Origin of the sequence: Haloarcula sp. CGMCC 1.2071, from assembly GCF_037078445.1 — an archaeon.
In the GTDB taxonomy this organism is placed as follows: Archaea; Halobacteriota; Halobacteria; order Halobacteriales; family Haloarculaceae; genus Haloarcula; species Haloarcula amylolytica.
On sequence record NZ_JAYMGY010000001.1, the window covers coordinates 611,504 to 721,648 of the forward strand.

The window sequence follows — 110,145 nt, forward strand, 5'->3', positions numbered from 1 at the left end:
TTCCCCCACTCTTATCAGTCCATTAGCAAAATTATTTTACGCTATTATATCCCTAATGTAATCGCCAGTTGGGACGATACAATGGGGATGGTCACAGTCAACGATGTCGATTCACGGTCGTACCGCGCTGTAGAGATACTGCTGCTCCTGCCGACGCTCCTGTTTGGATTCCTCGGTCTCGGGCTGATCGTTGTCGGGATAGGGGGCGAGAGTGTGGGTACCGGGCCCCTCGGGATGGCCAGCATCTTCGGGACGTTCGGCGTCTGGTACCTCGGCGGCATTGTTGTAGCGCTGATATCGTGGCTCGTAACGCCGGTTTTCCTCTACTTTGATACAAAGAAAGTGCAGGAAGCAGACGTGGACTGGGACCCGAATCCAGTCCTGTATGCGGTCGCCGGCTTCTTCCTCGGCTACCTGATGAAACTTCACCACCTGTACAAACGCCATCAGTATGTCGTCGACTGGGTCGACCGGGACTGGTGGTGGACGGTTGTCGCTATCGGGGCCGTGCTGCCGCCCGTCTGCCTCGCTCTTGGGGGCGTACTTGTTTCGAGCGGAAGCGTCGGTACCGGACTTGTTTCGATTGGGGTCGGTATCCTCACCGCGGTACCGTTCTCTGTCGCCATCTACCGCGATGCGACCTACGTTCGCCTTCAGTCCGGGACGTGGCAGCCTAATCCGGGGAACTACGTCAATCTCGGCGTCTTTTTCCTGGTTCTCGGGCCGATAGTGTACCCTATAATCGGCTGCTACTACCTGTTTCGTCGCCACCGGGCTATCGGGACACTGTAATCAGTGACGCAGCCGTCCCTGTTCCGGCCCGAGATACGAACGTGGTGCTCACAGTTCTTGGAGGCATGATGTGAGTGAGTCCCGGTTCCAGTCTAACCCCAGGATTCATCGCGCAACAGTGACAGCCGCCTCCGAGACGATACGCTCACCGGAACTGTCGATGCCGACCGCAACCGCCAGCGCGCACTCGCCGGACGACGCGTCGTCCGAAGGGCCACGGCCAGAGTACCGGTACCCGAATCAGCGACAGGGTCCCAGACTGGCTCGGGCGGGTAGGACTCCCGAACGCTGGTCGGGGCAAAACCGCTCGCAAAACGACAGTTCGCGCGTCAGATCAGGTCGGCCTCGGCGAGGCGGTCGACGGCTTCCTGCAGGCGCTCCTTGCTGTTTGCGTAGGAGATGCGAGCGTAGCCGGGCGTCCCGAACGCGGTTCCGGGGACGGTGGCGACCTGGGCCTCCGAGATGGCCTGGTCGCACCACTCGGTGTCGTCGCCGTCCGGTGCAATCTCCGGCATCATGTAGAACGCGCCCTGTGGCTCGGGGACGTGGACGCCGTGGTCCTCGAACAGTTCCATGAGGAACTCGCGGCGCTCGGCGAAGGCCTGGCGCATCTCCTCGACGGCGTCGTCCGTGTTCGTGATGGCCTCGACGCCGGCGTGCTGGACGAAGTTCACGGCACAGGAGACCGAGTGCGAGTGGACCTTGCCGGCCTGGGAGATCAGCTCCTCCGGCCCGGCGAAGTAGCCCAGCCGCCAGCCGGTCATCGAGTAGGCCTTCGAGAAGCCGTTCAGCGTGATGGTTCGGTCCTCCATCCCATCCAGCGTGCCCAGCGAGATGGCTTCGACGCCGTCGTAGGTAATCTCCTTGTAAATCTCGTCGGAGATCACCGTGATGTCGTGCTCGACGGCGAGGTCGCGGACGCCCTCCATCGCGTCGCGGGAGTACACCGCGCCGTGGGGGTTGCCCGGCGAGTTGACGACGAGCAGTTCCGTCTCGTCGGAGACGGCGTCGGCGAGGTCGTCCAGTGCGCCTTCGAGCTGGAAGTCGTGGGCAGCAGTGTCGACGCGGGTCAGCGTCCCGCCGGCTAGTTTCGCCATCGCCTCGTAGGACACCCAGGCCGGGTCAAGCAGGGCGACTTCGTCGCCATCGTCGATGACGGTCTGGAATATCTCGTACAGTGCCTGCTTGCCGCCGGGCGTGACGATGAGGTTGTCCGGGTCATACTGAGTGAGGCCGTCATCGTGGAGCTTGTCGGCGATGGCCTCCTTCAGTTCGGGGATGCCGTTCGAGGACGTGTAGCCGGTGTGGCCGGCGTCCAGGGCGTCCTTGGCGGCGTCTTTGATGTTCTCCGGCGTGTCGAAGTCCGGTTCGCCGACGCTCAGGTCGACGACGTCTTTCCCCTCGGCCTCAAGCTCTGCGGCCTTGTTGCTGATCGCGAGGGTCGCGCTCGGTTCTACACGTTCGACGCGGGAAGCGAAGTCCATAGTCATTGTTCGAGTTCCGTGGCGAGGTCGATCGCGCTCTGGACGGCCGAGGCCCCCTTGTCGGTTCGGGCCTCGGCTTCGTCCTGGCTCATGCCCGGGCCGATAATGCCCAGCGTGACGGGGGTGTCGCGGTCGAGGGACACGTCGGTCAGCCCCTGTGCGGCGGCGTTGCCGATGACCTGGTCGTGGTCAGTGTCGCCGCTGATAATCGCACCGAGAACGGCCACGGCGTCGACGTCCGACCGGCGTGCGAGCCGGTCGGCAGCCAGCGGCGTGTCGTAGGACCCGGGGACGTCAATCGCTGCGACGATCTCGGCGTCATTGTCGGCAGCGGCCTCGTAAGCCCCGTGCTCCATCTCCTCGATAACTGCCCCGTGTTTGTCGTACTGGGCGACAACCAGCCCGAGCTGCACCATACCTGATTCCCGGGGAGGGGCGACTAAAGAACTACCGTTCCGTGCCTGCAAAGCCCTAGACCGCTGTGCCGGCCGCTGCGACGGAGCAGTAGCTTAAAAACATGTTATAGAAACCAGAAGGATTCTAATGCCTCATGTGCTTGAGCCAGATATGGCTGAGTCGTCCCCGCTGTCTGCCCTCCACGATTTCCGGGACCGGACCCGGTCCTGGTTCGCGGACGACCCGCGCGCCACCGTGAAGCTCGTCGTCGCTGTGACGCTTCTCGGACTCGTCCTCAGAGTCGCGGCGCTCGGGAGCCGCGTCGCTCACTTCGACGAGGGCCGCGTGGCCTACTGGGCGCTCCATCTCCGCGACTCCGGCTCCTTTGCGTACCGCTACATCATCCACGGCCCGTTCATCCAGCACGTCGATAGCTGGGTGTTCACCGTCGCCGCGCCGACTGACTTCACGATGCGGTTACCGGTGGCGATTGTCGGCGGCCTCCTCCCGCTGACAGCGCTGCTCTTTCGCGAACACCTCCGGTCCGACGAGACTGTGTTCATGGCCGTGTTTCTCGCACTCAATCCGGTCCTGCTGTACTTCTCGCGGTTCATGCGCAGCGACGTGCTGGTCGCGGCATTCATGTTCACCGCCTTCGGCCTGCTCGTCCGGTTCGTCGACACCCGCAAGGCGCGCTATCTCTACGGCGTCGGGGCGTTCATGGCACTGGGGTTCGCCTCGAAGGAGAACGCCATCGTCTACGTGCTGACGTGGCTCGGCGCGACCGGTCTCCTGCTGGCGAAGGTGCTCGTCCTCCCGAACGGCTACCGCGACGCGTTCGGCTTCCTCCGTGGCGTCCCGACCGTCGGCGCAATCTGGGGGCGGATGGCGGGCCGCGTCCGGGCGGACGTAGGACTCGTCGTCGGCACGGTTCGCTCGTTCCGCGACCGCCACGACAGCGCCGCGTCCGTCCTCGCGGCGTACGCGAGCCACATCGTCCTCGCCGCGCTGGTGTTCGGCCTCGTCTCGCTGTTCTTCTACGCCCCTCGCGGGGCCGGCGTCGCCGGCATCGAACACCCGCCAGCCCCTGCCGCAAGCGGCGACGTGAACTTCTGGTCAGGCGTGACGAACCCGTCGCTGTTCCCGGAACTCGTCGGGACCACCTGGGAGCGCGTCGTCGACCAGTACAGCGAGTGGTTCTCGCCGGCCTCGGAGAAAGCCACGACCACTGAGACGGGCCTCGTCGAGTCTATCGAGACGTTCTACGAGAGCGTCGACGGCCACTACGAGGTACTGTTGAAAGCGCTGGGCTACACCGCGGCACCGCTGCTTCTGTTCTCGGCGTTCGGGTACGCGCTCGACCGGCTCGGAACCGTCGAGCCGCGCCATCTCGTCCCGTTCGCGGCCTACGGCGGCTACGTCTCGATTCTGGGGTACCCCATCGGGACCGACATCGGCGCGCCGTGGCTCGCCGTCCACGTCGTCGTCCCGCTGTCGATTCCGGCCGCCGTCGGGCTCGCCGCCGTGATCCGGTGGGGGAACGAGTCGCTGTCGACTGACGACGTGACGGGCGCTGCCATCGCCGCCGCTATCGTCCTGCTCGTTACGGCCCTCGTCGTCAACACCGCTGCCACGCGGGTGTACACCAACGAGCACCTGGAGGGGAATCCGCTGGTCCAGTACGCCCAGCCACAGGAGTCGCTCCGCGACGACCTGGCGGAGATGGACCGAATCGCGACGGCCAGCGGAAACGGCACTGATGTCGTGATGTATCACGGGGAGCGCGGCGACGCCTACGACGGCGACGACGCCTACGTCAAGGAAGACCGCGGTGAGTGGAACGACTCGTGGTGGAACACCAGACCGACCTGTCTGCAGTGGTACAACTCGCTGCCGCTGCCGTGGTACTACGCGGCCGACGACGTGAACGTCTCGTGTGAGAACCGACCCGACACGCTCGCCGAACAGGCGCAAGAAGACCAGCCGCCGATAGTCATTACCCAGCAGATCGACAGCACGGTCCCCACCGAACGGCTCGAAGCCGCCGGGTACGTGCCCAAGACCCACCGAATGCGAACGAAGTACGGCTCGAACGACATGACGGTGTGGGTCCACGAGTCCTACGGGCGAGAACCGAACGGTTAACCCTGCTGCTGTGAAAGCGCGCGGTATGACACTCACGTCACCAGGGCCGACCGTCGGCGTGGTCGGCGGTGGCCAACTCGGCCGGATGCTCGGCGAGGCGGCCGCGCCGCTCGGCCTCGAACTGCTCGTGACCGACCCGACGCCGGACTGCCCGGCAACACCGGTCGTCCGCGACCAGATCGTCGGCGACTTCGACGACGAGGCGACCTTGCGGGAACTCGCCGAGCGCGCCGACTACCTCACGTTCGAGATCGAACTGGCCGACCCGGACGTTCTCGAACGGGTCGCCGAGGAGACCGGGACGCCGGTCCACCCCGCGCCCGAGACGCTCCGGACGATTCAAGACAAACTCGTCCAGAAGCGCCGGCTGTCGAACGCTGGCGTTCCGGTCCCCGAGTTTCGCGCCGTCGACACCGCCGCCGACCTCCGCGAGGCCTGCGAGGAACTGGGCTACCCCGCCATGCTCAAGGCCCGGACCGGCGGCTACGACGGCCGCGGGAACATCCGCGTCGAAGGCCCGGAAGCCGTTGCGGACGCTGTCGACGACATCGCCGGCCCCGCGATGGTCGAGGAGATGGTCGACTTCGAGCGCGAACTCGCGGTCATGGGCTGTCGCGGTGCGGACGAACGGGACACGTTTCCGGTCACCGAGACGATTCACCGCGAGGAAATCCTCCGGGAGTCCGTCGCGCCGGCCAGAGCGTCGAAAGCCGTCCGCGAGCGCGCCCGAGACGTCGCTCACGACGTGCTCGACGTGATGGACGGTCGCGGCGTGTTCGGCATCGAGCTGTTCGAGACGACCGACGGCGCGATTCTGCTCAACGAAATCGCACCGCGACCGCACAACTCCGGCCACTGGACCATCGAGGGCTGTCACACCTCGCAGTTCGAGCAACACCTGCGGGCCGTCACCGGCCAGCCGCTGGGATCGACCGACCAGCGGTTCCCCACTGTGTCGACGAACATCCTCGGGGACGTTTCGGAGCGCCAGTCGGCAGCATTGCGGGGCGAAGACGGGATACTGGAGACGCCACGGGCGCACCTGCACTGGTACGGCAAGCGCGAGGTGTACAACCTCCGGAAGATGGGGCACGTAACGCTGACGGCTGACGACCGCGACGGCCTGCTCGCCGACGCGCGCGACCTCCGCGACGGACTGACTTTCGAGTGACCGCGACGGACTGACACCGGGGTTCTCCGCAGTCCAGAACCGAGCGGTCTTTGACTATGCGGTCCTGAGTCACGGTATGGAGCGACGGGATTTTCTCCGTGCGGCCGGCCCGGCGGCGGTCGCAGGGCTCGCCGGCTGCCTCGGCGGTGGGAGCGCTGACACCGACTACGACGTGGGGATGTCCGCGAAGGCGTTTCGCCCGGTTCGCATCGCCGTCGAACCGGGGACGACCGTGCGGTGGCTCAACACGAGCAAACAGGGCCACTCGGTCACGGCCTACGAGGACGACATCCCCGACGACGCCGACTACTTCGCCTCCGGCGGCTTCGACACCGAACAGGCGGCCCGCGACAACTGGGGGAGTTCCTCCGGCGGGACGATGTACGAGGGCCAGGAGTTTACCCACACCTTCGAGGTACTCGGCGAGTACCCCTACTTCTGTATCCCGCACGAGCGAGCCGGGATGGTCGGGACCGTCGTCGTGACCGAAAACCCCGAAACGGTGACGAGCGGCGAGTAGCGGCGCTGTCGCTTTTGTCGAGTCTTTTTCCTGTCTGCGCTGAGTGGGTCCTCTACGCGCTGTTTTGGGGTATCGGTCGCTAACTCCGACCGTCGGCAACAGCGTCACAGAAGAGGGGCAGGTCCGCTGCGTCGCTGTCGGGCTCGGTCTCTCACTGCGGCAGAAAAATCGAACGTCGGTGCTGGAACGCGTTAGGCTTCGACGTCGACGTCTTCCTCGTCCACGTCGACGGCTGTCTCCTCTTCGGCGGCGACTTCTTCTGGCCGCGCTTCGAGCGTGGTCTTCTTGATCTCGACGCGTCGGAGCGGGTAGATGTCCTTGGCTTCGCCGTAGATAGCCGAGGAGAGACGCCCTTCGACGACGCTGTCGATCAGCTGTTCGAAGGTGCGGTCTTCGGCCGTCTCCTCGACGAGGTCGATCATCGTCCGGCGGATGGCCTTCTCCTGGGAGGCGTCGGCCTTCTTCGTCGTCACGGCGACGGGCTGGACCTGGACGCGGTAGTCGTCCGTGGTCAGCACGGTGACGAAGGCCTCGACCTTCGAGGAGCCCCGTCGGACGAGCGAGCGGAGGTAGTCCCGCGTGAGCTCGTGGCGGATGAACTCCGTGTACGCCGAGTCCGAGGCGACCTCGTTGATCTTGAAGGTCAGCTTCGTGTTGTTCTCGCTGGCGTCGTTTGTCAGATCGCCCAGCGTTGTTTCGATGGTGCGTCCGAGCACCTTGTCCGGTTCGTCTGCCGGTGTCTTACCGAGAACCTCCCGGTCGAACTGCTCGGGAGCCTGCACGGTGTACCACCGTTTCTGTTCTGCGCGTTTTGAAACGCTTCGTTCACTCATGATTGGATTGTGTGTGTTGGTCTGCGAGCTGTGCTGCAACCCGGATGTTGACGACGTAGTCGTCGACGGTCGCCTGCAGGCCGCCGGTCGAGTCGCGCTCGACGGTCGTGACCACGGCGTCGCCCTCGACGCGTGTGGTCATCTCGTCGGTGTTGTCTGGCCGCACCGCTCGTGCGACGCGTTCGGGCGAGTCGTGTGTCGTCCGAATCTCCGCCCGTCTCATACTGCCTCCCGGAACGCTTCGATGAAGTCGGCCGTCGAGGCGTCGAACCGAGCGCGCGCCCGGTCGCCTGTTCCGACGGCGTCGCCGCCGACCGTTTCGGCGGCTACGTGCATCGTTTCGGCAACGTCCCGGCCGTCCGTGGCGCGGGCCGCGGCCGCCGTGTCGGTGACGACGAGCGTCACCGGTTCCGGTGCGCGGAAGTCCGCGAACAGTCTGGCGACGGTTCCGGTCGGCATCGCGTTGCCGCGGGCGACGAACAGGCCGTCGTATCGGCCCGTGGTCGCCTCGGAAACTGCCTCGTGGGCGCGCGTGCCGTGAGTTCGCCAGGCGGTTAGAGCGTCCTCGCGGACGGCCTCGTGGCCGAGTGCGAGCGCGACAGCGGTGCCCGGCTGTTCCCGTGCGACAGCGTCGAGTACGTCGGCGTAGCCGCCGACCGTCTCGAAGGGGCCACCCATCGTCGGGCGGAGCGCGCGTTGGACCGCGTCGGCGGCCCGTGGCGGCGCGTCCGCAGTGACGGTCAGGGCGACCAGCGACGCGAGGCGTCGGTGGTCGTCGGCCGAGAGAGCCCCAAACTGGTTCGCGTCGAAGCTCAGGTCGGCGAGCGTGGCCCGCACTGCATCGGCGTCGCCCGAGAAGGGCGCGACGAACAGCGTCGAGTGGGCCAGCCCGTCCGCGAGGTCCGTGCCCGGCACTGCGACACCGGGTCGGCGGTCGAGCCCTGCTTGCTCGGCGGCTTCGGCGGCGGTCCCGTCGACTTCGCCGGCGGCAATCGTGCCAGCTAGGGCGAGCGCAGGGTCGATCGTCGCGCCGAGTTCGTGGGCAGTCTCGAAGGCTGTCGCGGCGGCGCGGTCGGTTAGCGTCACGTCGGCGGTCGACTGCGTGCGACCAATGGCGACAGTGATGTCGGTCTCCGTGGTCCGGTCGGGGTCCTCGAACGGGCGGACGACACTCGCCTGAAACGGCGTGTCGTCGAGCGCTCGCGCCAGCAGGCCAGTCGCAGCCAGCGCCTCGCCGGTCGCGTCGCTGACGAGGCGTACGAAAGCGGCCTCGCGGAGCGACCCGGCGAGGTCGCTGGGGGACGTGGCTGGCGTCGGTTCCCGACCGGTCGCCGACATCTATTCGCGACCCAGCGCTTCGACGGCGTTGTCGTAGCTGTAGGTGAAGTCCTCGTCGACTTCGTCGCCGCGGTAGTAGTCGATGAGGCGTCGGATCTTCGCCTGCGTGTTCTGGAGCGCGCGCTTGTTCTGGTAGTCACTGGGATTCTCGGTCATGTGCTCGCGAAGGCGGACGGCCCGCTCGAGCAGGTTCCGAAGGTCCTCCGGCAGGTCCGGCTCGGCTTCGTTCTCTTCGAGGATCTCGGTGACTTTCTTGCCGGTCGCGAGCGAGACGTCAGGGATCGGCGTGCCCTGAACGCCCTCGTCGCGCAGCTTCAGGCCGATCTCGCTGGGCGAGTGGCCCTGCTCAGCCAGTTCGACGACGCGCTCTTCGATGGCGTCCTCGTCGACGTCACTCCACTCCGGGGGTTCGTCTGCCGCCGGTTTGTCCGAGTCGGACGAACCGCGACGGCGTGTATGCATTCGTGCCATTGTAATCTGGTTGGAACCGCACGAACCGCTCTCGTTACGAGGCGTATTGGCACTGTACAGTGCCGAACACGGCCGCAATCCCGAGCTGTGAAAGTCCACAGCGAGTCAGATTTGCGGTCGTGCTGTTCCCATCTCCTTGTCTGAGAGGGCGCGACTAAACCGTTCCGCTTCCCGGTCGCGTCTCGAAACGGCGACACAGTCGTCAAATACGTCCCACAGCCGAAACACTCCGCAGTATTACAATTGATAACCCGCCCGCCTATCTTAAGTAATTTGTTGGGGTAGATATGCGCAGTATGGGTAGCGCTGGGCGGAGACTCGGCAGTCGCGGGCAGAGTGCTCCGCTCGGACTAGCGCTGGTTTTCGCAGTGATGATTATCTCGACGACGGCGGTCGTTGCACTGGGTGCCGACGCAATTACGAGCACGCAAACGCAACTCGACGTGGAACGAACCGAGAAGTCGCTGACAGAACTCAATTCCAAAACCGCGCTCGTAGCGCTGGGACAGACGGACGTGCAACAGGTCTCGCTTCCCGCGAGCAGTTCGAGCACCTATCGTATCGACGAGAATGCCGGGTGGATGAACGTCTCCTATCAGAATACAACGTCCGGGAGCCGGACGACTGTGTTCAACGAATCGATGGGTGAGGTGGCGTATCACGGCAGCGACGAGACGCGACTCGCGTATCAGGGAGGCGGCGTCTGGCGGTCAACCGGTGACGGAACGTCGGTGATGGTGTCCCCGCCCGAGTTCCACTACCGGGACGCGACGCTGACGCTCCCTCTCGTGACAGTGAGCGGGTCCGGGACAATCAGAGACAGCGCGTCGATCACCCACAACCGAACAACGTCGCACTTTCCGAACACCACGCGAAACGCGAACTTCACGAACCCGCTGGAAGACGGGAAAGTCAACGTTACCGTCCAGAGCGAGTACTACCGAGCGTGGGGCGGATACTTCGAGGAGCGAACGGACGGTGACGTGACGTACCAGCCCGACAGCAGTCGTGTTTCGATCGTTCTCAAGGTCCCTGCAGGGCCGCGAAAAGTCCGGAACGCCGTCGCCGCGACGAGTGATTCCGGGTCGATCAAACTGAGCGGGAACGATGCATTTACCGACAGCTATACGTCGGCAGACGGGGACGGGTACGACGCCTCCGAGGCCGGTGACAGCGGCAATCTCACGACGGCAGGTGATGTCACCGTCACCGGGAGTGCGGAACTGAACGGGAACATCACCTCGGGCGGTCGCGTCGAATTCAGTAGTAACTCGATGACGTTCAACGGCAACCGGGTGGAATGGGCGGACGCGTTCGAGGACAAACACGGAGCGTGTTCGGGGTCCTGCTCCGACGAACAGATCAGTTCGTTCGGCGACACCACCAGTATCAACTCCCACGTCGACACACAGGTCGACGACCTGTCGTCGTCGAACGATAACGGGGGAACCATAGCCGACGACGGCGTTATCGACGGCACAGAGGGGGCGACGACACTGTCTGCTGGTAGCTATCACGTCGACAGGATCGACCTGAGCAACGACGTCGAGTTCGATACGACTGGTGGAGATGTGATCATTGGTGTCGAGAACTACGTGAGCCTGAACACCGGGAACGATATCACGGTGTCCGGCCCGAATCAGGTGAAGATATACGTAAAGGGCGAGTCACCTGCGTCGGGCGGGAGCGCTGACGGCTATCACTTCTTCACACGGGCGAGCGAGATCAGGACAACCGGCGCGGTCAGTGAGCGGTCGACGCAAGTGTGGATCTACGGCAAAGATAATCTCCAGGCCCGGATGGAGAAGAAAGGGTCAGATAAGTCCAGAGTCACCGGCGTCATCTACGCGCCGGGGGGAAAGACCGGAACGAGCACGTTCGAGATCTGGAAGAGCGAACTCTACGGCGGTGCGGTCACCAGCCAAGTCGAACTGGAAAAGGGTGGCAGAGTCCACTTTGACCGGGCACTCAAACAAGAGCGCACAATTCCCAAAGACACGAGTGTAGTTGCGATCACCTATCTCCACATCTCGACGAACGACGTCAATATCACGTCCAATTGACCGCCGACACACCTCACTTCATCACTACCGTAGCACTTGGCGTCGGTCGGTTTTCGTTGTGGCTGCCATAGACAGTCGCTGGTGGCGACTATCGACGAGGTGGCCAGCAGCCTTATCAGCTGTGATAACTACTGTCGGATAATGCGATTCCCCTGGGGTCAGGGTCGGGGTCACCAACGGGCACAATCAGCCCCGCTCGGGCTGATACTGGTTCTCAGTCTCGTCATCGTCGGTTCCGGCGTCGTTGTCAGCCTGGGAGCGACGGCGCTGGTCGATACTGAGGCCGGGCTCGACGTCTCCCGGGCGGAGACGGGGATGACCCAACTGGACTCCCAGGCGGCCCTGGTGGCGCTTGGGAACGCCGACAGCCAGCGGGTGTCTCTCGTCGGGACGGACAGATCCACGTACCGAATCGACGACACTGCCGGTCGGATGACCGTCAATATCACCAACCACTCTGCTTCGCCCCCGACCACGGTCACGCTGATGGACGAGCGCCTCGGCGCGGTTGTCTACGAAAACGGGAACCAGGAAGTCGCCTATCAGGGCGGCGGGGTGTGGCGGCGCTCCGACAGCGGCAGTGTCATGGTTTCACCGCCGGAGTTCTACTACCGCGACGCGACGCTGACGCTCCCACTCATCACCGTCCGCGGTGACCGCTCGCTTGGCTCGCGGGCGAGTATCTCGAAGGACGGCACGACGCAGGTGTATCCCGACCAGGCAGCTGGGAACATCAATCCGCTGGATACCGGGACGGTCAACATCACCGTCCAGAGCGAGTACTACCGGTCATGGGGGCGCTACTTCGAAGAGCGGACCGACGGCGACGCGTACTACGACCACGAAAACGACAGCGTGACCACGACACTGGTCGTGCCGACGGGGCCGCGAGAAGTGACGAGCGCCGTCGCGGCAACGTCCGCCGGCGGACAGATTACGCTCTCCGGTAGCGGTACCGACCCCGCTCGAACGGACAGCTACAACTCGTCTGTCGGCGACTACTCGACCTCACAGGGGTCGTTCGGAACGATCACCACAGCCGGTGACGTGTACGTGAAAGGGAACAGCGAGGTGGACGGCTCCGTTCGGTCCGGTGACGGAGTCGAGGTCAAGGGAAGCGGCGTCGTCACCCGTGACGTGGAATACTCGACTACCAAGCATATCAAGGGCACTGTCAACGGCGATGTCAGACAGATCTCGGGCGTCGAGGGAGCCGGCGCTATCGACGGCCTGGTGAACCGGCGAGTCGCCAACGCAAGCGATACCAATGACAACGGCGCGACCAGCAGTATTTCGGGGAACCAGCTCGACAGCGGCGACCAGACGCTGGGCGCAGGCACCTACTACCTGGAAGACCTGACACTGAGCGGCGAGACGCTGACGATTAACACTGGTGGTGACGACGTGACCATCGCCGTCCGGGACTACGTCTACATCGAGAACAACGGGCAGATAAAAGTCAACGGTGGCGGGAAAGTCCGCCTCTACGTCAAAGGCGAGGCAACGTCCGCCAGCGGTCACCACTTCCACATCTATCGCACCGGGGACGTCAACATCGACAACGCCAATAACTCCAAGCAGTTCTGGGTGTACGGTCAGTCGGACTTCGACGCCGTCATCGAGGGGGACACCGATACTCCGCAGTTCGAGGGCGTGATTTACGCACCCGCCGGCGGCGTCGGTGCCAGCAGCGTCTCACTCAAGAAGGCGGAGCTGTACGGCGGCCTCGTCGCCGGGTCAGTCACGGTGGATAACGGGGGGTTGGTCCACTACGACCGGGCGCTCAGAAACGAACGCGCCGTCCCGAAGAACACGAACATCATCCGGCTGACGTACCTCCACGTCTCGAAGAACCGGATCAACGTGACCAGCGGGTAGTCGACCGGCTACTGGTCGATGTCGACCGCAATGTCGTGGTAGACGACGTACGTCCGCTGGATGCCGCCGGAAGACGACGTGAAGTTACACCAGCCGTCGGCCCCACAGGCGAACCCTTCCTGCTCGAAGTACGACTGCCAGAGTGCCTCTCGCTGTGGAGTCGAGTCGACACTGACGTTGACGTGTTCGATGTTCCCACCGGTATCGGCGAACGAGACGTTGCTGCTCCGGTGGTTCGTCCGGACGAGCACCGTCGACCCGCCCAGGCTCTGCTGGCCACTGGCGGTCGTGCCGACCACGGTGATGAGCACGCGGTCGTCTGAGACGAGTATCGGTGGCGTCCGTTTTTGTATTCCGCTGTCCCGGTTCGTCCGATACACTGCCCCTGCCTCGTAGACGAGCTCTCGCTCCTGGTTGCCGGCGTAGATTATCGGTCGTATCTCCCAGGTCCCGACGTCTTTGGGGGCAGTCCCGTCGTGGACCTGTACCGATATCGTCGTGTTTTCGCCCGTCCTGAGCGTGGCTTCACCGAGACTGACCTCGGTCGCACGGCTCGGTGCCCCCTGTCTGTGAAGGTCCGCGATGTTGTCCGAGAGCACGTCGAATGCCCGTTCGGCGTTCTCCATCTGCTCCGCGTCCCGAGCGTTCTGTAACGCCCCCAGCCCGCTCACTGAGACGAGTATTATCGATGCCACGATGAGACTGAACACCAGGGCGAAGCTCAGCACCTCACTTACGGCGCGGTCAGCCATCTCGCACCTCCAGTTGATCGTTCGATTCGTCGTAGAACACGGTTATCACACCGCCGCCAGCACTGGAGTCCCCCAGGTCTGTCCGGGTTTTGAGCGACACAGTCACCGACACGTCCGGCGACGTCGATTCGAGCGCGAGTTCATCGGCGCCGGCGTCAATCGAAACCCGGTAGCCGGTTCCACTCACCCGCGCCGGGAACGTGTGATTCAACCGCGCAGTCGGGTCGTTGTCGGCAGCGACCACCAGCCGGTCGATACGCGCGATGTCGGCGGCGACCTGCTGTCCGATGACTTCGAGTTCGTCCCTGATGACCTGCTCCTGCCGATTCTCGACGAAGTTACCGCCGGCAATGAGGAGCCCGGACACCAGAATCGAGGCGATGGCCAGGCTCAGCGTGTAGCTCAGCGTCGTCGAGACGGCACGGTTACGACGCATCCGGCTCACCCGGGGCCACCCGTATCTTTGCTTCGTACCGGAGGTTCGACGTGTCGTAGCGGTAGCGGACGGTCACATCGTAGATTGCGGTCGTGCTGAACGGCGACGCTGGCGCTGTATCGAGCGTGTAGGCCCGCTTGCTATCGCGGACAACCATCGAGTAGTTCCCCCTGATCTGGTCGCCTGACTCGTAGGTGATGTTGTACTCGTCGCCGACGCCGTGGGCGAACCGCCCGTCGAAGCTCCCGCCCTGGAGCGCGAGACACGGTTCACCCTGCACTGTTCCGCCAGTCACGTCGATGTGGGCGTACGGCTCCTCGATAGGGACAGCACACGTCTGTGTGCCACTCGGTGTGTCGACTTCCACGTTGACCGTCCCGCTGGGTCCGACATCACCCCAGACCCGCATCGTCCATTTCGGGTTGCCGCCGGTACCGTTCGCTACGACGACGAACTCGCTTCCCGAACTGGGGAGCTGTGTCGCGTTGATGACGAACCGTCTGGTCGCGTTCGTTCCGTCACCCGGGCGCGTGACCCGCTCTCTGACCATCCAATCGGCGCTCGGTGTCGCCTCGCCGGATTCAAACAGTGACGTGTTGGTCTGGGCGATCCGCGTGCCGTAGGTCGGCGAGCCGGCGAGCGTGACGTTCACCAGCGTCCCGCTCGTGACTCGCTGGCGTTCCGTCTGTGTACTGACAGTCCGTGTGCTCTCACGCACACCGGTTTCGAGTGTTGTTTGGGTCGAGTAGTTGTACCTGTTCGCCGCGGTGACACCCTGCCCGACGTTCGTCTCCACCATCGCCCGCATCTCCAGCGCGTCGTTGCTCCCTGCAACCTCGCCCCGACTCGCGAGGTTCTGCGTGTAGATCGCGGAGTTGACGACCAGCGCAAGCCCGATGAACGTCACCGCCAGGGCCAATGCGGCGATAAGGATTATCTGTCCGCGTTCGTCGTCTAGATGCGCCACGCGACCACCTCCACGCTGACGGTGTTGTAGACGTTCTTTCCGGTGTCCGAAACCGTATAATCGGTCGCTGGATCCCCGATCCGCGTGCTGTTGCGCGTCCCGTCCGCATCACGCAGATGGTCGTCGTCCATGAGCGTGATTGTGTGGCTCGCACGCACCGCGTTGTCGCTCGGTTCGCCGCTGTAGACGTAGCGGGTCGTGACGGTTCGCTCCTGCGTGTTCTGGAACCTGAGATAGACGTTGTACGCGATTCCCCGCTGGTCGAACGCGCGTTCTAGCAACTCCCCAAACCGATTGTCCGGCGGCCCGTTCGTGTAGTATTCCCGACCACCGGCCGTGTTGTGGAACTGCGCCGTGCTGTTGTCCCAGTAGAGCACAGCCGGTTTCAGTGCGTCCTCTGCCGCCGCCGAGGCGAGGACCCCGTGACCGATCGCCTGCTGCTGGTTCTCGATGTGTTGACTCGACGTGCTCGCCGACAGCGGCGTCACCGCTGTCATCTGTAGCGCGAACACCAGACTTGCCAGCAACACCATACCGCTGACGATCGCTTCGAGCGTGTGTGCCTGCGCGCGCATGCTACCACATCACCACGCGTACTGTGACATCCTGCCCGTTCAACGAGACCACTCGCAACGCAGTGACCGACGCGTCGTTGTTTGTCGGCGGGTTCCCACCAGTCGTGAGTACCGTCCCACAGCCGGCCCCAGCTTCGACGAGTGCCTGATTCGCTCCATCCCAGCACAGAATTTCGTCGGCGGCTGGTGTCCCCGTCGCGTTCCCCCGGATTGTGACGTTCACGTTTTCCCGAGCCGGGTCGAGCCCGACCCGTTCCTCCGCACTCCCGCCGGACTCGTAGCCGCATCCTGACGGTGGTGCGTTCCCAGCGAAGAACTCGCGCGTACAGTGTTCGTTCAGGACGTACGGCTGCTGTGGCGAACCGAGCATCCCCATTGTGAGCCCATCGGCGACTCTGTCGGTCGTGACTGTCTCCTCCTGAACCCCCGCAGAAAACGGTGACAACAGCCCCGGAATGAACAGGAAGATGAATATTAGGACGCTCAGAAACAGGCTCATACCGATCGCGAAGTCCAGCGTCGTCTGCCCGCGCCGGTGCTCTTCGATCCAGAGTGACCGGCCGACACGCCGGTCGTTAGACTGCGTCTCGTTTCTCCTACGGTTCATGAGCCTGATTCACTAAACTGAGATTACTGTAGGGATGGCCTCAGTCGTTATAGCCATTATGGCCGTACTGTAACACCAATTACCAGACTTCTACGCACTCTGCGAGGCCGACGCAATACTGGTCTAACTAAGACCATGGGGCCGGTTCTCTATGTCCCGGTGCTTCGATGGGTTTAAGCAATCCCATCGGGAAGCAGACAATGCACGCAAGGGCTCGTAGATCAGGGGTAGATCACTCCCTTGGCATGGGAGAGGCCCCGGGTTCAAATCCCGGCGAGTCCATCCGAATTTTACCGTTGTAAACGGGGAATTAATAACACGGCGAGAGCGCCGTTTCTCCCTGTTTTCGGCACAATCGGGTTTCAAGAACCCTCCCCGGAGAAAGCTAGTTCATCGGGAATCCGGATGCACCCCTCGCAGTCACGCGATTATTCCGAGGGAGTACAGTTGTCTAACATTTCTCGAAGGTGGTCGGCGTGTCGCCTAAACGCGACCTCGCCCAGCCTGCCGACTGGCCGTTCGCTCGTGATGAGTTCGTCCCTGCCTCCCGCCTCCTGGAGGCGACCGACGAGGATGTTCGTCAAGCTATCGAGCGCGTCGAGGACGGTGGTCGGTGATGACGGACTGGTCGAACTACGTCCAGTACCGCTGTCCACTCTGTCAGGGCAACTGCATCAACAGGGCCGACCATCCAGCAGCGGAGGCCAATCGGTGTAAGCAGTGCTACAGTGTTCCCTCGGCAGACACCCCAAGCGAGGGCGCGGGAGAGCTGGCACGCCCGGAAGCGCAACGGAGTGAGCATCCCGGACCGGAGGGCGAGCGCCAATCGCACTCCGCACCAGCTCGACCAACTGGAAGCGCCCCCACGCGGGGCGACCCGGAAGCCCGAGCGTTCCCCCCGAACCCGGAGGGTGAGGGGAATCCCAACAGCGACACACTGGGCAGCCGACGAACGGACGCCCGTTCTGATGGTCCCAAATGAGTGTCGTCGAACCGCCGGGACACCTGGGCGGTCTCGACCTCGCCGATAGATGTAACACTCCCGTCTTAGCAGACCTTCTCGAAGAGCGCGACCTTCTCGGTCACGGTCAGCTGCTCGATGGAACTCTCACAGAACGCGACGAAGACCGCGTACGCGTCGCGAAGTTTATTGCGGCGCACCCGGAGGGGACACCGCTGTCACACGTTGTTTCGTACGCCGTCAAAGGTGTCTCACCCGAAACGTGCGAGCGCGTCGAAGGATCCGACCCCGACTACCAGTTTGCATACCGCTTCGTCGACGATCTTGTAGCCCCTGAAAACCCCTACGTGCGGAAATCCGAGTCTGCAGGGGTTCTGATGGTGACCCCGACCCTCCGCCTTCTTGACTTGATTACAGAAGGCATTACTCAAACAGCCAACGAAGAGGGCATCAAGTACGACAGAGAGTTTCTTCGGAACTACCTCGCTAAGGTCGATTCTGTAGACGATGACCTCCGGGAGCTGCTGAAGGACGGTTTTACATCCTACCTCAACCGCATCAAAGACTACAAGCTCCTGTTCGATGTCCACTTCGTCGACCGGCGTGGTAGCGAGTCCACCAAGCGGATGACGAAGGATTACAAGACTCGCTTCAACGACCAGGGCCGTGTTTCCAAACAGTTCGCGCGGTTCAACGATGCACTCGAATACGGCTACGAGAACGCCGACAACGCTGTACTGGTCACATTGACGACCGACCCGAAGCGACAAGACTCGCTGCTCGACGGAATCGACTCTATCAACGAGAACTTCAATCGGCTTCTGTCGTACTTCGATTCCGACCCTTCGACGAAAGACAATACTCGACGTTCCGCTGTGCCAGGCTGGCGGCATGATCTCGATAGCGAGGTGACCGGGCGGCCGCGTGACCGACCGGACTACATCAAGGCCTTGGAGTTCACTGAGAAGGGTTATCCGCACTTGCACGTCCTATTCTTCGATGTACCGACGCGTAACGAGGACGGTATGCCGTGGCTCTGTGACAAACCAGAAGTAGCTGCGAAGTGGGCCGACTACGGCCAGGGCGAAATCGTCGACGTGTACCCGCTGACCTACCGCGACGACCTCGACGAGCTGGAGCCGGAGTTCCAGAGTGACGAGGGCTTCGTGGACTGGTATCGCTTCGGTGACCATGGTCACGGCGAAGATTGGGTACGCGAGCGTACTCGATCGCACGAGCTGATAGAGTTCGGCGACGACGGCCATGAGAAGGAATCAACTGCTGGCGCGTATCTTGGGAAGTACCTGAGCGCGACTTTCGGCTCGCTGCTTGATGCGACGGAGTCATTCGAGCAGGGTGACGAAGATCGAGAGACCTACGCGGACAAAGCGGCTACCTGGAAGCTCGCGCTGTATTGGGCAACAAACCGCCGGTTCTGGTCATGCTCGCGATCAATTACCAAAGGGATTGATCCTAATGATCATCTGCAGGACCCAGGTTTGCGTGAGACTGTACGCTGGTGTTCGCTTGATTCCATACAGGCTGCAAGTGAACGTGCGATTCACGATAGTTTGGCGTCCCGAGACTGGGACGATATAGATAATTTTACTGCTGCTGTCGAGCGGGCAATTTCTGATGTAGAACAACCACAAATCCGTTCGATATTACCTGAAGAGGTAGCCTACCGGTGCGTTGTGGACTACATTGGCGCGTATGCACATTGGGATCTTCCAAGCAGCAATTTGATTGGGAGGTCTAAGCACCTCGAAGTTACTGAAGACTGTATTGTTGAAGCCGATAATTTCTCACATATCAGCAATAAAACCGACCCACCGATAGTTGACGTATGGTCGTAATTTTATAGAATAATGTCACTTGTTTGCTAGAGAAGTGATGTTAACGTAGGAGAATATACAATAGTTATGGATGAACTCAAGTTTGCTTATCGTCCCTATTCGACGAACGCTATCCCGACTGTCGACACAGCCTTGAGCAAGCCTTTGCCCGGAATACTAAATTTACAATACTAATTCAGAATACGTTACATGGTAACTAACCGTGATTTTATGCTGAACAAGACAGTAACTACAGAGAGATGGTTGACGTAAGTTCACTTGTTGTCTCAGATCCAATCGCACACAAGGCGTCTAATTCGGCGATTGAGAAGTCAGGAGAAGGAGACATTGTGTATTGCGATTGGGAAAACTATCTTACTCACACCTTTGAGCAAACAGTTCAGGTTTTTGATTATAACCTCTGGGTTCACGCATCTGAAACAACACGTGGGTCTGGAAGTTACGAAATATCAGAAAATAAAGATATATTTGAGCCGTTCTTTAATTCGTTCGCTGATGATATCAGATATGCGCTAAAATCCGGAGATGTTGTTGTAGTTCTTAATGGCACTGAATTCCCACTTCAAAATAAATCGTTCTCTGGAAAAAATACCGAAATAAGTAGCCATCAATGGCTAAGAGACTTGAGCGTATTCGACGATTGGCATTATGTGAATGACTGTTCTCCGAATGTATTATCTGATAGTGATCCAGTATCAGCCTATTTTAATTCTGTAGCAAATCACTTTTCGTTCACATTAAATAGGAACGTAGTTGAGAATTTTGAGATACTTGCCACAAGCCCCTCAGCTTCTCTACCAGCCGGAGTCGCAATCAACGACGTGCTTGATCATCACGGAAATAAGATCCAAACTAAAGGTACCTTAGTTATTCTTCCTACACCCACAGCCGTACCTAAACCATACGAACTTATGAGAACTCTCGTTAACCTTGGCTGGAGTTTTCATGAAAATTCCAGAAGTAAATCGGCCACCGATGCTCCTGAGGATAAGACTTCATTGAGTATCCCAATGAATCAATTAGACGACCAACTTATTGAAGTAAGCTGGACCAAATATGCCCGGGGAGAATATCGAGATGCGGCTGCTCGTGCTTGTCAACATCTTGAACACCGAGTTCGGAATTCTGTCCATTCTGAATATCAAAACAAGGATGGGTCAGATCTAATGAAGCATTCATTCAGTCCTCAGGGTGGTCCGCTTTCAATGGGTGAACGGCCTGGTGAAAGAGAGGGTGTAATGCACTTATTCGCTGGTGCTATTCAGGGAATCTGGAACCCTCTCCATCACAGACCAACCTCTGATACTGAAAATAAATATTTAGATGAATTTGGACAGCAAGAAGCTCATGACGTGATTTCATATGTGAACTTTTTGTTAAGTCTGTTGCCAGAAGAACAGAACTCAGCCTCGGAGGAGTAATATATTGTACAGGTCTAAATAGCCAGTATATCGTTCTAAAGAATATAGCTGCTGACACTTTGTTATCTTTTACTTTCACCGAGGCGAGCGACCCCTTCTAGTTCCAACCCGCGGATTATCTCCTGTATGGCAACTCAGGAAACGCCATCCTTCGACGATCTCGAACCGGTTGACAACAGCACCTCTGACGACTACGATTCGGAGTGGATTGACCTCGAACCCGGCGAATCGGTCGTCGGTGAGATTCGGGAACTCACGCCCAACTGCGGCAAGTACGACACGACCGTCATCGAGTTGGCCCGCGGTATCGGCGACGTGGTCGCCATGTGGTCGAACAGCCAGATCGACAACGCGCTCGACGACAACGACCTCGGCGAGGGCGACGTAGTCGGCATCAAGCACACCGAACAGACGAGTACGTTCACGAACGAGAACGGCGAGGAACAGGAGTACGACATCTGGAAGGTCCGGGAACTCCCGGCTGGAGGGCCTGAATGAGCTACCAGAATCGCGCGAGCGACATGGTGACCGACTACATGAATATCCGTAGTCTGCCCGCCATGCTGTCGGTGGCGTTCGTCGCGGCCAGCCTCTACCAGTTCGGCGGGGTCACGACGGTCGAACTCCCGTGGCTGTCGTACACGCTGACGACACAGCACTCGCTGCTGATCTCGCTCGGGGCCTTCGCTGCAGCGTTTGCCAGCTCCGAGACAAAGCAGTTCGAGTACTACGAGGACTGGGAGAAGATCGCCATTGCACTGGGTCCCGCTGTCATCCTCGGCAACGAGTACCTGCCAGCGGTGAACGACTTCCTCACTTCCCTGGGTGACCCGCTCGGGATGCAGCTGGCGTTCGTCGCCACGGTCGTCTCCTGGGGAGTCGCTGTTCAGTAAACCGATGATACGACACTATTCTTTCGGAGGTGAACTACGATGAGTCACGCACGCTCGATCTTGCTGGCTGGCCTGCTCGTCCTGTCGACCGTCGTTACCGGTGTCGGCCCTGCACTGGCACAGACGACGGAGACGGATACGCCTCAGTCGGGCACTACTACGCTGGAGTTTAACGGCGGAGAGAACGTCTTAGTCGTGGATACGACGGACATGAGCGGAACTGTCACCGTCACGTTCTCTACCCAAGGTACTCCGGGGTCTGGTTCCCAGCCGCTCGTCAAAGAGGAGGTTGACACCACGACAACCGACGGCGTGGCGCTGGCTAATCTCGGCGCGTACGAGACTGTGACCGCGACCGTCGAAGGTGAGGGAACGCCCACGACCTCGACCCACGGCGGACGGCTCGGCACGCCTGACAGCTACACTATGCTGGGCGGGACCGGCGGAGATGCAGACCTACAGTGTGGTGTCAAGGAGAAAATCGCTCAGGCGCTTGATGCTGGTTTCACACAACTGGACTGTACGGCACAGCCTGGAACCACGACCGTCAACACGACAGGGACGGATGCCCTGCAAGTAGAGACGGACCTATATCAGGCCGCACAGAACGATAAAGCGGCATTTGGGAATACTGAATCAGTCGTCAATAACCGGCTACAGGACGCTCAAACGCAGGCGCTCATTGTCGGTCAAAACGCCTACATCAAGTCACTGAACAACGGGAGTAGCCAGTCCGCCGCCACAACTGAGGCAAAGACCGCCCAAGATGACTACTACGCTGTCGCAGAGCGCAACGTAATCGCGGAGTGGAATCGGCAGGTGGCAGACTGGAAATACCGCTACGATACCGCACAGTCCGAATCTGGACTACAGGCTGGCGGTGTCGTGCCTGGGCAAGAGTCGCAGGACTCCCCCGGGTCCGCTAACGTTGCTCCAAACGTTGCCAGTACGTCGAGTTTCTACCCAGACAACGGTGATACCATCACGCTACAGGGAACCACGACGAAGCAGTATACGCTTGTCAATGGTAGCACTGTTCAGGTGACTGGTCTACAGTTCTTGATTGATGACGGTGGCGATGGTTCTGGCGCGTCTGTTACGCTCTACCCGGATGAAGGCACTAAATCAGGCACTGACTCCGGTGGCAATTTCGGCGCGACCATTGATGGACTGGCTACCTACGATGAGCAAAACGGCGTCGTAACCACTGCTAAAGTTGGGAAGTACAGTACGATGCTGTCCACTGTCCAAACCCAACACAGCGACGCTAACTCACAAATACAGACTGTGGTCGACAACACGTACACGGAGTACCAGTCTGGAGAAATCAACAATAGCGACCTCGTGGACCCGTACGTGCTGGCGTCCCAGCAGTCGCCGGGCGATGACTTCCAGGGCTGGGCCGCCGCACAGTTGACCCTGATGGGGACGAACAGCCCCGACAACTTCGACCAGATCGGGAGCTTCAACGTCACGACAGGGAGCGGCCAGCAGTACGAGGGCGTTCTGTTCTCGCAGGAAAACCCTGCCGGCGGGAAATTCGAGAACGGAACGACCTACGATACGGCGAACATCGGCGGCACGCAGTACGTCGTCACCAGTAACCGCATCGTCGAACTGGACGGGACGTTTACCATTGACAGAATCACCACTACAAGCGGTGAGACCACCAAGAACGTCACCATCCAGAAAACCACCTACGAGACGACGAACGTCACCGAACTCAAACAGCAGTACGAGGACTTGGCGAAACGTCGAGCAGAGATTGAGGCGCGTGAGCAGAACCTCCGTGGCTCGGCTGGCGGTGGCCTTCTCAATGGCTCATCCTCGTCTCTTGTGCTGGCACTGGTCGGCGTTGGCGCACTCTACGCGGTGAGCCAGCGCCGGTCGGGAGGTAACAACTGATGGTTTACTGGCTGGCTCTCAAGCTCGTCCCTCGGGACGTGTGGCTCGTTTTGGTTGCACTCGTCGCGCTGCAGCTCTCGGGGACCGTCGACGTGATCGGGCCAGCCATCGATCTGGTGTCGTCCTGGCTCCCAGACCCCTCGCTCGACTGGTTCTGGTGACCAACTCGCGGACTTTTCGAGCATGAACCCACGTACGCCCATACTCCTCATACTGATCGTCAGCTGTATCGCTCTCGCTGCACCAGCGGCAGCGCAGGAAAGCACGAACGAAACGGTGACCTCGACGAACGTTTCCGCACCTGATGGCGCACCCAGTGATGTCGAACTCGTCGTCGATGAGAACGTTGCCGTGACTGACTATCACTACGCGGACGGCCAGCTGGTCATCGACTTCTGGTCGGACGAGTACAAAGTTGTCAGTGTCGCCCCGCAGGTTGACGACGGCTCAGAAGCCGGCAGTGTCTCATTCCGTGCGGCTGTCGTCGACGCGGATACGACGACGACCGTTCGAGTGCCATCCAGCGGTGGCGTGACACTTTGGACTGAGCAATCCATCGAACAGCAGCGGTTCCACTACCTCCGAAAGCCCAACTCGTTCATCATCACCGGCCCGTGGAGTGGTGAGGACGTTCGCAACGCCGCCCTCGGAAGTGCGCTCGGTGTCGTAATCGCGGTCCTGTACGAAGCCGTCTCTGCGAAGATTGGTTCAGCTCAACGAGGTGAGCGACTGGCATGACCGACGACGAGAGCAATCCTGATCTCGACCGCGACGAGATGGCGCACAACGCTGACCCCGGCCCGGATCACAGCCGGACCTATCGACTGTTCCGATGGCTCACTGAGAACCTGCTGTTGATCGCGTCTGGTGTTGGGATCGTCCTGTTCGTCATCGCGTCGATACTCGGTTACGAATTCCCCCGAAGCCTGCGTCTGATCGGACTCTGCGCGCTTGTGACGATTCCCCTGGTCGGACGACCGACGGGCAAGAAGGTCCGGTCGCTACTGTGGGACCCGAATTACGTCTGGCTCGTCGACATTGACGCACGCCACACGAAAGGCGGTATCTTCCGGACACCTGGGCAACGGTTCCGCGAGTGGTCCGTCGAAGATGGTCAACTCGACTGGGTGAGTCCCAATCTTGCCTTCGGCAAGAACGTCGATCTCGAAGCGCAGACCGTCGACGGCTGTTGGCGCGGCACACTCTCCGACCGCGAACTAATGCGAACGCTCCAAGCCGTCGAAGAGTGTCGCGGCCAGCTCGAAGCCGATGCCAAGCGCGGCTTCGCTATCGAAGCCCAGGCGTTCACGATCATCCGAAACGCCACTCGAAAGGCGGTTCTCCGTATCGTCTCGACGTTCGAGCGCGGGACACTACCGGATGAAGGTGATGCACTGACAGACGAGATAGATTCGGCCATCGAACAGTTCGGACTCGACCGGAAGATTCGACACACCGAGGATGACGAGTCTCCGGAGTCTGATGTTCCGGGCGTCCGTGTCGATCTCGACCAGGACCTCGCCGACCTCGCTGGTGCTGGCGACGGAGGTGTTTCAGCTGATGACTGACTCTGATGAGAGACTACTGACGGCGGCCAAACTCAACGAGGTCGTTGCTGGTAACATCGAGGGCGGTGAGTCACTGCACGAGCATACCGGCGTCGTGGCTGATGACGCTGACCGGGCGACCCTGTCGTTCGTCTCGTCGCTCTTCGACCGGGGTGCTGAGGTGAGCGGGTCCCGGTCGTTCGGACAGACTGCACTCTCCGACGTTCTCCAATCCAAGTACCACACCGAAGCGGCTACCCGCGCCATCGAGAACGGCAACGGGTCGCTCGCTTCCTACCTCGTCGGCATCACTGAACAGGAACTCGACGCGTCGTCGCTGACGGTGACCGCTCGCTTGATGGATCGGCTCGACGCCGACGGGACACTGACGACAGTTCTCGCTGCGGGCCGACCCAACACTGGCAAGACGAACACGATGTTCCTGCTCGCCTCGGATATGGCTCGTGCAGTATGGGATGATGTGCTGGTCATCTCGAACTCCAAGACCTGGGAAGGTGCTGATCGCTACGTCTCCTCAATGCACGAGCTGATGACGCTCCTCGTCGAGAACCGCGACGTTCCGAAAACGTTCGTTCTTGACGAAGCCAGCCGATACATGGATGCTCGTGTATACAGCCGCGAAGTGAGTACCCAGTACGCTCCTGCGCTGAAAGCTATGAGTAAACTCGGCGTCGAGGTCGTCGGTGCGGTCGGACACACCGGAAAGGACGTCGTCCCAGAGTGCAAGCGACTGACCAACTTGGCATTCTGGAAATCTGCGCCGGATGTCGTTGAGTTCTACACTAACTGGGACGGTGACGCAGACCGGCCCGACTCTCCGCTTTTCGATGCCGATCTGACCGATCTCGAACCGACACTTCACAGCTACGACCCGGACGACGTTGCCTCTTGGAAGTGGAATCTTGACCCTGACGTGTGGCACGGCTTCGACGACTGGGACCACTTCGGCGACCGTCTGGAAGAACTCGGCCCAACCACGTAGCCGAAGATCTCCACAACCCCGTCGCCAACCCACCCGCCGACCCACCGCTTTCAGGGGTCTGGCCACCGTGTATCTACTGATTACACTAACGCTACAAGCGAACGGCGACGCGAAGCGCCCCCCTCACATGGGGGGCCGAGCGAGCCTGTGAGCGCACGCCCCCGAGCGGAGCGACGGGGGCAATCCCAATGCGAAAGCCCGGTCGAAGACCCGGAACGTAGGTGCAGTTTCTGCTTAGAGAGTGGCCATGTCGACAAATTCCAACTCTTCTTCTGGATACTGGTACGTCGATAGGTCTTCTTCTTCACAGTGGTCGCTCAGATTTGCTGGGATGACCTCGTCCCCTCTTGGTCCCTCATACACGACAGTAACATCGTATCCATCTACCTCGATTACGACCGCAAGATTGGGATCATCGTGTGAGGATTTGATGACGTAATCACCTGTTGTGTACGGATTCTCGGCGAATTTCAGGTTTTCGTGCTTGTAGGTGTAGAGGCTGATATCCTGATCATCGCAGTACGATGAAAGCAGAGCTGGCGAAATATCTCTCCAGTCCCCAGGTCCCTCATCAAGTGAACTCGGGAATGCTACTCTGACTGCTTCGCCATCAAGTTCCTGCCCGTAGAGTTCTACCTGCGTTTCTGGAGGGAGAACCTCGATTACAACACCCACTGACGCATCTTCGTCGTCACGCTTCTGTACGCGATCTCCCGGCTGGAATGGATTCTCGGGAGTTTGGTTCATATTAGCAGTGTTCGGCCCGAGGTCCTGAAGATCGTTCATCGGACGAGTTGCCAAGTGTTCGAGCTTCTCAGGTGAGTTCCCAGAGAACTGTTCCTCTGTCTCGACTTTCGATTCAAGCGTTTCGACGTGCTCCCACCCGAGTAGAATCAAACTATCCTCGTTGTCACGATGCCAGGCCATTACAATAATATCGTCTTCCGAATCCTTCTCGACGAGCGTCTCTGGCAGGAATGACGAAACGTCCCGAGAGGTCTTCACGTCTATATTGTAGCCGAAAACCTCGAAATCATGGCCCGAGTAGCTTTCCGGGTTACACCGACGAATGGCATCCTCGTTTTCCCATTCCCACATCTCGGTTGGAAGATATTCTCGACAGAACTGCTCAAATGCGATTTCCCCAAGATTACCGATTCGCTTTACATCTACATCGTCTGCGCCCTGCTTCACTGCCTGATGATGGGCGCGATCTCTATCTATTTCGTCGGGAGTGAACTGATACACACCTCAATCAGTAGACCCAACCGGTATGAACATTCCCCTGGATTCACTCTATGAGTCAGGGATGGCAAGAGCTTGGATATAGACTTACATTATCCCAAAGTACCTATTCACATAATGACTGAATATCGAATTTATGGAGTGAATTATAATATTTCATTGTCAGTCTTCTCTTCAACAAAATCCTGGAAACTCTTCTTTCTAAAAATAATATTTCCATCTACAGCCTGCTGGTCCAGACTCAAGTCTGTCGTAACATCTACAGATATATTCTCCGGGAAGATATTTTGCTCTGGTTGTCCTGGATTAATGTTCCTCTCTCTAAATGGGTCATCAACCTGTATGTAATCTTGAATATTGTCTGCGGTAGCTAATGAGCGTATGATTTCTGCCGCTTCAGCTGGAGAGGTACTAATATCACGTCTGGCTTGGAATCTTCTACGAGAAGCATTAATAACTTGATTCCTGTCGTCTTCATTACTCGCATCGAGTAATTCTCTAGTCCGATCAAATACTTCTAATGCATCGTCAGGAATAGCATTTGAAAAGCATCGTTGTACTCCTACTTGCATTGATATATCTACGTTGTCCACTTTCATATCATCATATATATCTTTCATGAGACCCGGTTTTTTAATCGCAGAGTGAACCCAATATGAATCTTCTTTTTCCTTCCTCTTTGGATCTTCTGGAGCCTTCAGATGAACAATCTCCTTCAGAGTCTCAGGGTCTACATCTCCATTCAAGGTCAAAATATATTCATCTTGGCTGGGGAGTTCAGATGGATTGAAGGTGATGTATCCATCTTTAACATCATACGCTGCCCTAACCGGAGTGTATTCCGGCAAAGCAAACATTTCTTTCACTCGGTAACCTTCTGACATTGGAATTTTGATATCACCAAATAGTCGTTTCCGGCTATCTGGGACTTCTATCAAGAAGGTCATTTCACTTGTAGATTCTCTATAATTATAACGAATGGACTTGGTTTGTGGCCGAAAATCATCAATATAATCATAGGCTCCCTTTACCACATCTACTAAATTCGCAGTCATATTTCCACTCATATCACTCATTGGAGAACACCTCGTCAGGGTTCACCTGATAATTCTCCCAATTTGTATGAATCTCAGTTTCATAAACTCCTCCTTGGTCTCTTTTATCATCTATCTCAATCTCAATTCTTGTTTCGTCGTATTCATTATCTAGATTGTCTTTTAAGTGAACGACAACCTCTATCTCTCGAGCTTTGGCTTCCGTCTTGACTTTTGTCGTAGGTTTTGATAACGAAACACCTTCAGTGGGATGTCTATCCACTACGTTTAGTATTGATGACAGAAGTGCAGTCTCGATAAATCTATAGATTACAGCGGCAATATCGGAATCAGTTGTAGATTTTTGTTCTGCTTCTTTCAGAGCTTCTGCAATCTCTTCAATTTCATCTGTTTCGTATTCATCGCCGAGCCCACCACTTCGGAGAACATCCCTCATTTCATCAACAATACCTTCAATTTCTTCTTGTGGAACCTCTATATTTGAATTCTCTTTCCATTCTTCGGGCGCCTCGCCCAACTTTTCTACATCCTGTTTATGAACTTCAGTTTCTAACATACTTTCCAACAGATCATGTAAGAAACTTGCTCCCTGTGACACGAATTCTCCTTCAGCTTCTGCCTCTACTGCCACTTGTGCCATCCCGAACCCAACATATTCCATATCAATTTCTATCGGCTCGGGATCGGCTTCATCAGTCAACGTGATTTTATTTGGTGCACTCTGTACACGGATTTGTGGACGAATAATTCTGGTCCGCTTGAATAATGTTTTTTCAGCATCCCCGTTTCTCCAGAATTCTATTTTAATTTCCTTCCCTTCAACACTATCGTCATATATATTCGAATCCTTGAATATTATATTCAAATATCCAGGTGTTATAAGATTTCTAGCTTCAATTTCCAGCCTTCCTTCAATAGAACTCTCCTCTCGTTCATCTTCAATATTATAGATGTTCAATATTTCTAACTCTTGAGGATAATCTATAACTATTTTGTCAACATTTCCTGTCCACAAAACATGCATTGGCAATTCCTCAGTCGCTAATCCCCAAGGAGCTAAGAAAGAATCTTCAATTCTAATCTCTGAATCATCTATATGTTCTGAGGAAATCATTACGATTCATTCATCATGCTAGGGTAAAATGCTTTATAAAAAAATCGGCTACCTACAAAATAATATTTTGTATATAGCTATGCAAATTATCACAGTTCATTCCATAAGACGGGGATGCCTTGGATACGGATATAGTTCAACGTCGATTTCGCCCTCTAAATACTGCTCTCCTTCAGTTGTTAGTTCCACAAAGTCCTGATCTTCAGTCAAAAATGCCACGAGATCGGCGTCAGCCAACACCCGACATCGATCCTGTACCTGCGCTTCCGTCGCGTGAATATTATCACGGATAGCCATTTGTTTGGCAGTTGATAGCGAGTTATCCCGGAGGTGTTCCAATATCCGGTCGTCGATACTCTGTTGCCAGCGGGCAGTCTTACGTATCGTCATTGTGGAGGGCTACTTACACGTCGTTCGTCTCTGATTCAGTCGTCGGCGATGGCTCTGAGATACTGTTTTCTCCGTCGATGTAGACGCCTTCTTCGGCGTCGTATTCTTCATCGAGGTACGCTTCTCCTTCCTCAGTAATCACATAGGCTCCATTCCCGACGTGGGTCAGGAGGCCATTCTCGGCCAGTTTCTTCATCCGCCGACCGATCTGTGTCCGGGACACACGGATCAAGCCACTATCGTGTAGCTCTTTGGGCGTACCAGTCCCCTCGTGTTCCCGCATCCATTCGAGGATACGGTCGTCCCACACACTCTGCCACGAACCCGATAGGCGCATTTGAATAACGTATACTACCCTTCCTACCTAATTCAGTTCTTTTCTACAATTACTTACCAATTGAGCATATATAGCTGTTCGATACATTTATGCACTCTCCGGGTAACGGTGTAGCTACGGGCCGCCCGTAGATGGCTCTCGGCCATCGAAAACCGGGCCGTGCTAGGACACGGCCCAGAAGGTGGCTCCGCCCGGCAAACCAATGTCGTACGGAACCGATACGGGGAGTACTCCCCGCACGGAAGTAGTTGAATCGCCTGCTCAAAAGTCCGCTGTTCGTCCGCGTACGGAGTACCGTGTTCGGTGTCCTGACTGTAACTTCTCCAAGCGGTACGACTCATACGCCGACGCGACTTCCCACCAGCGTCGCCACTCTTGCCCACACTGCGACCGAATGCTCGGTCTGTCCGAAGTGTCACGTCGGACTCCGAATGATTCCCTAGACGCTGCCGAAGCGGTTGCTACTGCACAACAGGTTCGGCATGCACTCATCCAGGACGGCCCTGCACCTTCGGTTTCGAGAATTCTCGAAGAGATGGGGCGCGACTCAGGCGGCTACCCTCTCGGTGACGAACCGAAGGACCTCTCCGCCCACCAAGCAGCTCGCCAGCTACTTGATCAGGGGGTGGAAGTGTGAGCGACGATCTCGAACCGATAGCTCCGGCGACCGCGGTGAACCTTTACCTCGACCACCGGGAACCGGAGCTATCTGAAAAATCTCTCACGAACCAGCGGTACCGGCTCAACTCGTTCATTGAATGGACCCAGTCGAAGGGAATCGAGAACATAAACGAGCTGACTGGACGCGATCTCCATGAATTCCGAGTCTGGCGTCGGCAGGGCAAAGGAAGCGAATACGGTGAGGTATCGAAGGTTACCCTTCGGGGCATCCTCGCTACGCTGCGGAAGTTCCTCGAATTCTGTGCTAGTATCGACGCGGTCGAACAGGGAATGCGCGAACGGGTGTTACTCCCTGAGGTCGACCCCGAAGAAGCCTCGAAGGACGAGAAACTCGATACCGAACACGCCGAAGCCATCCTCGATCACCTGAATCGCTACCAGTACGCCTCCCGTGAACATGTCATATTCGGAATCCTCTGGCACACTGGCATCCGACTCGGTAGCCTCCGGTCGCTCGACCTGGACGACTTCGACGCTGATGGGCAGTACCTCCAACTGCGCCACCGTCCGGAAACAGGAACTCCACTGAAGAACGGACGCGCTGCCGAGCGGTCGATAGCTGTCGGTGACTTCTACGCCGAAGTGATTCAGGAGTTCATCGAGAACCACCGAGATTCGGTCACCGACGAATACGGTCGGGAACCGCTCATCACCAGCGACCGGGGCCGTCTGAGTGAGACACCTATCCGGAGTACTGTCTATCAGTGGACTCGGCCCTGTATGGTCGGCGAGTGTCCACACGGAGAGAACCCGGAGAGCTGTGAGTACATGACTCGGGACACTGCCAGCGGTTGCCCCTCGTCCCGATCTCCGCATGGTATCCGCCGCGGTTCGATCACGAAGCACCTCCGAGACGGGACACCGGAAGAGGTCGTTTCGGATCGGATGAACGTCTCGAATGACGTTCTCGACCAGCACTACGACCAGCGCAGCGAGCGCGAGAAGATGGAGGTCCGACGGGAGTTCATCGACGACGCATGATTCAGCACCAGTACACCCCAGCGGATGAATCTAGGATACGCGCATCCTCGAATAGGCTAACAACCCGGCGAGTCCATCCTTATTTTACGGTCGTGGATGAGAGATCGACAACACAGGTAGGCTGATTTGGGATGTAGCCCGGCGGATTCTATAATAAACCACACAATCGAGGGCACAATACTGTCTAACCAAGATATTAGGAGAAAACCAGCTAGAGACATTACTAAACCAACCGTTACCCGTTGCTGCCGGATTCAATTAAAAGGTCAAGTTGGGCTCAATTCGCATTACGTAAGTACCGTCCAGTCCACCGTATACGAATAATAAGGAAACTTAGTCAACTAAATCTTGTTTAGTGTTGTCACATATCACAAGCGTTCCAAAATATGGCATAGCAATCTTGGTTAATATATGACATTTCCGGAGGGTGTTATAATGTCAGTGGATCTAGAATTCGGCACACGGTGCCGGTAGTGTATACCGCTGGTAGGTCCCGTTAGAGGGAATACCTGCTGTTTAACCTCAGTAGGTCACCGATGGAACCGTTATTAGTATGGGTGAAACAGTAAACTTATGTGCAATAGTTGGTATGTAAATAAGTATGTTCGAGTGGGGCAGCCGGGGGGCTGGAGACCGGGGTGTATCGCACGTTCTGGGTGTGGTGTTGTTGGCTAGTGCAGTCATCATTGGTGCCGTACTGATCGTTCAAGTGGGGCAACAGACGATCGGAGATGTCAACGACGACGCGAACGTCGAACTCGCTGAGGAGGTACTGCTGTCGGTTGATCAGAGCTTCCAGCGGCCAGACACCAACGAATCAGTCGAGATACCAGATCGGGTTCGCTCCGATGTCGCCGTTTCTGACAACGCGACATACAACCTGACGTTGAACGGTCGCCCGGCCTGTTCGACGGGGAACCGTTCGTTACAGACCATTCGGTATCAAGAAAACGGCCAACAGGTCGGCTACCAGGGCGGGGGTGTATGGCGGATGACCGAGTCGGGCGCGACGATGTCGTCGCCCCCAGCAGTGAACTACGATAACGGGGCGCTGTCGGTCTCGTTCGCGAATATCTCCGGACAGCAGATCAAGGGGAGCTCGGTTGCGATTCAGTCGAACGCGACGGCCAGACGGTCTCACGAAGCGGCACTGCAGATGGCCCTGTTCACCGACGCGTCCTACGAGGATGCGCGAACCGCCTCAATTTCGTCACCCAGTTATGAGTGTACTCCGTCGCAGGTCGCCAACGCGACATTGACTATCGAAAACAGTAGCTATGCCCGCGCCTGGGCAGATTGGGCACGGAGCACCTACGATGATCAGTACGTTGAGGTGACCCCGGCGTCTGTCAAGCCGGGAGAGAGCGTTCACATACGCTTTGCACTCGGCGACGTGACGAACCCGAAGTTCAAAGTCGAGGGTGTCACGGTCAAGCCGGACCCGTCAGACCCTGGGAAAGCAGTCGTGACAGCGACGGTCCGGAACACCGGAGGCTTAGAAGATACACAGGATATCACGCTGAAGCACAACCAGTCGGGGTCACCAAGCGAGGTGGAGGAGACAGTGACCCTCATCGGCGGGGAATCGACCACTGTGAGTCGGTCGGTGAGCGTCTCGTCGGCGACGCCACACAACTTCACTGTGGAGTCAAAGCAGGACGAAGACTACAAAGTCATCAAGTATACGTCCGTCCACGGAACGCCGTCACTAGATGTCACCAGCAATTCGATTCCGGCAACAGCGCGGCTAAATCAGGTCCCATCGGCTGAGGTCACAGTCACGAATACTGGGCAAATGACGGCAGATCAGGAGGTCGTCTTCCGCGTCAACGGGTCGAAAAGCGCGATGCGAAGCGTGCTGGTCGGCCCTGGACAGAGCCGAACAATCGACTTCGGGCCATCGATGCCGACGTCGGAGAACGGCACGTACGACCTGGAAGTCGAGACAGAGGATGATACATACTCACAACACAGTGATGACGGACACTACTTCATCGTCGGTGATGCAGGGGTGTTCGAGATAGCGTCTGTTTCGCCGCCGGGTGGGCTGCAAAGTGGGGATACGGCGACCGTTGACACAACGGTCGAAAACACTGGTGACATTCGGAAATCCACCGATGTCGAGGTCCGTATCGAGAACCCGTCTGGCAGCGTTGTTGCGTCGAAGACCACGGCGCTCACCCTCAACGGTACTCGCCGAGGCACTGAGTCAGGGACCGCTTCAGTGACCAGTAGCCCGCTAACAGTCGGGTCACCACAGCAGTACACCTATGTCGTCGAGACACCGGACGACACCGAGTCAGGCTCCTTCGTCGTCGGTTCATCGCCGCCGCCGCTGTACGAGATCACCGCTGTAGACGTACAGAACCCCGTCGCACCGAACAACCAGACGAACGTCGAGTTCGCCGTCGCGAACACCGGCGGAACCGAAGGAAAGCAAACACTGCGCGTCGAGTACAACGGAACGACCCACATTGCGGAGGACGAACCGCTCGACCCCGGGGAGAGCGTCACGCTCAATCGGACCGTCACGGCGCCCACCGAACCCGGGGATTACTCGGTAACCTTCTCGACGGCGAACCGGTCGCGACAGTCGACGCTGACCGTCGAGCCGGACTCGCTGCTCGAAGGGAACGGCTCGACGATCACGATACAGCAGTCGGTCAATGCTTCGGTTGCGCTGAAGGGTGCGGACCTAGAAGGCTTCTCAAATCGCTGGAACTACATCTACCATGCACCCGTGCAGATGTCACTATATGTCGACAACGGGTCCGACCCACAGTCGATCGGACTCTGGCGGGGGTACGAGAACGGCGACATCAATGGTCCGCACGCGGAGCAGCGCCTCATCTCTGACGAACACGAGAACCCGTACTACTACTCCGATTCGTTCGAACCCGGAACGGAGATCTCAGTCTTTGCAAAGTCCTACGGCTGTGACAGGTATTCCTACACCTCTCCTTCGATTGAGCTGGCTGGTTATGACACGAAGTACTGTAGTGACTGGGATACATACGACACGACCACTGTCAGCCAGACACAGAACCAGCAGAACCTCGTCATCCTGAACGACGGCGACGAGCTTCCAGCGTTCGAGCAGGCACAGTGGTACCAGCGAGACATTCAGGATACGCTCGGAAGCCGCGTGAACGACACGGGGTATCTCCAACTGGGCGACGGGGAACGCGCACTCCTCTATGAACTCTCACAGGAGGACGCAGACCCAGCTAACGCGGCAAATGACGGCGACCCGGACTATAACGATGCCGTTGTCCTGTTCACAGTCAACGCAATCGAAAAAGACGTACAGACGGGTCCGGAGTACAACCTCATCGACACCGACGCCCCAAGCAGGGTTGATGAGACAACCGACGCAACGCTGACGGCTGAGGTAATGAACGTCGGCGGAAAGAGCGGTGAAGCTACCCTAGAGAGCAGCTTTGATGGCAACAGTGCCGGGACGAACTCGACGACAATTGAACCCGGTGAGACCGAAACCGTCACGTTCACCCTTCCGACTAGTTCAAAGGCAACTGGGGAAAGCTATCCGTACACGGTATCTATCCCCGGTACGCAACAGAAGGCGAGCGGGAACGTGCGTGTCGGTGATACGGAAGGACAGTTCATGCAGATTGATTCAGTCCGTGCCGAGAGTGTGATTGACAGTGACGACACGGCAACGGCGACTGTCAACGTCACTAACGTTGGTGAGCAGGACGGTACAGATACCGTCGTCCTCCGTGCGAAAAACAACGACGATGCAAGTCCGTCATTTACCGACATCGACTCGAAAACCATGTCAACGGACCTCAACCCAGGTGAAACCCGACAGTTTACGCTTGATATGCCGACCAGTCGCGGCAACTACACCTACTACGTCGAAACGTCGAACTCCACGTCCCCGGAACTGTCGTTCTTCGTGGGGGAGTCGAACGTTGTCGTCAACGACACGCAGTCGGTGAACATCGGCGCGGAGACCTACAACACCTCAGAACTAATCGAGCGTCGCGGCGGCGCACAGCGGATGACCGTGGAGGTCCGCAATAACGGGACCGTGGGTGACGAACGGGAAGTGAACCTCACAATTAAAAACAAAAGCGACGGGTCGACCGTCTTCGCCGGCTCCGAGATGGTCACTGCTGGGACCGGCGACCTGACCAATACCGATCCGTTCCCGGCTTGGGCGGGCTACGACGTCGATCTCGACCCCGGCTACTACACCTATGAGGTGACCGTGTACGACGAAACGGCGAGCGGCACCGTGGCCGACACCGCGACAGGCGAGATATATCTCAAGAACGTCGACGAAACGGGGGCGACCGGGAACGACTCACCGGTTACGGTCGACTCAGACACGGTGACACTCGGTAGCTAAACAGCCGCAACGATACTCTTCTGCAGCCGCTTGTTCGTCGAAGGATCTTGGAAGGCAGGCAATACGACGGCACCCAGGATTCGAGCGGCAGCGATGGCTCTCACCGGTCGAGCGCACGCAAAGAAAAAAACTGAGCTGTGTTGAACCGAGTTAGCCGAAGAGTTCGCCGAGGCCCTCACCGCTTGCCTCGTCGTCCTCGTCGTCATCGTCGTCGCCGCCGTCGTCGGCAGCCTCTTCGTCGGCTTCTTCCTCGGCCTCGTCGGCCTCGTCAGCGCCACCCTCAGCGGGTGCGGCCGCGCCGCCGCTTGCCGGCACCGGTGCCGCAGCGGCCTGGTCGACGGCCTCCTCGATGTCGACGTCCTCGAGGGCGGCGACGAGGGCCTTGACGCGGGACTCCTCGACGTCGACGCCCGCGGCTTCGAGCACGTCAGTGAGGTTGTCTTCGTTGATCTCTTCGTCAGCTTCGTTCAGGATGAGTGCAGCGTATACGTATTCCATTGTTGTAGTGTGTGTTGTTAGAACATCGCTCCGAGCGCGTCGCCGGCGTCTTCGTCGTCGTCGTCATCGTCGTCGGCCTCCTCGGCCGCGTCGTCGGCGTCCGCGTCGTCCTCGGATGCGGTGTCCTCGTCTTGGTCGTCAGTCGGTTCCTCTGTCGCCACGTCGGCCTCGACGCCCTGGAGTTCCTCCGGGAGTGCCTCTTCATCGTCAATTTGCGAGGCGAGCGCACGGACCTGTGCGTCAGCCTTGCTCACGAGGTCAGGCACGACCTCGGGGTCCTCGATGGCCGCCTGGAGCGCGAGGCTCTTGGCGTTGCCACGAGCGGACTGGAGCATTGTCGGGGCCGTCGTCGCGGTCGGGTAGTCGGCGTTGACCGAGAGGTTGAACGCTCGGCCGGCAGCCGCCTGGATGTCGCTCCGGTACTCGTCGATATCGAGTTCCAGCTCCTCGGGTTCGAACAGTACACCGTCGGCGAAGACGGCGCGGAGGTCGAGACCGACCTCCTTCGGTTCGATACCGAGTTCGTTCAGGACGTTCGCGAGTTCCTGGGAGACTTCCTCGCCGGTGTCAAGCACGACCGAGTCAGAAAGGACCTGAATGGAGCCTTCCTGGATGCGTGCGTCGGCACCCACGCTCTGGAGTTCGCCGACGAACGGACCGGGGTCGACGCCCGTGTCGCCTTCCGGAATCACGATGTCGTTCGGGGCCACCTCGCCGGCACCGATGGGTGCGGGCGTCTTGGAGGCCTCGAGTTCCTGAAACAGCGAGAACGGGTTGTCGTCGGTCCCGATGAGCCCGACCTGCCCGGTGATGTAGCTGTTGAGGTCTTCGAGTCCGTCGTCGACTTCGTCGAGTGCACGCTCGAGCAGCGTGTTCCGGGAGACGCGAAGTTCGGCGGTCCCGTGCAAGTCACGTCGCATATCCTGCAGCTGTCGGGACGGAATCCCGGCGATGTTGACGACGCCGACGCTCTCGTAGGACTCGATCATGTCCACGATGGCGTCGACCTCTTCCTGCTTCCACTCGGGGATGGTCTCTGTCTTGCGTTCGGATTCGGCGCTCATATCAGGCCACCTCCATCGCAGGCCCCATCGTCGTCTTCACGTAGACGCTGTCGATGTTGAGCGGGCCCTTCTCGAGGTCCGCGTGCAGACGGCGGAGGATAACGTCGATGTTGTCCGAGATGTCTTCGGCGGACATGTCCTCCGCGCCGACCCGCGTGTGGAACGTTCGCCGTTCCCCGCTGCGGAGCTGCACGGTGTTTTTCATGCGTTCGATGACCTCGACGACGTCGTCGTCGGGGTCGAGCGGTTCCGGCATCTTCCCACGCGGACCGAGGACGGTCCCGAGGTAGCGACCGATGTCCTGCATCAGATCCTTCTCCGCAATGAAGAAGTCAGTGTCATCGGCGAGGTCCTTGGCGGCGTCGTCATCGCCACCGAGCTCCTCGAGTTCGTCCTCGTCGAGTACGTCGTCTGCGACTTCCTCGGCACGAAGGGCGGTTTCGCCCTCGGCGAAGACCACAATTGTGGTCTCCTGGCCGGTGCCAGCAGGAAGCACGACGGACTCGTCGACGCGGTTCGACGGGTCGTTAAGATCTAAGTCGCGCAGGTTCACAGCGAGGTCGACCGTTTCGCGGAAATTCCGCTCAGGTGCGTCCTCGAGTGCGCGCGAGACTGCGTTCTCTATTTCCTGATCTGCCATTGTTCACCTCCGTAGTACGCCAATCGGCTTCTACGGGTCAGTGAAACAGGCGGATGCCTGTCTCGTGCGGGTAGACGCCAATGCGACACTTAAACCCGTCGAACCAGCCCAAGGACCGCTGACGGGCGTGTTTCCGGTTCTCAGGGACCAGTCGCTGGTGACGGTCCCACTGACTGTGCAGTAGCTCACAGCGTCGAAAGCAAGGGAAAACACACGCCAGTCGCACAGCGGTCCGACTTACGCCTGTGCTTCGGCCGCGAACACGTCGTCGTACTCGCCCGCGTCGATGCGTTCCTTGAACTCGCGTGGGTTTTCGCCTTCGATAGTGACACCGAGGGAGGTACACGTCCCGACGACCTCCTTCGCGGCGTTCGTGAGGTCGTAGGAGAGCAGGTCGGGATGCTTCTGCTCGGCGATCTGTTTGACCTGGTCGACGGAGAGGTCAGCGACGAAGTCCTCTTGCGGTTCGCCGCTGCCGGTCTCGAAACCGGCCTCGTCCTTGATGAGTTCGGCCGTCGGCGGGACACCGACTTCGATTTCGAAGGAGCCGTCGTCGTCGTACTCGACGGTGACGGGGACTTCGGTGCCGTCGAACGCTGCCGTCTGGTCGTTGATTTCCTGTACGACTGCCTGCACGTCCACCGGTGTCGGGCCGAGTTCCGGACCGAGTGGCGGGCCAGGGTTGGCCTCCCCACCGGGAACGAGGACTTCGATAGTTCCAGCCATACATAGTGGAATCCTCGCGGCGGTTTAAAGGATTGCGTTTCACGGATCGCTGCGTGAGGTCTCCACACGCACGAACACTCACCGTTAGGAACCCACAGGCAGGACGGCCAACGCGGCAAAGAATTGAATCCCAGTCAGTTCAGGCGAACGTCACGCCGTTGCGTGCGAGGAAATCGCTCGCGTCTTTGATCTCGACTGGGGAGCCGATTATCCGAACCTGTTCACCTTCCTGATGAACGCTCACAGTGAACCGCTGTTCCAACTCCTCGCGAATCCCGTCGAGCGCACCGACTGGCAGCAGTATCTGCGTGCTGTCGCGGAACCGACTCGCCGCTCCCATTATCGACACATGACGGAGGATACCCTATAGGTGTGTCGAATTACATGAGGGTCGTTTGACCATTCTGAACGGCAGGGCGGGTCCGATGACGCGTGCTGCCGGGGTGGCATCGGCGAGGGAGGAAAGCCTTATTCGGTGTGAGGGGCCGACATACACCTAATGGGGCTCGAAGAGGAGATTCAGGAACTCGAAGATGAAATCGCCAGCACTCCCTACAACAAGTCTACAGAGGCCCATATCGGTCGGCTGAAGTCCAAGCTCGCGGAGAAAAAGGAGAAGCTCGAACAGCAGGCCTCTTCGGGCGGCGGCGGTGGCTACGGCGTCGAGAAACACGGCGACGCGACCGTCGCGCTCGTCGGGTTCCCCAGCGTCGGGAAGTCGACGCTGCTAAACGCCCTCACCAACGCTGAGTCCGAGACCGGGGCCTACGAGTTCACGACGCTCGACGTGTATCCGGGGATGCTCAAGTACAAGGGGGCGAACATACAGATTCTCGACGTTCCCGGGCTCATCGAGGGTGCGGCCGGCGGCCGCGGTGGCGGCAAGGAAGTGCTGTCCGTCGTCCGGACCGCGGATCTCATCGTCTTCCTCATCTCCGTCTTCGAGATCGACCAGTACGACCGACTCAGCGAAGAACTGTACAAGAACAAGATCCGACTCGACCAGGACCCGCCGTGGGTCAACGTCCGGAAGAAGGGCAAGGACGGGATTTCGGTCAACACGGCCACCGGCGTCGAACTCGACGACGAGACGGTCAAAGCCGTCCTGCGCGAGCACGGCTACGTCAACGCCGACGTGACCATCGGCGAGCAGATCGACATCGACCAGCTCATCGACGGCGTGATGGACAACCGCGTCTATCTGCCCTCCCTCGTTGCTGTCAACAAGGCCGACCTCATCGAGCCCGACTACCTCCCCAAAGTCGAAGACGAGCTCCGGGAGCGGGACATCGACCCCGACGAGGCAATCTTCATCAGCGCCGAGGAAGAGAAGGGACTGGATAGCCTCACCGAACGCATCTGGGACGAACTCGGCCTCATCCGGATCTACATGGACAAGCCGGGCCGCGGTGTCGACCGCGAGGAGCCGCTGATACTCCGTGAAGGCGACACCGTCGACGACGCCTGCGAGAAACTCGGCGGGAGCTTCGACGAGCGCTTCCGATTCGCTCGTGTGACCGGTCCAAGCGCCAAGCACGACGAACAGCAGGTCGGGCGCGACCACGAACTCGCTGACGAAGATATCCTGCGGATCGTCGCCAACCGGTAAAATCTGTCAGCGCTCGCGTGCGCGCGTGTGAGCGAATATCCCTTCAGACAATATCCATCCCTTCTGAAGTAGATGCGTTCATGCGTCTAGAGTCCTGCCACCACGTATGGACCACGGTCCCCGACGCCGTCTTGTTGCTGTCGTCGTTGCTGGCCTCGTCCCCTGGACAGTGGTGCAAATCGGGGCGGAACTGACGCTCGTCTTCTCCTTTGGCCTGTTCAACACGAACCCGCCGGAACTGCTCTCGGTCTACAGCTACTTCGTTCGGTTCACCGGGGCGCTCCCGCAGTTTATCGAGTCGTGGGGCTCGGGCGTCCTGCTGTATCTCGTTGCCCTGGCCAGCGCCGTTGCCGGTGTCGTCTGGCGTGAGGACGTTCGGGTCACCGCCCTCGCTCTCGCCGGTGCGGGTCTGACGCAGTTCCCCGTGTTTCTGGGTTTCAACAGACGGCTCGACTACGTCGCTGTCCCGGTCGGCTCTCTCGTCATGCTCGCCGTGGTCTGGTGGTACTACCTGCCGGCCATCCGGGCCGACACAGCGACGGAGTGAGCCGCGGTATCGAATCCGGACGGAACCACCTGTGGCGGTAGCCTTTTCGCTCGCTCGCACCATGTGCCGCGTATGTGGTCACTCGATCATACGATGATGCGCGTCGAAGACTTGGACGCGTCGCTGGACTGGTACCAGACGTATTTCGATTACGAGGAGAAGGGCCGCTGGGAGGCCGACACCTTCACGAACGTCTTCCTCGGTCCGGAAGACGTCCACGACGAAGGTGCGCTGCTCGAACTGACGTACAATCACGACGGCCGCTCGTACACGATGGGCGACGCGTGGGGACACATCGCCGTCCGCTGTGACGACGTGTACGAGGCCTACGACGAGCTGATGGACGCCGGCGTCGAGGACTACCGCGACCCGGACTCCTGTGGCGGCTCCTACGCCTTCGTCACGGACCCCGACGGTCACGAGATTGAGATCGTCGAACGGGACCACGGCGCGAAGTGGTCGCTGGACCACACGATGATCCGTGTCGAAGACGCCGAACAGGCTATCGGCTGGTACACCCGAAAGCTCGACTACGACCTGTTCCGCCGCGAGGAGTTCGACGACTTCGCCCTGTACTTCCTCAAGCCCGAGAATGCCCCAGAAGAGGCGATGTCGGTCGAACTCACCTACAACTACGACGGCCGGTCGTACGAACTCGGCGATGCCTGGGGGCATCTCGCGGTTCGAACCGATGACCTCCATAGCGCGTGGGAGACGCTGATGGGGCGCCACGCCGAGGATTACCGGGACCCCGAGAGCTGTGACGACCGCTATGCGTTCACCAAAGACCCCGACGGCCGCGAAATCGAAATCGTGACCAACTGACGGCACTGGTCGGTACTAACCGTCTGTTCTAATCTATTCTCGCGCGGTAGCTGTCAGAAGGAGATTCGTCTGCGGAGTCGTTCCTGAGCGAGCAGTGAGGGTCTGTGAAGCCCTATGCGTCTCAGGCCAGCGAAACCACCTCCGATATGTAAATCTGGGGCGTCAGACACCCGAATGACGATCCTGTTCTAGACCTACAAGATTCTTAAACCACATCTAATCGCCACTGACGGCGCCTTCGTGCCCTGACTATTCATGACAGTTGGATTTTCTTACCACAAAACATTTACAACAGACACCTATCGTTTAGACTGTACCCCTACCCATGACGCCAGAAGTGAGTACGCCGGTTCGGTCTATGCGTGGCTTCGGTGGCCGCGTTCCGACCAGGTGGAAAACTGCTGGGGTCGCCCGATAGCAAACACAAACTATGACAGGAAATTCAGACAAGGTTCGTAGCCTGTTCCTGACGGCGCTGATGGTCTTCTCGGTATTCGCCGGGACCATCGCGTTCTCCGGTGGAGCAGCCGCCGCCGCGAACGTCAGCGTCGAACAGGCAGCAGAATACGATAGCGGGACAGTCGAATTGGCACTCAATGGTTCAACCGGTAGCGCAGTCACGACGGGAGACATCGACATCTACATCGACGGAAACGAGAACCCGAGCAACTACGGTGTCTCGTCAGTCGACGGGACTGACGACGGGACGACTGGACGCCTCCAGTTCAGTCTGGATCAGGACGTTCAGCCGAACCGGAACCTGACCGTCGAGGTTTCAGGTCTCTCCGGCGGTGACAACACGGTCGTCGCTGAGGACATTGACGTGACGTCCCAGACGATCGACGCCGACGATAGCTCGGGCGACACTAATGCCTTCCGCGGTGAAGTCCTGGCTATCCGAGCCGACGGCGGCGAAGGTGACGCTGACGATGCTACTTCGAGTACTCAAATTGTAGTCGAGGACTCGAACGGCGCTGTCGTCACGCAGGACACTTACACAGCCAACAGCAAAGTCTACACCTACGAAACGTCGGACCTCGACACCGGTGAGGAATACGAGGTCACCGTTGGTGGTACTGCGGACGAAAACATCACCATCAGCAATCTCGATCTCAATGTGAACATTGACGACGATGTCGGCGACGGTGCCAACATCGACGACACGGACACGCTTGCGGTCAACGTCTCGACCACGCGCGGTGGCGAGCCGGCCAACGCAACGCTGTTCGACGAAGACGACGACAAGGTTGCCACGCAGGTCAAGAACCTGAAAGGTAACGAGAACGTCGTGTTCGACTTCGGTAACCAGAGCGCCGACGACAGTCCGTACTACGTCCAAGTGACGGACAACCAGACCGGCGTCTCCGCCGAATCCGACCAGATCAACGTCTCCGAGTCCGGTGAGGGTGACGCCAGCTTCGAGACTTCCACCGTGCAGGATGAAGTCGGTGACGTCACCAACATCACCGTCCAGATGAGTAACACCGAGAACGCCGTCATCAACGTCGGCAGCCAGAACGACGACAACTACGTCATCCAGGGTCAGATCGAGGACGAAAACGGTGACGGCGAAGTTACCGTTCAGTTCAACAGCTACACCGCTGGGACCGACAACAACAACACGGTTCTTACCGTCCCCGGTGACGACGACCTCGATGAAGTCGAAGAGAAGGGAAGCTTCACCGACAGTAGGAACAGCTTGGACGAAGATGTACTGGAACCACAATCCTACTCGATAAACGTGACCGCCGGGACCTCCCCGGATGTCACCAGTCCTGATACGGTTGGGACGCTACGTCTCAACGAGAATTCCGTCGAGAGTATGCAGACCTGGGTTGCACCGAGCGACGCAGATCTCGACGACGAGGATATCGACATCTACGACCGCATCGGTGAGAACCTCACGCAGTCCGACGACGTCGCAGTCGAAGATGTCGTCGTCCACGAAATCCAGGCATCCGGTATCGAGGGTGCGCTCGAATACGAGCAGGAAGACAACGGGTCTTCCGACGTGACTGATGCGTTCATCGCAGCTGCCGACACCACGCCGGACCGTATCAACGACGACACGAGCGCCTCCGGCCTCCAGCTCTACGTCAACCGGACCGACGTCGGTGCAAACGCTGACGCAGATCCGATTAACTTCGCCAACAGCAGTAGCGCAGTGACCGTCGTTGACGACCCGGACAACAACACCTACTTCGTCGCCCTCGACACCGACGACGTCGAGTTCGAGTCCGGTAACACGATCACTGAGGAAGAGGACACGGAAATCAACGCCACCTTCTCCGTGCAAGAAGGTCCGCTGACTGACGACTCTTCGAGCGAAAGCGAGCTCTACACCACGTCTGAGCGGAACGCGGAGCTAGACCTCGACGACGACGGTCTAGTCACCGTTGGAGCCGCCGCCGGACAGACAGTGAGCGGCGATACGAACGTCGCCCCCGGCTCCGAGCTCGAAGTCGAAATGGAGTCCGAGAGTGAGGCGAACCCATTCGTCGAACGACCGGAAGCAACTGTCGGTCAGAACGGCACGTACGTCGCTACGGAAGACTTCAGCGACTACTCCGCTGGAACGAACTTCACCGTCCAGACGCTGGACGTCGACGGTGACTCCGACTTCAGCGACGAGGAAGACGGCCGCATCGTCGAAGCCGATACGGCCACCGTGAGTATCAGCGATCAGGAGTCCGACGGTAGCGAAGTCGTTGTCGACAGCGCACAGCTGTCCAGTGGCGGCTTCATCGCTATCCACGCCGGTGACGCATCCGGTGACGTCGTCGGCAACTCCGAGTACCTCGAAGCAGGTACGTACAATGACCTCACGATCACGCTCGACGAGCCGATGGACGAGAACTTCACTGCGGTCGCGATGCCGCACCAGGACACCAACGGCAACGAAGCGTACGACTTCCCTGGCGATGACGGTCCGTACACCCAGAACGGCTCCGCCGTGACGGACAGTGCGAACGTGACTGTTGGCACCGAGGAGACCGAAACGGAACCGCCGGAAACCGAAACGGAACCGCCGGAAACCGAAACGGAACCGCCGGAAACCGAAACGGAACCAATGGACACTGAGACTGAAGCCACCGAGACCACCGAAGCGGAAGGTCCCGGCTTCACGGCAGCCATCGCGCTTATCGCGCTGGTCGCCGCTGCGCTCCTCGCTGTCCGACGCGACAACTAACCGGAACAACTCCGGTCCCTGAACACCGTTCTTTTCTTTCGCACGCTACGTGAAGAGTGCAAACAGACTGCAGATCGACTCGGGACTCGTTGTTTACTCAGACACGATTCCGTCCGCTTCTGAACGGCTAACTGCCCATCGGCAGTCGTGACTGGATCACAGTCGAACGCTGGCCCAACGCGGAAGTAACCCAGCGCCTGCCGGACACCTCCTCGATGTCCGCCACTGCGAGGGCGGCTTCGGTAACGGTTTGGGACCCGTCCGTAGTCGAGTGATGGAACAACCGCCGGTCGAATCGGGAGGCGTGTTTCTCAGATCAGGTCCCAGGAAGGGTCAAATAAATATCCAGAATAAGAGTACCTACCATTTCAAAATAATTATTATCTGACATCAATGTGTAATTTGGATGTAACCTTTATCCATAAAGCATTTACCGCACTTCGGGTAATGTACCGATACCCCTACCCATGACGCCAGAAGTGAGTACGCCGGTTCGGTCTATGCGCGGTCGCGGTGACCGCGTTCCGACCAGGTGGAAAACTGCTGGGGTCGCCCGATAGCAACACAAACTATGACAGATACAAACGAAAAAATCCGCAGCCTGTTCCTCACGGCGCTGATGGTCTTCTCGGTATTCGCCGGGACCATCGCGTTCTCCGGTGGCGCAGCCGCCGCCGCGAACGTGACCGTCGAGCAGGCAGCAGAATACGATAGCGGGACAGTCGAATTGGCACTCAATGGTTCAACCGGTAGCACAGTCACGACGGGAGACATCGACATCTACGTCGATGGCAACAAGAACCCGAGCAACTACGGTGTCTCGTCAGTCGACGGGACTGACGACGGGACGACTGGACGCCTCCAGTTCAGTCTGGATCAGGACGTTCAGCCGAACCGGAACCTGACCGTCAAGGTTTCAGGTCTCACCGGCGGTGACAACACGGTCGTCGCTGAGGACATCGACGTGACGTCCCAGACGATCGACGCCGACGATAACTCGGGCGACACTAACGCCTTCCGCGGTGAAGTCCTGGCTATCCGAGCCGACGGCGGCGAAGGTGACGCTGACGATGCTACTTCGAGCACGAAGATTGTGGTCGAGGACTCGAACGGCGCTGTCGTCACGCAGGACACTTACACAGCCAACAGCAAAGTCTACACCTACGAAACGTCGGACCTCGACACTGGTGAAGAATACGAGGTCACCGTTGGTGGTACTGCGGACGAAAACATCACCATCAGCAATCTCGATCTCAATGTGAACATTGACGACGATGTCGGCGACGGTGCCAACATCGACGACAAGGACACCCTCGCGGTCAACGTCTCGACCACGCGTGGTGGCGAGCCGGCCAACGCGACGCTGTTCAACGAAGACGACGACAAGGTTGCCACGCAGGTCAAGAGCCTGAAAGGTAACGAGAACGTCGTGTTCGACTTCGGTAACCAGAGCGCCGACGACAGTCCGTACTACGTCCAAGTGACGGACAACCAGACCGGCGTCTCCGCCGAATCCGACCAGATCAACGTCTCCGAGTCCGACGACGGTGAGGCAAGCTTCGAAAGCTCGACCGTTCAGGACAACATTGGCGACGTTGTCAACATCACGGTGCAGGTTGACAACACCGAGGACGCCGTCATCAACATCGGCGACGAGAACGACGACAACTACTACATCCAGGGCCAGCTTGAGGACGACAACGGTGACGGCGAAGTTACCGTTCAGTTCAACAGCTACACCGCTGGAAACTACAGCGATAGTACGGTTCTCAGCGTGCCTGGTGACGACGACATTGACAACATCAAGGAGGGTGGCGACTACACCCGAGGTAGCCTGAGTGGAGACACGCTCGAAGCAGGCTCCTACTCGATGAACGTGACCGCCGGGACCTCCCCGGATGTCACCAGCCCCGACACGGTTGGAACGCTCCGACTCAACGAGAACTCCGTTGAAAATATCCAGACGTGGGCTGCACCGAGCGACGCAGATATCGACGACGATGATGTCGACATCTACGACCGCATCGGTGAGAACCTCACGCAGTCCGACGACGTCGCAGCTGAGGACGTTGTCGTCCACGAAATTCAGGCATCCGGTATCGAGGGTGCGCTCGAATACGAGCAGGAAGACGGAAGTGCCTCTGATGTTACTGAGGCGTTCATCGCAGCGACCGATACCACGCCAGACCGCATCAACGACAGTGACGCGACGACGTCCGGTCTTCGACTCTACGTCAACCGGACCGACGTCGGTGCAAACGCTGACGAGAACCCGATTGACTTCTCGAACAGTAGTGACGCGGTAACAGTTGTCGACGACCCGGACAACAACACCTACTTCGTCGCTGTTGACACGAGCGATGTTGTGTTCGAAAACGGCAAGACGATTGTCAAAGAAGAAGACACGCGCCTCAACGCTACCTTCTCCGTCCGAGAAGGTCCGCTGACCGACGACCGGAACAGCGACAGCGCGATCTACACCACGTCCGAGCGCGACGCCACACTGGACCTTGACGACAGCGGCGTCGTTACAGTCTCGGCCGCCACTGGTCAGGAAGTGACCGGTGAGACGAACGTCGCACCTGGCTCCGAGCTCGAAGTCGAGATGGAGTCCGAGAGTGACGCGAACCCGTTCGTCCTCCGCCCCGAAACTGATGTCGCCGCTGACGGTACGTACACCGCCACGGCCGACTTCAGCGACTACTCCGCTGGAACGAACTTCACCGTCCAGACACTGGACGTCGACGGTGACTCTGACTTCAGCGACGAGGAAGATGGCCGTATCGTCGAAGCCGACACGGCTACTGTGAGCATCAGCGAGCAGGAATCCGACGGTAGCGAAGTCGTCGTCGACAGCGCACAGCTGTCCGAGGGTGGCTTCATCGCAATCCACGCCGGTAACGCATCCGGCGACGTCGTCGGGAACTCCGAGTACCTCGAGGCAGGCAGCCACGAGGACATCACGATCACGCTCGACGAGCCGATGGACGAGGACTTCACTGCGGTCGCGATGCCGCACCAGGACACCAACGGCAACGAAGCGTACGACTTCCCCGGCGATGACGATCCGTACACCCAGAACGGCTCTGCCGTGACGGACAGTGCGAACGTGACCATCGTCGAGGAAGACCAGACTGAAGCACCGGACACGGAAACCGAAACCGAAGCACCGGACACGGAAACCGAAACCGAAGAGGAAACTGACGCACCGGCAACCGATGAGCCGGCAACCGATGAGTCCGAGACCACCGCCGCGGAAGGTCCCGGCTTCACGGCAGCCATCGCGCTCATCGCACTCGTCGCCGCTGCGCTCCTCGCCGTCCGACGCAACAACTAACCGGAACAGCTCCGGTCTCTGAACACCGTTCTTTCTTTCGCGCGCTACGTGAGTAGCGGCGGCACTGCCGATAGGTCGGTCTGACGACGACACCGCACAGTAGCGCAACGACAAAACATATACGCCGGTTTGGCTAACGTACGAGCAATGAGTGAGACAGTCCTGCAAGCAGGCGTCGACATCGCTGGACTGTCGTTCGACCCGGTCACAGTCTCGGAACCGCTGATGTGGCTCGTTCTCGCGGCGTTTCTGGGAAGCGTGGCTGTCGCCCAGTACGACGAGCAACTGGCCCGTCCCGTCGGAACAGTCGGCTGGGCTTTGTTCGCAGCGTACTGGCTCGTCCTGGCCCCGCATTTCATTCTGATACAGAAGAGCGTCGTCGAAGGGCTGGGAAGCGTCATCGCCGTCCCCCTGTCGCTGTACACCGGCTATCTGCTCTGGAACGGCCGCGAGTCGCTGCTGGTGTTGACCCGGGCAATCGGCCTCATGGGCGTCATCTACGTACCGTTTCTCACCATCGGGCCGCTCCGCCAGACCATCATCGAGATCGTCACCGGGCAGGTCTCCTTCCTCATGACCGTACTGGGCTACGACCCAGTGGTAGTCGACGGGCTCTCGCACAACGGCATCGATATCGCCTCGAAGCAGTACCCCTACGAGAACACGTTCTGGTTCGACGGGAACGAGCGTCCGATAACGTACACCATCATTCTGGCCTGTACGGGTATCGGCAGTATATCTATCTTCGCCGGCGGAATACTGGCAGTCAAGGCTCCGTGGCGGCGGAAGCTCCGCGTGCTGGTCGCGGCCGTCAGCATCATCTACGTACTGAATCTGATTCGAAACCTCGGAATCGCGCTGGCTTTTGGCCTGCAGAAGGCGCAGTTCTTCCCGGGAACGGTCATGGCGCTGTTCGGCCTCAGCGACGCACAGCTGGTGTCCTACTACATCGTCGACCGGATTCTGGCGCAGTTTGGCTCCGTCATCGTTCTCGTCGGGCTGACGTGGGTGCTGATGCGGGAGCTACCGGAACTCACGGTCATCGTCGAGGACCTCCTCTTCCTGGTGACCGGCACGGAGTACGACCTCGGAACGGCGTTCGAAAAGAACCAGTCGGAATCGAGTCCCGCGACACCCGGTGACGACTGAACTGCGTCGGGAGGAACGGCCGTTATTCTAATTCTGCTCCAGCAATCGATTCCAGTGCGTCAGCTTCGAGCGGGTGGAGCGAACCGGGAATGACGAGCAGATGTAGCGGCTCGCCGAATGACTGTGCGGCGAGAGCGTCAAGCGTATCGGCGGCCACCAGCGGGTCCGGGCTACCGGCTCTGGCCACGACGACGCCGAGCGTGTCGGGGAACCGCTCGGATAGCATGGCGGCGGCCTTGCTGGCAGTCATGTACGTGTCGTCACTCTCGTCCCAGTGGGGGTCGTCGACCTTGATGTCGAGATAGACTAGCGTGTGCAGGTCCCGCTCCCGGTTGTCCTCGATGGTGGCGACGACGCTGTCCGGAACGCCGTCACCGCCGTGGGCGTCCTCGAACGGGAGCGTCGTGGCCTTCCCGAAGCGGTAGTTCTGTAAGCCAGTCAGTGAGCCGGCGGCCGTCTGGGCTGTCGTTCCGTGGACGATTCGGGTTTCGATACCGCGGTCAGCAGCGCGGAGTCGGAGGTCGGTGTGTGTCGTCGAGACCATCGTATCCCCGGCAGTACAGAAGACGACATCTTCGCTCTCGGCGGCTTCGAGAATCGGTTCGGGGTCCTGCTCGATGCCGGCGCGGTCCCTGACTTCGATACTCGTCTCCAGTACGTCCTCCAGCGTTTCGAGGTCGGTACCAACCAGCCGGCTCGTGTAAAACTCCGCGAACACCCGGTCGGCGTCTCGGATGGCGTCGCGGCCGGCGACCGTGACCGAGCGCTCGTCGTAGAGGCCCAGCCCGACGAATGTGAGCATATCCGGAGTGGGTCGCCGTCGGGCATAAAGGGCGCGAAGCGTCAGGCTTACCGCCCGCGGTCGGGGAGAGAGAGTATGGGCGTTCCCTGCGTTCGCGTTCCCCGCGAGGCCGGCGAAGAGACGCGCCAACGCCTCGCCGAAGCAAACCTCGTCGACGACGGCTACGACATCACGGTCGTCGACGGGCAGCTATACGTTCCCGTCACCGACCCCGAAGCAGTGCCGTCGGACTTCGTCGTCGTGGAGGCAGACCCGCCGGTCCGCGAGGGCCAGACGATGCCGGCGGACGGACTCGACTTCGACCCGAGCTACGAGCGCATCGGCGACGTCGCGATTGTCGACGAGGACGACGCCGACCGGGCGCGGGCGATTGCCGACGCGATTATGGATTCAGACCTGCCCGTGCGAGCGGTGTTGAACCGCGCGTCGAAGATCAAAGGCGAACAGCGGGTCCGGGACTGGGACGTACTCGCTGGCGAAGGGACGGAAGTCACCCACCGGGAGTACGGCTGCACGTTCGACCTCGACCTCGCCGAGGTGTACTTCTCACCGCGGCTAGCGACGGAACGCCATCGTGTCACCGAACAGGTCAGCGAGGGCGAGCAGGCCTTCGACATGTTCGCGGGCGTCGGCCCGTTCGCGATTCCGTTCGCCAAACGCGGCGCGACCTGCGTCGGAACAGACATCAACGAGACGGCAATCGAGTACCTCCGGGCGAACGCACAGCGCAACGGCGTCGCCGACCGCGTGACGGGCATCTGTGGCGACGTACGAGAGGTCGCCGGAGAGTACGAGGGCTGGGCTGACCGCGTCGTGATGAATCTGCCCCATAGCGCCGACGAGTTTCTGGAGACCGCCGTCCGCCTGGCGGCTGACGACTGTGTCTTTCACTACTACGATATCCAGCACGAGGACGACCTGTTCGGGCCCGGCGAGCGAGCGATCCGGGCGGCTGCGGAGCCGGCCTACGACGTGACGGTCGAAACGCGCCACCCCGTTCGATCGTATGCCCCGAAGGAGCACAACGTCGTTCTCGACGTTCGACTGACGCGCTGAAACGAACAGTTATTATCATCACCGGTACGGGGACCGAACTGCTTAACGACGAGGAAGTCGGACGCTTGTATCTAGGAGGGTAAAATATGTACACAATACTCGTCCCCGTCGACGCCGATGAGGACCGCGCCCGCGGCCAGGCCGCCTTCGTCGCGGAGCTACCGGCTGCTGAGACCGACATCGAGGCCGTCATTACGCACGCATTGACAAAAGAAGAGGCGGAAGCGCCCGAGGAGATACGCAACGTCGAGCGCATCTCGACAGTGCGCCTCGTGCGTGACTACCTCGAAGACCACGACGTCGATGTCCAGCTGGCCGAGGGTCAGCAGCCGCCTGCGGACGGCATCATCGATCTGGCCGAGGAGTTCGACGTCGACCAGATCGTAATGGGGTCCAGGAAGCGGTCGCCGACCGGCAAGGCCGTGTTCGGGAGTGTCTCCCAGCAGGTCCTGCTTGAGGCAGACGACCCGGTCACCGTCGTCGGGTCCCGAGCGGAGTGAGAACGTCCCTCTCGGTGGTCCCGATTCGCAATCCTTATTGCGGTTATGCGTCCAACAACTGATGTACGCGAGCGACGCGCCGGTGTAGCTCAGACTGGCAGAGCGAATCCTTCGTAAGGATTAGGCCGAGGGTTCAAATCCCTCCACCGGCTCTTTCCTTCGGAATCGTCTAAATGGACAGACAGCGGTCGGCTTACTTAATTATTGGGCCACGGAAGGCGTAGAATTTGCCCCGCTACAAAGAGGATTTGCCACTTCTTTCCCGTGTCAATTATTGCTCTGAGAACACTGCAGCCGCCCCTTCCCGATGTTAGCAGTAATTATTCCACTCGCCATCTATCGTCGTCCGAGTAGAGCATATTGGCGATGGTGTCCAACAACCAGATACCTACTCGGTATCCCTGTTCGCTTCGGGAGGCAAACGCTGTCAGAATAGCTATTCCAACAGCACCCTGTTTCATTGCGGCACTCGTATTCCACGCATACAATATTTCAAGACGCTCTATCGGGTCGTTTCGATGTTTGACTGGCTCGTAACAAAGAATGTCAGTCACGATAATCCTCGCTGAAACAAGGAGAGAAAACACCAAAACTACAATCGTAATCACCACTCCACCGTATGATATTCCGAATACATTCCCCACGAGTAGTGCAGAGATACCTCCCGCAAAACTGAACGCGAACTCACCGTTCCGTATTCTGTTTTCAATCTCAGATTCGGCCTTATCCATCTCACGAAGGAGTGACCATCTATCTGAGCCAGAGTTTTCGTTCTCGCTCTCGACTATGTGAAGCACATCGTCTCGGAATTCACGCATTTCCTCGGGGTCACTAAATCTGAATAAAACGACACGAATTGCATCGTCAAAATTGATTACTTCCCCTACCCTGCGTGGCAGGTCAATAAGAACTAAAGATACGGATATGAGGATAAGTAGAGGCGTCAAGATAAACAAAAGACACCCGCTCAGAATTAAAACAAAAACAATCCTTCTCGCTCTGGAGAGCATACGACAGAAGGAGTAGCCCCTATCAAATATCTCTTAGGTGATTTCGTCTTCTTTCGGCCTTTTCATCGTGTGAACCCTTATCGTAATGCTTGTCGATCACTCTCCCGGTCATGTTCACACGCTCGCCAGTCACGTCCTTCGGCTGACCAGCGTTCCGAGCCGCAGTCACGTATCCACGACGGAGAGCGTGCGGACTCACCGACCCCGGACACTTGGACGCGCCGTTCCACGTCGCCGCCTCGCACGTCTCGGGGTCTTCATCGAAGGGGCAGGCGTTCTCGTAGTGACACGGGCGTGTCGCCGTGTAGACCATCCGCTGAATAGTCGTCCGCGCTTGGCGTCCGTGGTCGGTCGCAATCAGTGGTTCTCGACCGTACTCGTCAGTCACCGCTAGGCGGGCGTTCTCGATGTAATCCGCAATCACTCTCCCGTCGTCCTTCTCGATGAGTACGTCGCGTTCACCCTTGCCTTTCTTCTTGAGCGGTGTCTCCGTCTCGGGTCGATGGCGAATCTCCAGTGCAGGACGAGCGAAAGCCACTGAGGTTTGAAGCAGTGAAGAGCTTTGCTCCGACCGTTGTTCATACTCCCTCCACCGGCTTCCGCTTTCGAGTGCTGTTCTGACAAGTACGGTTCCTACCGGAGATGACCTGTCAGCAGCCGTAGGTACTCCGTCGCTGGTCTGACGGGGCTCCACAGGCCGCATAAAAACGACCCTCATCAGTGACGCGATACGGCGACGGACTGCTGGACGGTACTTCTAGCTGTAAACGATGGTCACACAGTACGGATTACCGGCGGGTACTGCGGTGTGCCGGCGAGAGCGGCACGACAGACACACTTGCGGACAGTTAGACGGAGTGTGGATCTGATGGATTTCAGAAACGCCTGGCATCGCGACACCGATGCAGAGGTCCGTTGCATCGCCTGCGGTGAAACGGTCGCCCGGTCGGATGCCCGGGAATACGACAAGTACGGCGACCGCTGGAACCGCGACAACAAGTCCTTCGAGTATCTGTGCAAGCCCTGTTATCGGGAGTACTGTCACTTCGACCGGAGCGGGCTGGAAGACCGACTCGAAGCGGCCGGTGCCGGGACCGTGAGCCGAGACGCGTTTCTCAGGCGCTATCACGACCTAGCCGACGAAACGGAACAGACCCGCGCCGACGGTCGGTGAGCCGAAAAAAGGGTGCCCTGTCCGGCGATACGACACCACAACACAGGCCGTTCAGGGCGTGATGACCGCCCGACCGTCGATCTCTCGGTCTTCGAGCATCTGTGCGACGGTGTTCACCTCGCCCAGGTCGTACTGGGTCGTGTGCAGGTCGACTGCACCGCGCTCGACGAGCGCGACCAGTTCCTGGAGTTCGGTGTACTGGCCGACGATGTTGCCCTGATAGGCGAACTCACCGTTGACGAGCGCCTGCGCGGGTTCGTGGATGTGGCCCCCGTAGCCGATGATGTGGTGGTCGCCGCCGGCGGCACAGATATCGGGCGCGAGCGCCGTCGTCTCGTCGGCCCCGACGAAATCGAGCACTTGGGCGGCACCGACGCCGTCGCTGATGGCTTCGACCTCGCTGGCTACGTCCTCGCTTTCGGGGTCGATGGTGTAGTGTGCGCCGAGGTCGTCGGCGAGGTCGCGGGCGGACTGCTTGATGTCGACGGCGACGAGGTCGGCGGCACACATCGCGTCGAGGCACTGCAGGCCGATGTGGCCGAGCCCGCCGATACCGATGACGACTGCAGTGTCGCCCGGATTGAGTCCGTCGACGGCTTTCTTCGCCGCGTGGTAGGCCGTGATACCGGCGTCGGCGTGCGGGGCGATGTCGGCCGGGTCGACGCCCTCGGGCAGCGGGATGACCGACCGGTCGCTGGTCAGTAGCTGGTCGGCGAAGCCGCCGTCGGTCGTCAGGCCGTTGAACGCGTCGTTCTCGCAGTACATCGTCTCACCTTGCCGGCACGGTCGGCAGGTGCCACAGGTCTGGACCGGATGACAGATGACCTGGTCGCCTTCCGAGACGATGTCGACGTCGTCGCCGGTCTCGACGACTGTCCCGGCGTTCTCGTGGCCCAGCGTCATCGGGAGGTCCTGCGGGACGTACTGGTCCCACATCCCCTCGATGATGTGATTGTCAGTCTGGCACCAGCCGGCCCCTTCGACCTCGACGATGACGTCGTCCCCGGATGCGACCTGTGGCGCATCTACGTCGTCTATCGAGAGCCCGTCCGACATATCGTGCGTGTACTCGTGGAGTCTGGCTGCGCGCATCGTTCTGTATCCGGGCGAAACGACATTAAATATCCATTATAAAATATCATATACATTGCGGTATCGCCCGTTCCACTGTCTGAGAAGAGTATCAGCCACCCGGCCAGCGTCTGTAGACTCCGAAGCCAGGTACAAGAAACGGTGCGTGTGATGACGCTCTCAGCTACTCATACTGTTGGCTGTAACTATTTTAAGATATTCGCCACCCGGGGTGGCGAAATTCGTTACAGACTTACAGCCGACAGTATCAGTCCCGACTGGCTAGCAGTGCGGCCCCGAGCAGTGCCACGACGGCGACGGGAATCCCCATTCCGGGGCCGAAGGCCGACGACGGTGCGGGGCTGGTCGCGCGGATCGGTTCCTCGACCGGTTCGTCAGCCTCGTACTCCCAGACAGCGGTCTCGTTCCGAACGATATCGGCGTTCGAGGACGAGACGTCGGCAGGCATCGTCAGCTGGTACTCGACTGCGACGCCATCGCCGAAGGCCACGTCGGTATCCTCGTTCGCAGTGACGAACGTCCGGTCTTCGTACGTGACGTTGCCTCCGCTAGCGTTGACCGACACGTCGCTTTCCGGGCCGGGGTTCCAGTCCGTGAACGTCATCGAGAGCGTGACGTTCTCACCCTCCAGCTCTTGCTCGTACGTCTGGTTCGCCATCCGACTGGTGTTCACGTCGGCCAGGAGATATCCTTCAACCGAGTCATAGCCCTCTTGCTGGGCCTGGCTCTGGAGCCCGTCGTACACCGACGGGGACATTTCGAGAGTCAGATCGTACTCCGAAACTGTGCCGTCTCCGGCCACTGTCGAGTCAACCGTCGCCGTCACACAGCCGGAGAGGACGACGAGGGCAGCGAGACCGACCGCAGGGACAATTCGATGCATACCTCACCGAATCGGGGCGGACGGAATAAGCCTTGTTACCGGGGGCGATACGGCTCAATGTGTCAGGACCAGTAGCTGGTCGTCAGTTCGGACCAGACAGAAGGGCGACCCGGGGTCTCCGAAGGTGTTCGCCCGCTTTTCGCTGATAAAGAGCGTCTCGAACTCGTTGCCACAGGCCGGACAGGCGAACCCCTTCCGGTTCGACAGCGTCATGGTCCCACGGTCGTCTTTCAGCAGCTTGAGCCCGTGGCGGTACTCGTGTACGTCGAAGCTCCCGCTGACGTCTAGCCGGTCCATGCGTGTGAAACGAGTGTCGGCCGTCTAAAACTCGTCGGCGATCTACACCAGGTTCGCGCCCATATAGAGCACGACGACGAGGAAGATCCAGACGATGTCGACGAAGTGCCAGTACATCGACGCCGTCGAAACGGAGGTGTGCCGTTCAGCCGAGTACTGCCCGTAGTACGCGCGAACGAAGACGATACCCAGAAGGACAGCCCCCATCGTGACGTGGAGGCCGTGGAGTCCCGTCAGACCGTAGAAGGCGGAGCCGTAGATGCCGCCACCGATGCTGAAGCCCTTGTGCACGATGAACTCGTAGTACTCGTACACCTGCCCGCCGATGAAGACGATGCCCAGCAGCAGCGTCGCGCCCAGCAACTTCAGGAACCGGCTTCGGTTTCCGTTCCGGAGCGCGATGTGGCTGTAGTGAAGCGTCACCGAGCTGGCGATCAGAATCAGCGTGTTGACGATCACCAGCGAGCCGAACACCTCTGGCACTGCCGCCTGCGCCCAGACTTCGCCGCCACGCACGATGAAGTAGTACACGAAGCCAGCGCCGAAGGTGGCGATTTCGCTCCCGAGGAACAGGAGCATGGCGAACTTCAGCGTCTTGTCCGAGTGGTAGTCCGTCCCGCGCTCCCAGAAGTCGGAGACGAAGGCGTGATACAGCCAGCCGTAGATGCCGACGAGGAAGAGGCCGACGCTCCCGGCCATCGCTCCCGCCCCGACCGTCTGGCTGACTAGTGCGTTCTCGCCCATCGAGAGCACGAGCAGGGCCGCGCTGACGTAGATTCCCGAACCACCGATCGCCGTCACAAAGGGCCACCAGCTGGCCTCGCCGAACCCGTGGGGCCAGTCCTCCGTCGCCGGGAGGTGATGCTCCCCGTGCCCGTCGTCCGCGTGTTCATCGGAGACACTCATACTAGGGCCCTTGCGAACGGAATACTAAAAGCCCATCCAATTCACTGCGGATTGGCCCGGTTCCGTCTCTGAATGGCCCGCCGGCATCCCGGAAGCTACACGGGGGCGAAGGCCCAACTGCCGACGATGACATCTGGGAGGCGTCGTACGGTCGCGCTGGTGGTGTGTGGGCTGGGCTGGCTGGCCGCGACGGGGACGGCGAGCGCACACGGCGGCAGTCTCGCCGGCGGCGGTCGCGAATCGCTGACGATACCGACGTGGCTCTTCCTGAGTACCGGTGGTGCGGCCGTCGGCGCGTCGTTCCTGCTGGCCTCGTTCGTCACCGACCGGGCGTTCGTCGAGCGCATCCACGACTGGGGGCGGCCGCTGTCGGGCGACTACGAGCGTGTCCTAACGCTCGCCGGCCAACTCCTCGGGCTCGCCGGACTCGCCGCGGTGTTCGTCGTCGGCTTCCTCGGACCGACGAACGCCCGGACGAACCTCGCGATACTGCTCGTCTGGGTCGGCTGGTGGGCCGGGCTGGCGATGACGACGTACCTCGTGGGGAACAGCTGGGCGACGCTCAATCCGTTCAAGACGCTCGCCGACCTCCTCCCGTCGCTCGACCGCACCTACCCCGCCCGCGTCGGGTCGTGGCCCGCCGTCGGTGGCCTGCTCGTACTGGTGTGGGTTGAGGTGGTCAGCCCGCTCGCCGACCAGCCGCGCCTGCTCGCGTCGGTCGTCGCCGGCTACTCGGTGCTGACGCTCGCGGGCGCGCTCGTGTTCGGACCCGAGGACTGGTTCGCTCACGCCGATCCAGTGGAGCGGGTGTTCCGCTACTACGGTCGCTTTGCCCCCATCGGCCGCGGCGAGGACGGGCTCCGACTTCGGCTCCCCGGCATGGACCTCTCGACGCCGCGGCTGGTCGACGGTCCGGACGAGGTGGCGTTCGTGGTCGCCCTGCTGTGGGTCACGACCTACGACGGGCTGGTCACGACGCTGGCCTGGCGGGACCTGACGACACCACTCGTCGACACTGGCGTCCCGCCGCACCTCCTGTACCCGGTCGCGCTCGGGATCGGCTTCGCCGGCTTCCTCGGCGTGTATCGACTCGCGGTCCGGCTCTCCCGCGATATGTCGGACACGTATCTGGCTCCGGCAGTGCTCGCACAGCGGTTCGCGCCGCCGCTCGTCGCTATCGCCGTCGGCTACCACTTCGCGCACTACCTCGGGTACTTCCTCGTGCTCGCACCTTCGCTGGCCGTCGCGCTCACGTCGCCGTTCGCGGACCCGGCAGTAGTGCCGACCATCGAACTACCGGATTGGTTCGGCGCGATTGCGCTCGCGTCGGTCATCATCGGTCATCTGGTCGCTATCTGGGTGGCCCACGCCGCCGCGTACGACCTGTTTCCCGCACGGCTGCAGGCGATTCGGTCGCAGTACCCCTTCATCGCGGTCATGGTGTTCTACACGATGACGAGCCTCTGGGTCGTCTCCCAGCCGGAGGTGGCACTCCCCCATCTATGACTGACACAGCAACCCAATCAGCGGCAGCGACAAGCACCGCCATCGACGAGACATACGACGTTCCGGCCGACGCCACAGCCTACACCTGTTCGTATTGCGGCCGGCCGTTCGCCCGCGAGTCCTGGCTTGCGCTCCACCGCGGCCTGGCCCACCCCAGCGAACTCGACGACGAGGAGGTCGAGGCCTTCCGGGCGGCCCACGACGAGGAGGAAGCGTCGCTTTCGGCGTTCCGACTGCAGGCGCTGGGCGCGCTCGTGCTCATCTACTTCGGCTTCCTGATGGTGTACGCGCTCGTCTAACCGACGCCGTATCGTCCGCTCGGTCTGGAGCCTCGCTGTTGGCCGGCAGACGGGAAGCGAAGCGTTGATGGGTCGCAGGTGACCAAACAGTGGGTATGGACCTTCGCGTTATCGACAAATCCGACACGGAACTCTCTATCGAAATCGCCGGTGAGGACCACACGTTCATGAACGTCATCAAGGGGGCGCTGCTGGAGACAGCGGGCGTCACAGCGGCGACCTACGACGTGAACCCGGAACAATCCGGTGGCCAGACAGACCCGGTCCTGACCATCAAAACCGAGGAGGGCGTCGACGCGCTCGAAGCCCTCGAAGACGGGACTGACGCCGTCATCGAGAAGGCGGACAACTTCACTGACGCGTTCGAAGCCGCCGCGTAATTCTAGCAGAGCACGTACGTGACGAACACGCGTTCGTCCGGACCGACGTGGATATCGAGGCCGATCAGTCCGGCGTCTGACGTCTGAATCCTGTTACCCCGCTCGAGGTAGCTGTCGACGAGCGCGGTCGCCAGCGCCGTCTCGTTCCGGAACCGGTCGAGTGACTGCGGCGTTCGGTCGTAGGCCACCTCGTAGCTGACCACTGCTGGGCGGTCACAGGGGAGCGGGAACCGGGATACTCCCTCTCGCGTGGGTCGCTCCGCGTTGTCGTATCGCGCGTCGACGCGGCCCTTGTTGTAGTAGGCCGCGGCGTCGTCGATGGTCGCGTTCCGCGAGACCGTTCCGCCGCCGACGCCCGACCGCCGGACGTTGTACACGTCGACGTAGGTGTCCTCGACCTCGGCGAGCGAGAGCGAGTCGACGGTGTCGCCGCTTCCGGCAGGGGACGCGATCGACGGTGGGCCGGTGGGGGTTTCGGCGGCAAAGCCCGGCAACGTGATACCGCCCACAGCAGCGAGCACGATGAGGCCGAGCAGCAGTGCCACGGCGGCGTAGCCGATCGCGTACTTCGTTTCGAGCACGTCCAGCCAGCCGGTCTGTATCTCATCGAGCGGATCGTCCTCCGGCGGTCCCGTCCGCCGCTCGAAGTTACTCCCGCCACAGCGTTTGCACGGCGGGGAGTTCTTCTGGTGCTGGCGACCGCAGTCCAGACAGACCCACCTGGGCCCGCCCTCGACGACCTCTTCGTTGACCTGCGTCACGGCTTCCTCGAAGGAGCCGTGCCCGCAGTTGTCACACGGCGGGTCGTCCTCCTCGTGGGGTTTGCCACACCATTCGCACCGCCATTTCATTGTTGATTCTCCGTGTTGGGCGAATAAAACCTGCCCGATGCCAGGCCACAGTGCTGCGGTTCCGGGGAGACGTTTCCCCACGGTCGCTCAGTCGTGGGCTGACTCATCGGGGCCGTTCGACCCCGTTGACGCCTGCTTCCAGGGACCGGGGTGAGCGTGGCCGCTGGCAGCGAGAACCGATATCGAACGCCGAGACGCGGAGGAAACCGGGGCATCCGAACCGACAGGAGAACTGCGTCATACCGATATAATGACAGGTATGGGTATTTAATATTGCTACCTTATGTCTGAGACGGGGTTACAGTCGGACCGGAATCCCCTTGCTGTCGAGATACTCCTTGGTCTCGGCGATGGAGTACTCGCCGAAGTGGAAGATGGAGGCAGCGAGACCGGCGTCGGCACCGGCATCGACGAACACCTCTTCCATGTCTTCCGGGCCGCCACAGCCCGAAGATGCGATGACCGGCGTCGAGACGGTATCACAGACGGCCTGCATCAGCGGGATGTCGTAGCCGTCTTTCGTCCCGTCGGCGTCGATGGAGTTGACGAACAGTTCGCCGGCCCCGCGTTCCTCCGCCTCGGTGGCCCACTCGACGACGTCCAGTCCGGTTCCCTCACGGCCGCCCTTGACAGTGCATTCGAACCAGCAGGACTCGCCGTCGACCTCGGTGTAGTACTCGCCCTCGTCGTCGAAGCGGCGGCGAGCGTCGACGGAGATGACGATACACTGGCTCCCGAAGGCTACTGCGCCCTCGTTGATCAGGTCGGGTTCGGCGATGGCGCCGGAGTTGATCGACACCTTGTCCGCACCGGCCCGCAGTGTCTCCTTGATGTCGGCGCGTGTTCGGATACCGCCGCCGACGGTCAGCGGGATGAACACCTCGTCGGCCACGGCCGACACTGTATCGAGCATCGTCTCGCGGCCCTCGGCGGAGGCGGTGATGTCCAGAAAGACGAACTCGTCGGCGCCGGACTCGTTGTAGGCCTTGGCCATCTCTACCGGGTCGCCGGTGTACTCCAGATCCTCGAAGTTGACTCCCGTGTACACCGCCGCGTCCCCGTTCTCGTCCACGTCCACGTCGATACAGGGGATGATTCGCTTCGTGAGCGTCATTTCTTGGTCGTGGCTTCGCAACAGCGCCGTTTGACCGTTTCGACTGGTGCAAGGGCCGACTACTCGGTCGCAATCCGACAGCTACAGGTACGACGCTCCAGAACCACCGCCCATGGCAGACGACCACCACGAGGAGGACCGGCCGGATTACGACCCCGAACACGTCGAACTCCCCGCGCGAGAACCGCCGCTTCGGTCGACGGCCCCACAGAGCGCGTTCACCATGTCGCAGGTCGGGACAGGGCTCGGCGTCCTGCTGGTCGGACTTGTGCTTACGTTCGGTATCGCGCTGGCGCTGGCCTGAACAGGTCGGTATGACAACGCCGGCCGCCAGAGATATCAGTTCTGATACTTCTGGGGAGAGTATATAGGTTTCCGCGCGAATAACTGTTGTACAATGTCGCCCCAGTCAGGCGCGAGTACAGCGGTCGCAACGGGAACGTCAGTGGCGACCGCTGGGACGCACGCTGGCCGGGCGGCGACCAGCGCTGCTCGTGACCGACTGGACGCCGAGCGGGTGGACTTCTGTCAAGTGTTTGCTAGCTCGGGGTTCGATGCTGAATCCGTTCTGGCGGGCGTGAATGCCCTCGTCGACGACGCGACAGCCGTTGTCGGCTGCACGGCTAGCGGAACGTTCACCGAGGAGCGGGCGATGGACGCCGGCGTGGCAGTCACGCTCGTTACCAGCGACTCGTTCCGGTTCGATACGGCCCTTGCCGCCGGCCTCAGCGAGAACACTCGCGGGGCTGTCAGAGACGCTGTCCGGTCGCTTCCCGAAGATATCGAGGAACCCTACCAGTCAGCGATCGTGCTCCACGACGGGCTGTCGGGCGTCGGTGAACAATTATCGCTGTCGGTCCAGCGACGGCTTGGCCCCTATGTCGAATTCGCAGGCGGGGCAGCGTCTGACGGCCTCCGAATGGAGTCGACACCAGTGTTTTGCGATGAGTCGGTTGTCGACGACGCAGTCGTTATCGTACTCGTCTCCGGCGAAAAGCGTCCGGTCATTACCGTCAACCACGGTCACAACCCCATCTCAGAGCCGTGGGAGGTAACCAAGGTCTCCGGAAACGTGGTTCACGAACTCGATGGTGAACCAGCGTTTGCGGTATGGAAAGACGCTGTTCGAGACCACGTTGCGGAGACAGCAGGGATGGCTATCGACGATGTCCCAGTCGGGTCAACGGAGCTCAGGAAGCTCATGGTCGCGTACCTGTTCGGTATCGACCAGGGTGAGACCTACAAGATCCGCTGGCCCCGGACTGCGATTAAAGAGACCGGCGCACTGCAGTTTGCCGTCGACATTCCGGAGGGGACTGTGCTTCGCGTAATGCATGGCAACAAAGCGGATCAGGTCGCGTCCGCCGAGCAGGCTGCTGTCGACGCTGTCTCGCTGTGCGACGGTAATATCGCCGGCGCGTTCGTCTACGACTGTGCGTGTCGTCAGATTCTCTTCGACGACGCGTTTCCGGCGGCTGTCGATGGTATCACATCGACCCTGTCGGCCCCAGTTGCTGGGTTTGAGACGTACGGAGAGCTGTGTATGCAGGCCGGACAACTCAGTGGCTTTCACAACACGACAACGGTGCTCTTTGCACTGCCGGAGTAACAGATGAATCGAACAGGACTCGTCTCAAAGTTCGCAGAAACGGTCGGCATCGAGAAGGCGTCGGCTATCGTCGACGACGCGATGGCTGACCTGGGTATCAGTGGCGACACGGAGATAGACGACACGGATGCACAGGATATCTGTGATATAATCCAGCACAACAACGAGGGATACGTCGCACTCGTCGCGAGTGAACTCCGCGTGCAGCTGGCGGCACAGGAACGGTTTGACGCGCTCCTGGGGAACATCCCAAACCCGGCTGTCGTCGTCGAGTTTGAGCAGCGAGAACCGTACGTCAAGTCGATCAACGAAGCGTTCGCGGACACGTTCGGCTACGACCAGACGGATGCAGTCGGAACGGAGCTTCGGACACTCCTCGCGCCACCCGGAGCCGACTCCGAAGTCATCAGGACTGACTGGTGGGAACAGACCGGCCAGTCGGAGCAAGAGGTCAGGCGGACGACTGCATCAGGCGAGATACGGACCTACCTGTTCCGGAGTACCATCGTCACCCGTGACAGCAGCCAGCTGGAAGGGTACGGGATATACACCGACATCACTGAACGGAAGCGCCGCGAACAACAGCTGAAACACCAGAACGAGCGGCTTGACGAGTTTGTCAGTATCGTCAGCCACGACCTTCGGAACCCGTTGAACGTCGCATCCGGCCGCACCCACCTCCTGCTCGGCGACATCGAGGATGCGGCTGTTCGGGAGGGGTTACAGGAGGTCGCCGCGGCACACGAGCGGATGGCACGGATCCTCGATGACACGCTGACGCTCGCTCGTCAGGGGCGGGTCGTCGGAGAGACCACGAGCGTCTCCATCGAAGCCGTCGCAGCCGACGCGTGGCAACAGGTCGAAACCGGGGACGCAACGCTTACCATCGAAACCGACGCGACCATCGAGGCGGACGCCGAGCGCCTCCAGCAGCTATTCGAGAATCTCTACCGGAACGCCATCGAGCATGCGGGCGCGGAATGCACCGTCGTCGTTTCCGCGCCCGAGACACATGAGAACGGGTTCTCCATCGCCGACGACGGCCCCGGCATTTCACCGGGCGACCGTGAGCTAGTGTTCGAACACGGCTACTCGACGAACTCGGACGGGACAGGGTTCGGCCTGTCGATCGTTCAGAGCATCGCCGAAGCGCACGGCTGGTCGGTCGCAGTCTCGGAGAGCGAGAGGGGCGGTGCGCGGTTCGATGTCCGCTGGTAATCAGGCCAGTTCGTCTTCGATGACCGACCGCAGGTCGGCGATGTCCGCAGCGTCGTACGCCAGCGTCTCGTCGTTGACAGTGATATCGAGCCGGTTCGAGCCGTTTGCTTCGCCCAGTTCCGTCACCGGGGCGACGCCGTCGAAGGCTTCTCGGACCGCCGCCGGGTCGGTCGTCTCGAACACGACGCGGCCGGGCCGCTCGTTGAACAGGAGTCGGTTCTGGCTGCCACGCTCGACCGGCTCGATGTCGACCGACGCGCCGGCGTCTTCGTGGACCATCTCCGCAAGTGCCACTGCCAGCCCGCCGTGGCTCACGTCGTGGCTCGCCAGTACGTGGTCGGCGTCGGCAACCTCGGCAATCGTCTCGACAACGTCCGTTGAGTCCGCCGGGAGGGCGGGGAAGCGGTCGGTCCCGCCGAACTGCGCGGTGTACTCGGAGCCGCCGAGTCGCGGGTCGGCCTCGCCTTCCAGCGCGGTGTCACCGACGACGACGAGCGTTCCCTCGCCGGACAGCGACAGCGGCGGGGCGTCGTAGCCTTCCTTGACCCCGACCAGCGTGAGCGTCGGCGTGGGCGGAATCGGCCCGTCCTGTGAATCGTTGTACAGCGAGACGTTGCCGCCGACGACCGGCACGTCGAGGTCGCTGCACATGTCCGCCAGCCCGTCGACGATACCTTTGAAGCCGCCGTACACGTCGGGTTTCTCGGGGTTGCCGCCGTTCAGACAGTCCACGGCCGCGTGGGGCGTCGCGCCCTTCGCGGCGACGTTGGTGGCGTTTTCCAGTGCGACGGCGCGTGCGCCCTCATACGGCGCGGCATCGGTCCAGTTGGGGTCCGCGCCGGCGGAGAACGCCAGCCCGGTCTCGGCTTCGCGAACGGCGAGCAGCGCGGCGTCGTCGCCGGGCAGGACGCTCGTTCGGACCTGCACCTCGTGGTCGTACTGGCGGTACACCCACCGTTTGGAAGCGCAGTTCGGACTACCGACAATTTGCTCGAACGCCTCGTCCAGCGACACCGTCGGCAGGTCCCGTTCCTGTTTCGGTGGCGCGTTGCTCGGCAGGTCGTTCATCGGCGCGCCGTCGCCGAGGAACGTCGCGTCCACGTCGACGACTGTCTCGCTGTCTCGCGGGCGCTGCCCGCTCGACTTGTCCGAGACAGTTGTCTCGCTCCCCTCGAACGTACAGACGTAGTTCGTGCCCGGTTCGGTGAGTTCGCCGATGACCGAACAGCCGAGGTCGAACCGCTCGGCGAGTTCGGCGACGCGGTCGACGTTTTCGGGCGCAACCTCGTACACCATCCGCTCCTGGCTCTCTGCGAGGAGAATCTCCATGGCGTTCATGTTCGGTTCGCGCTGGTGGACGCGGTCCAGTTCGATGCGCGCGCCGAGGCCGCCCTTGGCGACCAGTTCCGAGGACGCGCCACCGAGGCCGGCGGCCCCGAGATCCCGGGCCGACTCGACGAGCGCCTCGTCCAGCAGCGCCTCGTTGCACTCGATGAGGAGCTTCTCCGAGTACGGGTCGCCGACCTGCACGGCCGGCCGGTCCTCGGTTTCGGCGTCCTCCGCGAGGTCCTCGCTGGCGAAGGACGCGCCGCCGAGGCCGTCCCGCCCCGTCGCGTTGCCGACGAGGACGAGCTTGTTACCGGGCTCCTGGGCCTCGGCGGTGATGGTCCGCTCGGGCTCCAGCAGGCCGATACAGGAGACGTTCACGAGCGGGTTGCCTTCGTAGTCGTCGTGGAAGGCGACGCTGCCGGCCACTGTCGGGACGCCGATGCAGTTCCCGTAGTGGGAGATGCCCTCGACGACGCCCTCGAAGAGATAGCGCGAGTGTTCCCGGTCGAAGTCACCGAAGTACAGGCAGTCGGCCAGCGCGATGGGGTAGGCCCCCATCGACAGCGTGTCGCGGACGATCCCGCCCACGCCCGTCGCCGCGCCGTCGAACGGGTCGACGTAGGACGGGTGGTTGTGGGACTCGACGCCCATCGTGATGTACATTTCCTCGCCGTCGCCGTTGGTCGGTAGAGAGACGACGGCCGCGTCGTCGCCGGGGCCGATGACGACCTGATCGCCCTCAGAGTCGAACGCCGACAGCAGGGGGCGAGAGGAGCGATACGCGCAGTGTTCGCTCCAGAGGTTCTCGAAGAGAGCGGCCTCCGCCCGGGTCGGCTCCCGGCCGATCTCCTCGACCACGAGTTCGTGGTCCGCGTCGGACAGGCTCATTACCTCCTCGTGGCCGCCCACAAGATAAGTCCCTTTCCATGCACCCGCGTCGGTAGTACGCGAATGTACACTCTGGCCGGGAACACAGCGAAACTCGCGTCGGCAGCTCAGCGAACGGCGACCGTCGAGGCGCGCCTGTACAACGACTCGACACCCACTCCCAATAACTGAGATTCACAGCTGAATACGAGTGGCTACTGAGAATCGGTCATGGGTATCAAGAGGGTAATATGGGCCGTTGGAGTGGCTATACGAGGTTATTGGCTCAATATCTCCGGAGGCGTCACATCGAAGTCCGGGTTTTCAAATAAGATAACTGGCACTCGGAGTATATATGACCGCTGGCCATACCCCAACACAGTATGGGTGCTGCCGACGGTGACTGGCTGACGCTGGAAGGGAGTTCTTTCTCCGGCCGGTCCTTCTCCAGCGTGTGGGCGGTAGCGCTGGCGACGTACGGTGTCGGCGACGTGGTTACCACTATCGCCATCGTCTATTTCGTCCCGACGTTCACCGAGGCAAATCCCGCGATCAGGTGGGCGATCCAGTCGTTCGGCGGCGGCGGCTTCCTCGGCCTCAAACTCCTCGTGATATACTGCTGTCTCGGCGTGAGCATCTGGGGCGGCGTGCTCGAAGAAGACCCGTTGCTCTACTACGGTCCGCCGGTGCTTCTGACAGTGATGGGGCTCGCCGTGACCGGGTTCAACCTCAATCTGCTGTTTTCCTGAGGAACCGCCGTTTTACTGCCGGACTATTCAGCCGTCGCGTTGCCCGCGGTGGTCCCGTCCGACTGGTTGTTAGCCGGAGTCTCTGTCGGAGTTTCGGACAGGAGCGCGCTCGGCGGTGGGGAGGCACTGCCGCCGCTTTCGGTCGAAGTGGCGTCAGTTCCGTCCGGTGTCGACTCTGCCGGGCTTGGCGTCGTCTCGGTGGCGGGCTCAGAAGTCGCGTCGCTGTTGTCGGTGAGACCGAGGGTCCCAACGCCAGCACCGACGACGGCGAGTAAAACGAGAAGGACCAGTCCCAGAAGCCGCTTGTTGTAGGTTCCGTCCGCATCCCGAAAGATATCGCTATCCATCTCGGCTCCGCCTCCGGCGGGCCGCGACGCCGCACCGTAAGTACTCCGATACCATCGTTTTTTGATAGGTTGTTGCTTTCTGTCGTGGAGGGACCCTCCACTATCCCACCAAGCCACCGATATCCCACCCAGTCGGCTCAGCTTACGATATGTCGCCCAGCAAACCGTATAACGTTTTCCATGTACTCAGCTGTCAGAACGGCACGCTCTCGTCGGACGATTCCTCCGCATCGTCCGTCCGGAGATCACCGGTTTTCCGGTACCGCGTTTCGAGTTGCTGGAGTTTGTCGTTGATACCCGTACTCTGGTGGTGGCCCGGGCTCACGCGGACACGGACGAGGTCGTACTCGTGGCGGTCCGCCAGCCCGTTCCAGGCGCGAAACGCGCCGACAGTCAGCGTGTCGCTCTGGGGGCAGAACTCGGTCGTCGGCGTGAACTCGGCTCGCAACACGCTCCTGTCGTCCGTCTCACGGCCGTAGCGGAAGCCCGCGTCCGGGTGCCGATGGTCGAGGTTCAGCCGTGCGAGGTTGTACCCGAAAGTCATGTCGTACACGCCGCGCTCGTCGAACAGGTCCATCGTGAGTCGGTGGAACGCGGCGTGGTCGGTGCCGGTCAGTACTGCTGTCTCAGACAGGAACGGGCCGGGGTCAGGGTTGTGTTCGGGAACGAACGTCCCGTAGCTATCGAACCCGACGTCTGAGCCGCCACGGAGGCCGGAGAGAAGGCTCATACTGAAACGAACGGGCGGCATCCATCAGGACCTACTCCCGAACGTGTTCGGGGGAACCCCCTCACCGACGCCCGGCGAACGCTCAGGTGATGCCAGCAACCACACTCGACCTGCGCGAGACGCCGCCGCCGGAGCGACACTCGAAGATACACGACTCCTTCGAGGCGCTGTCCTCAGGGGAGACGCTTCGGATTATCAACGATCACGAGCCGAAGCCGCTGTTCTACGAGATGCAAGCCGAGGTCGAGGCGTTCGACGCGGCGAATTACCGGTGCGAGCAGGACGGCCCACAGAAGTTCGTCGCCGACCTCCCGAAACAATGAGCGAATCTACCGTCACAGAAACGGAGCGAGCAACGCTCGACGGCGACGGGGACGGCCGGACGAGGTTGTTCGACGGGGAGCCAAAGACCGTCCGGTTGACGCTCGGTGCGGGCGAGTCGATTCCGGCCCACAAGCATCCCGGTCGGGACATCGTGTTCCTCCTCCGTTCGGGCGCCGTGGACCTGACGCTCGGCGACGAGACGGTGTCGCTCTCTCCCGGCGACGTCGTCCGGTTCGACGGTGACCAGAACATCTCCCCCGCCGCAACGGCGGACAGCGAGGCACTGCTCGTTTTGGCGTCGTCGGAGTAGGCTCACTCGAACAGGGAAATCGCGGTTTCGATCCGCTCGTCGTCCGCACTCCTCGCCGCGTCCTGTAGAGTTGCCCGGGGGACGGCGAGCAATCGGTCGACGAGCCGTTCGCTCAGTTTTTCGACCGCAAGCCGCTGGTCAGCCGTCAGTTCGCCGTCCTGTTGTAGCTGTGACAGCGTCCGTTCGAGTTGCTCCCGCTGAATCTTCGCACCACGGCTGTCGATCCGAGCGATCGCTTCTTCGACGTCGACAGGCGGCTCCGTGTTCTGATTCATCTGTGCCAGATGACTGTCACTGTCGCGTCGTCGGTCTCAACACTTTCGTACTCGTAGCCTCTGTCCTCGAGTTTCGGATAGAGGTGCTGTGGGGCGCGGTCGTTGAACTGGACGAGGACGGTGTCGTCGTCAAGGTCCGCAAGCCGCTCTAGTGTCTGCTTGAGCGGCTTTGGCGGCCCCAGCGACTGCACATCGAGGCGTTCCGTCGGCGCGTCACCGGGCGCACCAGTTTCCGAAATCAGGGCCGCGATCTGCTCTGTTGGCTGGTGGTTCGACGTCATGTGTTTGCGTTCGGTTGTGAACGGGCCGACCCTTTCCCCGAACATATTCGGCCACATTGCCAGCAGGGACAGGGTCATACTACACAGCAATGAGCGGAATACCTGCCGACGTGGACGCAGACGCCGCCCCGCCGATGACGGTTCCGCTGCGTCATTTCGTCGTCGCGCTGGCGTTTCTGGTCGCCGGTGTCACCGTCGGCGTCGTCGAGGGTCGGGCCGGCCACCTCGCACAGGTCCACCTCCTGCTCGCGGGGTGGGTCTGTCTCACCATCATGGGCGCACTGACGCAGTTCGTCCCGGTCTGGTGTGGAATCGAACTCCATTCGCGCCGCCTCGCTGCTGCGCAGTTACCACTCGCGGCGGTCGGGATCGCGGGTCTGGCCGCTGGCTTCCTGACAGCGACTCCTGCAGTGTTGCCAGTCGCCGGAGCGTTCGCGCTGATCGGCGTCTGGACGCTCTGTTACAACATCGGACGGACGCTACTCGCTGCGGAGCCCGACGTCACGGCGATTCATTTCGGCTGGGCACTGCTGTTTTTCGCCCTCGTGACGGCCGCCGGGATCGTGCTGGCGCTGGACCACGCCGCCGGCGTCCTCCCGCTTTTGGGAATCGGCAGGCAGGGGCTCTTGCTGGCCCACGGGACACTCGCCGTGTTCGGTGCTGTCCTGACGACTGTCGCGGGCGCGCTGGCACAGCTCGCCCCGATGTTCACGCAGGCCGACACCGGCAAGGTTGACGCAGCGGTCCAGCGGGCGGAGACGGCCGTCTATCCGCTTGGGGTCCTTGCGCTCGCTGGCGGTCGGCTGATCGGGTCACCCGTTCTGGCCCGGTTCGGCGCGGTTCTCGTCGCTGCCGGTCTCGGCGTGGTGGCGGTGCTCCTGGCGCGACAGCTCGTCGGGGCGCGTGTCGAGTGGTCCCCGATGTTGACCCGATACAGCGTCGCAGCGCTGTCGCTGTTCCTCTGGGCGGGGCTGACGATGTTCGCATGGTGGAACGACCCGCTCGCGTACACCGGGCTGCTCGGTCAGCCGTCGACAGTGCTGCTCGTCGGCGGCGTCGGCTTCGTCGTCCTCGGGACGCTGTATCACGTCGTCCCGTTCATCGTCTGGGTCCACCGGTACAGTGACCGCCTCGGCTTCGAGGACGTGCCGATGGTCGATGACCTGTACGACCACCGAATCGCGGCGATAGATGGTGTGACGCTGATAACTGCGTACGGCCTCCTCGTGAGCAGTCAGTGGCTTGAGACACCGGACGGCACGGCGTTGGTCGCCGGGGGGCTCGCGTTTTTCGGGACCGTCTTGTTCGCGGGCAACCTCGTCGCTGTCCTCGTCGAACACAGCCCGCAATCGCTGCCAACACTGCTGACCGGTCGTGAACACACACCCGCCGAGGACTCGTAACTCAGTTCGTCGTGGTCGGCTGGTCAGTGTACACCGAGTAGGTCAGAATAAAGAACCCGGCAGCGGTGAACAGCTCCTCGACAGTGACGCTCTGTGCCACCGGCATGCCGACGAACTGGTGGAGGCTCCCCCCGAGTATTGCGCCCAGTGTGACGAACCCGATACCGAGACAGAGCGCTCGCATCGCCGGTGCCCGAGTGCGGCGGTATGCGCGGTATGTCAACGTCGTCAGTATCACACCGCAGAACAGCGTGACTGTCTTCATCCCGATTAACAACACTGCGTTCGCTCCAAGCATGGCTCTGATTGACACGTCCTGATAAATATACCGTCCGTAGCGTTTCCAGTCGGTGAGAATACCAGTGTCACGACGTAATACGGACCAGTTGCCCGCTCCGAGCGAAATCGAGAACCAAGAGACGAATCGAGCACCGCGCCGCGCAGTCACTACCGAACGTATAGCGAGTACAGGATGATACCCAGGCCGATGGCCGTCAGCGAACTCGACGTGAACACGCTCACAGCGAGCAGTTGCTGGCCGAGATACCTGCCGACAAAGATGTCGAGGACACCGCCGGCAAACGCACCGAGGGTCACCACCCCGAACCCGTAGGTGAGCCACTTGTGCTGGGGGCTTTTCGTCCGGCTGTACGCCTGATACGAGTAGTACGTAATCAGTCCGCCAAGAATGAGGATCAGTGTCTTCGAGACGACGATGCCGACCTGTGAACTTGGGATGTGTACCATGGTTATGTCTCCTTTCGCACCTCAGACCAGAGGTTTTCGAGCCGTTGGTCCGGCGTCCGAGCGCGGTGTGAGATGTCGACGGTGAGCGACAGTTCCTCGTCGAGACTGATGACGACCTCCTCGAAGTCGATCGCATACCGGCTCGCGTGTTGGCCGTCCGACCGGACTTCGACGCCCTCGTACAGCAACGAGGACTCCGTCAGTAGTTCGAGCTTTCGGTAGGTCGTCGATAGCGGTACGCCGCTCCGGTCGGATATCTCGCTCGCCGTCAACGGTTCCTCCAGTACGCTGACAATGGCGCGACAGTCCTCGTCGTCGAGTGCGTCGAGGACCGTCTGTAACTCCGGCGTCTCCTCGTCAGCGAAGGGGTCCCGGACCATCCTTGCTCGACACTGCCCGCCCAAGACGTTTAATGTAACCGACTCGGGAGCGCTTACCGCCCGACACAGCCGACGTTTCCGCCACACAGCACGCAATATATGGGGCACTTATCTGTAACCGTTCGTTCGTTCCCAGCAACTGAGAACGCTTCTGTCGGTCTGAGAACTCCCTTCGGGGGTTTATACTGTGGTATCTTATCCACAGTTGCTTATGGAAGACCAGATTGGCGCACCCGGATCGGGCATCTCCCGTCGTGACTTCGTGAAAGCCTCCGGCCTCGGTGGCACGGTCGCGCTTGCGGGCTGTACCGCCCCGGGTGAGGTTCCGACCGAAGAGTCAGTCGACACCAGCACAACTCCAGCACAATCCGACAGTGACCTCCCGACCACGTCGCCGCCTGAGATCGTCAACGTCGACGAACAGGGTGGCGAAGTGACGCTTTCCTCTGTCCCGGCCAAACACGAAGCCCATCCCGGCGAATCCATGGGCGGCCCGGTCGAACTCCCGAAGGTGTGGGCGTTCAAGGCTGACGACGGCGAACCGAGCGTCCCGGGTCCGATCCTCCGGACGACGGAGGGCGAGGACATGGAGGTCACCTTCGACAACACGGACGGCATGCGCCCGCACACGGTCCACTTCCACGCCGTCCGGAAGAAATGGGAAGACGACGGCGTCCCGACCACGACGGGCATCCGTATCGACCCCGGCGAGAAACACACCTACACCATCCCCGCGAACGTGACGGGCACGCATCTCTATCACTGCCACTACCAGACTCACCGCCACATCGACATGGGGATGTACGGCATCTTCCGCGTCGACCCGAAGGGGTACGAACCGGCCGACAAGGAGTACTTCATGACGCTGAAGGAGTGGGACTCCCGGCTCAACCGCCAGATGGCCGGCATGGACGCCAGCTACGACGTTCGCAACCGCCGCCCCGATACGTTCACGGTCAACGGCAAGTCCGCGCCGCGGACGCTGCACCCGGAGGACGGCTCGCCGATCATCGTCGAGCAGGGCGACACGGTGCGCATCCACATGTGTAACAACGGGTACATGGACCACCCGATGCACATCCACAACCACCGATTCCAGGTGACCCACAAGGACGGCGGGAAGATTCCGGAAGCCGCCCGCCACGACCAGGACATCACTAGCATCCCGCCCGCCGGTCGGCACACTATCGAGTTCGAGGCCGACGCCGACCCCGGCATCTACCTCGCGCACTGTCACAAGGTCAGCCACGCGATGAACGGGACTTCTTACCCCGGTGGGATGATCACCGGTGTCGTCTACAAGGAGGCGATGGACACCGACATCTTCAAACAGTTGATGGACTACGCCGGCTACGAAGCGTAAGACGACGTTTCGATTGGCTGCGTGAGTTGATTGGTCTTTTCGCGGGACATTCCGGCTAGATCTGAGGCACTGCGTTCCGTCCGATGGTGACAGGCGTGATCCGCCGATAAACCAGGTACTGCTATATCGAATTCTTCTGCAAATGAACTGCCATGCGTCGTCGCCAGAGCTCTTCGGTTATACGAACAGTACACTGTCGGAGTCAGCCAGAGAGGACTCCTTGGTGTGTCGAGAGAGCGTCTTAACATCAGATGTTACTCATCGAGGATGCCTCGCTGGCACCGTCCGAACTACCGAGTTCATCCCTGATTCGGGCGACGTATTCGATGAACTCCTGTGCTGTCCGCTGGCGTGGACGGTCGATATCGACAGTGAGCGTAGATCGCACAGTTCCGGAGTCGGCGTCCATGATGACCACACGATCAGCCAGGGTCACTGCTTCGTCGATGTCGTGGGTGACGAACACGACGGTCTGTTCGGTCTCACTCCAGATATCGAGGAGCTCGCCGTGCAGGTGGTCACGCGTCCGGGCGTCGACACTGGCGAACGGTTCGTCCAGCAACAGGATCTCCGGATCGACAGCGAGAGCACGAGCGATCCCGACACGCTGTTTCATTCCGCCCGACAGCTCCTTCGGATACGCGTTCTCGAAGCCCTTGAGGCCGACAAGGTCGATCAGCTCCCGGACTCGTGCCTCGCAGTCCGGGCAGTTACACGCGGGGCGATCAAGGCCGAACCGGATGTTCCCACGGACGGTTCGCCAGGGGAACAGTGCGTACTCCTGGAAGACCATGCCACGGTTCAGGCCTGGATCGGTGACCGGGTCCCCATCAACCAGAACTGAACCGCTATCGGGATTTTCGAGGCCCGCGATCGCCCGCAACAGCGTGGTCTTCCCACATCCCGATGGACCGACCACACAGCAGAACTCGCCCTCTGTGACCGAGAGGGAGACTCCTTCGAGCGCTCGGGTCGACTCGTAGGACCTGCTGACGTTCCGAACGCTGATCTTCTCACTGGACTCCTGGTCGGTGGACCGTCCCCCACTCAGCGCCATGCGAGGACCCTCCGTTCGACGAGTCGGAACCCGACGTCCATACAGAGAAACGCCAGGCTGATCAGGAACATGTACGCGACGCTGGTTGCCATCGCGAGATTGTTCGAGGCGTTGATGATCTCGTAGCCGACGCCGGGCGCGCCAAACAGTTCGGCCCCGACGACGATCATCCAGCACCGACCGATGCTCGTCCGAAACCCGGTCAACAACTGAGGGGCAGCGCTCGGTAGTGCGACGAGTTTCAGCATCGAGAGGTCGCGTTCCACACCGAGCGTCGAGGCGGCATCGGTCAGCTCAGGTGAAACACCGTCCACGCCACCGTACGCCCCGTAGAAGTTGATCCAGAACGCGCCGACGAAGACGATGAACGCCGCGCCGGTATGGTGGATTCCGAACCAGACAATCGCAAAGACCACCCACGCCAGTGGGGGAATCGGTCGAAGCATCCGGACGAGCGGCTGCAACCAGTCGTCGAATGTGCTGTTCCAGCCCATCGCTAGCCCGAGACTGATACCACACCCGGCACCGAGGAGGAGGCCAGGAACGTAGTGGAACAACGTCTGTGCGAGGTGTGCGAGCCCGGTCGGCAGCAATAGGTGGGAACCCAAGATGGGGACGGCAATCGTAGTCGAAGTCACAAACAGGTCGACAAATGCGTGCGCTGCATCGAGCGGTTCCGGCACCAGATAGGACGGCTGTGTCGTCACCGCAGCGAGCCACCAGACGAGGAGGAACACGAGGAGACCGCCCAGCCCGCGCAGATACCGCTGTAGGTCACTCTCGAAACTGTTGGCGACCACCGTGTCGGGACTGTGGTTTGTTCGGTGGGTCATTCTTGAATAGCGTCGTAAGGGTCGAACGCGAAGAGGTTCTCAGTCGCGACCGGCGCTTCGATGTTTCCGACGGTTGCGACGAACGACCCCATCGTCTCGGTCTGATCAGTGATCGCGTGGGGATCTGAAACGAACGCAGATGCCCTGGAGTCCATGGCTGCCGTGGCGAGGTCCTCACTTACCCCCGAGCCGATCACTGATGCAGCGTGGGTTGCCGCTGTATCCGGCGCGTCTGTCGTGAACTCAGTCGCCGCAGCGTGCTGTTCGACCAGCGACTGCGCGACCACGCTGTCGTTGATCACCCGCTGATTTGCGAACAACACCGTGACCGGATGGTCTTCCAGTATCTCTCCGGACCAGGCGAGTTCGCCGAAGCCCTCGTCCTGACTGATGAGCGTCGCGAACGGTTCCTGAATGATCGTCGCGTCGATGTCGCCCGACTGGATCGTCTGGACCGCCTTCGCTGGCGGGACGGTCGACTTGGCGACGACGGTGTCCATCTCCCCGATATCGAGGTCCGCTTCGATCCAGTACCGAAGCACGGTGTCGGGGACGCTCCCGTCCGGCGGGACACCGAACCGTACCTTACGGCCATACTCCTGTTCGAAGCGCTCGAATGTGGCCGCCCCTTCCTGCTCGTAGCGGGCTACCAGCTCGGTCGTCGCCATGATTTTGAAACCGTTTTTCGAATTGGCTGCAAGGATACCGGCGTTGGTGCCTCTGTCCACGAGAACCATTGCAGGGGTAATGCCGAAGAGCGCAACGTCGACATCTCCGCTGGCAAACGCCTTGACGACGCTGGGACCAGAGCTGAACCGTTCTATTGTGATGTCTGCCGGGATGTCCTCGTAGTAGCCCGCCTGCTCCATCACGTAATGCTGCATATTCGGATAGATTGGCACGTATGCGACGGTTACCGAGTCGAGTGACCCGCCGCTTTGACCGAGACAGCCAGCCATCCCCGTCACAGCAACCGTGGTCGCGCCTGCTTTCTGGAGTAGTCTTCGGCGTGAGATCTGCTTCATCGGTGTTATTAATCTAAGAGCCGATTATAATAATACCTGTCATACAATATGATTTAGCTAATAACTCGGGAGCGGGTGAAGACATCGCCGTGTTCAGTTCGGACTCAGCGCTAAACAGACGCAGCCGATGACCGTTTGTAATCTGAGTGAATCATCACTGCCGAAACAGGAAACAGTACGCTGTATTGGGGTACCACGGTCGAGAAGCCCGAAAGTGATTTCTGCTGCAGTCGGACGGCCAATATGATGCCCCACTGCACTCCCGTCGCAGTTACTCGTGCCGCTGCCGTCTCCTCGCCAGCGTTCGCTTCGTTTCAGTGCTTGGTGACTGAGTAGTTCCCAGTAGCTGAGAACGCGCTAGCCCCGTTTTTTTGGGGGAGTCTAACAGAGGGGTATGGAAGAGTTCGACCACGAGGTAGACGCCCCGCGCGGCGCAACGAGTCGCGAGTGGGAGGTGTTCGTCCGCGAGGACACGGCGGACCCGCTCACCCACGTCGGAAGCGTCAGCGCGCCGTCCACAGACATCGCCAGAGAGCAGGCATCGTCGCTGTTCGCGCGGACTGCCGTCACGCTGTGGTTGTGTCCCGCCGACGAGACCCAGCGGTACCAGACGGACGATGCGACGCTCGGAACGGGGAACACGGGGGACGACGCCACCATGAGTGTCGACGAGATGGAATCGGAGACGCTCCGGGGTGAGAACCGATGATTTCTGTCTCGAAACTGCTCTGTGACCTCGACGCTGAAGGGGACGGCCTCCGGTACGACGCGGCCGACGAGTCGACCAAACGCCAGATCAGGGACGAGAAGCAGCGTCGGCCCGTCGTCGTCTGGAACGTCACCAAGCAGTGCAACCTCTACTGTGACCACTGTTACGCCGCCGCCGACACCGAAATCGCCGACGGGGAACTCTCGACTGCTGAGGGGAAAGCACTGCTCGATGACCTAGCGGACTACGGCGCGCCGGTGGTGCTGTTCTCCGGCGGCGAGCCGCTCGTCCGGCAGGACCTCGAAGAACTGGTCGCCTACGCGAACGAGGTCGGCGTCCGCCCGGTGCTTTCGACCAACGGGACGCTCATCACCGAGGAGCGCGCCCAGTCGCTCAAGGACGCCGGGCTGAAATACGCCGGCGTCTCAGTCGACGGCCTGCCGGAGCGAAACGACGACTTCCGTGGGGTCGACGGCGCGTTCGAGGGCGCGGTCCAGGGGATAGAGAACTGCCTGGACGCGGGACTGAAAACCGGCCTCCGGTACACAATCACCGAGCGCAACGCCGCTGATCTGGAGGGTGTTGTCGACCTGTTGACCGACGTTGGCGTGGACCGCTTCTGTTTCTACCATCTGGATTACGGCGGCCGCGGGACCGAGATTGTCGACGCCGACCTCACACCGACCGACCGCCGGCAGGCGGTGAAGCGGGTCTGTGACATGACTCGCGAGTACCACGACCGCGGCGAGGAGATCGAGACGCTACTGGTCGGCAACTACGCTGACGCGGCCTACCTCGTCGAGTACGCCCGCGAGCACATGAGCGAGGCACAGGCCCAGCGGGTGTACGAGTATCTGCGGGTCAACGGCGGGGACCCGACCGGCGAACGCGTCGCCGACGTGGACTACCAGGGCAACGTCCACCTCACGCAGTTCTGGCAGGGGTACTCGCTGGGGAACGTCCGCGACCGCTCGTTCGGCGCCATCTGGGAAGACGAGTCGAACCCGTTGCTTTCGGCACTCCGCAACCGCGAAGAGCACCTCACGGGCAAATGCGCCGACTGCCGCTACGCCGAGGTCTGCCGCGGGGCCTCCCGGCTCCGGGCACTCACCGTCGAAGACGACCTGTTCGCCCCGGACCCGCAGTGTTATCTGGAGGAGACGGAGATCCACGGGTCGCCGCCGTTCGATACCGGCGAGAACTCGGTGGCGAGCGGGAGCTCGGCCGACTGAGTCGGCAGCATCTAACCCCATTTTAATCCCCACCAAGCTGAGGGAGCTCACTCATTCCTGCACATCAGTAATTGCAACATGCGACCGTCGATTGACGGTCGTATCGTCGGGAAGCACACGCTCAGTCTCGTGGGACAGATGGGCGTTCTTCGGGCACTCGGCCGCCATGGACACGGCGGCCGGTTTGTTCTCTGTGAGAACGGGGGCGGACCGGGGCGTTTTTGCCCTGCCCCCCGTTATCGACACCTGTGCAGTCGGTTGAGCTACACGCGCATTCGTCGCTGTCGTACGACGGCCGGGACCCGGTCGAGCTCCTCTTAGAGCAAGCCAGCGCCGTCGGTCTGGACGCGCTGGCCGTGACTGACCACGACGAAATCGACGCCAGCCTCCGGGCGGCCGAACTTGCCCCGGAGTACGGCCTCGTCGGGATACCCGGGATGGAGGTCACATGTGCCGCCGGACACGTCCTCGCCCTGGGGATTCAAGAGGCGATTCCGCCACACCTCCCGTTCGAGGAGACGCTCGACCGCATTCGCGATCAGGGGGGACTCGCGGTCGTCCCGCATCCGTTCCAGGAGTCCCGCCACGGCGTACTGGAACACATCTCGAAGGCCGAACTCGCGACGGCCGACGCCATCGAAGTGTACAACTCGCGGCTATTGACCGGACGGTCGAACCGACAGGCCGAGCGGTTCGCTCGTCGCAAAGGGTTGCCGATGACCGCCGGCAGTGACGCCCACATCGCGGAGATGGTCGGGCAGGCAGTCACCAACGTCGGCACGGACGAACGAACGGCCGACGCGATTCTCGACGCCATCCGTGAGGGCAAGACGACCGTCGAGGGCAAGCGGACGCCGTGGCGGATTAGCTTCCGGCAGGCCGCCGGCGGAGCGAAGCGGCGCGTCAAGAACGGTATCGCGGAGCTACTCCAGTGATGCAGGGAGCCGACACGGACGCCGTCGCCGACGCCCTCGAAAGCGGCGACGCGCTGCCGGGAAGCGGCGGGTTCGCGGGCGAATTGGACGGAACGCTCCTCCGGGACGTTCTCGGGCGGTACCCGCTGTTCGTGGAGCGGACTGTTTCTGACAGGGAGCGCCTCGACCCCGAGCAGTGGAGCCACGACCCGACGGCGCTGGCCGACCCGCGGTCGTTCCCCGCCGGTCATATTCGGGACGACAACGGGACCCGACAGCGGTGGTCGTTCCCGTCGCCCGACCCGTTCAGCGACCGCGAGACAGCCATCAAGCGGGTCCGCGCCGTCGTCGAGACGAGTATCGACGCCGTCGACACCGATTCCCTCGCGATAGCGTTCTCCGGCGGCGTGGACTCGGCGCTGCTCGCGGCACGGCTCGACGCGCCGCTGTACGTCGCGGGCTTCCCCGACAGCCACGACGTTGAAGCGGCGCGGTCGGCTGCCGACCTGCTGGGAACCGAGGTTCGGGTCGTCGAACTGACCCACGACGCTATCGAGCGGGCCGTCCCCGAAATCGCACACGCCACCGGTCGAACCAACGCCATGGCGGTCCAGATTGCGCTCCCGCTGTATCTCGCCGCGGAACGGGTCGCCGCCGACGGCTTCGACCGGCTGGCGCTCGGCCAGGGAGCCGACGAGCTGTTCGGTGGCTACGCAAAAGTCGCAAAGGCCCCCGAGGACCCCCGCGTAGAAGCCGACACCGTCCGCGGGGCACAGCGGGAGGTCATCGGCTCGCTCCCCGACCAGTTGGAGCGGGACGTGCTCGCACTGCGGGCCGCCGGCGTCGAGCCGGTGACACCGCTGTTACACGACCGCGTCGTCGACGCCGCGCTCCGACTGGACGGCGAGCTGCTCGTGGACGGCGAGACGCGGAAGGTCGCGCTCCGGGCGGCAGCCCGCGGATCACTCCCCGACGAGATCGCAAACCGGGACAAGAAGGCCGCACAGTACGGCTCACTCGCCGCCCGGGAACTCGACCGTCTGGCCCGGCAGGCCGGCTACAAGCGCCGGATGGACGACCACGTCACGCAGTACGTCGAGTCGCTCGTGGAGTGAGTCACGGCTACGGCTCGCGTACCGCTTCGATTGCCTGCTGGCCGACCTCGACCACGTCAGCCGGGAGTTCCTCGCCCCGGGCCTGCAAGTCGTCAACAGAAAACCATTCCCAGTCCTCGGCCGGCTGTTCGCCCGGCCCCGGCGCGATATCGCGGGTGTCCGCCCGGCCGTAGAAGATGAAGTCGATGTGCTGGTGGCCGACCTCGCCTTCGGCGTTGACGTTGATGTCCTCGAGCAGGAAATGCTGTGGCTGGGGCATCGACTGGACCGTTTCGCTCTCGATGTCCTGCTGTGGTGCGATCAGGTCCACGTCGAGGCCGAGTTCCTCGCGTGTCTCGCGCAGTGCGGCCTCGTGGGGGAGTTCGTCGCGGTCGATGTGGCCGCCGGCGGGCAGCCACATGCCGAGCTTACTGTGTTCGTGGAGCGCGACGCAGCCCTCGCTAACGACGTAGACAGTTGCGACAAAATGCCGAGTGGTCTCCATACCGACGGCACGGCACAGTCGGTGGTTTAGGTTACGATACCGGTTACGGGTGGATGTTGTCCTCAGCTTCCAGCAGTTCGTGGTAGCGGTTGCGGATGGTGACCTCGGAGATGTTGGCGACTTCGCTGACTTGGCTCTGAGTGACCTTCTCGTTGGTGAGCAGGGAGGCGGCGTACACCGCAGCGGCGGCGAGGCCGACCGGCGACTTGCCGGAGTGGACGCCCTCCTGCTTGGCGTTCTGAAGGAGCTGGCGGGCGCGCCGCTCGACCTCCTCGGAGAGGTCCAGATCCGACGCGAACCGCGGGACGTAGCTCTCGGGGTCGGCCGGCTGGATTTCGAGGCTGAGTTCGCGGACCACATAACGGTAGGTCCGGGCGATTTCGTCCTTCTCGACGCGGGAAACGCCGGCAATCTCATCGAGCGAGCGCGGCGTCCCGGCCTGTCGCGCGGCGGCGTACAGCGACGCCGTCGAGACGCCTTCGATGGAGCGGCCGGGCAGCAGGTCTTCGTCCAGTGCGCGACGGTAGATGACGCTGGCTGTCTCGCGGACGTTCTCGGGCAGTCCGAGCGCGGACGCCATGCGGTCGATTTCGCCCAGCGCCTGCTTGAGGTTGCGCTCCTTGGAGTCACGAGTGCGGAACCGCTCGTTCCAGGTGCGCAGTCGCTGCATCTTCTCGCGCTGGCGCGAGGACAGGGAGTTACCGTAGGCGTCCTTGTCCTGCCAGCCGATGTTGGTCGACAGGCCCTTGTCGTGCATCATGTTCGTCGTCGGCGCACCGACACGGGATTTCTCGTCTTTCTCCTTCGAATCGAACGCGCGCCACTCGGGACCGGGGTCGATCTCGTCCTCCTCGACGACCAGCCCACAGTCCTCACACACCGTTTCACCGCGCTCGCTGTCGGACAGTAACGACCCGTTACACTCCGGACAGACGAGCGTCTCCGACTCCTCTTCGTCCGTCTGCTCTGTCTCCGTCTCGCGCTCGTTCGAGTATCGGCGGATGCTGGTATCGGTCATTTGTTGGGGGTGGGACAACCGGGTATCGTACCCGAAAAACGTGTTGTAGCCTATTGTTGTATCTACGGCGACTTAAAACTTTTGTCCGTTTCAGAAGTCCAATTTTCCGAAGGGGAAACAAGAGTTGGCAATTCTTGTGTATTCACTTCCACAATTATTAACTATGCTATATATCTGCCCGGTGTTTCGAAACGCTTACCGCGCATCCAGCACTCCGGCCCGACATGAGCGACCCCGCCGTCGATCCCGAGGAGGTCCGGCACGTCGCCGACCTCGCCCGTGTCGACCTCGCAGACGACGAGATCGAGCGGTTCACCGAGCAGTTTGGCGACATCCTCGACGCGTTCGAAGCGCTCGACGACGTCCCAGAGACAGAACGGGAGGCCGACCTCTCGAACGTGATGCGCCCCGACGAGACACGCGAAAGCCTCTCGCAGGAGGAAGCGCTCCGGAACGCCAGTGATACCGAAGAAGGACAGTTCAAAGGGCCGAAGGTGTCGTAGATGACGGCGTACAACGGCTACGTCACCGACGAGACCATCGAGGGCGCGGACGACGGCCCGCTGGCGGACAAGACCGTCGCGGTCAAGGACAACATCTCTACCGAGGGCGTCCGGACGACCTGTGGCTCGGCGATGCTTTCCGACTACGTCCCGCCGTACGACGCGACGGTCGTCGAGCGGCTGAAAGACGCCGGCGCGACCATCCCCGGCAAGACGAACATGGACGAGTTCGGGATGGGGACGACCACCGAAACGTCCGCATACGGCCCCGTCGAGAACCCCGTCGCCGAGGGCCGCGTGCCGGGCGGTTCCTCCGGTGGCTCGGCCGCCGTCGTCGCTGCTGGCGATGCTGACCTCGCACTCGGCAGTGACACCGGTGGCTCCATCCGCTGTCCGGCCGCCTTCTGCGGTGTCGTCGGCATCAAGCCCACCTACGGGCTGGTCTCTCGGTACGGCCTCGTCGCCTACGCCAACAGCCTCGAACAGATCGGGCCCATCGCGCCGTCCGTGGAGGACGCCGCGGAACTGTTGGACGTCATCGCCGGACCGGACGAACACGACGCGACGACGCAGGAAGCGCCCGAGAGCGACGGCTCCTACGCGGCGGCCGCCGACGGCGACATCGACGGGCTCTCTATCGGCGTTCCGACGGAACTGCTGGACGGGGCCGACGAGGAAGTCGTCGAGACGTTCTGGGACGCGATGGACGACCTCGAAGCCCAGGGCGCGAGCTACCACGAGGTCGACCTCCCCTCGGTCGAACACGCCGTCGAGGCGTACTACGTCATCGCCATGTCGGAGGCCTCCTCGAATCTCGCGCGGTTCGACGGCGTCCGATACGGGCAATCGGGCGGCTACGACGGCAACTGGAACGAGTCCTTCGCCAACGCCCGCGAGGAGGGCTTCGGCGAGGAGGTCAAGCGCCGGATTCTCCTCGGAACGTACGCCCTCTCGGCGGGCTACCACGACAAGTACTACAAGAAGGCACAGGACGCCCGCGCCTGGGTCAAGCAGGACTTCGACGAGGCGCTTGAGGACGCCGACGTCCTCGCGTCGCCGACGATGCCCGTCCCGCCGATGAAACGCGGCGAGAGTTTGGACGACCCGCTCACGATGTATCTGGCCGACGCCAACACGACCCCGGTGAACCTCGCGAACCTTCCGGCTATCTCGGTTCCGGCCGGCGAGACCGGAGACGGGCTACCTGTGGGGCTGCAACTGGTCGGACCGGCGTTTGGCGAACGAGATATTATCCGGGCCGGCAGTGCACTAGCATAGGCACGCGAGTGAGCGAGGAGCGAACGAGCGCTTTTTCGCCCACGTTTTTCAAGGAGCGGTTCGCGAGCCGCGTTGCGGCGACGCGAACCCGACGCAGAAAAAGGTGGTCGTCGAACGAGAGATTATCCGGGCCGGCAGCGCACTGGCCTGAGGCCGAATCCGAGCAGCCCCGTACGCTTTTTGTTCGTCATAACGAACGAACAATTATGGCTCCCCTTCCGTCCACTACGTGGTCCCTCCGCGCACGCCTCCTCGCGCTCGTAGTGGTGCTCGTCGCCTTCGACGCCGTGGCTGTCGCCGTCGCGTACGTGCTGGGCCACGTCGCGTTCGGTCTCCTGCCGCTGGTCGGCTACGATACCGGGACGCTGTTCTGGACGATGGGGTTCGACATCGTGCCGCTGTGGCCCGTCGTCCTCGTCGGGACGCCGCTCGTCCTCGCCGTCCAGTCCATCTACGGCTACCGGATGACGCTCCGGGATTCCGGAACAACTGCGACCGAGTCCCCGGCGTCTGAGCCCGAGTCCGTCGACGCGATGCGGGCGAAGATACGGCGCAGCGAAACCGCCGACCGCCTCCGAGAACGGGTGGCTCGGCTTGCACAGACGGCGGATATGGCCACACCGGACGTGACAGTCATCGACTCCGAAACGCCCAACAGCTACGTCGCCAGCCGGCCCGGCGAGCAGACGCTGTTCGTGACCACGGCGCTCGTCGACCACCTCGACGACGCGGAACTCGACGCCGTCATCGCTCACGAACTGGCCCATCTGAAGAACGGCGACGCGTTCGTCATGACTGCGGCCGCGTTCCTCCCGACTGTCTGCGCGCTGTTCACTCGCACGCTCGGGAGAACACTGCAGTATTCGGTGCTTTGCCACTGGTTCCTCGGCGGCGACGACGAGGACGGGACGTGGGTCGCTGGCGGGAACATCCACCTCGTGATGTTGCTCTTCGCTGTCATCGCGATACCGGTCACGGCGACGCTGTATCTCGCCAGCACGGCCTGCTACCGACTCCTCTCGCGGATTCGGGAGTACGCCGCGGACGCGGGCGGTGTCGCCATCTGTGGCTCCCCGGCGGCGCTCGCCAGCGCGCTGGAGACGCTGACAGACGACCAGCGCCCGGACACGGACATCCGGACCGCCGAGACCGGCGTCCGAGAGCTCTGTGTGGTTCCACACGCCATTACGGCCGATGAGCAGACCGCACCGAACGGACGGGCCGAACGGCTCGCCCACCGGTGGCACAGCATCACCGAACGAGTCCTGCCCGGGTCGCATCCAGACGCCGACGACCGTATCGCTGCACTGGCGGAGCGACAGTCCGCCCTCGACCGGCGCGGGCAATCGTGACGAAGGGGTACAGTTTACTCGCCGGCGGCCCGAGAGAGCGTATGAGCGACGACGCCGAGGGGCGACTCAGCTGGCTCCACTGGCCGACAGTCCTGAAGGGGCTGGCACTGGGAATCGGGGCCGGCCTGATACTGGCCGTCTCGCTGGGTGATTTCTATCTCGGCCTGGCGCTGGGGACGCTGAACGGGCTGGCCTTCGGTATCGGCTGGTCGCACTCGCGGGCCTGAGTTGGGCCGGCAAGCGCTACAGCACGCTGTCGTACACGTCGGCCAGTTTGTCGATGGCGTGCTCGACGCTGATCACGCCTCGCCGGGCAAGACAGCGCTCCCGAAGCCGTTCCTGATCGTCCAGCACGCGCTCGATAGCCCGTCGGAAGCCGTCGATGTCGCCCTCGTCGTAGGAGTAGCCGGTCTCGCCGTCCTCGATGGTGTCGCTGAGCGCGCCGGCGTCGACGCCCGCAACCGGCGTGCCACAGCAGTTGGCCTCAAGGGCGACCAGACCCTGCGTCTCGACGGGACTGGGGAACGCGAACACGTCTAGGGTAGTGTACAGTTCGGGGAGTTCCGTCCGGTCCAGAAAGCCGAGAAAGCGCACGTCGACGTCGCTGTGTTCGGCCGTCGCTTCGAGTGATTCACGGGCCGGGCCGTCACCGCCGAACACGACAGTCACGTCCAACCCCTCGCAGGCCGTGATGATGTCTTCCAAGCACTTCTCGTAGCCGTGGCGGCCGGTGTAGCCGACGATAGGGCTATCGGGGAGGTCGTAGCGGTCCCGGAAGTCGGCCGTGTCGACCGGTTCGAACACGGTCGTGTCGACGCCGTTCGGAACGACCGTCACCGTCGTATCGAGGCCGATAGCCTCTCGGAGGTGAGTCGCCGCGCGCTCGCTTGGCGCGATCACGGTGTCGGCTCGGCCCAGGAACCAGCGTTCGTAGCTCTCGGCGCTGGAGCGGACCGCTGACTCGACAGCGCCGTTGAAGGAGACGTACTCGGCGTACTCGCTCGTCGGCGTGTGATACGACGCGACGAACGGGATATCGAGTTTACCAGCGAGTCGCTGGCCCGCCATCCCGAGGCTGAACGGAGTGTGGGCGTGGACCAGTTCGGCGTCCCGGACGCCCTTCGGTATCTGTGGCATGCCCAGGCGAAACCCCTCGTAGAATGGGAACGGAAGGCTCCGGACCGGATACTCGTTCTCGGACGGGTCGTGATTGCTCTTCGGATAGACCACGCCCATGCGACCGCCGCGGTCGCGCCAGCGGTCCCGCCACGTCTGGACCGTGTAGGTCACCCCATTGACGGTCGGCAAGTACGTGTCGGTGAACGTCGCGACGTGCGGCAGTGTCATCGCCGCGGCGTAGCAGGACCAGGCCTTAAACCGTTGCCATTGGCACACCATAAGTCAGACAGTTGTCACTCGCTGGCGGGTGCCAGAGTTCTTTTGGGGGACCGTGGCACAGTTGGGGTAATGGATCGGGACGGCTGGCTGTACGCCTGGGCAATCGCATCGGTCGCGTTTGGCGCGGGCTCGTTGCTCGTTCCACTGTATTTCGTCGCCATCGGCGGCGAGACGTTCATGCTGGGCGTCCTCGCCGGGGTGGCCGCCGCCGCGGGTGCGCCGGGCGCACTCATCTTCGGACGCGTCGCTGACAAAACGGGGAAGCGGCGGTCGCTCGTCCTCCTCGCACTGGGGCTGGCGACTTCCGCGTTGTTGCTCGTCTCGCTCACCGAACAGCCGTGGCTGGTCATCGTCGGCAACGGCCTGCTGTGGTTCGCGGCCGGCGCGGCAGCGCCGGTGCTGACGCTGCTTGTCACCGCCGGAACTGTCGAGCGAGATTGGCCGGCGCGGTTCGCTGTCCTGAACCGCTACCAGGGCTGGGGGTGGGCCGGCGGGTTAGTCCTCGGCCTCGTGTGGACGACGCTGCTCTCGGGACCGCTTGGGGAGATCCCCGCTCAGCAGTCGCTCCTGTGGTTGTGTGCGGCCGCCGTCGGCCTGTCGGCGTTTCTCGCGGCGAAGTGGCTGCCGTCCGACCCCGACGAACTCGACCGTCCGCGGGCCAGTCGGATGGCGCGGGCCATCGCCCGGTCGCGTCGGCTCCCGGTCCGGAGTGCGACGTTCCCGGTCGGTCAGGGGCGGCTGTACTGGCTCACGCGGTCGATACACCCCCGAGAAGTCGCGGCCCGGTTCTCCCCCTCGCTGACCATCTACTTCGGGGCCGTCGTCGCCTTCTTCGTCGGTTTCGGCGTGTTCTGGGGGCCGTTACCGCTGTATCTCTCCCGGACGCTCGGCTACGAATCGGGACTCGTCTTCGCGCTGTATCTCGTCTCCAGCGTCGGCTCGGCGCTGTGGTACGACCGCGCCGGTTCGCTCGCCGAGCGGTACGACCCGAGTGGACTTCAGGTGGGGAGCCTGCTGGCCCGCGCGGCGCTCCACCCGGCCGTTGCCGTCGTGGGACTGCTCCTCCCGGTCACACTCGTCGGCACAGCGGTCAACGGCATCGTGTTCGTCCTCATCGGCGTCGCCTGGGCCGTCATCGCCGTCACCGCGGCCAGCGTCGTCACCCAGCTCGCGCCGCCGGCGATTCGCGGCGAGGCGCTCGGGCTGTACACCGCTATCTCCGGGCTGGCAAGCGGTCTCGGGTCGGTACTCGGCGGCTGGCTCGGCGGCTACGACTTCCTGCTCGCGTTCGCCGTCGCCGGCACGCTGGTGCTGGTGGGCGCGGCGCTGGTCGCAGTTGTCTGGCGGCGCTCGCCGACGGTGTCAGTCGATAAGGAGCCGCTCTCGGCGTAACAACTATCCGCTTCGAAGGCCGCTCAGGCCAGTTCTTCGTACGTCTCGACCAGCCGCCGGCCGACCCGGTCCAGACTGTGCTCTTTGGCCGTCTCTTTGGCGTTCTCGCCCAGTCGCTCCCGCAGGTCGGGGTCCTCGGCGAGGCGCTCCAGCGCCTCGCGGAACTCCGCTTCGTCCGCGCAGATGAGACAGTCGTGGCCGTCCTCGTAGTACTCCCGGAACACCGGGATGTCCGAGAGGACGACCGCCTTCCCGCAGGCCATCGCCTCCAGCACGGCGATGCCCTGGTTCTCGGCCTTCGTCGGGAACAGGTACACGTCGCCGGCCCCGAACGCCCCGCGGATGTCCTCGATCCACCCGGTAAAGGTCACGTTCTCGGGCGGGTCGTTCACCCACCGCGAGACGGTCCTGGAGGCCTGTGGCCCGGCGTCGTAGGGGCCGAACCACGCGAAGTCGTGCTCCGTCTCTTGGGCGAGTTCGCAGAACGTCGTCAGCCCCTTGCGCTCGAAGACGTTGCCGACGGCGAAGACGACCATTCCGTCGAGGTCGTAGCGCCGCCGGTAGTCCTCGCGCAGGTCCTCGTAGCCCGCCAGCGCGTCGATGTCGACGCCGTTCGACATCGGCCGTATGGGCGCGTCGACGGGATAGGATTCGAGTATGTTCTTCGTGTATTCGGAGGGACAGAGCACGAGGTCGGCCTGGGAGTAGAACCACTTCAAATAGCGGCCCAGCGCCGGCGCGACCAGGTTCGACCCGCGGAAACTGTCCCGGAAGTCCTCGCGGGTGACGTGAGCGTGCAGGACGAGCGGGATGTCCGCCTGCGCCGCGTGCTGCGCCACGGCGACGGAGCCGGGTCCGATCATGTTGCAGTGGGCGATGTCGAACTCGCGGAACACCGGGTCGTTGAAGGCGATATTGCCACCCAGTGCCCACGCCGGATGGCCCTCCTGCCAGGGCGTCGTCTCCACCTCGATGTCGGTCTCGGACAGCGCCGCCCGCTGGTGGTCAACGGCGGTGCCGATGCCCGACCGGTCGAGGCGGTCGGCCAGTTCGAGATAGTTCAGGACGCGCACGTCTCGGGGCTCTCCGGCCGGGCCGAAAATCCTATCGACTTCACCTGTGGGGCTGTGATTAGAAGCGTTTACTTACCAAACAAACGTTCAGAACAGCCAGAAAGCCCCCGCGCTATCGACTCCCGCGGCTCGCTGTGCGCTTCCCTCGCTCACTCCGTTCACGCAGTCCAGTGCTTGCTTCACCGGGGTTCGTCGATAGCGCGGCCCCTTTCAGTCCCACCCGTGTCGGCTGGTCGAACAGTCACAGGTGGGACTGAAAGGGGCGAGACGCTGGGCGTTCGAGACGAAGCAAGCACTGCATGAGCGACGGTAGGGAGCGAAGAAGCGCGCAGCGAGTGCGCGGCGCTCCGCGCCGCGACCACTCGAACGGCGAGCGAAGCGAGCCGTGAGAGTCGCAGTAGCCCAGCGTCTCGGGGCTTTCTAGCTGTTCACAAAGCTACCAAACCGTGCGTCGACAATTGCTAGCTCGTTCGGAAGGCATTTTCCCGCCGCCGACACAGTACCGGCAATGACGGACGAGGCGACCATCGCCCGCGAGCGGATCGAGCGCCTCCAGTCGCTCGCTCGCGAGGCCGTTCAGGCCGGCAATGAAGAGCGCGCCCGGTCGTACGTCCGCCGGGCTCGCCGAGTCGCCGAACGCCACCGCCTGCGCCTGCCGCGGTCGTTCGAGCGGTCGACGTGTGACGCCTGCGACACGTACCTGCTGCACGGACACAACGCCCGGTCCCGGACCCAGTCCGGCCACGTCGTCATTACGTGTGACTGTGGGGCACAGTCCCGCTATCCGTACGACTGAGGTTTCTTTACGACTACTGGTTTTAAGGGGCTGTCCTGGCTAAACGGTGTACATGAGTGACTCTTCTCGACAGTCGCGGATACACGACCTCGACGCGACGCTCCGCGTCGGCAAACACGGCATCGAATCCGTAGCGGACGAACTCGACGACCAACTGGAAAACACGGACCTCGTGAAGGTCAAGTTCCTCCGGTCGTCCCGGGGCGGCACAACCGCCGAGGAACTCGCCGACGATCTGGCCGAGATGGTCAACGCTGAGGTGATTCAGGTGCGGGGCCACACCGCGGTGTTCGAGAAATGATGCAGGTCCAACCGCTCGCCGATCTACTCGATGGCTTCGGTGTGCCAGCAGCCGGGTCCATCGCCTCAGCGGTGGTTTTCGTCGCCGTCTTCGTCCTCGTCTACATCATAGGGAAGGCGATCGTGATACCCATCGTCGACCGCTCGCTCAAGTCCCGGGACCTCGATACCCACGCTCGGCGGCCGCTGAAGAAAATCGTCAGCATCGGTATCGTGTTCGTCGCCATCTCCGTCGCCTTCGGGATGGCCGAGTACGGGAACTTTTTGCAGTCGCTGGCGACCATCGCCGCCGCGGCGACGCTTGCCATCGGCTTCGCGATGCAGGACGTCATCCAGAACTTCGTCGCCGGCGTGTTCATCTACACCGACAAGCCGTTCCGGATCGGCGATTGGATCGAGTGGGACGGCAACTCCGGCGTCGTCGAGGACATTAGTCTCCGTGTTACCCGCGTCCGGACCTTCGACAACGAACTGCTGACCGTGCCGAACTCGAATCTGACCGATGGCGTCATCAAGAACCCCGTCGCCAAGGAGCAACTCCGACTGAAGTTCGTGTTCGGTATCGACTACGACGACGACATCGACGAGGCGACTGAAATCATTCTCGACGAGGCCAGGGCACACCCGGAGATTATGGACGACCCCGAGCCATCGGTTCGCCTCGTTGAACTCGGTGACTCCTCCGTCGGACTGCAGTCCCGTATCTGGATCAAGAACCCGAGTCGGTCCGACTTCGTCAAGACGCGCGCTGAATACGTCAAGGCAGTCAAGCAACGCTTCGATGCCGAGGACATCAATATGCCGTACCCGAACCGGACCATCGGTGGCGGGCTGGAGATGACCGGACTCGACGGCGTCGTGGAGCCGGCCGACGACTGAACCGCACAGTAGCGTATTTTGGCTGTAAATGGCCGGGGTATCTGGCTACCGTGTCGGTATCGCCATACTCGTGCTTCGGTCGCGGCCTCCGTCACCTCGGGACAGTAAGTCCATTCCGTTCACTGGCAGAACTAAGCCGCCGCTGTCGGACGGTTTGGGTGGAGAAGATCTGCGATGGGCGCTGCGGGATTTGCACCCGACTGCGAGACTCGCTCTCGCTCGTCTCGCGTGGTTCAAATCCCGCAGCCGACGCTCCTCACCGCTCACTGTCGTTCGCACAGAAATCACGGGCGCTGAGGGATTTGAACCCCCGACGGTTTGGTCCGAAGCCAAGCACTCTGTCCAAGCTGAGCTAAGCGCCCTACGTACAATGGTATGATGACGTTATGGTTTAAACCAACCGGTTCCGCCGCGCCATGGGACCGCAGTCACGGGATTACTCCGAAACCGCTTCAGCCGTGTCGGAGTCGGTGTCAGCAGCGACCTCGGCCACGACAGCCTCCGTGTCGACGCCTCGTTCTTCGGCGAGTGCCTCGATGAGTGCGCGCTGTTCGGCCAGTTCCTGTTCCATCCCGTCGACGCGGGTGTTCGTCTCGTCGACGGTGCTGCGCAGGTCCTCCAGCTGCGACTTCAGCTCGTTGACCTTCTTGTAGAGGTCCTCGGCGATGTCGGCGACCTTCTGTATCTTTTTCGCGGTGGAACCCAGTCCCATAGCCACGGTTACGGAGAGGCGACATTTCCTCGTTTCGCTCGAACGTCGCTGTTATGACGCCGCCGGACCGAGCAACGGTATGGACGACTTACGGCTCGCTCCGGCTGTCGGCATCGTCGGTTGCGTTCTGTATCTCCTTGCACTTGCGGTCCCGTACGGCCTCGTCGAGACGACCAGTGCCGTGGGGGCGTACTACAGTTCAGGGGCGCTATCCCCGCTGCTACCGGGCGTATTCGCGCTCGTCTGTATCATCGTGCTGGCGGCCGGCCGCGAGGGTCGGTCGGACCCGAGTGTCGCGGCGGGGGCCAGCATCGGCATGGGCGTGTTCATCGTCGCCCTCAGCGTCCTCTGGGCAGTCACCGTTCCCGAGAGCCTCGTGCTGGGACTGACTGAGTCGACACTGATGGAGTACCACCGCTGGGGTGTCGTCCTCGCAGGTGCGCTCATCCCGCTCGGTGGGACATGGTTCGCCCGGGCGCTGGACCTGCTGTAGGCCGGTCTGCCCACCGGCGCGTCGTCCAGCGGTCTGTGGGCGCATCCGAAAGGCCCTTATGGGGCGGCGGCGGAGTTTCAGATGGACTAGGTCGGGGGGCTAGGCCCCCCTCCTCGCCCGCACTGTGGTCTTGAGCGGGGACCGAACACCGGGGGCGTCCGGTCTGACGGACGTGGACCCCGTAAGCTAACGTGGAAGCCTCGTCCCACGGGGACGGCGGTCCGCGTGGTCGCACCTGCAGGGGTGCGCCCATGTGGTTAAACGATGGCACTCCGCCAGGCACGGAAGTGAGCAGCGGACCATCGAACACCCGTCGCTCGTGGGGTCGCGGGGTGGAGGAGGCAAACGGGATTACCCGCGTCCGAACGCCGGGCCATCCTGGCTGTCCGTTCCATTCATACCTGCGTTTAATTTCCCCGAGCAGCCGTATTGCAGGCGTTTTCCGAAAGCTATCGACGCAATCTGTACGTCGCTCGGGTGCCGGTCAACGGAGGTTGACGACCGCGGTCCACCATCCGCTGGACCACGCTCCCGGCTTATGGTTGACCAACACACTACAGAGGGACACCAATGAAGGGGTGTCTTAGATATGTCCTTCAGATTTAGCTCTGTATATTTAGAATGTAAACACCAAAAACAGCAGATAGGACTGGAATCTCTATTTTCTATCGATTATGGTCTTTTCACACCACAACTTTGCATATCGGCTCCCAACTTACCTTTTGAAGTCGACAGTATCCATCATACACAACTGGTTTCGGACGCTCTATGACTACCGAGAGCCACACTGGAGACTACGGTGGCCCGCCGGCAGCACTGTCGTCGGCGTTCCACTCCTGCAGTTCCTTCCGCCGGATCTTCCCGCTGGTCGTCTGTGGCAACATATCGGCGAACTCGATCTCGCGAGGGTACTCGTACTCGGCGAGGCCCTCTCTGACGACGGACCGGATTTCTGTCCGGAGCGTATCGTGGTTCGGCGCGTCCTCGGCTGCCTCGACGTAGGCCTTGATGATCTCGCCGCGCGTGTCGTCGGGCACGCCGATGACGCCCGCCTGGACCACGTCGGAGTGTTCGAGAATCGCGCTCTCGACCTCCATCGGGCCGACGCGGTAGCCGCTGGTGATGATGACGTCGTCCTTGCGCGATTTGAACCAGACGTAGCCGTCGTCGTCCCGTTGGGCCAGGTCACCGGTGACGAACCAGCCCTCGACCTCCTTGGCTGCGGTTTTGTCTGGCATGTTCCAGTACTCGTCGAAGAACACCGAACGGTCGTGGGGTCGCAGCGCTATCTCGCCGAGTACGCCGGTCGAGAGCGGCTCAGCAACGCCGCGGTCGGCGGCGTCGGGGTCCAGAATCGTCAAATCGTATCCTGGCAGCGGCTTACCCATGCTGCCGGGCTGGGTGTCGAACCAGTTCGAGTTGTTGGCGACGACGAGGTTCAGCTCCGTCTGGCCGTAGAACTCGTTGATGGTGACGGAGTCGAACGTCTCCGCCACCCAGTCGACGATTTCGGGCGTCAGCGACTCGCCACCGACGGCGAACGTCTCGATGGCCAGGTCGTACGCCGCCGTCGGGTTCTCGACGTCCATCAGCATTCGGAGGGCGGTAGCCGGCATGAACGACCGGGTAACGCCGAACTCAGAAAGCAGGCTGAACGCCTCCTCGGCATCGAACCCCGAGGCGGGGTAGCCGACGATGGTTCCGCCGTGGTGCCACGTCGCGAAGAGCGTCCCCCCGAGCGCCGCGCCCCAGGCCCAGTCCGCGGGCGTCCAGACCGTCGCGTCCGGTCCCAGCCCTTGATCGAAGAAGTTGTACGCGGCTGCGGCTCGCCCGAGCCAGAGCGCGTGTGCGTGACGGACGCCTTTCGGCGGCCCCGTCGACCCGCTCGTGTACAGTATCGCCGTATCGGTGTCCGGCGTGGACTCGTAGGGTTCGATATCGGTGTGTTCCGGCGCGGCGAGCACATCCTCGAAGGCGTGGACATCGCCCGCCGGTGCGTCGGTTTCGATCTCGACGACGTGTTCCAGCGCCGGACAGTCGTCCCGGACTGCATCGATATCGTCGCGCACGGCGGGGTCGATAACCGCGGCGGTCGCGCCGGCGTCGTCCAGCCGATACCGGAGTGCGTCCGTCCCGAACAGGACCGTCAGCGGAACCGAGACGGCTCCGAGCTTCCAGTTCGCCAGGTGTGTGATCGGGTTCTGTGGCTTCTGTGGCACGACGACGCCGACCCGGTCGCCGGCCTCGACACCGAGCCCGGCCAGCCCCGCGGCGAGCCTGTCCGATAGCTCGTCCAGTTCGCGGAACGTGTACTGCTCGCGCCGCCCGTCGGGGTATGCCTGTTCGAGCGCCACCCTGTCGGGGTCGTCGTGTTTTTGCAGAAAATCGACCGCCGGATTGTACGACGCCGGGAGGTCCCAGTCGAACTGATCGCGGGCCTCGTCGTACCCCTCGAAGTCCGGCATCACTGTCCAGACCATGGCATATCGGTCGCCTGGGTGGCTGTTGCGTCTTTCGGTCGAATCACCGACGCTGCGACCGAGCCGGCAGAACTTTCCGTCTTCCCCTCCCGACTTGACCGTGGACTCTACCGACATCCGCGAGGAGTGGGCCGACCGGTCCGGCGAATACTCCCCCGCGTATTATGCCTACTATGGAGCGGACGAGACGAGTGAGCTAGTGCAGTCGATACTTGCGGAGCACGTCGAGCAGGACGCGGCTATTCTCGAGGTCGGGTGTAGCTCCGGGCGGCACCTCGCTGCACTGTCTGACGCTGGCTACTCGGATCTGACCGGGGTCGACATCAACGCCGACGCGTTAGATGTCCTCGCCGAGACGTACCCCGACCTTGCGGCCACCGGTTCGTTCCACGCGATGGCTATCGAGGAGTTCGTCACGGATGTCGCGGACGACGCGTACGACGTCGTCTTCTCCGTCGAGACGCTGCAGCACCTCCACCCGGACGTGGACTGGGCGTTCGAGGAGTTGGCGCGTATCGTCGATGACCTGCTGATCACCGTCGAGAACGAGGGCGGCGACCCGGGTGAAGTAAACTACGTCGACGACAACGTCCCGCTGTACTATCGGGACTGGAACGCGGTGTTCACAGACTGTGGACTTACTGAAGTGGATTCGATGGATGGGAAGCGGGACACCGTCCGCATATTTCAGGCACCTAAGTGAGGAGTTACACAGATAGGCCTATATTAGGGCATATGAAGTTAGATATTGATAAGTACATCCTATATATGTGCTATTCGGCAAGAGAATGAGCGTAATTAGAAGATTACGTGGTACTTAGGGAACTCAAGTCCAACTTCGGACGTGATCTGTGGCTCGATAGAGGTCCATCTCTCACGACAGACTCACTGGGACACCAGAATAACGTATGTACGTCTGTCATCCGTGATGTTCCGTATTACTGAACGGCAGTTCGCCTGATGGGAAATGGATTACCGACCGACGGAAGGGAGTTTCTTGTGTATCTCTGTGAAAAGTGCCGTTTGTACCGACTATATGTCTACCGCCGGTAACTGATGCTCTCCAACTGATGCCCTCCACAGCTAGTGTCTGTGTCCCCTTGCGACAGGCAGAAAATAAGCCGTTGGCAGCGCAAGATTGATGTATTGTTGCAGTTTGCTACTCTGTATGAGATACTACCAGCTACGCGACGGGAACTCACAGCGGTTAGCGGTCGAAACTGGGGACGGTGTGTACGATTTGACCAGCGTCAAACCGCAACTCCGCACGTTCCGTGACCTCCTCAAGTCGGCCTCGATTGCGGAGACTGCACCGGACGAACTCAGTGCCCGCCATCTCGATACCGCTGAAGCGGTGTCCGAGCAGCGACTCGAAGCCGATGCTACCGACCCCGTCACTGCCGACGAAGTCTGGGCCGCCGGCGTTACGTACCAGATCAGCGAAGAAGCGCGGACAGAGGAAAGCGACACGCCGGAGATGTATCTGTACGTGCACGACGCGGAGCGACCGGAGATCTTCTTCAAGTCGACGCCCAATCGGACTGTCGGCCCCAACGAAGCAGTCGGTATCCGGGCCGACTCGGACTGGGACGTGCCCGAGCCCGAGCTTGCGATCGTTCTCTACGAGGGAGAAATCGTCGGGTACACTGTCGGCAACGACATGAGCAGTCGGTCTATCGAGGGGGAGAACCCGCTGTACCTCCCTCAGGCCAAGGTGTACGACCGTTGTTGTTCGGTCGGCCCGGCCGTCGTCACGGACATCGAAGACCCACACTCGCTGGCGCTCTCGATGTCGATCCACCGCGACGGTGAGCGTGTCTACCACGGGGAGACCAACACCAGCGAGATGAAACGCACCTGCGAGGAACTCGTCTCGTACTACACCGCACACAACGCGGTCCCCGAACTATCGGTGCTACTTACCGGGACCTCGCTCGTTCCCGACGACGACTTTACGCTGCAGGAAGGGGACGAAGTCACCATCGACATCGAGTCTATCGGAACGCTGAAAAATCCCGTCACGGTCGTCTGAGCGGCTAGTGAACCGGGAGCGGGGCCGCGGTCTCTCTGGGAACCCCTTCGCATGGGGTTTCACAGCGTGATACCCCACTCGGCCCTCGACTGGTTCCGATTGCGTGCCTGTGTGTCGGTCTGCTGTGAGGATTTGTCCCGACAGAGTTTTGGCACCCGTCGGTTGCCTACACGCTCTATGGGTATCTCTACTTGCGACAATCGGCCGGAACGTACGTGTCTGTGTGCGGTGATATGCCATCGATATGTCGTGACAGAAACCGGTGTGGCATCGAGGTCACCGCTCTGTCCCAGATGTTTGAACAACTGTTTAATACGAGGGCGTACCATGACCGGGTATGGCAAAGACCGCTCAAAACCCAGTCAAATCCGCCGAGACGACGTTCGAGGTGCTTGACGCACTGAAAGACCTCGACGGGGCCGGTGTCACCGAACTGGCCCAGCATCTCGACATCCCGAAGAGCACGGTTCACAACTATCTGAGCACGCTGGAACAGGAGGAGTACGTTGTCAACAGGGACGGTGTGTACGAGGTAGGGCTCCGGTTTCTGGAGCTGGGGGCATACGCCCGCCACCGGGAGAAACTGTTCGGGATCGCGAAGCCAGAGGTCGATCGGTTGGCCGCAGAAACCGGCGAACTCGCGAATATTCTCGTCGAAGAACACGGCCGCGGGTCGTACCTGTACCGTGCTCGGGGAGACAAAGCTGTCCAGGTCAAGGCCCACGTCGGAACACGCGTTCCGCTTCATACGACAGCGCTGGGAAAAGCGATCCTCGCACATATGTCGACCGAACGGGTCGATGCGATCGTCGACCGCCACGGACTCGGCGGGGAGGCCAGCAAGTCGATCAGTAGTAGAGCGGAACTGGAGCAAGAGCTAGCGGACGTCCGGGACCGCGGCGTCGCTTTCGACGACGAAGAGCGTCTCGAAGGGCTCCGCTGTGTCGCTGCCCCAGTGCTCAACCACGATAACGAAATCATCGGTGCGATTAGCGTTTCGGGACCGACAAATCGGTTCCGTGGCGATCGGTTCCGCGAGGAACTCCCACAGAAGGTGCTGGAAGTCGCCAACGTCATCGAGCTGAACGTTACCTATTCGTAACAGCAGTGTTCAGAAAAGGTGAACGGTAGTACAGTATTGTGACAGCGGTAATTAAACAGCGTATTTCGACAATAGCACCGTCCTTGGCCAGTGATTGCAGAACAGCACAGACTAGTCAGGAGGGTACTGGAAGTATGTCTGGAAGGCGTTTCGAGCATGTGTTTCGGTCCCGCGACACGAACGAGTAGACACGAGTTCCGGCTTTCATCTCATAGATGCCGGTTCTAGGTTTTGTTTGATAAATAGCCACTATACGTATCATTCATCATGAGTGAACGACGTTCCAACGCTATCTTACACCGTGTGGTACTATATAGTACCACGCCCCTGACGCGGTCCCTATCTCAATAATGGATGTACTACTGTTACTCTAAACGAGGGATATCGACTATCGGTTTCCTATCACTGGATACGTTCTAAGTAGTAGCTAAACCCACCGACTTTCGAGGGAGTACACCCAAATACTGTATTTATATACGAGTCTCCGAGATATAGCGCTAATTCAGTGCCTGAAAAATAGATAGAGGAAAATATATTCATAAGTTTGGGTAGATTGGATTATATTTGCCGGTACTGAGCTAGAGTTCGAGCCATCCGTCGATGGATCTTGCTTGGCAGAGACACAACGATGGCTATCGCTTCGGCAGTGTCTCCCGGCAATCGGGTACGGTTACGCGAGGAACTGGACGCCCAGGGACAGCAGGAACAGTACCACGATCCCGATCGATGACAGTTCGAGCCACCGGGACCGCACGTCGGCGGACCTGATACTTGCGACGAAAAGCGTTCCGACGACGCCGACGACTACGACCAGTGCCAGATACACCGCGTTGAGCGCTGATGCCATATGATACCATTTCACAGCGGTACAGTAAACACTAGTGGTTGAGCGCGCCCTCCACAACGATAATGAGAGCCAATCACATAGACAGGGGCATGCGTCTCGAACTCCGAATCTGTAAACACTGCCACGAGGGGGATCACGGCAACGCCGAAAAGACGGCTGTGACACAGGATATGGTCGCCTGCGCCGAACAGGTCCGCGAGTACAAGGACCTCATCGGACTGGATGCGCTCTATATCACGAAGGTGACGGAAGGCGACCCCGGCGGCGCGGAGGCGCTGGACGTCATCGTCGCCAGCATCGAGGGTGACCAGGTTGCACTCTCGGATACACAACTGGTCATGGAAGACGGCGACGGCAACATGCTCGTCTACCCGGAACCGAAAGACATCCTCCAGGTCCTGACTCGGAACCTGAATCAGATTCAGGAACAGACCCGGCAGGACGTCGACGTCGAGCTATCGCCCGAAGGACAGGCACTGATCGCGTAGTCGCACGGCAAAAAACGGCGCACGGGCGATTCAGTTCTCGGACGCAGCGTCGTCAGTGTTCGGCTGGCCGCCGTCAGTCTGGGGTTCGCCCCCGTCGGCCGCGGCCGGCGGTTCCCGCTCTTCCTCTAACTGCTGTTCCCAGCGGATGCGCAGGACGTTCCCGTACATCGACAGCACGAGCCCGACACCGAGGACGACCATGCCGAGGTTGATACCGATAGTCAACAGGATGCTCGCCGGCCCGCCGCCGATTGCGAGCTCACGCGGCACCGGATAGCCCTCGTCGAAGATGCTCCCGATGAGCACCGAGACGATGCCGATGACGGTCATCGCACCGAAGATGGTCGAGACAGTTCGCCAGGACGGGGACAGCGAGAGCCGTTCGATGCCCGTGGTGTCCGGCTCCTCGTCGTCGCCGTGGTGTTCTGGCACCATGCTTCGAGGAATAAACGCCTTCGTCTCGACGGGGTAGAAGGCGGGATGCATCCCGTGCTCGAAGATGTGGAACATGACTCCCATCAGCATGATGACGCCCAGCAGGCCGTGGAACGTGACGAAGGCCATCGCGGCCGCCTTGGTCTGGAACATCGCGGCGAGTCCGGTCTTGCTCCAGATGAGCAGGCCCGAAATCGCAAGCAGGGTCAGCTCGATGGAGAAGATGAACACGACGCCCTTGCCGATGTAGGACAGCAGCGGGACCTCGTCGGCCTTGTAGCCGGCGAACTGTCGCGCGCTCGGGTGGCGTTCGTCGGCCCGGCCCAGCACGAACTGGATGTCCTGGATGAACGCGTCGATGTCATCCTTCGCGGGGAGAATCTTCGAGAAGTTGCTCCGGCCGGTCGAGGAGATAATCTGGAGCGTGATCCAGAAAACGACGAGCGCAATCAGCCCGATGCCGGTAATACGGTGGATCGCCGTCACACCCGAGGCCCCGCCCATCAGCGTGAGCATCCACCACAGTTCGTCGTTGAACATGATGGCGTAGCCGGTGAAAAACAGCAGGAACACGTCCAGCCCCAGCAGCGAGTGGAACAGGGTCGTCACGCGCGTGAACTTCCCGTGGTCGAGATTGCTCATGCGCCGTCACCCCCCTGTCTGTCACCACTGTTCGGCGAGCCACCGTCGGCCGCGACGGCCTCGCTGACGTCCTCGCCCGGCTCACGCATCTGGTCGGCCAGCCGCTGGAACGCCGCCCAGTGGATGAACACCATCACGAGGATGAACGCACCCAGGATGACGTCGGCCGCGTGGATGAGCGCGATGAGGAAGTCGAGCGCGGGGATGGTGTTGCCGAACACCCAGTCCGAGCCGATACCGCCGCCCTCGACGCTTGGATTGACCCGGTACAGCGACTCGTAGCCGATCCTGAATCCCTGTGCCCAGAACAGCGCCAGCCCCGCGACCACGAGGCCGACGACCGTGCTGATGAGCACCGAGACGCGGCTATACCCGTTCACCTCCGGAAGGTCGTCCCTGTCAGTCATTGGAACTCACTGGCGTCCTCGCCAAAGATGATGTCCATGGCCACGTCGTTGAAGAACGTGCCGCTGTCCCTGTTGTCCAGTTCGTCCGATATCTGGGCGGGCGTCCCGACCAGAATGGCGTCAGTGGCACACTCCTCGGCGCAGGCCGGCCCCTTGCCGACGTCCTGGCGTTCCTCGCACATGGTACACTTGTCCATGTTGCCACCGCTGCCGACGAGGTTCGCGACGCCCTCGTCCTCGTTCGGGAACTGCGGCGCGCCGAAGGGACACGCCGAGAGGCAGTACTGACACCCGATACAGAGGTCGTCCCGGACCCGGACGAAGCCGTTCTCCTTCGAGATGAGCGAATCGGTCGGACACACCGAGACACACGGCGCGTTTTCGCAGTGATAACACTGCATCGGCACCGCGGTCTCGCCGGGTGACTCACCCTGTTCCATCGCCTTGCCGCTGCTGGCGTTGAGCCCCGACGCGGCCTCCTGGCCTTCGAGCATCGTCGCGATACTGATTCGCTGTTCGTCCCGTGGGACGTCCCACGTTCGTTTACAGGAGACGACACACCCGCCACAGTCGATACACGCTTCGACGTCCGGGAAGATCCTCGCGTCCTCGCCGGTACTCATCACGCCGTCGTGCATCACTTCGTTGCCTGTTGACATACTAGCTCACCTCATTTCACCGTCGAGTTGTCGCGGACGTCGAAGTCCTTCTGTGTCCCGACGTCGTTCTCGTCTTGCGGGAACGTGAGATCGAGGTCCACGTCGATGTTGTACTGGTCAAGCACCGCCGGCGTCGCCGGGTTGACCGCGACCATCGACACCTTCGTCTCCTGCATCTGGGTTTCCACGTCGTAGCCGCGGGACGTGATAGCGTTGGCTGAGTCCCCGATGGCGTAGGGAACGTGGCCGTCGGGGTACTTGTCCTCCAGACTCTCGCCTTTGAACACGCCGCCCCAGTGGTAGGGCAGGAACACTTCCTGGTCGTTCGGCCGGTCCGTCACGCGGGCTTTCACCAGCACGGAGCCGCGGTCCGTCGAGGAGATGACGACGAGGTCGCCGCCGTCGACGCCGAGTTCCTCCGCCTTGTTCGGCGTTATCTCAGCGTACATATGCGGCTGGAGGTCGGCGGTGTGGATGTTGTTCCGCGTCTCCGCACCACCGCCCTGGTGTTCGACCTGCCGACCGCTGGTCATGATCATGTCCAGATCAGGCCCGTCGTCCTGATTGTGGATGATGTTCGTGGCCTGTTCCTGCTCTTCGAGGTTGTTCTGGTCGAGCCGATAGAAGTTCCGTTGCTGGCCGTTGGCCGGCCACTCGTTCAGCAGTTCCGTGTCCGGCCCTTCGATGGGTTCGCGGTGGACCGGTACCTTGTCGAGGAAACTCCAGACGACGGCCCGCGCTCGGCCGCGTCCGGTCGGCGCGTCGGGCTGGTTGTAATCGTACTCCTCGTAGAACTCGGGGTCGACCCCCTGTCCGATCATCGTTTCGAGGTACTCGTCGAACACCGAACTCCCGGTTTCAGGGTCGTTCAGCGCCTGCGCGGCGGTGTACACCGACTCCTGGTTATCGAGTGCGTACTGCTGCGGGATGGTGAGCTCGTCCGGCTGAACCTCCTGTTCGGGGTCCACGAGGCTCTGTGGCGGCGTCACCTTCCAGCCCGGATACTCCGGGATGCCGTGAATCATGCCGTCTGCAGCAGTGTCGTCGTCGTCGGCCCACTCGGGGTTGTACGGTGCCCGGGTCAGGTCCAGCGCCTCCTCCTGGCTCTCGTATCGGTCGCCGACGGCGTCGAGCGTGTTCTGCATCGGGTACTCGTCGTCCGTCGGCATCGCGTCCCAGTCCTCCGGGGTCGGTGCCGAGACGCCCCAGCGGGTCCGGAAGTCCTGCCCCCCGTTGTTTGGGTCCAAGTCGTCGTTCCAGATGATGGGGGTGCCCGGATGGTCCTCACCCCAGCAGGGCCAGGGGAGCATCCAGTACTCGCCCGCGACCGGCGTCCCCTCGGCCCCTTTGAGGTCCTCGTTGGAGAACGCCCAGTCGTACTCCAGGTGTTGCTGGAGCCGTTCGGGGGTCTGGCGGTAGCCGATAGTGTTGGTCCCGAGGTTGAACTCGCGGACGACGCCCTCGTAGCTCGACTTCCCGTTGTACAGCTCCGAGCCCGCGCCCCAGTCGAAGTGCTCGCCGAAATCCAGATAGCCGGCCAGTTCCTGCATGATCTGGAGGTCCGGCTTGGAGTTGTGGGCCGGCGAGCGGACGGGTTCGGACCACTGCACCGACCGGTTCGTGTTGGTCAGCGACCGGTGGTGCTCGTACTGGCTGGACGCCGGCAGTAGCAACACCGGCGGTCCGTCCTCGTAGTCCGGCAGGACGCTGGCGACCGAGGGGAACACGTCGACAACGACCAGCAGGTCGAGGTTCTCCATCCCCTCTTTCATCTGCTCCATCTCGCTGATGGAGTTCGCCGAGTGCCCCCAGAAGAACGCAATTTTCGTCTGGTCGGGCTGGTAGATCGGCGTTTCCTGATAGCGGTCTGCCTTATCGAGCGCCGACTCGAACCAGCGGGCCACCGTCAGCCCGTTCTGGAACATCATCGAGTTCTCCGCCGGGTTCTCCGGGCCGTGGTCGGTGTTCGGCGGGAGCGAGTTCGCGTCCTCGTTGCCTTCGTACACCGGGCTCTGGCGGACGTACTTGTCCGGCGGCATCAGCTCGAACCGGTTGTACAGGTCCGCAAACGAGGTGGAGCCGCTGGTTTCTGGCGTCTTGTCCCAGATTTCGGCCCACCACGACCAGCCGCCGGCTGTGAGGCCGTAATACCCCGGCAGGATGTGGCTCGCGACCGCGAGATCGGTCGCCCCCTGGACGTTCGCGTGTCCGCGCATCACCTGGAGGCCGCCGCCGCTCCGGGCCGCACTCCCGGAGGCGAGGCTCGCCATCGCATACGAGCGGATGTTCTGGGTCCCGTTGTTGTGCTGGGTCCCACCCATCGCCCACTCGATCTGGACGTGTGGCCGGGCCTCGTCGATCATGTCGGCGATGCGCTCGATGTCCTCGGCGGACACCCAGGTAATTTCCTCGACCGTCTCCTTGTCGTACTCGTCGAGTTCGGCGTCGACGTCCTCCCAGCCCTGGACGCGGTCAGTGAGCATGTTCTGCCCCGAATCGTCCGCGTCGGGGTCCATCGCGAGTCCGTGCTTGTCGCGGAGTTCCTTGATGATACCCATCATCAGGGCCACGTCGGTGCCCGGACGGAACCGCATGAACTCGTCGGCGTGGGCCGACGTCTTCGTGAACCGCGGGTCCAGATTGAGGATGGTTCCGCCGCGTTTCTGCCCTTCGAGGATGTGCTGCATCGCAATCGGGTGTGCCTCGGCGGGGTTCTGGCCGATGATGATGTTCAGGTCGAAGTTCCGGTAGTCCTGAACGGTGTTGGTCATCGCGCCATAGCCCCAGGTGTTCGCCAGTCCCGTCACCGTCGTGGAGTGACAGATACGTGCCTGGTGGTCGATGTTGTTCGTGCCCATGAACGCCGCCAGCTTTCGGATGGCGTAGGCCTCCTCGTTGGAGTGGTGGGCGCTGCCCAGCAGCATCACGCTCTCGCGACTGTGTTCCGCGTCGACGTCGACAGCCTCGCTCGGGGGGGTATCGTCATCCGGCCACAGCGCCCGGATGTCCGTTGCCAGACGGTCGTAGGCCTCGTTCCAGCCGAGTTTGCGCCACTCCCCGTCCTCCTGTATCATCGGGTGTTTGAGACGCTTCTCGGAATGTTCGGTCTCGTAGATGCCGGCCCCTTTCGAACACAACGACCCGGCATTTATCGGGTGTTCATGCCACGGCTCCATGCCGACGAAGGAGTTGCCCTCCTTCTCACCACGGAAGCCACAGCCCACCGAACAGTAGTTACAGATCGTCTTGGTCAGTTCGGTGTCCGTGTCTGTCCCGTCCGTTTCCTCGCCGTCCTCCTGAAGCGCCCGACCAGCGCCGCTGACGCCGAGGGCGACCCCGCCCGCGAGGGCGCTCGCCTTCATGAACGAGCGCCGGTCGAGATCCAGTGAGACTGGTTCCTGTTGTGTACTCATGGTGAATGGTGCCCACCCATTACCGATGCTGTCCGTGTTTGCCACGAAATTTGGTTTGTCATTGTCTGTCTAGACGTGCCACTAATTCACTGTCATCCATGATAAAAGATGTCATATTTTGCCATGATAATTCCTGTAATTTTTTGCCCGACCAAAATTTTGGGGGTTGAATTCACGAATTGATGTGTGAACACTCCGCAAGGTCTATTAGCGGGACATGATTTTGCATCATTAATGAATACAGGTGCCTTTGTGTGTTCCTGTGGGGGATCGTGTGATATCGACCTCGAAGCGGTACGAGACGGTGTCGACGATGTCGATGTGGTGGCCAGCTCCGAACTGCTCTGTCAGGACGGCCTGGCCGGGATGTCACAGGTCATCGAGGAGTACGATCTCGATCAGGTCATCGCGACGACACCGGAACCGTCGTGTCAGGACCGCATTCGCGGGCTCGCCGACGAACACGACCTCCACCCCGAAGCATCGGTGTTCGTCGACCACCGGGAGAGCAACGCTTGGGTCCACGACGAGGCCGCGGCCACCGACAAGACGGCCCGCCTGATCAATGCAAAGCGGGCCGGTCTCCGCGAGGAAGCGCCGTCGCGGACGGTGTCGAAAGACGCCGGTGACCGTGTCGCCGTCGTCGGTGATCCCGGAGCCGCACGGTCACTGACCGACGAGGCCGACGTGACGTTCATCGCGGACGGGCGGGACTTCGCGGACGTGGACGGGCTCGGCGACGTGACGATGGAGCGCGGGCGCGTCGTCGACATCGATGGCTCCTACGGCGAGTACGAACTCACGCTGGAAGCCCGCGTCACCGACGACTGCATCGACTGCATGGACTGCGTTCGAGAGGGGCCTGACGGAATGGTGACGGAGTTCCCCGTCGACATCCATCCGGACGCGCCTGACGGCGAGTGGACGAACACCTGCCCGACCGACGCCATCGACCTGGACGGCGTTACCCGCACTGTCGAAGTCGACCAGGTCATCTATCCCGGCGGCCGCGACAACGCCCGCGGCGGCCGGCTTGGTTTCTACACCGGGCCAGTCGACGCCGGGACCATCGCCGCCGTCGAATCGCAACTGGGCGGCATCGAGAAGCCGCAGTTCCTCGACCTGGATATGGACGTCTGTGCGGCCGGGGCATCTAGCCAGGAGGGGTGTACGGCCTGCGTGGACGCCTGCCCCCACGGCGCGGTCGACCGGCCGACCATCGACTCCGTCGAGTTCGACGAGGTAGCCTGCGAGAACTGCGGGGCCTGTACGAGTTCCTGTCCGACGGGCGCGACACAGCTCCGCGAGCCCTCGAACCGACGGCTCGCCCGCGAGGTCGAGGCGCTGCTGGAGGACGGTGCGGACGAGGGCTTGCTCTCACGAGGCGACAGCGCGGGTATCGACACGCAGGTCGTCGCCTTCGTCTGCTCGGAGTACGCGATGGAGCGCCTCCGGGCACACGGTCGCAAGGCTGTCCGGTCGGGCGACCTCGACTACCCACCCATTCTCCCGGTCCAGGTCAACTGCACGGACACCGTCGGCGAGGCCCACGTCATGCACGCGCTCGCGGCCGGCGCGGACGGCGTCGCCATCGTCGGCTGTGGGGGCTCCTGCCTCCACTCCGGTCCGGACCCCAAGCAGGACCTGGTCGACCGGCTGAATCAGGCGACGACCGACCTGGGCTTGGGCGACCGAGTGGGCTTCTTCGCTCCGGAGGCCGGCAACCCCGAAGCCTTCGTCGAGTCGCTGTCCGGGTTCGTCGAGTTCGGCCTGGACGAGACGCCGATTCCGGCCGGCGACTATGAGGCGACCGGCCGCAGTGATACGGACCGCGAGGAACCTCGTCCGAACCCCGATTTCGATTCCCACGGCTGGACCCTGGAGAGCGTTCGGACCATCCTCGACCACGTCGAGCCCGAACGCGAGGTGGTTCGCGGGCTGAAGGACTTCGGCGTCATGGACGTGAACGACGCGTGTACGCTGACGCCGACCTGTACGAACCTCTGTCCGACCGACGCCATCAAGCGGACCGGCGAGGGCGAACTGGCGTTCAACCACGCGGACTGCGTGAACTGCGGCCTCTGTGAGGAAGGCTGTCCGGAGACCGCGATCACGATGCACGACGGGCTGGACCTCTCGCTGCTCCCCGAGAACCGCGACGGCGAGGCCTGGACGACCGTCCACGAAGGCGATATGCTGGAATGCGTCCGCTGTGGGAAACCGTTCACCAGCGTCGCCTCCGCGGACAAGATCGAGGAGGAAGTCGGCGACCAGGTCGAGGGGCTGGCCCCCGACGCCGACCACAGCGTCTTCGAGTACTGTAGCGACTGTCGGAGTCGCCTGCTGTTCGACCAGGGGGAGAAACGATGAACGACGCGGCCGTCTACGAGGCCCGCCTCGAACTGGTGGACTTCGTCATCGACGTGTTCTGGGACGTGCCCGAGGAAGCGTTCGTCGAGCGGCTGTTGAGCGGCGAGATTCAGCTGCCAGAGGACTCCATCAACGACCAGCTCGACGAGGGCTTCGAGATGCTTGCGGCGTGGATCGACGAGAACGCCGGCCGGTCGGTTTCGGCGGTGCAGGACGAGCTCGAACGGGAGTACACGAACCTGCTCGTCGGCCCGCGACCGCCGGTGTTGCCCCACGAGACCAACTACCGCGAGGACACGGAGTTCATCGGCGAGGGGCTGGCCGAAGTCGATGCCAGCTACGGCGCGGCAGGCTGGTCACCCCCCGAGGACTACCCCGAAGAGAACGACTTCGTCGCCGTCGAGCTGGCGTTCCTGCGGTATCTCATCGAGCGCCAGCGCGAGGGCGACGAGGAAACTGTCCGCTACGAGCGGGTGTTCATCGAGCAACACCTCAGCGAGTGGGTCGTCGATTTGACCGACGAGATGCGCGAGGAGGCCGACGAGGGGCTGTTCCTCGCGGCGGCGCTCATCTGTGAGGGGCTGGTCCGCTTCGAGGACGAGATCGTCGCCCAGATCGGCTAGCAGGGCGGCTACCGGATTCGGAGCACGAGCCCCATGCTTGCGATGAGGCCGACGACCAGCAGGACCTTCACCGCGGGCAGCAGGAACGCCATCGCCTGTTCCATAAAAAAGAGCGACCGCCAGGAGTTGACCGAGCGTGCGATGACCGCGACGGCTCCCGCGCCCGCGACCAACACGCAGAGGAGCGTGACCGAGGCCGCCGCGACGACGCCGAAGGGGTTCGCACGCAGTCGCTCACGCATCGGGCACCACCCGCCGACCGACGACGAGGACCACGAATAGCGGGACGAGAACGACCAGCAGCCGACTGACGAACAGGCCGATGTAGCTGATAGTCGATTTGAGGTGGATCTCCCAGTGCCAGCTCCCCTTGAGCTCAGCGATGAGGCCGATCGTTCCGACGACAAGCAGTGACAGCGCCAGCAGCGTAGCGAGAGTGTAGACCAGAATTCGGAGATATCCGAGGAGCGAGACAGCGGTCAGCCGGGAGTTCGATTGTTCGGTGGCCATCAGGTACCCTCCCCGGTCCAGTGCCGCTGATAGATATCGTACGTGATGACGGCGAGGACGACCAGCCCGACACCGAGGACCGCCGCGCCCATATCGGGTGGAAACGGGAGGTTGAGTCCCGATTCCGAGTGGATGAGTATGGTTAACATGGAATGTGGTACGGACTGGCAAGTAAAAAACCGTTGCGACCTGTTCGCTTGAGACAACGTTTTTCTCCGCGTAGCCCTACACTTGTGATACCATACCATGAGTTCGCGCCGAGGGCTGCTGCTTCGACTCTCCGCACTCACCGGAGCGGCCGGTCTCAGCGGCTGTTCGTCACTGCTGGCCGGGCAAGCGGAGTCGCCGACGGGTGACCTCGACCCGAACCCGCGGGCCGACGCACTCCCGATACGGCAACACGCCTGGAACGAGCGCCTCCGGAGCGACGCCGCCGGCAACGACCTGTTGCCACGTCATTTCCGACTGTTCATGCTCGACCTCGACGGGCCACCGTCGGATTCTGCCGCGGAGACTGTCGAGCTAGCGATGCGAACACTGGAAGACGCCTACGAGTTCAACAGTGCAGGACTCCTGCATATGCTCTGCTGGGGGACGAACTACTTCGACACCTACGGGTCGCTCGATTCGTCTCCGATACGCAGCCCGCGGGTCCTCTCCCGGACGGACGACCCCGACCTGCAGTCCTTCGACGCGATGCTCGTCCTTGCGAGCGACGTTCCCTCGAACCTCGCGGCCGCCGAATCGGCGATGTTCGACACGCGGCCGACGCTCGCGGACGCGGAGATTCAGGGTCGACTCGGCGACGTGTTCTCCGTCGCCGACCGCCGCGGCGGCTTCATCGGCGAGGGGCTTCCGGCGGCCCACGCCGACGCGGAGGGCGTCCCCGCCGACATCCCCGAGGAGTCGTATATGTTCTCGGGCTTTTTCGCCGGCCGGGCCGGGACGCAGGCCAGCGAGGACCGCGTCACCATCGACGACGGCCCCTACGCCGGCGGGACGACGATACACCTCTCGCGAATCAACGAGGCCTTCGACAACTGGTGGGAACTCGCCCAGTCCGACCGCGTCAAGCGACTGTTCTCGGCGGAGTTCTCCCCGGAGGACATCGACAGAGGTGCCCTCCCCTTCGCCGACATGGTCCGCGAGCACGCGAGTACAGAGGGCGAGGTCGGCCACTTCGAGAAGGTGGCCCGCGCCCGCAAGGACGGGGAGCCGATTGTCCTCCGGCGGGACTTCAACACGATTGACGGCGGCCAGGCCGGGATTCACTTCCTGTCTCTACAGGAACGCCCGCGGGACTTCGAGGAAGTTCGGGACGCGATGAACGGCTGGTGGCTCCGAGAAGAGCACGAAGACCTCCGGGACCGACAGAACAACGGCCTGCTGGAATTTATCGAGGTTGCGTCACGCTCGAACTTCTACGTCCCGCCGCGTGACAAACGGGCCTTCCCGGCCCCGTAGCTGTCGCTCGCGTATAGGGAGGGGCCACGAAAACAGTGCGAGACCTGACGTCGGCAGCGGCTCACTCCTCGTCGTCGTCCGTCGTCGTGTCGTTCTGGTTCACGTCGCCCGGCCAGACGCCGTGGTCCCAGACCTCGAAGTCGTTGAACGTCTCTGTCGCACCCTTCGGCTTCCACTCACTCTCTTCGTGTGCCATTGTATATCATCTGTCGTAGTGACCGGGCTTAAGTTTTGGTGCCGTCACTCAGACGGCGTTCCCGGCGGTTTCTGCTCGTCCGTGACTTCGTCGAGGAACGCGTTCGCGTAGAGGTCGACGTGCATCTTCAGGACCGCGCTCTCGTCGAGGCCGCTCTCCTCGGCCTGTCGGCTGAGCAACGCGGCCAGTTCCTCTGTCGGTTCGTACTGTACCTCGCGGCCGTCAACCTCGAACGCCACGTCGTGGGACTGTGAGACGAGGTGTTCAATCTCCAGCAGCGCCTGCTCGACCTTCGTTTCCATCGCCGCGTCGATGTCCTCTAACCGCCGGTCGGC

General features: G+C 61.4%; 115 protein-coding genes, 3 tRNA genes and 1 other RNA gene (1 of these 119 running past the window's edge). 62 read left to right on the top strand and 57 right to left on the bottom strand.

Annotation, left to right across the window (positions count from 1 at the left end):
• The first annotated feature begins 81 nt into the window (after window positions 1–81).
• Window positions 82–792: a hypothetical protein gene (locus VI234_RS03210; protein WP_336329217.1), complete on the top strand. Its 711-nt coding sequence runs from the start codon at window positions 82–84 to the stop codon at window positions 790–792.
• Between the two features lie 329 nt (window positions 793–1,121).
• Here VI234_RS03210 and VI234_RS03215 read toward each other — a convergent pair whose 3' ends face one another.
• A complete protein-coding gene (locus tag VI234_RS03215) occupies window positions 1,122–2,282 on the bottom strand; it encodes a pyridoxal phosphate-dependent aminotransferase (RefSeq protein WP_336329218.1) in 1,161 nt (386 codons plus the stop codon).
• Window positions 2,279–2,692 (bottom strand): 6,7-dimethyl-8-ribityllumazine synthase, encoded by a 414-nt coding sequence (gene ribH / locus VI234_RS03220; protein WP_008313074.1) that lies wholly within the window; start codon window positions 2,690–2,692, stop codon window positions 2,279–2,281. Before ribH ends, VI234_RS03215 begins: the two co-directional genes overlap by 4 nt.
• Window positions 2,693–2,843: 151 nt before the next feature.
• Between ribH and VI234_RS03225 the strand changes: the two genes are divergently transcribed.
• The 3 genes from VI234_RS03225 to VI234_RS21265 all read left to right on the top strand — a co-directional run bounded on the left by VI234_RS03225 (window position 2,844) and on the right by VI234_RS21265 (window position 6,508).
• Complete coding sequence (locus VI234_RS03225) at window positions 2,844–4,817, top strand: flippase activity-associated protein Agl23 (protein WP_008313076.1); 1,974 nt, start codon at window positions 2,844–2,846, stop codon at window positions 4,815–4,817.
• Between the two features lie 25 nt (window positions 4,818–4,842).
• Entirely contained in the window at window positions 4,843–5,988 is a 1,146-nt protein-coding gene (locus VI234_RS03230; protein ID WP_336329219.1) for a 5-(carboxyamino)imidazole ribonucleotide synthase, read from the top strand.
• Window positions 5,989–6,220: 232 nt separating this feature from the next.
• Complete coding sequence (locus VI234_RS21265) at window positions 6,221–6,508, top strand: plastocyanin/azurin family copper-binding protein (RefSeq protein WP_394324897.1); 288 nt, start codon at window positions 6,221–6,223, stop codon at window positions 6,506–6,508.
• Between the two features lie 191 nt (window positions 6,509–6,699).
• Here VI234_RS21265 and VI234_RS03240 read toward each other — a convergent pair whose 3' ends face one another.
• The 4 genes from VI234_RS03240 to VI234_RS03255 are packed head-to-tail and all read right to left on the bottom strand — an operon-like array spanning window position 6,700 to window position 9,150.
• Window positions 6,700–7,341: a 30S ribosomal protein S3ae gene (locus VI234_RS03240; RefSeq protein ID WP_336329221.1), complete on the bottom strand. Its 642-nt coding sequence runs from the start codon at window positions 7,339–7,341 to the stop codon at window positions 6,700–6,702.
• Window positions 7,334–7,564 (bottom strand): KEOPS complex subunit Pcc1, encoded by a 231-nt coding sequence (locus tag VI234_RS03245; protein ID WP_004518217.1) that lies wholly within the window; start codon window positions 7,562–7,564, stop codon window positions 7,334–7,336. Before VI234_RS03245 ends, VI234_RS03240 begins: the two co-directional genes overlap by 8 nt.
• A complete protein-coding gene (locus tag VI234_RS03250) occupies window positions 7,561–8,679 on the bottom strand; it encodes a hypothetical protein (protein ID WP_336329222.1) in 1,119 nt (372 codons plus the stop codon). Before VI234_RS03250 ends, VI234_RS03245 begins: the two co-directional genes overlap by 4 nt.
• Window positions 8,680–9,150, bottom strand: a complete 471-nt coding sequence (locus VI234_RS03255) for a 30S ribosomal protein S15 (protein ID WP_336329223.1) — start codon at window positions 9,148–9,150, stop codon at window positions 8,680–8,682.
• 296 nt (window positions 9,151–9,446) lie between these two features.
• Here VI234_RS03255 and VI234_RS03260 point away from each other — a divergent pair, with 296 nt between their 5' ends.
• Window positions 9,447–11,213 carry a DUF7289 family protein gene (locus VI234_RS03260; protein WP_442905015.1) on the top strand — a complete coding sequence of 589 codons (1,767 nt, stop codon included), beginning with the start codon at window positions 9,447–9,449 and terminating at the stop codon, window positions 11,211–11,213.
• A 141-nt stretch (window positions 11,214–11,354) separates the two neighbouring features.
• Entirely contained in the window at window positions 11,355–13,091 is a 1,737-nt protein-coding gene (locus tag VI234_RS03265; RefSeq protein ID WP_336329224.1) for a polymer-forming cytoskeletal protein, read from the top strand.
• A gap of 8 nt (window positions 13,092–13,099) precedes the next feature.
• Here the strand turns inward: VI234_RS03265 and VI234_RS03270 are convergent, their stop codons facing one another.
• From VI234_RS03270 to VI234_RS03290, 5 genes are read right to left on the bottom strand one after another with little or no spacing between them, the layout of a single operon-like run.
• The gene (locus tag VI234_RS03270) at window positions 13,100–13,843 is read right to left on the bottom strand and encodes a DUF7289 family protein (protein ID WP_336329225.1); all 744 of its coding nucleotides are present in this window, start codon (window positions 13,841–13,843) and stop codon (window positions 13,100–13,102) included.
• Window positions 13,836–14,279 (bottom strand): DUF7266 family protein, encoded by a 444-nt coding sequence (locus tag VI234_RS03275; protein ID WP_336329226.1) that lies wholly within the window; start codon window positions 14,277–14,279, stop codon window positions 13,836–13,838. The genes VI234_RS03270 and VI234_RS03275 overlap by 8 nt, the downstream gene beginning before the upstream one ends.
• Window positions 14,269–15,246, bottom strand: coding sequence for a DUF7261 family protein (locus VI234_RS03280; RefSeq protein WP_336329227.1), 978 nt, complete (start codon window positions 15,244–15,246; stop codon window positions 14,269–14,271). Before VI234_RS03280 ends, VI234_RS03275 begins: the two co-directional genes overlap by 11 nt.
• On the bottom strand, window positions 15,234–15,821 hold the full coding sequence (locus VI234_RS03285) for a DUF7288 family protein (protein ID WP_008313098.1): 588 nt from the start codon (window positions 15,819–15,821) through the stop codon (window positions 15,234–15,236). The genes VI234_RS03280 and VI234_RS03285 overlap by 13 nt, the downstream gene beginning before the upstream one ends.
• Window position 15,822: 1 nt before the next feature.
• Window positions 15,823–16,428, bottom strand: coding sequence for a DUF7287 family protein (locus VI234_RS03290; protein ID WP_008313100.1), 606 nt, complete (start codon window positions 16,426–16,428; stop codon window positions 15,823–15,825).
• A gap of 210 nt (window positions 16,429–16,638) precedes the next feature.
• Here VI234_RS03290 and VI234_RS03295 point away from each other — a divergent pair.
• From VI234_RS03295 to VI234_RS03350, 12 genes are all read left to right on the top strand, one after another.
• Window positions 16,639–16,710 (top strand) — tRNA-Ala (locus tag VI234_RS03295).
• Window positions 16,711–16,904: 194 nt separating this feature from the next.
• On the top strand, window positions 16,905–17,045 hold the full coding sequence (locus VI234_RS03300; RefSeq protein ID WP_336329228.1) for a hypothetical protein: 141 nt from the start codon (window positions 16,905–16,907) through the stop codon (window positions 17,043–17,045).
• On the top strand, window positions 17,045–17,410 hold the full coding sequence (locus VI234_RS03305; protein WP_336329229.1) for a hypothetical protein: 366 nt from the start codon (window positions 17,045–17,047) through the stop codon (window positions 17,408–17,410). Before VI234_RS03300 ends, VI234_RS03305 begins: the two co-directional genes overlap by 1 nt.
• Window positions 17,407–19,245, top strand: coding sequence for a hypothetical protein (locus VI234_RS03310; protein WP_336329230.1), 1,839 nt, complete (start codon window positions 17,407–17,409; stop codon window positions 19,243–19,245). The genes VI234_RS03305 and VI234_RS03310 overlap by 4 nt, the downstream gene beginning before the upstream one ends.
• Before the next feature lie 239 nt (window positions 19,246–19,484).
• Window positions 19,485–20,666 carry a TIGR02391 family protein gene (locus tag VI234_RS03315; protein WP_336329231.1) on the top strand — a complete coding sequence of 394 codons (1,182 nt, stop codon included), beginning with the start codon at window positions 19,485–19,487 and terminating at the stop codon, window positions 20,664–20,666.
• Between the two features lie 126 nt (window positions 20,667–20,792).
• Window positions 20,793–21,164, top strand: coding sequence for a hypothetical protein (locus tag VI234_RS03320; RefSeq protein ID WP_336329232.1), 372 nt, complete (start codon window positions 20,793–20,795; stop codon window positions 21,162–21,164).
• On the top strand, window positions 21,161–21,559 hold the full coding sequence (locus tag VI234_RS03325) for a hypothetical protein (RefSeq protein ID WP_336329233.1): 399 nt from the start codon (window positions 21,161–21,163) through the stop codon (window positions 21,557–21,559). Before VI234_RS03320 ends, VI234_RS03325 begins: the two co-directional genes overlap by 4 nt.
• 39 nt (window positions 21,560–21,598) lie before the next feature.
• The gene (locus VI234_RS03330) at window positions 21,599–23,464 is read left to right on the top strand and encodes a hypothetical protein (RefSeq protein WP_336329234.1); all 1,866 of its coding nucleotides are present in this window, start codon (window positions 21,599–21,601) and stop codon (window positions 23,462–23,464) included.
• On the top strand, window positions 23,464–23,625 hold the full coding sequence (locus VI234_RS03335) for a hypothetical protein (RefSeq protein ID WP_336329235.1): 162 nt from the start codon (window positions 23,464–23,466) through the stop codon (window positions 23,623–23,625). Before VI234_RS03330 ends, VI234_RS03335 begins: the two co-directional genes overlap by 1 nt.
• A gap of 22 nt (window positions 23,626–23,647) precedes the next feature.
• On the top strand, window positions 23,648–24,202 hold the full coding sequence (locus VI234_RS03340) for a hypothetical protein (protein WP_336329236.1): 555 nt from the start codon (window positions 23,648–23,650) through the stop codon (window positions 24,200–24,202).
• Window positions 24,199–25,032: a hypothetical protein gene (locus tag VI234_RS03345; RefSeq protein ID WP_336329237.1), complete on the top strand. Its 834-nt coding sequence runs from the start codon at window positions 24,199–24,201 to the stop codon at window positions 25,030–25,032. The genes VI234_RS03340 and VI234_RS03345 overlap by 4 nt, the downstream gene beginning before the upstream one ends.
• Window positions 25,025–26,014 (top strand): hypothetical protein, encoded by a 990-nt coding sequence (locus VI234_RS03350; protein ID WP_336329238.1) that lies wholly within the window; start codon window positions 25,025–25,027, stop codon window positions 26,012–26,014. Before VI234_RS03345 ends, VI234_RS03350 begins: the two co-directional genes overlap by 8 nt.
• Window positions 26,015–26,248: 234 nt before the next feature.
• Here VI234_RS03350 and VI234_RS03355 read toward each other — a convergent pair whose 3' ends face one another.
• The 4 genes from VI234_RS03355 to VI234_RS03370 all read right to left on the bottom strand — a co-directional run bounded on the left by VI234_RS03355 (window position 26,249) and on the right by VI234_RS03370 (window position 30,155).
• Complete coding sequence (locus VI234_RS03355) at window positions 26,249–27,262, bottom strand: hypothetical protein (protein ID WP_336329239.1); 1,014 nt, start codon at window positions 27,260–27,262, stop codon at window positions 26,249–26,251.
• Between the two features lie 143 nt (window positions 27,263–27,405).
• Complete coding sequence (locus tag VI234_RS03360) at window positions 27,406–28,335, bottom strand: hypothetical protein (protein ID WP_336329240.1); 930 nt, start codon at window positions 28,333–28,335, stop codon at window positions 27,406–27,408.
• Window positions 28,328–29,428 (bottom strand): hypothetical protein, encoded by a 1,101-nt coding sequence (locus VI234_RS03365; RefSeq protein WP_336329241.1) that lies wholly within the window; start codon window positions 29,426–29,428, stop codon window positions 28,328–28,330. The genes VI234_RS03360 and VI234_RS03365 overlap by 8 nt, the downstream gene beginning before the upstream one ends.
• A 403-nt stretch (window positions 29,429–29,831) precedes the next feature.
• On the bottom strand, window positions 29,832–30,155 hold the full coding sequence (locus VI234_RS03370) for an ArsR family transcriptional regulator (protein WP_442905016.1): 324 nt from the start codon (window positions 30,153–30,155) through the stop codon (window positions 29,832–29,834).
• A 633-nt stretch (window positions 30,156–30,788) separates the two neighbouring features.
• On the opposite strand from VI234_RS03370, the gene VI234_RS03375 reads away from it, so the two are divergent.
• Together VI234_RS03375 and VI234_RS03380 are read left to right on the top strand one after the other, a co-directional pair.
• Window positions 30,789–31,817, top strand: coding sequence for a tyrosine-type recombinase/integrase (locus tag VI234_RS03375; RefSeq protein ID WP_336329243.1), 1,029 nt, complete (start codon window positions 30,789–30,791; stop codon window positions 31,815–31,817).
• A gap of 601 nt (window positions 31,818–32,418) precedes the next feature.
• A complete protein-coding gene (locus tag VI234_RS03380) occupies window positions 32,419–36,192 on the top strand; it encodes a DUF7289 family protein (RefSeq protein WP_336329244.1) in 3,774 nt (1,257 codons plus the stop codon).
• Between the two features lie 150 nt (window positions 36,193–36,342).
• On the opposite strand, the gene rpl12p is transcribed toward VI234_RS03380, so the two are convergent.
• The 5 genes from rpl12p to VI234_RS03405 form a co-directional block, all read right to left on the bottom strand.
• Window positions 36,343–36,690, bottom strand: a complete 348-nt coding sequence (gene rpl12p / locus VI234_RS03385; protein ID WP_336329245.1) for a 50S ribosomal protein P1 — start codon at window positions 36,688–36,690, stop codon at window positions 36,343–36,345.
• A gap of 17 nt (window positions 36,691–36,707) precedes the next feature.
• On the bottom strand, window positions 36,708–37,754 hold the full coding sequence (locus tag VI234_RS03390) for a 50S ribosomal protein L10 (protein WP_336329246.1): 1,047 nt from the start codon (window positions 37,752–37,754) through the stop codon (window positions 36,708–36,710).
• Window position 37,755: 1 nt separating this feature from the next.
• Window positions 37,756–38,394 carry a 50S ribosomal protein L1 gene (locus VI234_RS03395; RefSeq protein ID WP_008313127.1) on the bottom strand — a complete coding sequence of 213 codons (639 nt, stop codon included), beginning with the start codon at window positions 38,392–38,394 and terminating at the stop codon, window positions 37,756–37,758.
• Between the two features lie 237 nt (window positions 38,395–38,631).
• Window positions 38,632–39,120 carry a 50S ribosomal protein L11 gene (locus tag VI234_RS03400; protein ID WP_004957037.1) on the bottom strand — a complete coding sequence of 163 codons (489 nt, stop codon included), beginning with the start codon at window positions 39,118–39,120 and terminating at the stop codon, window positions 38,632–38,634.
• A gap of 139 nt (window positions 39,121–39,259) precedes the next feature.
• Entirely contained in the window at window positions 39,260–39,460 is a 201-nt protein-coding gene (locus VI234_RS03405; RefSeq protein ID WP_008313128.1) for a VNG_1110C family protein, read from the bottom strand.
• A 159-nt stretch (window positions 39,461–39,619) separates the two neighbouring features.
• Here VI234_RS03405 and VI234_RS03410 point away from each other — a divergent pair, with 159 nt between their 5' ends.
• The 6 genes from VI234_RS03410 to artA all read left to right on the top strand — a co-directional run bounded on the left by VI234_RS03410 (window position 39,620) and on the right by artA (window position 49,777).
• Window positions 39,620–40,729, top strand: a complete 1,110-nt coding sequence (locus VI234_RS03410) for an OBG GTPase family GTP-binding protein (protein WP_008313129.1) — start codon at window positions 39,620–39,622, stop codon at window positions 40,727–40,729.
• A 106-nt stretch (window positions 40,730–40,835) separates the two neighbouring features.
• Entirely contained in the window at window positions 40,836–41,276 is a 441-nt protein-coding gene (locus tag VI234_RS03415; protein ID WP_336329247.1) for a TIGR04206 family protein, read from the top strand.
• 72 nt (window positions 41,277–41,348) lie between these two features.
• The gene (locus tag VI234_RS03420; protein WP_049943102.1) at window positions 41,349–42,101 is read left to right on the top strand and encodes a VOC family protein; all 753 of its coding nucleotides are present in this window, start codon (window positions 41,349–41,351) and stop codon (window positions 42,099–42,101) included.
• Window positions 42,102–42,531: 430 nt separating this feature from the next.
• Window positions 42,532–45,291, top strand: coding sequence for a DUF7282 domain-containing protein (locus tag VI234_RS03425; protein ID WP_336329248.1), 2,760 nt, complete (start codon window positions 42,532–42,534; stop codon window positions 45,289–45,291).
• A gap of 571 nt (window positions 45,292–45,862) precedes the next feature.
• Window positions 45,863–48,628 (top strand): DUF7282 domain-containing protein, encoded by a 2,766-nt coding sequence (locus tag VI234_RS03430; protein WP_336329249.1) that lies wholly within the window; start codon window positions 45,863–45,865, stop codon window positions 48,626–48,628.
• Between the two features lie 147 nt (window positions 48,629–48,775).
• Complete coding sequence (gene artA / locus VI234_RS03435; protein WP_336329250.1) at window positions 48,776–49,777, top strand: archaeosortase A; 1,002 nt, start codon at window positions 48,776–48,778, stop codon at window positions 49,775–49,777.
• Between the two features lie 22 nt (window positions 49,778–49,799).
• Here the strand turns inward: artA and dph5 are convergent, their stop codons facing one another.
• A complete protein-coding gene (dph5, locus tag VI234_RS03440) occupies window positions 49,800–50,579 on the bottom strand; it encodes a diphthine synthase (RefSeq protein WP_336329251.1) in 780 nt (259 codons plus the stop codon).
• Window positions 50,580–50,654: 75 nt separating this feature from the next.
• Here dph5 and VI234_RS03445 point away from each other — a divergent pair, with 75 nt between their 5' ends.
• The 3 genes from VI234_RS03445 (at window position 50,655) to VI234_RS03455 (ending at window position 52,287) form a co-directional block, all read left to right on the top strand.
• Window positions 50,655–51,635 carry a class I SAM-dependent methyltransferase gene (locus VI234_RS03445; RefSeq protein WP_336329252.1) on the top strand — a complete coding sequence of 327 codons (981 nt, stop codon included), beginning with the start codon at window positions 50,655–50,657 and terminating at the stop codon, window positions 51,633–51,635.
• Window positions 51,636–51,721: 86 nt separating this feature from the next.
• Window positions 51,722–52,135: a universal stress protein gene (locus VI234_RS03450; protein WP_008313140.1), complete on the top strand. Its 414-nt coding sequence runs from the start codon at window positions 51,722–51,724 to the stop codon at window positions 52,133–52,135.
• A gap of 78 nt (window positions 52,136–52,213) precedes the next feature.
• Window positions 52,214–52,287: transfer RNA gene (locus tag VI234_RS03455), tRNA-Thr, on the top strand.
• A gap of 168 nt (window positions 52,288–52,455) precedes the next feature.
• Here the strand turns inward: VI234_RS03455 and VI234_RS03460 are convergent.
• Both VI234_RS03460 and VI234_RS03465 read right to left on the bottom strand, forming a co-directional pair.
• The gene (locus tag VI234_RS03460; RefSeq protein ID WP_050036745.1) at window positions 52,456–53,145 is read right to left on the bottom strand and encodes a hypothetical protein; all 690 of its coding nucleotides are present in this window, start codon (window positions 53,143–53,145) and stop codon (window positions 52,456–52,458) included.
• A gap of 22 nt (window positions 53,146–53,167) precedes the next feature.
• The gene (locus VI234_RS03465; protein WP_336329253.1) at window positions 53,168–53,683 is read right to left on the bottom strand and encodes a hypothetical protein; all 516 of its coding nucleotides are present in this window, start codon (window positions 53,681–53,683) and stop codon (window positions 53,168–53,170) included.
• A 330-nt stretch (window positions 53,684–54,013) separates the two neighbouring features.
• Here VI234_RS03465 and VI234_RS03470 point away from each other — a divergent pair, with 330 nt between their 5' ends.
• Window positions 54,014–54,319 carry a DUF7562 family protein gene (locus VI234_RS03470; RefSeq protein WP_336329254.1) on the top strand — a complete coding sequence of 102 codons (306 nt, stop codon included), beginning with the start codon at window positions 54,014–54,016 and terminating at the stop codon, window positions 54,317–54,319.
• A 51-nt stretch (window positions 54,320–54,370) separates the two neighbouring features.
• Here the strand turns inward: VI234_RS03470 and VI234_RS03475 are convergent, their stop codons facing one another.
• The 4 genes from VI234_RS03475 to VI234_RS03490 all read right to left on the bottom strand — a co-directional run bounded on the left by VI234_RS03475 (window position 54,371) and on the right by VI234_RS03490 (window position 57,497).
• On the bottom strand, window positions 54,371–55,411 hold the full coding sequence (locus tag VI234_RS03475; protein WP_008313144.1) for an NAD(P)-dependent alcohol dehydrogenase: 1,041 nt from the start codon (window positions 55,409–55,411) through the stop codon (window positions 54,371–54,373).
• Window positions 55,412–55,658: 247 nt separating this feature from the next.
• Window positions 55,659–56,294 (bottom strand): PGF-CTERM sorting domain-containing protein, encoded by a 636-nt coding sequence (locus tag VI234_RS03480; RefSeq protein WP_008313146.1) that lies wholly within the window; start codon window positions 56,292–56,294, stop codon window positions 55,659–55,661.
• A gap of 54 nt (window positions 56,295–56,348) precedes the next feature.
• Entirely contained in the window at window positions 56,349–56,591 is a 243-nt protein-coding gene (locus tag VI234_RS03485) for a DUF7385 family protein (RefSeq protein WP_008313147.1), read from the bottom strand.
• Between the two features lie 42 nt (window positions 56,592–56,633).
• Window positions 56,634–57,497: a cytochrome c oxidase subunit 3 gene (locus VI234_RS03490; protein ID WP_008313149.1), complete on the bottom strand. Its 864-nt coding sequence runs from the start codon at window positions 57,495–57,497 to the stop codon at window positions 56,634–56,636.
• Between the two features lie 159 nt (window positions 57,498–57,656).
• On the opposite strand from VI234_RS03490, the gene VI234_RS03495 reads away from it, so the two are divergent.
• The 3 genes from VI234_RS03495 (at window position 57,657) to VI234_RS03505 (ending at window position 59,682) form a co-directional block, all read left to right on the top strand.
• On the top strand, window positions 57,657–59,003 hold the full coding sequence (locus VI234_RS03495; protein ID WP_336329297.1) for a hypothetical protein: 1,347 nt from the start codon (window positions 57,657–57,659) through the stop codon (window positions 59,001–59,003).
• Window positions 59,000–59,302 carry a C2H2-type zinc finger protein gene (locus VI234_RS03500; protein ID WP_336329255.1) on the top strand — a complete coding sequence of 101 codons (303 nt, stop codon included), beginning with the start codon at window positions 59,000–59,002 and terminating at the stop codon, window positions 59,300–59,302. Before VI234_RS03495 ends, VI234_RS03500 begins: the two co-directional genes overlap by 4 nt.
• Window positions 59,303–59,397: 95 nt before the next feature.
• On the top strand, window positions 59,398–59,682 hold the full coding sequence (locus tag VI234_RS03505) for a DNA-directed RNA polymerase subunit L (RefSeq protein WP_008313154.1): 285 nt from the start codon (window positions 59,398–59,400) through the stop codon (window positions 59,680–59,682).
• A 2-nt stretch (window positions 59,683–59,684) separates the two neighbouring features.
• Here the strand turns inward: VI234_RS03505 and VI234_RS03510 are convergent, their stop codons facing one another.
• Window positions 59,685–60,533 carry a hypothetical protein gene (locus tag VI234_RS03510; protein ID WP_008313155.1) on the bottom strand — a complete coding sequence of 283 codons (849 nt, stop codon included), beginning with the start codon at window positions 60,531–60,533 and terminating at the stop codon, window positions 59,685–59,687.
• A gap of 298 nt (window positions 60,534–60,831) precedes the next feature.
• Window positions 60,832–61,647: an imidazole glycerol phosphate synthase subunit HisF gene (hisF, locus tag VI234_RS03515; protein WP_336329256.1), complete on the bottom strand. Its 816-nt coding sequence runs from the start codon at window positions 61,645–61,647 to the stop codon at window positions 60,832–60,834.
• Between the two features lie 112 nt (window positions 61,648–61,759).
• On the opposite strand from hisF, the gene VI234_RS03520 reads away from it, so the two are divergent.
• The 3 genes from VI234_RS03520 (at window position 61,760) to VI234_RS03530 (ending at window position 64,474) form a co-directional block, all read left to right on the top strand.
• The gene (locus tag VI234_RS03520; RefSeq protein ID WP_336329257.1) at window positions 61,760–61,951 is read left to right on the top strand and encodes a DUF7550 family protein; all 192 of its coding nucleotides are present in this window, start codon (window positions 61,760–61,762) and stop codon (window positions 61,949–61,951) included.
• 93 nt (window positions 61,952–62,044) lie between these two features.
• Window positions 62,045–63,256, top strand: coding sequence for an FIST signal transduction protein (locus tag VI234_RS03525; RefSeq protein WP_336329258.1), 1,212 nt, complete (start codon window positions 62,045–62,047; stop codon window positions 63,254–63,256).
• A 3-nt stretch (window positions 63,257–63,259) separates the two neighbouring features.
• On the top strand, window positions 63,260–64,474 hold the full coding sequence (locus VI234_RS03530; protein WP_336329259.1) for a sensor histidine kinase: 1,215 nt from the start codon (window positions 63,260–63,262) through the stop codon (window positions 64,472–64,474).
• Here the strand turns inward: VI234_RS03530 and purL are convergent, their stop codons facing one another.
• Window positions 64,475–66,691 carry a phosphoribosylformylglycinamidine synthase subunit PurL gene (purL, locus tag VI234_RS03535; protein WP_336329260.1) on the bottom strand — a complete coding sequence of 739 codons (2,217 nt, stop codon included), beginning with the start codon at window positions 66,689–66,691 and terminating at the stop codon, window positions 64,475–64,477. It abuts the gene before it with no gap.
• A 362-nt stretch (window positions 66,692–67,053) separates the two neighbouring features.
• Here purL and VI234_RS03540 point away from each other — a divergent pair, with 362 nt between their 5' ends.
• The gene (locus VI234_RS03540) at window positions 67,054–67,419 is read left to right on the top strand and encodes a hypothetical protein (protein WP_008313166.1); all 366 of its coding nucleotides are present in this window, start codon (window positions 67,054–67,056) and stop codon (window positions 67,417–67,419) included.
• A 23-nt stretch (window positions 67,420–67,442) separates the two neighbouring features.
• On the opposite strand, the gene VI234_RS03545 is transcribed toward VI234_RS03540, so the two are convergent.
• Window positions 67,443–67,766, bottom strand: a complete 324-nt coding sequence (locus VI234_RS03545) for a hypothetical protein (RefSeq protein WP_336329261.1) — start codon at window positions 67,764–67,766, stop codon at window positions 67,443–67,445.
• A 193-nt stretch (window positions 67,767–67,959) separates the two neighbouring features.
• Entirely contained in the window at window positions 67,960–68,496 is a 537-nt protein-coding gene (locus tag VI234_RS03550) for a hypothetical protein (protein WP_336329262.1), read from the bottom strand.
• An 89-nt stretch (window positions 68,497–68,585) separates the two neighbouring features.
• On the opposite strand from VI234_RS03550, the gene VI234_RS03555 reads away from it, so the two are divergent.
• Window positions 68,586–68,819, top strand: coding sequence for a DUF2249 domain-containing protein (locus tag VI234_RS03555; protein ID WP_008313171.1), 234 nt, complete (start codon window positions 68,586–68,588; stop codon window positions 68,817–68,819).
• A complete protein-coding gene (locus tag VI234_RS03560) occupies window positions 68,816–69,130 on the top strand; it encodes a cupin domain-containing protein (protein WP_008313173.1) in 315 nt (104 codons plus the stop codon). The genes VI234_RS03555 and VI234_RS03560 overlap by 4 nt, the downstream gene beginning before the upstream one ends.
• Window positions 69,131–69,132: 2 nt before the next feature.
• Here VI234_RS03560 and VI234_RS03565 read toward each other — a convergent pair whose 3' ends face one another.
• Complete coding sequence (locus VI234_RS03565) at window positions 69,133–69,405, bottom strand: glutamyl-tRNAGlu reductase (protein WP_008313175.1); 273 nt, start codon at window positions 69,403–69,405, stop codon at window positions 69,133–69,135.
• Window positions 69,402–69,686 carry a DUF2249 domain-containing protein gene (locus VI234_RS03570; protein WP_064287594.1) on the bottom strand — a complete coding sequence of 95 codons (285 nt, stop codon included), beginning with the start codon at window positions 69,684–69,686 and terminating at the stop codon, window positions 69,402–69,404. Before VI234_RS03570 ends, VI234_RS03565 begins: the two co-directional genes overlap by 4 nt.
• An 89-nt stretch (window positions 69,687–69,775) precedes the next feature.
• Here VI234_RS03570 and VI234_RS03575 point away from each other — a divergent pair, with 89 nt between their 5' ends.
• On the top strand, window positions 69,776–71,089 hold the full coding sequence (locus VI234_RS03575) for a hypothetical protein (protein WP_336329263.1): 1,314 nt from the start codon (window positions 69,776–69,778) through the stop codon (window positions 71,087–71,089).
• A 1-nt stretch (window position 71,090) separates the two neighbouring features.
• Here the strand turns inward: VI234_RS03575 and VI234_RS03580 are convergent, their stop codons facing one another.
• From VI234_RS03580 to VI234_RS03590, 3 genes are all read right to left on the bottom strand, one after another.
• Window positions 71,091–71,387 carry a DUF7521 family protein gene (locus VI234_RS03580; RefSeq protein ID WP_023843329.1) on the bottom strand — a complete coding sequence of 99 codons (297 nt, stop codon included), beginning with the start codon at window positions 71,385–71,387 and terminating at the stop codon, window positions 71,091–71,093.
• 149 nt (window positions 71,388–71,536) lie between these two features.
• Complete coding sequence (locus VI234_RS03585; protein ID WP_008313181.1) at window positions 71,537–71,836, bottom strand: DUF7521 family protein; 300 nt, start codon at window positions 71,834–71,836, stop codon at window positions 71,537–71,539.
• 2 nt (window positions 71,837–71,838) lie between these two features.
• Window positions 71,839–72,216, bottom strand: coding sequence for a helix-turn-helix domain-containing protein (locus tag VI234_RS03590; RefSeq protein ID WP_004591803.1), 378 nt, complete (start codon window positions 72,214–72,216; stop codon window positions 71,839–71,841).
• A gap of 211 nt (window positions 72,217–72,427) precedes the next feature.
• Between VI234_RS03590 and VI234_RS03595 the strand changes: the two genes are divergently transcribed.
• The gene (locus VI234_RS03595) at window positions 72,428–73,579 is read left to right on the top strand and encodes a multicopper oxidase domain-containing protein (protein ID WP_008313182.1); all 1,152 of its coding nucleotides are present in this window, start codon (window positions 72,428–72,430) and stop codon (window positions 73,577–73,579) included.
• 247 nt (window positions 73,580–73,826) lie between these two features.
• Here the strand turns inward: VI234_RS03595 and VI234_RS03600 are convergent, their stop codons facing one another.
• From VI234_RS03600 to VI234_RS03610, 3 genes are read right to left on the bottom strand one after another with little or no spacing between them, the layout of a single operon-like run.
• A complete protein-coding gene (locus VI234_RS03600) occupies window positions 73,827–74,636 on the bottom strand; it encodes an ABC transporter ATP-binding protein (protein ID WP_008313183.1) in 810 nt (269 codons plus the stop codon).
• Window positions 74,627–75,469 (bottom strand): ABC transporter permease, encoded by an 843-nt coding sequence (locus VI234_RS03605; protein ID WP_008313184.1) that lies wholly within the window; start codon window positions 75,467–75,469, stop codon window positions 74,627–74,629. The genes VI234_RS03600 and VI234_RS03605 overlap by 10 nt, the downstream gene beginning before the upstream one ends.
• Window positions 75,466–76,494 carry an ABC transporter substrate-binding protein gene (locus VI234_RS03610; RefSeq protein WP_336329264.1) on the bottom strand — a complete coding sequence of 343 codons (1,029 nt, stop codon included), beginning with the start codon at window positions 76,492–76,494 and terminating at the stop codon, window positions 75,466–75,468. The genes VI234_RS03605 and VI234_RS03610 overlap by 4 nt, the downstream gene beginning before the upstream one ends.
• A gap of 394 nt (window positions 76,495–76,888) precedes the next feature.
• Between VI234_RS03610 and VI234_RS03615 the strand changes: the two genes are divergently transcribed.
• The 4 genes from VI234_RS03615 (at window position 76,889) to VI234_RS03630 (ending at window position 80,464) form a co-directional block, all read left to right on the top strand.
• Window positions 76,889–77,203, top strand: coding sequence for an Htur_1727 family rSAM-partnered candidate RiPP (locus VI234_RS03615; RefSeq protein WP_008313186.1), 315 nt, complete (start codon window positions 76,889–76,891; stop codon window positions 77,201–77,203).
• Window positions 77,200–78,435, top strand: a complete 1,236-nt coding sequence (locus VI234_RS03620) for a TIGR04347 family pseudo-SAM/SPASM protein (RefSeq protein WP_336329265.1) — start codon at window positions 77,200–77,202, stop codon at window positions 78,433–78,435. Before VI234_RS03615 ends, VI234_RS03620 begins: the two co-directional genes overlap by 4 nt.
• Before the next feature lie 248 nt (window positions 78,436–78,683).
• Window positions 78,684–79,370 (top strand): PHP domain-containing protein, encoded by a 687-nt coding sequence (locus VI234_RS03625; RefSeq protein ID WP_008313190.1) that lies wholly within the window; start codon window positions 78,684–78,686, stop codon window positions 79,368–79,370.
• Entirely contained in the window at window positions 79,370–80,464 is a 1,095-nt protein-coding gene (locus VI234_RS03630) for an asparagine synthase C-terminal domain-containing protein (RefSeq protein WP_336329266.1), read from the top strand. Before VI234_RS03625 ends, VI234_RS03630 begins: the two co-directional genes overlap by 1 nt.
• A gap of 7 nt (window positions 80,465–80,471) precedes the next feature.
• Here the strand turns inward: VI234_RS03630 and VI234_RS03635 are convergent, their stop codons facing one another.
• Both VI234_RS03635 and VI234_RS03640 read right to left on the bottom strand, forming a co-directional pair.
• The gene (locus VI234_RS03635; RefSeq protein WP_336329267.1) at window positions 80,472–80,948 is read right to left on the bottom strand and encodes an NUDIX hydrolase; all 477 of its coding nucleotides are present in this window, start codon (window positions 80,946–80,948) and stop codon (window positions 80,472–80,474) included.
• A gap of 43 nt (window positions 80,949–80,991) precedes the next feature.
• Window positions 80,992–81,966, bottom strand: coding sequence for a transcription initiation factor IIB (locus VI234_RS03640; protein ID WP_151100117.1), 975 nt, complete (start codon window positions 81,964–81,966; stop codon window positions 80,992–80,994).
• Window positions 81,967–82,190: 224 nt separating this feature from the next.
• On the opposite strand from VI234_RS03640, the gene gatC reads away from it, so the two are divergent.
• The 4 genes from gatC to VI234_RS03660 all read left to right on the top strand — a co-directional run bounded on the left by gatC (window position 82,191) and on the right by VI234_RS03660 (window position 85,326).
• Window positions 82,191–82,469, top strand: coding sequence for an Asp-tRNA(Asn)/Glu-tRNA(Gln) amidotransferase subunit GatC (gene gatC / locus VI234_RS03645; protein WP_336329268.1), 279 nt, complete (start codon window positions 82,191–82,193; stop codon window positions 82,467–82,469).
• Window positions 82,470–83,747, top strand: coding sequence for an Asp-tRNA(Asn)/Glu-tRNA(Gln) amidotransferase subunit GatA (gene gatA, locus VI234_RS03650; protein ID WP_008313199.1), 1,278 nt, complete (start codon window positions 82,470–82,472; stop codon window positions 83,745–83,747). It begins immediately after the preceding gene.
• A gap of 206 nt (window positions 83,748–83,953) precedes the next feature.
• Window positions 83,954–85,099 carry a M48 family metallopeptidase gene (locus VI234_RS03655; protein WP_049943104.1) on the top strand — a complete coding sequence of 382 codons (1,146 nt, stop codon included), beginning with the start codon at window positions 83,954–83,956 and terminating at the stop codon, window positions 85,097–85,099.
• Between the two features lie 41 nt (window positions 85,100–85,140).
• Window positions 85,141–85,326, top strand: a complete 186-nt coding sequence (locus VI234_RS03660; protein WP_008313204.1) for a hypothetical protein — start codon at window positions 85,141–85,143, stop codon at window positions 85,324–85,326.
• 16 nt (window positions 85,327–85,342) lie between these two features.
• On the opposite strand, the gene VI234_RS03665 is transcribed toward VI234_RS03660, so the two are convergent.
• Window positions 85,343–86,446 (bottom strand): glycosyltransferase, encoded by a 1,104-nt coding sequence (locus VI234_RS03665; protein ID WP_008313206.1) that lies wholly within the window; start codon window positions 86,444–86,446, stop codon window positions 85,343–85,345.
• Between the two features lie 120 nt (window positions 86,447–86,566).
• Between VI234_RS03665 and VI234_RS03670 the strand changes: the two genes are divergently transcribed.
• Window positions 86,567–87,889, top strand: a complete 1,323-nt coding sequence (locus VI234_RS03670) for an MFS transporter (protein WP_336329269.1) — start codon at window positions 86,567–86,569, stop codon at window positions 87,887–87,889.
• A gap of 23 nt (window positions 87,890–87,912) precedes the next feature.
• Here VI234_RS03670 and VI234_RS03675 read toward each other — a convergent pair whose 3' ends face one another.
• A complete protein-coding gene (locus VI234_RS03675) occupies window positions 87,913–88,962 on the bottom strand; it encodes a glycosyltransferase family 4 protein (protein ID WP_336329270.1) in 1,050 nt (349 codons plus the stop codon).
• A 508-nt stretch (window positions 88,963–89,470) separates the two neighbouring features.
• Here VI234_RS03675 and VI234_RS03680 point away from each other — a divergent pair.
• The 3 genes from VI234_RS03680 to VI234_RS03690 are packed head-to-tail and all read left to right on the top strand — an operon-like array spanning window position 89,471 to window position 90,937.
• Entirely contained in the window at window positions 89,471–89,758 is a 288-nt protein-coding gene (locus VI234_RS03680) for a ribonuclease P protein component 4 (protein WP_004591847.1), read from the top strand.
• A 52-nt stretch (window positions 89,759–89,810) separates the two neighbouring features.
• A complete protein-coding gene (locus VI234_RS03685; RefSeq protein ID WP_008313216.1) occupies window positions 89,811–90,059 on the top strand; it encodes a YhbY family RNA-binding protein in 249 nt (82 codons plus the stop codon).
• Window positions 90,059–90,937, top strand: a complete 879-nt coding sequence (locus VI234_RS03690) for a mechanosensitive ion channel family protein (protein ID WP_336329299.1) — start codon at window positions 90,059–90,061, stop codon at window positions 90,935–90,937. The genes VI234_RS03685 and VI234_RS03690 overlap by 1 nt, the downstream gene beginning before the upstream one ends.
• Before the next feature lie 287 nt (window positions 90,938–91,224).
• Here the strand turns inward: VI234_RS03690 and VI234_RS03695 are convergent.
• A tRNA-Arg gene (locus VI234_RS03695) sits at window positions 91,225–91,299 on the bottom strand.
• A 74-nt stretch (window positions 91,300–91,373) separates the two neighbouring features.
• Entirely contained in the window at window positions 91,374–91,649 is a 276-nt protein-coding gene (locus VI234_RS03700) for a DUF5798 family protein (protein ID WP_008313225.1), read from the bottom strand.
• A 79-nt stretch (window positions 91,650–91,728) separates the two neighbouring features.
• Here VI234_RS03700 and VI234_RS03705 point away from each other — a divergent pair, with 79 nt between their 5' ends.
• Both VI234_RS03705 and ffs read left to right on the top strand, forming a co-directional pair.
• Entirely contained in the window at window positions 91,729–92,142 is a 414-nt protein-coding gene (locus VI234_RS03705) for a DUF7548 family protein (RefSeq protein WP_008313228.1), read from the top strand.
• A 79-nt stretch (window positions 92,143–92,221) separates the two neighbouring features.
• Window positions 92,222–92,534: signal recognition particle sRNA (gene ffs / locus VI234_RS03710), an RNA gene on the top strand.
• 402 nt (window positions 92,535–92,936) lie between these two features.
• Here the strand turns inward: ffs and VI234_RS03715 are convergent.
• Window positions 92,937–94,622 carry an acyl-CoA synthetase gene (locus VI234_RS03715; protein WP_336329271.1) on the bottom strand — a complete coding sequence of 562 codons (1,686 nt, stop codon included), beginning with the start codon at window positions 94,620–94,622 and terminating at the stop codon, window positions 92,937–92,939.
• A 100-nt stretch (window positions 94,623–94,722) separates the two neighbouring features.
• On the opposite strand from VI234_RS03715, the gene VI234_RS03720 reads away from it, so the two are divergent.
• From VI234_RS03720 to VI234_RS03730, 3 genes are all read left to right on the top strand, one after another.
• Window positions 94,723–95,325 (top strand): class I SAM-dependent methyltransferase, encoded by a 603-nt coding sequence (locus VI234_RS03720; protein WP_008313233.1) that lies wholly within the window; start codon window positions 94,723–94,725, stop codon window positions 95,323–95,325.
• Window positions 95,326–95,790: 465 nt separating this feature from the next.
• Window positions 95,791–96,654, top strand: coding sequence for a fumarylacetoacetate hydrolase family protein (locus VI234_RS03725; protein ID WP_336329272.1), 864 nt, complete (start codon window positions 95,791–95,793; stop codon window positions 96,652–96,654).
• Between the two features lie 337 nt (window positions 96,655–96,991).
• Window positions 96,992–97,756, top strand: coding sequence for an IclR family transcriptional regulator (locus tag VI234_RS03730; RefSeq protein ID WP_008313236.1), 765 nt, complete (start codon window positions 96,992–96,994; stop codon window positions 97,754–97,756).
• 670 nt (window positions 97,757–98,426) lie between these two features.
• Here VI234_RS03730 and VI234_RS03735 read toward each other — a convergent pair.
• The gene (locus tag VI234_RS03735) at window positions 98,427–98,603 is read right to left on the bottom strand and encodes a hypothetical protein (RefSeq protein ID WP_008313239.1); all 177 of its coding nucleotides are present in this window, start codon (window positions 98,601–98,603) and stop codon (window positions 98,427–98,429) included.
• 89 nt (window positions 98,604–98,692) lie between these two features.
• On the opposite strand from VI234_RS03735, the gene VI234_RS03740 reads away from it, so the two are divergent.
• Window positions 98,693–99,091, top strand: coding sequence for a hypothetical protein (locus VI234_RS03740; protein WP_008313240.1), 399 nt, complete (start codon window positions 98,693–98,695; stop codon window positions 99,089–99,091).
• A 30-nt stretch (window positions 99,092–99,121) separates the two neighbouring features.
• Here VI234_RS03740 and VI234_RS03745 read toward each other — a convergent pair whose 3' ends face one another.
• Genes VI234_RS03745 through VI234_RS03760 form a run of 4 tightly spaced genes read right to left on the bottom strand, consistent with a single transcriptional unit; the run spans window position 99,122 to window position 104,647 of the window.
• The gene (locus tag VI234_RS03745) at window positions 99,122–100,168 is read right to left on the bottom strand and encodes a cytochrome b/b6 domain-containing protein (RefSeq protein WP_336329273.1); all 1,047 of its coding nucleotides are present in this window, start codon (window positions 100,166–100,168) and stop codon (window positions 99,122–99,124) included.
• Window positions 100,165–100,575: a hypothetical protein gene (locus tag VI234_RS03750; RefSeq protein WP_008313242.1), complete on the bottom strand. Its 411-nt coding sequence runs from the start codon at window positions 100,573–100,575 to the stop codon at window positions 100,165–100,167. Before VI234_RS03750 ends, VI234_RS03745 begins: the two co-directional genes overlap by 4 nt.
• Entirely contained in the window at window positions 100,572–101,234 is a 663-nt protein-coding gene (locus tag VI234_RS03755; RefSeq protein WP_151145890.1) for a 4Fe-4S dicluster domain-containing protein, read from the bottom strand. Before VI234_RS03755 ends, VI234_RS03750 begins: the two co-directional genes overlap by 4 nt.
• A gap of 11 nt (window positions 101,235–101,245) precedes the next feature.
• Entirely contained in the window at window positions 101,246–104,647 is a 3,402-nt protein-coding gene (locus VI234_RS03760; protein ID WP_336329274.1) for a formate dehydrogenase subunit alpha, read from the bottom strand.
• Window positions 104,648–104,881: 234 nt separating this feature from the next.
• On the opposite strand from VI234_RS03760, the gene VI234_RS03765 reads away from it, so the two are divergent.
• Together VI234_RS03765 and VI234_RS03770 are read left to right on the top strand one after the other, a co-directional pair.
• A complete protein-coding gene (locus VI234_RS03765; RefSeq protein WP_336329275.1) occupies window positions 104,882–107,017 on the top strand; it encodes a 4Fe-4S dicluster domain-containing protein in 2,136 nt (711 codons plus the stop codon).
• Window positions 107,014–107,640 carry a TorD/DmsD family molecular chaperone gene (locus VI234_RS03770; protein ID WP_336329276.1) on the top strand — a complete coding sequence of 209 codons (627 nt, stop codon included), beginning with the start codon at window positions 107,014–107,016 and terminating at the stop codon, window positions 107,638–107,640. Before VI234_RS03765 ends, VI234_RS03770 begins: the two co-directional genes overlap by 4 nt.
• Window positions 107,641–107,648: 8 nt before the next feature.
• Here the strand turns inward: VI234_RS03770 and VI234_RS03775 are convergent, their stop codons facing one another.
• Genes VI234_RS03775 through VI234_RS03785 form a run of 3 tightly spaced genes read right to left on the bottom strand, consistent with a single transcriptional unit; the run spans window position 107,649 to window position 108,299 of the window.
• A complete protein-coding gene (locus VI234_RS03775) occupies window positions 107,649–107,882 on the bottom strand; it encodes a hypothetical protein (RefSeq protein WP_336329277.1) in 234 nt (77 codons plus the stop codon).
• Window positions 107,875–108,150 (bottom strand): hypothetical protein, encoded by a 276-nt coding sequence (locus tag VI234_RS03780; RefSeq protein WP_336329278.1) that lies wholly within the window; start codon window positions 108,148–108,150, stop codon window positions 107,875–107,877. Before VI234_RS03780 ends, VI234_RS03775 begins: the two co-directional genes overlap by 8 nt.
• Complete coding sequence (locus tag VI234_RS03785) at window positions 108,150–108,299, bottom strand: hypothetical protein (protein WP_336329279.1); 150 nt, start codon at window positions 108,297–108,299, stop codon at window positions 108,150–108,152. Before VI234_RS03785 ends, VI234_RS03780 begins: the two co-directional genes overlap by 1 nt.
• A gap of 97 nt (window positions 108,300–108,396) precedes the next feature.
• On the opposite strand from VI234_RS03785, the gene VI234_RS03790 reads away from it, so the two are divergent.
• Complete coding sequence (locus VI234_RS03790) at window positions 108,397–109,614, top strand: DUF7405 family protein (RefSeq protein WP_336329280.1); 1,218 nt, start codon at window positions 108,397–108,399, stop codon at window positions 109,612–109,614.
• A gap of 61 nt (window positions 109,615–109,675) precedes the next feature.
• Here VI234_RS03790 and VI234_RS03795 read toward each other — a convergent pair whose 3' ends face one another.
• Together VI234_RS03795 and VI234_RS03800 are read right to left on the bottom strand one after the other, a co-directional pair.
• A complete protein-coding gene (locus VI234_RS03795; protein ID WP_008313251.1) occupies window positions 109,676–109,810 on the bottom strand; it encodes a hypothetical protein in 135 nt (44 codons plus the stop codon).
• A gap of 44 nt (window positions 109,811–109,854) precedes the next feature.
• Window positions 109,855–110,145: the 3' portion of a hypothetical protein gene (locus tag VI234_RS03800; RefSeq protein ID WP_336329281.1), read on the bottom strand. The gene runs 54 nt beyond the window's last position; the window shows 291 of its 345 coding nt (coding positions 55–345); its start codon lies off the right edge, out of view — the gene reads right to left on this strand; the stop codon is at window positions 109,855–109,857.

Bases quoted from the DNA above. Each gene is read 5' to 3' on its own strand.
- VI234_RS03700 (WP_008313225.1), bottom strand. From the start codon at position 91,649: ATGGGACTGGGTTCCACCGCGAAAAAGATACAGAAGGTCGCCGACATC.
- VI234_RS03245 (WP_004518217.1), bottom strand. From the start codon at position 7,564: ATGAGACGGGCGGAGATTCGGACGACACACGACTCGCCCGAACGCGTC.
- VI234_RS03265 (WP_336329224.1), top strand. From the start codon at position 11,355: ATGCGATTCCCCTGGGGTCAGGGTCGGGGTCACCAACGGGCACAATCA.
- VI234_RS03780 (WP_336329278.1), bottom strand. From the start codon at position 108,150: ATGGCCACCGAACAATCGAACTCCCGGCTGACCGCTGTCTCGCTCCTC.
- VI234_RS03680 (WP_004591847.1), top strand. From the start codon at position 89,471: ATGACGGACGAGGCGACCATCGCCCGCGAGCGGATCGAGCGCCTCCAG.
- VI234_RS03460 (WP_050036745.1), bottom strand. From the start codon at position 53,145: ATGCTCTCCAGAGCGAGAAGGATTGTTTTTGTTTTAATTCTGAGCGGG.
- VI234_RS03590 (WP_004591803.1), bottom strand. From the start codon at position 72,216: ATGGTCCGGGACCCCTTCGCTGACGAGGAGACGCCGGAGTTACAGACG.
- VI234_RS03545 (WP_336329261.1), bottom strand. From the start codon at position 67,766: ATGGATAGCGATATCTTTCGGGATGCGGACGGAACCTACAACAAGCGG.
- VI234_RS03320 (WP_336329232.1), top strand. From the start codon at position 20,793: ATGGCAACTCAGGAAACGCCATCCTTCGACGATCTCGAACCGGTTGAC.
- VI234_RS03410 (WP_008313129.1), top strand. From the start codon at position 39,620: ATGGGGCTCGAAGAGGAGATTCAGGAACTCGAAGATGAAATCGCCAGC.
- VI234_RS03345 (WP_336329237.1), top strand. From the start codon at position 24,199: ATGACCGACGACGAGAGCAATCCTGATCTCGACCGCGACGAGATGGCG.
- VI234_RS03240 (WP_336329221.1), bottom strand. From the start codon at position 7,341: ATGAGTGAACGAAGCGTTTCAAAACGCGCAGAACAGAAACGGTGGTAC.
- VI234_RS03620 (WP_336329265.1), top strand. From the start codon at position 77,200: ATGATTTCTGTCTCGAAACTGCTCTGTGACCTCGACGCTGAAGGGGAC.
- VI234_RS03660 (WP_008313204.1), top strand. From the start codon at position 85,141: ATGAGCGACGACGCCGAGGGGCGACTCAGCTGGCTCCACTGGCCGACA.
- VI234_RS03425 (WP_336329248.1), top strand. From the start codon at position 42,532: ATGACAGGAAATTCAGACAAGGTTCGTAGCCTGTTCCTGACGGCGCTG.
- VI234_RS03260 (WP_442905015.1), top strand. From the start codon at position 9,447: ATGGGTAGCGCTGGGCGGAGACTCGGCAGTCGCGGGCAGAGTGCTCCG.
- VI234_RS03325 (WP_336329233.1), top strand. From the start codon at position 21,161: ATGAGCTACCAGAATCGCGCGAGCGACATGGTGACCGACTACATGAAT.
- VI234_RS03340 (WP_336329236.1), top strand. From the start codon at position 23,648: ATGAACCCACGTACGCCCATACTCCTCATACTGATCGTCAGCTGTATC.
- VI234_RS03420 (WP_049943102.1), top strand. From the start codon at position 41,349: ATGTGGTCACTCGATCATACGATGATGCGCGTCGAAGACTTGGACGCG.
- VI234_RS03315 (WP_336329231.1), top strand. From the start codon at position 19,485: ATGGTTGACGTAAGTTCACTTGTTGTCTCAGATCCAATCGCACACAAG.
- VI234_RS03350 (WP_336329238.1), top strand. From the start codon at position 25,025: ATGACTGACTCTGATGAGAGACTACTGACGGCGGCCAAACTCAACGAG.
- VI234_RS03530 (WP_336329259.1), top strand. From the start codon at position 63,260: ATGAATCGAACAGGACTCGTCTCAAAGTTCGCAGAAACGGTCGGCATC.
- VI234_RS03310 (WP_336329230.1), top strand. From the start codon at position 17,407: ATGAGTGTCGTCGAACCGCCGGGACACCTGGGCGGTCTCGACCTCGCC.
- VI234_RS03565 (WP_008313175.1), bottom strand. From the start codon at position 69,405: ATGAATCAGAACACGGAGCCGCCTGTCGACGTCGAAGAAGCGATCGCT.
- VI234_RS03725 (WP_336329272.1), top strand. From the start codon at position 95,791: ATGAGATACTACCAGCTACGCGACGGGAACTCACAGCGGTTAGCGGTC.
- VI234_RS03255 (WP_336329223.1), bottom strand. From the start codon at position 9,150: ATGGCACGAATGCATACACGCCGTCGCGGTTCGTCCGACTCGGACAAA.
- VI234_RS03690 (WP_336329299.1), top strand. From the start codon at position 90,059: ATGCAGGTCCAACCGCTCGCCGATCTACTCGATGGCTTCGGTGTGCCA.
- VI234_RS03550 (WP_336329262.1), bottom strand. From the start codon at position 68,496: ATGAGCCTTCTCTCCGGCCTCCGTGGCGGCTCAGACGTCGGGTTCGAT.
- rpl12p (WP_336329245.1), bottom strand. From the start codon at position 36,690: ATGGAATACGTATACGCTGCACTCATCCTGAACGAAGCTGACGAAGAG.
- VI234_RS03445 (WP_336329252.1), top strand. From the start codon at position 50,655: ATGGGCGTTCCCTGCGTTCGCGTTCCCCGCGAGGCCGGCGAAGAGACG.
- VI234_RS03790 (WP_336329280.1), top strand. From the start codon at position 108,397: ATGAGTTCGCGCCGAGGGCTGCTGCTTCGACTCTCCGCACTCACCGGA.
- VI234_RS03500 (WP_336329255.1), top strand. From the start codon at position 59,000: ATGACTGACACAGCAACCCAATCAGCGGCAGCGACAAGCACCGCCATC.
- VI234_RS03475 (WP_008313144.1), bottom strand. From the start codon at position 55,411: ATGCGCGCAGCCAGACTCCACGAGTACACGCACGATATGTCGGACGGG.
- VI234_RS03765 (WP_336329275.1), top strand. From the start codon at position 104,882: ATGAATACAGGTGCCTTTGTGTGTTCCTGTGGGGGATCGTGTGATATC.
- VI234_RS03215 (WP_336329218.1), bottom strand. From the start codon at position 2,282: ATGACTATGGACTTCGCTTCCCGCGTCGAACGTGTAGAACCGAGCGCG.
- VI234_RS03250 (WP_336329222.1), bottom strand. From the start codon at position 8,679: ATGTCGGCGACCGGTCGGGAACCGACGCCAGCCACGTCCCCCAGCGAC.
- VI234_RS03555 (WP_008313171.1), top strand. From the start codon at position 68,586: ATGCCAGCAACCACACTCGACCTGCGCGAGACGCCGCCGCCGGAGCGA.
- VI234_RS03760 (WP_336329274.1), bottom strand. From the start codon at position 104,647: ATGAGTACACAACAGGAACCAGTCTCACTGGATCTCGACCGGCGCTCG.
- gatA (WP_008313199.1), top strand. From the start codon at position 82,470: ATGACGGCGTACAACGGCTACGTCACCGACGAGACCATCGAGGGCGCG.
- VI234_RS03520 (WP_336329257.1), top strand. From the start codon at position 61,760: ATGGCAGACGACCACCACGAGGAGGACCGGCCGGATTACGACCCCGAA.
- artA (WP_336329250.1), top strand. From the start codon at position 48,776: ATGAGTGAGACAGTCCTGCAAGCAGGCGTCGACATCGCTGGACTGTCG.
- VI234_RS03400 (WP_004957037.1), bottom strand. From the start codon at position 39,120: ATGGCTGGAACTATCGAAGTCCTCGTTCCCGGTGGGGAGGCCAACCCT.
- VI234_RS03390 (WP_336329246.1), bottom strand. From the start codon at position 37,754: ATGAGCGCCGAATCCGAACGCAAGACAGAGACCATCCCCGAGTGGAAG.
- VI234_RS03470 (WP_336329254.1), top strand. From the start codon at position 54,014: ATGGATTTCAGAAACGCCTGGCATCGCGACACCGATGCAGAGGTCCGT.
- VI234_RS03615 (WP_008313186.1), top strand. From the start codon at position 76,889: ATGGAAGAGTTCGACCACGAGGTAGACGCCCCGCGCGGCGCAACGAGT.
- VI234_RS03360 (WP_336329240.1), bottom strand. From the start codon at position 28,335: ATGAGTGATATGAGTGGAAATATGACTGCGAATTTAGTAGATGTGGTA.
- VI234_RS03505 (WP_008313154.1), top strand. From the start codon at position 59,398: ATGGACCTTCGCGTTATCGACAAATCCGACACGGAACTCTCTATCGAA.
- VI234_RS03785 (WP_336329279.1), bottom strand. From the start codon at position 108,299: ATGTTAACCATACTCATCCACTCGGAATCGGGACTCAACCTCCCGTTT.
- VI234_RS03540 (WP_008313166.1), top strand. From the start codon at position 67,054: ATGGGTGCTGCCGACGGTGACTGGCTGACGCTGGAAGGGAGTTCTTTC.
- VI234_RS03405 (WP_008313128.1), bottom strand. From the start codon at position 39,460: ATGGGAGCGGCGAGTCGGTTCCGCGACAGCACGCAGATACTGCTGCCA.
- VI234_RS03450 (WP_008313140.1), top strand. From the start codon at position 51,722: ATGTACACAATACTCGTCCCCGTCGACGCCGATGAGGACCGCGCCCGC.
- VI234_RS03795 (WP_008313251.1), bottom strand. From the start codon at position 109,810: ATGGCACACGAAGAGAGTGAGTGGAAGCCGAAGGGTGCGACAGAGACG.
- VI234_RS03640 (WP_151100117.1), bottom strand. From the start codon at position 81,966: ATGACCGATACCAGCATCCGCCGATACTCGAACGAGCGCGAGACGGAG.
- VI234_RS03705 (WP_008313228.1), top strand. From the start codon at position 91,729: ATGGACGACTTACGGCTCGCTCCGGCTGTCGGCATCGTCGGTTGCGTT.
- dph5 (WP_336329251.1), bottom strand. From the start codon at position 50,579: ATGCTCACATTCGTCGGGCTGGGCCTCTACGACGAGCGCTCGGTCACG.
- VI234_RS03275 (WP_336329226.1), bottom strand. From the start codon at position 14,279: ATGCGTCGTAACCGTGCCGTCTCGACGACGCTGAGCTACACGCTGAGC.
- VI234_RS03755 (WP_151145890.1), bottom strand. From the start codon at position 101,234: ATGTCAACAGGCAACGAAGTGATGCACGACGGCGTGATGAGTACCGGC.
- VI234_RS03715 (WP_336329271.1), bottom strand. From the start codon at position 94,622: ATGGTCTGGACAGTGATGCCGGACTTCGAGGGGTACGACGAGGCCCGC.
- VI234_RS03595 (WP_008313182.1), top strand. From the start codon at position 72,428: ATGGAAGACCAGATTGGCGCACCCGGATCGGGCATCTCCCGTCGTGAC.
- VI234_RS03630 (WP_336329266.1), top strand. From the start codon at position 79,370: ATGCAGGGAGCCGACACGGACGCCGTCGCCGACGCCCTCGAAAGCGGC.
- VI234_RS03395 (WP_008313127.1), bottom strand. From the start codon at position 38,394: ATGGCAGATCAGGAAATAGAGAACGCAGTCTCGCGCGCACTCGAGGAC.
- VI234_RS03635 (WP_336329267.1), bottom strand. From the start codon at position 80,948: ATGGAGACCACTCGGCATTTTGTCGCAACTGTCTACGTCGTTAGCGAG.
- VI234_RS03730 (WP_008313236.1), top strand. From the start codon at position 96,992: ATGGCAAAGACCGCTCAAAACCCAGTCAAATCCGCCGAGACGACGTTC.
- VI234_RS03610 (WP_336329264.1), bottom strand. From the start codon at position 76,494: ATGAAGCAGATCTCACGCCGAAGACTACTCCAGAAAGCAGGCGCGACC.
- VI234_RS03270 (WP_336329225.1), bottom strand. From the start codon at position 13,843: ATGGCTGACCGCGCCGTAAGTGAGGTGCTGAGCTTCGCCCTGGTGTTC.
- VI234_RS03365 (WP_336329241.1), bottom strand. From the start codon at position 29,428: ATGATTTCCTCAGAACATATAGATGATTCAGAGATTAGAATTGAAGAT.
- VI234_RS03585 (WP_008313181.1), bottom strand. From the start codon at position 71,836: ATGGTACACATCCCAAGTTCACAGGTCGGCATCGTCGTCTCGAAGACA.
- VI234_RS03335 (WP_336329235.1), top strand. From the start codon at position 23,464: ATGGTTTACTGGCTGGCTCTCAAGCTCGTCCCTCGGGACGTGTGGCTC.
- VI234_RS03510 (WP_008313155.1), bottom strand. From the start codon at position 60,533: ATGAAATGGCGGTGCGAATGGTGTGGCAAACCCCACGAGGAGGACGAC.
- gatC (WP_336329268.1), top strand. From the start codon at position 82,191: ATGAGCGACCCCGCCGTCGATCCCGAGGAGGTCCGGCACGTCGCCGAC.
- purL (WP_336329260.1), bottom strand. From the start codon at position 66,691: ATGAGCCTGTCCGACGCGGACCACGAACTCGTGGTCGAGGAGATCGGC.
- VI234_RS03575 (WP_336329263.1), top strand. From the start codon at position 69,776: ATGAGCGGAATACCTGCCGACGTGGACGCAGACGCCGCCCCGCCGATG.
- VI234_RS03685 (WP_008313216.1), top strand. From the start codon at position 89,811: ATGAGTGACTCTTCTCGACAGTCGCGGATACACGACCTCGACGCGACG.
- VI234_RS03745 (WP_336329273.1), bottom strand. From the start codon at position 100,168: ATGAGCAATCTCGACCACGGGAAGTTCACGCGCGTGACGACCCTGTTC.
- VI234_RS03485 (WP_008313147.1), bottom strand. From the start codon at position 56,591: ATGGACCGGCTAGACGTCAGCGGGAGCTTCGACGTACACGAGTACCGC.
- VI234_RS03380 (WP_336329244.1), top strand. From the start codon at position 32,419: ATGTTCGAGTGGGGCAGCCGGGGGGCTGGAGACCGGGGTGTATCGCAC.
- VI234_RS03480 (WP_008313146.1), bottom strand. From the start codon at position 56,294: ATGCATCGAATTGTCCCTGCGGTCGGTCTCGCTGCCCTCGTCGTCCTC.
- VI234_RS03305 (WP_336329229.1), top strand. From the start codon at position 17,045: ATGACGGACTGGTCGAACTACGTCCAGTACCGCTGTCCACTCTGTCAG.
- VI234_RS03415 (WP_336329247.1), top strand. From the start codon at position 40,836: ATGGACCACGGTCCCCGACGCCGTCTTGTTGCTGTCGTCGTTGCTGGC.
- VI234_RS03775 (WP_336329277.1), bottom strand. From the start codon at position 107,882: ATGCGTGAGCGACTGCGTGCGAACCCCTTCGGCGTCGTCGCGGCGGCC.
- VI234_RS03570 (WP_064287594.1), bottom strand. From the start codon at position 69,686: ATGACGTCGAACCACCAGCCAACAGAGCAGATCGCGGCCCTGATTTCG.
- VI234_RS03740 (WP_008313240.1), top strand. From the start codon at position 98,693: ATGCGTCTCGAACTCCGAATCTGTAAACACTGCCACGAGGGGGATCAC.
- VI234_RS03430 (WP_336329249.1), top strand. From the start codon at position 45,863: ATGACAGATACAAACGAAAAAATCCGCAGCCTGTTCCTCACGGCGCTG.
- VI234_RS03580 (WP_023843329.1), bottom strand. From the start codon at position 71,387: ATGCTTGGAGCGAACGCAGTGTTGTTAATCGGGATGAAGACAGTCACG.
- VI234_RS03210 (WP_336329217.1), top strand. From the start codon at position 82: ATGGGGATGGTCACAGTCAACGATGTCGATTCACGGTCGTACCGCGCT.
- VI234_RS03560 (WP_008313173.1), top strand. From the start codon at position 68,816: ATGAGCGAATCTACCGTCACAGAAACGGAGCGAGCAACGCTCGACGGC.
- VI234_RS03525 (WP_336329258.1), top strand. From the start codon at position 62,045: ATGTCGCCCCAGTCAGGCGCGAGTACAGCGGTCGCAACGGGAACGTCA.
- VI234_RS03665 (WP_008313206.1), bottom strand. From the start codon at position 86,446: ATGACACTGCCGCACGTCGCGACGTTCACCGACACGTACTTGCCGACC.
- VI234_RS03605 (WP_008313184.1), bottom strand. From the start codon at position 75,469: ATGACCCACCGAACAAACCACAGTCCCGACACGGTGGTCGCCAACAGT.
- VI234_RS03670 (WP_336329269.1), top strand. From the start codon at position 86,567: ATGGATCGGGACGGCTGGCTGTACGCCTGGGCAATCGCATCGGTCGCG.
- VI234_RS03330 (WP_336329234.1), top strand. From the start codon at position 21,599: ATGAGTCACGCACGCTCGATCTTGCTGGCTGGCCTGCTCGTCCTGTCG.
- VI234_RS03370 (WP_442905016.1), bottom strand. From the start codon at position 30,155: ATGCGCCTATCGGGTTCGTGGCAGAGTGTGTGGGACGACCGTATCCTC.
- VI234_RS03290 (WP_008313100.1), bottom strand. From the start codon at position 16,428: ATGAACCGTAGGAGAAACGAGACGCAGTCTAACGACCGGCGTGTCGGC.
- VI234_RS03750 (WP_008313242.1), bottom strand. From the start codon at position 100,575: ATGACTGACAGGGACGACCTTCCGGAGGTGAACGGGTATAGCCGCGTC.
- VI234_RS03230 (WP_336329219.1), top strand. From the start codon at position 4,843: ATGACACTCACGTCACCAGGGCCGACCGTCGGCGTGGTCGGCGGTGGC.
- VI234_RS03490 (WP_008313149.1), bottom strand. From the start codon at position 57,497: ATGAGTGTCTCCGATGAACACGCGGACGACGGGCACGGGGAGCATCAC.
- hisF (WP_336329256.1), bottom strand. From the start codon at position 61,647: ATGACGCTCACGAAGCGAATCATCCCCTGTATCGACGTGGACGTGGAC.
- VI234_RS03285 (WP_008313098.1), bottom strand. From the start codon at position 15,821: ATGCGCGCGCAGGCACACACGCTCGAAGCGATCGTCAGCGGTATGGTG.
- VI234_RS03225 (WP_008313076.1), top strand. From the start codon at position 2,844: ATGGCTGAGTCGTCCCCGCTGTCTGCCCTCCACGATTTCCGGGACCGG.
- VI234_RS03600 (WP_008313183.1), bottom strand. From the start codon at position 74,636: ATGGCGCTGAGTGGGGGACGGTCCACCGACCAGGAGTCCAGTGAGAAG.
- VI234_RS03655 (WP_049943104.1), top strand. From the start codon at position 83,954: ATGGCTCCCCTTCCGTCCACTACGTGGTCCCTCCGCGCACGCCTCCTC.
- VI234_RS03770 (WP_336329276.1), top strand. From the start codon at position 107,014: ATGAACGACGCGGCCGTCTACGAGGCCCGCCTCGAACTGGTGGACTTC.
- VI234_RS03735 (WP_008313239.1), bottom strand. From the start codon at position 98,603: ATGGCATCAGCGCTCAACGCGGTGTATCTGGCACTGGTCGTAGTCGTC.
- ribH (WP_008313074.1), bottom strand. From the start codon at position 2,692: ATGGTGCAGCTCGGGCTGGTTGTCGCCCAGTACGACAAACACGGGGCA.